This is a genomic window from Kribbella jejuensis, from assembly GCF_006715085.1.
Lineage (GTDB): Bacteria > Actinomycetota > Actinomycetes > Propionibacteriales > Kribbellaceae > Kribbella > Kribbella jejuensis.
The window spans coordinates 393,884-506,453 of sequence record NZ_VFMM01000002.1; the positions used below are offsets into that span (position 1 = coordinate 393,884).

Sequence of the window (112,570 nt, forward strand, 5' to 3'; positions counted from 1 at the left end):
CAGCGGTTCCGGGTGACCATCGTGATCGACAGCACCTGGGCGCGCTTCGAGGTCACCACGGTGGTGCCGGGTGCGCCGACAGCGGCCGGTTCGACCACGATCGGCTTGTCCGCGACCGGTCCCGGCGCGGACAGGTGGAGTACGGCGAGCACGATCGACGTCAGCGCCGCTAGTACGCCGACGACCAGCACCGGCGGCATGCTCCGGGGGAGCCCGCAGCGCTCCAGCAGCTCCACCAGGCGACGGTAGAAGCGGTCGGAGAATTCGCGCAGGCGTGGCTCCACTGTCACCCCCCAAGGGCAGAGATCTCCCCCGCCAGGCAGGGTCAGGTCGGCGGCAGAATCTTACAGGGAGTCAGGAGCAGGCTTACACGCGGCGGAAAATGAGCGCTCGTTTGACTTCCTGGATCGCCTTGGTGACCTCGATGCCGCGCGGGCAGGCCTCGGTGCAGTTGAAGGTGGTCCGGCAGCGCCAGACACCTTCCTTGTCGTTCAGGATCTCCAGCCGCTGCTCGGTGCCCTCGTCCCGGCTGTCGAAGATGAACCGGTGCGCGCCGACGATCGCCTGCGGGCCGAAGTACTGCCCGTCGGACCAGAACACCGGGCAGGACGTCGTACACGCCGCGCACAGGATGCACTTGGTGGTGTCGTCGAAGCGGTCCCGGTCGGCCTGCGACTGGATCCGCTCCCGGGTCGGCTCGTGGCCGCTGGTGACCAGGAACGGCATCACCGAGCGGTACGCCTCGAAGAACGGGTCCATGTCGACGACCAGGTCCTTGAGCACCGCGAGCCCCTTGATCGGCTCGACGGTGATCTCCTTGTCCGGGTTCAGGTCCTTGATCAGCGTCTTGCAGGCCAGCCGGTTCCGGCCGTTGATCCGCATCGCGTCCGAACCGCAGACGCCGTGCGCGCAGGACCGCCGGAACGTCAGCGTACCGTCCTGCTCCCACTTGATCTTGTGCAGCGCGTCCAGCACCCGGTCGGTCGGCTGCAGCGTGACGGAGTACGTCTTCCACTCCGCCTCGGCTGTCACCTCGGGGTTGTACCGGAGGATCTTGACCTTCACGTCCATCAGTACTTGCGCTCCATCGGCTTGTAGCGGGTCTGCACGACCGGCTTGTAGTCCAGCCGGATGTTCACGGCGCCGTCGGCATCGACCTCGCGGTAGGCCATCGTGTGCCGCATGAAGTTGACGTCGTCGCGCTTGTCGTAGTCCTCGCGGAAGTGCCCGCCGCGGGACTCCTTACGTGCCAGCGCGCCCACCACCAGGACCTCGGCCAGGTCGATCAGGAAGCCCAGCTCGACGGCCTCGAGCAGGTCGGTGTTGAACCGCTTGCCCTTGTCCTGCACGGCGACGTTCGCATAGCGCAGCTTGAGCGCCTCGATGTCGGTGAGCGCCTGCTTCAGCGAGCCCTCGGTCCGGTACACCTGCGCGTTCAGGTCCATCGTCGCCTGCAGGTCGGACCGGATCGCGGCGATCCGCTCGTCACCGGTCGAGTTCCGCAGCCCTTCGACGAGGTCGACGACGTACGCCGCCGGGTCCTCGGGCAGCTCCTCGAACGACGCGGTCTCGGCGTACTCCGCCGCCGCGATCCCGGCCCGCCGGCCGAACACGTTGATGTCCAGCAGCGAGTTCGTCCCCAGCCGGTTCGCGCCGTGGACGGACACGCAGGCGACCTCACCCGCGGCGTACAGGCCCGGGATCACGTCGTCGTTGTTGGCCAGGGCCTCGCCGCGGATGTTGGTCGGGATGCCGCCCATCGCGTAGTGCGCGGTCGGGAACACCGGGATCTGCTCGGTGTACGGCTCCACGCCCAGGTAGGTCCGCGCGAACTCGGTGATGTCCGGCAGCTTCGCGTCGATGTGCGCGGGCTCCAGGTGGGTCAGGTCGAGCATCACGTAGGCGCCGTCCGGACCGCAGCCGCGGCCCTCGCGGACCTCGTTCGCCATCGCGCGCGCGACCATGTCCCGCGGCGCCAGGTCCTTCACGGTCGGCGCGTACCGCTCCATGAAGCGTTCGTTGTCCTTGTTCCGCAGGATGCCGCCCTCGCCACGGGCCGCCTCCGACAGCAGTACGCCGAGACCCGCCAGGCCGGTCGGGTGGAACTGGAAGAACTCCATGTCCTCCAGCGGCAGGCCCTTGCGCCAGACGATGCCCATGCCGTCACCGGTCAGGGTGTGCGCGTTGGACGTGGTCCGGAACACCTTGCCGAAACCGCCGGACGCGAAGATCACCGACTTGGCGGAGAACACGTGCAGCTCGCCGGTGGCCAGCTCGTACGCGACCACGCCGCTCGCCTTGCCGTCGGTCATCAGCAGGTCGAGAACGTAGTACTCGTTGAAGAACTCGACGTTCTGCTTGATGCACTGCTGGTACAGCGTCTGCAGGATCATGTGACCGGTACGGTCGGCCGCGAAGCACGAACGCCGTACGACGGCCTCGCCGTGGTTGCGGGTGTGCCCACCGAAGAACCGCTGGTCGATCTTGCCCTCGGCGGTCCGGTTGAACGGCAGGCCCATCTTCTCGAGGTCGAGAACCGCGTCGACGGCCTCCTTGCACATCACCTCGGCCGCGTCCTGGTCGACCAGGAAGTCACCACCCTTGACCGTGTCGAAGGTGTGCCACTCCCAGTTGTCCTCCTCGACGTTGGCCAGCGCGGCGCACATGCCGCCCTGGGCCGCGCCGGTGTGCGACCGGGTCGGGTAGAGCTTGGTCAGTACCGCGGTCCGGGTGCGCTTGCTCGACTCGAGCGCGGCGCGCATCCCGGCGCCGCCCGCGCCGACGATGATGACGTCGTACTGGTGCTGCTGCATCAAGATCCTTTATTTGCAGACCGACAACGTGGAGTTGGGGTCGAGGCAGGGGTCGAAGGTGAAGATCACCAGGGTGCCGAGCACCACGATCACGATCGCGGCGGTGATCAGCAGGGCCTTGAGCCAGAACCGGGTCTGGTCCTTCTCGGCGTAGTCGTTGATGATCGTGCGCAGGCCGTTGGTGCCGTGCAGCATTGCCAGCCACAGCATCAGCAGGTCCCAGACCTGCCAGAGCGGGTTGGCCCACTTGCCGGCCACGAAGCCGAAGTCCAGCGCGGTGATCCCGCCGCCGAGCATCAGGTTCACGAACAGGTGGCCGAGCACCAGGATCACCAGGGCGAGCCCGGACAGCCGCATGAACAGCCAGCTGTACAGCTCGAAGTTGGTCCGGCCCAGCCGGCGGCCGGAGCTACTGCGGGGTGCGGCGATGTCGGTCATCTCAGCCTCCGAAGACGTGCGAGAGGTGACGGATGACGAACGGCACGAACAGCACCACCCAGAGCACCAGCACGCCGATCATCAGCTGCCGCTGGTAGCGCGGGCCCTTGGCCCAGAAGTCCACCAGGATCAGCCGGATGCCGTTGAACGCGTGGAACAGGATCGCGGCCACCAGGCCGACCTCGAGCAGGCCGACCACCGGGTTCTTGTAGGTGCCGATGACCTCGTTGTACGCGTGCGGGGAGACGCGGACCAGCGCGGTGTCCAGCACGTGCACCAGCAGGAAGAAGAAGATCCCGACACCGGTGATCCGGTGCGCGACCCATGACCACATACCCTCCCGGCCGCGGTAGAGCGTGCCGGCTGGTTTGCTGGGCAAACCCGTCCTCCGATCGGACCCGAGAACCTGGCGAAATCCAGGTCGGTTCGATGCTAGTCCCGCCGTACCGGCCGAAATGTCCCGCCTGGTGTGAGATCCGTCGCGTCGGTGGCCCAGCGCCGTGACCGGCGAGTGGCCCTCGACGGCGTGCTTGACTTCAACTTCACTTGAGTTCGTTGACTGCTGGGCATGAGAGACGAGGGGAAGAACACGGTGAGTTTCTGGATCTGTGCGACCTGTGCCGTCGAGCACTCGGAGCAGGTCGAGGTGTGCGCGATCTGCAACGACGAGCGGCAGTGGGTGCCGGCCGACGGGCAGCACTGGACCACGCTCGACGAGTTGGCCGGTACCGAGGTGACGATCGACGAGGTGGAGCCCGGCCTGTACGGCATCCGCTCGAAGCCGCCGGTCGGGATCGGGCAGCAGTCGATGCTGTTGACAACCAACGAGGGCAACCTGCTCTGGGACCCGATCGGCTACCTGGACGACGACGCCGTCGCCCGGGTCCGCGAACTCGGCGAGGTGGTCGCGATCATCGCCAGTCACCCGCACATGTACGGCGTCCAGGTCGAGTGGAGCCACCGGCTGGGAGACGTTCCTGTCTATGTCGCGGAGGCGGACAAGGAGTGGGTGGCCCGCCACGACCCGGTGATCCGCACCTGGTCCGGCGAACTCACGCCGCTACCCGGGGTGACCGTTCTGCAACCCGGCGGTCACTTCCCCGGCAGCGCGGTGGTCCACTGGGCGAACGGTGCCGACGGCAAGGGAGTGATCCTCTCCGGCGACACCATCTTCGCCAACCCCGACCGCACCTCGGTCAGCTTCATGCGCAGCTACCCCAACCGCATCCCACTGTCCGGCGCGGTCGTCGACCGGGTAGCCCGCTCCCTCGACCCGTTCGAGTACGACCGCCTCTACAACAACTTCGGCGCCTCCATCCCCACCGACGCCAAAGCCGTCGTCCGCCGCTCCGCCGACCGCCACGCCGCCTGGGTCCGCGGCGACTACGACCACCTGACCTGAGACGCGTACCGACCAACGGGTAGTGGTGCCACCAGCGGGTTGGGCGCACGCTCGGCGTTCAGCACCGATGGGCGCTGAACGGGATCACTACCCGTCCTTCGGTACAGCTCAGGCCGCGAGGCGGGTCTGGGCGAGGCGGTTGTGGAGGGCGAGCATGCGTTGGACGCAGGTGTCCCAGGTGTAGAGCTCGGCTCGGCGGCGGGCTGCTTGGCGGCGGCCGGGGAGGTTTGTCAGGGCGAGGACGGCGTTGGCGAGGTCGGCGGGGTTTGCCGGGGCCCAGCGGGCGCAGGTTTCGTCGACGAGTTCGCGGGCGCCGCCGGTGTTGGCGGTGACGACCGGGGTGCCGGCCGCGAGGGCTTCGAGGACGGCGAGGCCGAAGGTTTCGCCGGGGCAGACGGAGAGGGCGATGTCGGCTTCGGCGAGGTGTTTGGCGAGGGTACGGCGGCCGTCGACGTACCCGTGGAAGTGCACCGGCGCGTCTCCGGCGATCTCCAGCAGTTCGTCGAGGTGTGGGCCGGTGCCGTACACGTCCATCCGGAGGTCGACGCCGCGGCGGTGCAGTTCGGCAGCTGTGGCTACCGCGAGGTGCGGGCTCTTCTCCCGGGACAGGCGCCCGGCGTGGACGAGCTTCAGTACGCCGTCGTCCACAGGCTGACCAAGCGAAGGGTGGAACGTGTCCAGGTCGACCCCGAGCGGGATCCGTACGAGCGGTGTCGTCACCTCGTCGAACTCGGCCGCGGCGTAGCGCGACGTCACCACGACCGCGTCGTACGTCCGGCCGAGGATCTTGTACAGCGCAGACACCGTAGCGACCACGCCGAGTTGGCTGTACTTGACGCCGTCCGCACCCCACCGCTGCGTGACCCCGCCGAGCATCCGGCCGGGACGCAGTACGTCGTTCCCGCCCAGCTGACCCGGCCGCGCCGCGCCGAGCGCGAGCATCGCGTCCAAACGCTCGTGGCTGAACAGGACGGTGCCGATGTCGTTGCGCCGGGCCCAGCGGGCGACCGGGAGCAGCGTCGACTTGTCGGAGATCTCGACCGTGGTCGGCCGGAACTTCTTCAGGATGTCGATCACGGTCCACGGGTTGGTGATGAGCCGGTACCCGCCGCTCACCTTCGGCGCCTTCACCCGGACGACCGTGCCGAGTTCGGTCTCGATCACCACGTCCTTCTCCCCGGGCGTGATCACGATCCGCTCGGCACCGGCCTCGACGTACCCCTGCCCGACGTGTTCGATCGCGGTCCGCATCCCCCCGGACGTCGGCCCCACGAAGTTCGCGAGCTGGGCGATCCTCAGCCCATTCATGCGACCCGCCGTACGGCCGCGGCGTCCCGGAGTACTTCGGCGTAGTGGCGGTCGACCAAGTCGTCGACGACAGCCGCCCAGGTACGGGACTGGACCCGCTCCAGTCCGTTCGCGGCCATCCGACCGCGCGCCGTCGGGTGGTCGAGCAGCGTCCGTACGGCGTCCCGCAGCGAACCGGGCTGCCCCGGTTCGAACAACAGGCCGTTCTCGCCCGGGTGGATCAGGTCGAGCGGACCGCCCGCGGCCGGGCCGACGGTGGCGACCCCGGATGCCTGCGCCTCTTGGATCGTCTGGCAGAACGTCTCGTGCTCGCCGGTGTGCACGAACACGTCCAGCCCGGCGAAGATCGACGCCAGGTCGGTGCCCCGGCGCATCCCCAGAAAGGTTGCCGTGGGCAACGCATTCTCCAGCGCGGCGCGGTCCGGGCCGTCGCCGACGATCACGATCCGGCAGTCCAGGTCGGTCAGCTCGGCGAGCCGCCGGACCTTCTTCTCCGCGGCGAGCCGGCCGACGTACCCGACGATCGGCTTCCCGTCGGGCGAGATCTCCCGGCGCCACTCGGCGTCGCGGTGCGACGGGTCGAACAGGTCGAGGTTCACGCCACGGCCCCACCGGTACACCCGCGGTACGCCGCGCTGTACGAGCGCGTCGACGGCCGACGTCGACGGCGCCAGCGTGCGGTCCGCGCGGGAGTGGGTGCGGCTCACCCAGCGCCAGATGCCCCGGTCCGCGGCGGCGTACCAGGGGTACTGCCGGGCGAAGCCGGCGATGTCGGTCTGGAAGATCGCGACCGTCGGTACCCCGAGCCTGCGGGCCGCGCGCAGCCCGTACGCCCCGATGATGAACGGCGACGCGAGATGGACGAGGTCCGGACGGAAGTCGGCCATCGCGCGCTCGATCGACGGATCCGGCAGGCCGACCGGGTACTCCTTGTAGCCCGGCGTCCGGAAGCTGCGGGCACGCAGCACCGGTACGTCGGCGTAGCTGTCGGGGCCCGGCCCCGGGGCGATGATCAGCAGGTCGTGCCCGCGGGCGCGGAGCCGGTCGGCGACGTGCCGAGCCGTGTTCGCGACGCCGTTGATCTGCGGCAGGAAGGTCTCGGCCACCATCACGATTCGCACACTTCGAAGGTTCCGCACCGCTCATGAACCCTGGGCGACGCTCTCGTGACACGGCGTCGATACCCTGTCGACGGATCAAGGGCCGCCGGGTGGCCACTCGGTGACCACCCGGCGGATGCTCGGGTCAGCTGAGCGGCTGCGCCGCCTGGACGAACTCGTTGGTGTAGGTCTTGCTGAGGTCGATCGACTTGCCCTTCACCTTCGGGTTGAAGGCGCCGAGCACAGCCAGGCAGGTCTTCGGCCCGTCGGCCGGCATGATGCCGGTCGGGTTGAAGATGCCCTTCTCGCTGGCCAGCGCGGCTGTGTACGCGGCCTTGCCGATCCCCGCGTAGTAGTCCGGCGGCATCATGTCGGCGATCTGCGCGGCGGTGTGCGTCTGGATCCACTTCAGCGTCGCGACGTACGCGTTCACGAGCTTCTGTACGACGTCCTTGTGCGCCTGCACCCAGCTGGTCTGCATGTACAGCGAGGTCGCCGGATACGTGCCGCCGAGCGACTTCTTCGCCCCGGCCGCGGTCCGCATGTCCTCGATGACGTACGCCGTCTTGTCCTTGAGCAGCTTCGAGACGGTCGGTTCCGTGGTCATGCCGCAGTCGATCTGCTTGTGCTGCATGGCGGCGATGAACGTGTTGCCCGCCTGGACGCCGATCCGGGTGGTCTGCGACGGGTCGATGCCGTTCTGCGTACCGAGGTACTGGGTCAGGAAGTCGGTGGACGAGCCCACGTCGGTGATCCCGAGATGCCGGCCCTTCCAGTCCTTCGGGCTGTTCACGGTCCCCTTCAGGTCCGATCGGCACAGCTCGACCTCGCCCGGCACCTGCAGCATCGAGACGACCGACTCGGCGCTCTGGTCCTGCGCCCGCAGCGCGATCGTGTGGTCGTAGAACCCGCCGGTGCCCTGGACCTTGCCTGCCATCATCTCGGTGGTCGCGTCGACACCGGCGCCCTCGCCGATCAGGCTGACGTTCACGCCGGCCTTGTCGTAGTAGCCGAGCTGCTTGGCCAGCATGAACGGCAGGTAGATCTGCTTGTCCAGTCCACCGACCATGATCGTGACCTTCTCGCCACTGGCACTGCTGCTCGATCCGGCGACCACCTGCCCGGATCCGCCCTGCGCATTGTTGGCACAACCAGCGATCCCGAGGGTGACGGCGCACGCGATCGAGATGACCACCGCGGTACGTGTTCTCATGACTTTCTCCTTCTGTGATGGGTGGTTCAGACCGCGGCGAGGTCGGCGTCGCCGAGCTGCGCCGGGCGCCAGCGCAGCAGCCGCCGCTCCAGCCGGGTGATCAGGAATTCGGCCAGCAGCGCGACCACGGCCATCAGCACCATGCAGGCGAGCACGCCGCTCTGGTTGAAGTTGCCTTGGGCCGTCTTGATCAGCATTCCGAGGCCGCGTTCGGCGCCGAGGAACTCGCCGACGATCGCGCCGATGATCGCGAAGCCGAAGCTGACGTGCAGGCTGGCGAGGATCCAGGTGAAGGCCGACGGCAGCACGACCTGGCGGGTGACCTGCCAGCGGGACGCGCCGAGCAGCCGCGCGTTGGCGAGCAGGTTCCGGTCGACCTCGCGGGTGCCCTGGAAGGCGTTGAAGAACACGCCGAAGAAGACCAGCACGATCACCAGCAGCACCTTCGAGGTGAGGCCGAGCCCGAACGCCACCAGGAACAGCGATCCGAGCACGATCCGCGGGATCGAGTTCATCACCTTGATGTACGGCGCCAGTACGTCGGACAGCAGCCGGCTGCGGCCGAGCGCGATACCGGCCACGACACCCGCGAGCACCCCGATGACGAAGCCGATCACGGCTTCCTCCATGGTGACGAAGATCTGCTCGCCGAGGCTGCCCTGCGCGGTGCCCTGGGTGATCCAGGTGACGATCTGCGACCACACCGCACTGGGCTGACCGAAGAAGAACGGGTCGATCAGCTTGGTCCGGGCGGCCAGTTCCCAGCCGCCGAGCCACAGCACCAGGACGCCGATCCGCAGCCCCAGGACCAGCCGGCGGCGCGGCGTCCAACCCCTCCGGGTGCTCCGGGGGCTCATGCCGCCACCCCGATCGCGGTACTGCGGGCGTACGCCTCCGCGACCTCGGCGCGCAACGCCTCCCAGATGTGCCCGTACAGTGCGACGAACTGCGGATCGAAGCGGATTTCCTGCACGACTCGCGGCCGCGGCAGGTCGATGGTGAACTCCGCCTTCACCGTGCCCGGTCCTGCCGTCAGTACGACGACCTTGTCGGCGAGCGCGATCGCCTCTTCCAGGTCGTGCGTGACGAACACGACGGCAGGCTTCGTCTGGTCCCACAACGACAACAGTTCGGTCGACATGATCGCGCGGGTCTGCACGTCGAGGGCGCTGAACGGCTCGTCCATCAACAGGATCCGGGGCTGGTTGATCAATGACTGCGCCAGCGCTACCCGCTTACGCATCCCGCCGGACAGTTGGTGCGGGTACCGGTCCTCGAAGCCCGCCAGGCCGACCCGGCGAAGCCAGTCCCTGGCCTGCGTCCGGGCATCGGCCTTCGGCGTACCGCGGAACAGCGGTCCCGCGGCGACGTTGTCCAGCACGCTCTTCCACGGGAACACCGCGTCCTGCTGGAAGACGAACCCGGTCGTCGGGGCGATACCGGTCACCGGGCGGCCGTCCACCAGGACCTCGCCCGCCGACGGTTGCTCCAGCCCCGACACCAGCGTCAGGGTGGTGGACTTGCCGCAGCCGGTCGGACCGACGACCGCACAGAACTCGCCGTCCGCAACGGTCAGATCCAGGTCCTTGAGCGCGGTGTAGGTCCCGCCGTCGGCGGTGCGGAATCTCTTGGTCACCCCGCGTAGCTCGATGGCCGTCATGGTGTGCTCCTTCAGTCGTGAGTGGCGTCACACTAGGGAGCAGACGGCAACGGCTGGAACCCTTGTCCGCGTTGCGCAAGTTAGTCGCGATAGCCGTGGTTTTGTGCGTTCTTCTCAGCCACGCTGGGGTGATCGCCGGACGGCTGGAAGGAGGTGGCCATGAGATCTCAGTTGCGATTTCACCGGGCCACTTTGGCTTCCCGGATCCTGATCGCCGTGCTCGCGATCGTCGGAGCGACGATGGCCGCAGGCCTGGCGCTGTACGTGTCGGTGACGCGGGAGACGGCCGACCGCAACGCCGAGGAACGGGCCGCGAGCATCGCCACCTCGGTAGCAGATCTGCCGCTGGTGGCCCAGGCAATGACCGATCCCGGCTCGCGCGCCGAGCTGCGGACCGCCGCCGACCGGGTGGTGGCCGACACCGGGGCGTCGTACGTCGTCGTGATCGGCGCGGACGGCGTGCGGTACACGCACCCGATCGCTGCCCTGATCGGCCAGAAGGTCGAGGAGCCGGTGGTGGCGCTCGACGGCCGGGTGCACACCGGGGTCGACATCGGCAGCCTGGGCCGGTCGGCGAATGCGCGGGTCCCGGTCCGGAACGCTGCCGGTACGCCGATCGGCGAGGTCTCGGTCGGCATCCGGGAGAGCGATGTCTCGGCCCGGGTCAGCCAGGTGGTCTGGCCGGTCGTCTTCTACACCGCGCTGGTGCTCGCGATCGGGGTCGCGGCGTCGCTGATCCTGGCGCGGGCGATCAAGCGGGTCACGTTCGGCCTCGAACCCGCGGAGATCGTCGCAATGGTGCAGGAACGCGAGGCGATGCTGCACGGCATCCGGGAAGGCGTGATCGCGTTCGACCCGGGCGGCCGGGTGAACGTGCTGAACGACGAGGCCCGCCGGCTGCTCGAGCTGCGCGGCGCGCAGCTGGGTCAACGGCTCGAGGAGCTGGTCCCGCCCGGGAGACTGCGCGACCTGTTGTCGGGCGCGGTCGAGGGCAGTGACGTGGTCGTTGTCACCGACAACAATCTGCTGGTGCTGAACCGGATGCCGGTGATCGTTGCCGGCCGCAACGCGGGCTGGGTGGTGACGATTCGCGACCGCACCGAGCTCGAGGCCCTGGTCCGCCAGCTCGACTCCGTGGAGGCGCTGACCACGGCGTTGCGGGCGCAGGAACACGAGTACTCGAATCGCCTGCACGTGCTGTCGGTGCTGCTCGGGATCGGCGAGGTCGAGGAGGCCACGGCGTACGCCGAGCAGGTGATCGGGCAGTCCTCGCTGGCCGCCGATGTCGTACGGTCCCGGATCGCGCCGCCGGTGGTCGCGGCGCTGCTGATCGCGAAGACGACGGTGGCTGCCGAGCGGGACGTCGAGGTGCGGCTCGCGGCCGGCAGCGAGTTGCCCGCCGCGGACCTCGACTACACGCCATTGCTGACGGTCCTCGGCAACCTGATCGACAACGCGATCGATGCCGTCTCCGCTGCCCCGACGTCGGCCCATCCCCGCGGCCGGGTCACCGTCGAACTGGACGGCAGTACGACCGACGTCCACCTGGTGGTTGCCGACACCGGCCCGGGGATTCCGGCCGAGCGGCTGGACGACGTGTTCGTGGACGGCTACTCCACCAAGGAACCGCGGGCCGGTGGGATGCGGCGCGGGGTCGGCCTTGCGCTCGTACACCGGCTGGTACGGCGGGCCGGTGGGACGATCAGCGTGACGTCGCCGGGAGGGGCGCGGTTCGAAGTGCGGCTGCCGCTGCACAGCCGGGCGAAGGAGACGGTGTCGTGATCCGGACGCTGGTCGTCGACGACGACTTCCACGTCGCGCACGCGCACGCCCGGAGCGTCGCGAAGGTGCCAGGGTTCGACGTCGTCGGCGAGGCGCATTCGGCGGCCGAGGCACACGACCTGGTTGTCTCGCGCCGGCCGGACCTGTTGCTGCTCGACATGTACCTCCCGGACCGGACCGGTCTCGACCTCGTCCGCCAGTTGGCGGCCGAGTCGACAGGATCGTCAGGGACCGGCGTACCGGACTTCATCCTGATCACCGCGGCCCGCGACATCGAGTCGGTCCGCGCGGCGATCCAGCTCGGCGCGATCTACTACCTGGTGAAGCCGTTCGCGTTCCCGGCGCTGCGGGAACAGCTCGAGGCGTACCAGCACTGGCGGCTGCGGCTCAGCGAGGCGCGGGAGGCCGACCAGGACACCGTCGACACGCTGTACAGCATGCTCCGCTCACCGGCCGCCGACGCCCGCCAACGGCGCCGGCTGCCGGCCACGATGGCACGCGTGCTCGACACCGTGTCCGGCGCCGCGACGGCCATCAGCGCGGCCGACGTCGCGGAAGCTCTCGGCGTCAGCCGCCCGACGGCCCAGCGCTACCTGGCGATCCTGGTCCAGCGCGGCCTGCTCGACCTCGACCTCGCCTACGGCGCCACCGGCCGCCCCGAACACCGCTATTCGGCCCGTCGCCGCTGACCCGCACCGAGGCTGTGTTCGGTTGGCTCGCCGATACCCTCACCGATCTGGCGGGTGATCCGGACGAGCACCTGTCGCCCCAAGCCCTGGCGTGCCAACGCGACCTGCCGATCCGGTGACGGTGGGCTCAGGGGGCGATGAGGGGGACGGTGGGGAAGTAGGTGAGGTAGCGCTTGGCGTCGCGGGTGAGGAGGCGGTGGCCGGCGATCGCGGCGTGGGCTCCGATGTAGAAGTCCGCGAGTGGTGAACGGCGAGATCCCCCGCGGCGGCGGTAGGCGACGTACGCCTTCCCGGCCAGGAAGCCCGCATCGAAGGGCAACGGTTCGCGTCGCAGCTCGGCGTCGTTCAGCACTTCGTCGAGCTCCTCGATGGAGCCGAAGTCGACGGATACCTCGGCGTACACGATGGGGTTGATCACGAGTGGTCCCTCGTCGCCTGCCCGGGTGAGCGCATCCTCCGACCAGTCGGCCCACTTCGGGTCGTCGGTGGTCAGGTCGAGGATGACGCAGGCATCGACGAGTGTTGTCGGGGGCCGGACGAGCGAGAGGTCATTCCTCGCCACGCAACAGCTCCATGATCTCGTCGGTGCTCATTCCGCTGCTACCCCGACCGCGCAGTCGTGCGGCGGCTCGCCGGCCGTGCGACCGGTCGGACTTCACGCGGACCAGCTGTACCGCGTTCCCACGGACCACGAACTCCACCTCATCGCCCTCGTGCAGTCCCAGGTGCTCGCGGATCTCCACCGGCACGGTCAGCTGTCCCTTCGGGCGGAGCTTCATCGGCCACCTCCTCAGTAGGAATCCAACCTGTAGGAATCGTACCGCGGTCCGAGGTGCTGGATGTCACGGAGTCCGTGCATACCAGTGGGGTGCTGGTTCGGAATACGGTGGGGGGATGAGTCATCGCAGCGAGTCGGGGTTCGAGTTCGCGCCGGTGTACGGGCCGTTGGACGGGTTCGATCCGGCGAGCAAGCTCGGGGAGCCGGGCGAGTACCCGTACACCCGGGGCGTGTACCCGACGATGTACACGCAGCGCCCGTGGACGATGCGGCAGTACGCCGGGTTCGGGACCGCGGCCGAGTCGAACCAGCGGTACCACCAGCTGATCGACCACGGCACGATGGGACTGTCCGTCGCGTTCGACCTGCCGACCCAGATGGGGTACGACTCCGACGCGCCGATCGCGCACGGCGAGGTCGGCAAGGTCGGCGTGGCGATCGACTCGATCGACGACATGCGGGTGCTGTTCGACAAGATCCCGCTGGACCAGGTGTCCACCTCGATGACGATCAACGCACCGGGATCCGTCCTGCTGCTGCTGTACCAGTTGGTCGCCGAGGAGCAGGGCGTGGCCGGCGACAAGCTCACCGGCACGATCCAGAACGACGTACTGAAGGAGTACATCGCCCGCGGCACCTACATCTATCCGCCGAAGGAGTCGCTGCGGCTGATCAGCGACATCTTCGCGTACTGCAAGGCCGAACTGCCGCGCTGGAACACGATCTCGATCTCCGGCTACCACATGGCCGAGGCCGGCGCGACGCCCGCGCAGGAGATCGCGTTCACGCTGGCGAACGGGATCGCGTACGTGCGCGCCGCGCTCGCGTCGGGCCTGGACGTGGACGAGTTCGCGCCGCGGCTGTCGTTCTTCTTCGTCGCCCGGACCACGCTGCTCGAAGAGGTCGCGAAGTTCCGGGCCGCGCGGCGGATCTGGGCGCGGGTGATGCGTGACGTGTTCGGCGCAAAGAACCCGAAGTCGCTGATGCTGCGCTTCCACACCCAGACGGCCGGCGTCCAGTTGACCGCGCAGCAGCCCGAGGTCAACCTTGTCCGGGTCGCCATCCAGGGCCTGGCCGCGGTCCTCGGCGGCACCCAGTCGCTGCACACGAACTCGTACGACGAGGCGATCGCGCTCCCCACCGAGAAGGCCGCCCGGCTCGCGCTCCGCACGCAGCAGGTGCTGGCCTACGAGACCGACGTCACCGCGACGGTCGACCCCTTCGCCGGGTCGTACGTCGTCGAGTCCCTGACGGACGAGGTCGAGGCCGCCGCGGTCGAGCTGATGGACCAGGTCGAGGAGTACGGCGGCGCGGTGGCTGCGATCGAGCAAGGTTTCCAGAAGCAGGAGATCGAACGCTCGGCGTACCGGATCGCCCAGCAGATCGACTCCGCCGAGCGGGTCGTCGTCGGCATGAACAAGTTCAAGATCGCCGAGGAGGAGCCGTACGAGCCGCTTCGCGTGGACCCCGCCATCGAGGCGCAGCAGGTGGCCCGCCTGGCCGCCCTCCGCGCCAAGCGCAACCAGGCACTGGTCGACGAAACCCTCGCCGAACTCAAAAAGGCTGCCCAGGGCAACGAAAACTGCCTGTACCCGATGAAAGCAGCGCTCAAAGCCCAAGCCACCGTGGGCGAAGTCTGCAACACCCTGAGAGAAGTCTGGGGCGTCTACGTCCCCGCCGACACGTTCTGAAGGCCACCCTTTGGTCAGACGGTCACGAGGTCCAGGTGGATGTCGGCTTCGGCTGCCAGGGCCGTCAAGTCACCGGGATCCGAGGTGAGGATCGTGTCACCGTCGCGTGCCAGCAGAACGACGGCGGCGTCGATGACATCGCGCCCGCCTGTGTGCTTGAGCAGTACGCCCGCGTGCCGCCCGAGTTCATCGTCGAGCGGTACTACCTCCACGCCGTCGAGGAGCCGGGCGACCGGCGCTTGACGCCCCTGGCCACCTCGCCAGATCTGGCCCACCACGCCGCCGTGAGTGACCGGCGTCCGCCCGGCCAGCAACTCGGCCTTCAGGAGTGCCATCACCTGGCGATCGCCACGCTCGGCGGCAACAAAGGCGCCGGCGTCGAAGATCAACGTCATGCGGCGCCGTGCGAACGCTTGCCTCGGACAACAGTTGCTCCGGCCCGAGCAGCTCGGACCGCGTCGGCCATCTCCGCTTCGGTGATGGTGCCGTGCTCCGACTCGTACGCGGCGAGGAAACGCTCCAGCCCGTTCAGCCGGCGTTCGTGATCGACCTGACGATGCAGAGCTTCGTTCACCCAGGCGCTGACACTGCCTGCCCGCCCCGAGGACACAGCAGCACGGGCCGCGGCCGCAACATCCGGATCCACGGTCACGGAGAGCTTGTCCTTGTCAGTCACACCATCATCCTACTCAAGTCCCACCATCGGGGGCCAGTAAATCTCCATTAGTCCAGGAGGGCGGTCGAGGTGAGGATGGTGATGCCCAGGCCGATGGCTTCTTCGGAGGGGTTGAAGCCGGGGGTGTGGAGGTCCGCGGCCGACTCCTGAGTGGGTGGGCGGACGCCGAGGCGGGCCATCGCGCCGGGGACGTGTTCCAGGTACCAGGCGAAGTCCTCGCCGCCGAGGCTCTGGTCCGTCTGCGCGACGGCGCTGGAGCCGAGGGTCTGGTGGACGGCGTTCTGCAACACGCCGATCGCGGTCGCGTCGTTCATCACCGGAGGCACTCCGTGCGTGAGCTCGGTGTCCACCTCAACGCCGTACGGCGCGATAATCTGCTCGGCCAGCGTCGGGATGATCTCCTCCGCCAGGCGCCACGCGTTGGCGTCGAGGCAGCGCAGCGTGCCCTCGGCCTCGCCCCGGGACGGAATCGCGTTGGCGGCCGACCCGGACGTGATGCGGCCCCAGACGAGGGACATCCCGGCGCGCGGGTCCACCCGGCGCGAGAGCGCGGCGGGCAGCGCCGAGACCAGGGTCGCGAGCGCGTAGACGAGGTCGGCGGTGAGATGCGGACGGGACGTGTGGCCGCCCGGCCCGTTCAGCCGCACCAGGAGCTTGTCCGCGGCGGCTGTCAAAGCCCCGACCCGCAGCCCGATCTGTCCCACCTGCAACCTCGGATCGCAGTGCAGCCCGTAGATACGCCGTACGCCGTCCAGCCCACCGGCCGCGATCACGCCGAGCGCACCGCCGGGCATGATCTCCTCGGCCGGCTGGAAGATCACCCGGACCCGCCGATCCAGCTGCCCGTCCCGCGCCATCCCAGCCAGCACCAGGCTCGCCCCGAGCAGCGCGGACGTGTGTACGTCGTGACCGCACGCGTGCGCCACGCCGTCGATCGTCGACCGCCAGGCCGCGTCCACCCCGTCCGGTACCGGCAGCGCGTCGATGTCCGCCCGCAGCGCGACGCAGGTGTCGCCCGAGCCGATGTCACAGATCAGTCCGGTCCCGGTCGGCAGGACCCGCGGGGACAGCCCGGCGCGGACCAGTTGCTTCTCGATCAGTTCGGTCGTCCGGACCTCGTGCCACCCGAGCTCGGGGTGCGCGTGCAGGTCGCGGCGTACGGCGACCATGTCCTCGCGTACCGCCTCGACCCGGGCCAGAACGTCCGCGACCAGCAACTGATGACTCATCCGGCGATTGTGTCACCCGGCGCGGCGACCACGCACGGTGAACCTCGCCACGGAGCGTGCGCACCGTGACCCAGGCACCGCAGCCTGTGACCGCGCCGGAGAAGTTGTCGAAATGTGACGGAAACGCCGGTCACTTTCCGGTATCGAGGCCTGCTTGACGTTCAAAGAAAGACGGACCGCGCCCTATAGTCTGCGGATGGCACGTGGGGGCCGAGAACCAGCCAAGGCGTGCCGGGTCAAGGATTCTGGTCGACGAAGGAGACGTCCGGTGAAGAAGTACGTGCGGGGAACGGCGATCGTGGGCGTACTGACGCTCGCCGTGGCCGCTTGTGGCAGCAAGCCGACCGACAACAGCTCGAGCGGCGGCAGCGCCAACAAGAACTTCAAGGCCTGCATGGTCTCCGACTCCGGGGGCTTCGACGACAAGTCGTTCAACCAGACCTCGTACAAGGGTCTGCAGGACGCGGTCAAGGAGAAGGGCCTCACCGAGGTCAAGGCCGAGTCGAAGTCCGACAACGACTACACGACCAACATGACCGCGATGGTCAGTGCCAAGTGCAACGTCATCGTGGCCGTCGGCTTCAAGCTCGAGGACGCCACCGAGGCGGCCGCCAAGGCGAACCCGGACATCAAGTTCGCGATCGTCGACTCCGCACCCAAGGCCCCGATCGCGAACCTGAAGCCGCTGCTGTTCAACACCGCGCAGTCCAGCTTCCAGGCCGGCTACCTGGCCGCCGCGATGACGAAGTCCGGCAAGGTCGGTACGTTCGGCGGTCTGCAGATCCCGACCGTGACGATCTTCATGGACGGCTTCGCCCAGGGCGTGCGGTACTACAACCAGCAGAAGAGCAAGAACGTCCAGGTGCTCGGCTGGGACGACCAGAAGCAGAAGGGCCTGTTCACCGGCGACTTCGAGGACAAGGCGAAGGGCCAGAACAACGCGCAGAACCTGATCACCCAGGGCGCGGACATCCTGTTCCCGGTCGCGGGCCCGTCGGGTCTGGGCGGTCTGCAGGCGGCCAAGGCCAGCAACGGCAAGGTGAACGCGATCTGGGTCGACACCGACGGTTGCGTGAGCGCCGCGGAATACTGCTCGACCCTGCTGAGCAGCGTCGAGAAGGGCATGGACGTGGCCGTGAAGGACGCGGTCGAGTCGGTCGTCGACAACAAGTTCGACAACACCCAGTTCACCGGCACGCTGCAGAACGGCGGTACGGCGATCGCGCCGTTCCACGACTTCGACAGCAAGATCCCGGCGGACGTGAAGTCCGAGCTGGACACGATCAAGGGCGACATCATCAGCGGCAAGATCGTGATCGAGTCGAAGGTTCAGCCCAAGGCGTCCTGATCCGGCACACAATTGCGTAGTACGGTGCGAGCCAGGTAGGCAGACCCACAAGGTCCCGCCTTCCTGGCTCGCCGTCTGAAGGGAAGGCTGCGCATGCATCTCGAGCTCTCCGGGCTGACCAAGAGTTTCGGCTCGCTGGTTGCCAACGACCACATCGACCTGGTGATCGAGCCGGGCGAGATCCACTGCCTGCTCGGTGAGAACGGGGCCGGCAAGAGCACCCTGATGAACATGCTCTACGGGCTGCTGCAGCCCGACTCGGGCGAGATCCTGATCGACGGCGAGAAGGTCAAGATCACCTCGCCCAGCGACGCGATCCGGCACGGCATCGGCATGGTGCACCAGCACTTCATGCTGGTCCCGGTGTTCACCGTCGCCGAGAACATCATGCTCGGCCGGGAGAACACCCGCGCCGGCGGCGTACTGGACCGGAAGAAGGCGCACAACCTGGTCACCGAGCTGTCCGACCGGTATGGGTTCGAGGTCGACCCCGACGCCCTGGTCGAGGACATCCCGGTCGGCGTCCAGCAGCGGGTGGAGATCATCAAGGCGCTGGCCAACGACGCCAGCGTACTGATCCTGGACGAGCCGACCGCCGTACTGACCCCGGCCGAGATCGACGAGCTGATCGCCGTGATGCGCCAGCTCAAGGAGAACGGTACGTCGATCGTCTTCATCACCCACAAGCTCAAAGAGGTCAAGGCGATCGCGGACAAGATCACCGTGATCCGGCGCGGCAAGGTGGTCGGCCAGGCCGAGCCGTCGGAGACCGAGGAAGGCCTGGCCGAGATGATGGTCGGCCGCGCGGTCGACCTGGTCGTGGACAAGGAGCCGGCCCAGCCGAAGGACACCGTGCTGCGGGTCGCAGGGCTGACCGTCATCGACGAGCGTGGGTTCACCGCCGTCGACGACGTGGACCTCGAGGTCCGGGCCGGCGAGATCCTCGCGGTGGCCGGTGTCCAGGGCAACGGCCAGACCGAGCTCGCCGAGGCGCTGCTCGGGCTGACCCCGATCGCGGCCGGATCGATCTCGCTCGACGGCCAGGAACTGACCACCAGGTCGACCCGGCACCGGCTCGAGGCCGGTATCGGGTACGTACCCGAGGACCGCGCGCACGACGGCTTCGTCGGCTCGTTCACCGTCGCGGAGAACCTGGTCCTCGACCTGTTCCGGAAGGCGCCGTTCGGCAACGGCGTGGCGCTGCGCACCGACGAGATCGACAAGAACGCGACCGCCCGGGTCGAGGAGTTCGACATCCGCACCCAGAGCATCGACCTGACCGTGTCGTCGCTGTCCGGCGGCAACCAGCAGAAGGTCGTGCTGGCCCGCGAACTGTCCCGCCCGCTGAAGCTGCTGGTCGCCTCGCAGCCGACCCGCGGCGTCGACGTCGGCTCGATCGAGTTCCTGCACAACCGGATCGTGCAGGAGCGCGACAACGGTACGGCGGTGCTGATCGTGTCCACCGAACTCGACGAGATCGCCGCGCTGGCGGACCGGATCGCGGTGATGTACCGGGGCAAGGTGGTCGGCGTCGTACCGTCCGGCACGCCGCGGGACGAACTGGGCCTGATGATGGCCGGCGCCTCGCGGTCCCAGGCACACGACGAGGCGATCGAACACCCGACCACGTTGGGAACCATCTGATGAGCCCCGAGGAAATGAGCACAGAGACTGAAACCGCGCCGGCCCCGGTGCCGGCGAAGGCCCCGCAACAACGCTCCGGCATGCCGTCCTGGGCGATCCAAGGCCTGGTCTCGCTGAGCGCGATCGTACTGGCGCTGGTGGTCGGGGCGATCCTGATCATCGTCGGCGACAAGCAGGTGCAGACCGCGGTCGGGTACTTCGGTGCCGCGCCGGGCGACACCTTCTCGGCGGCCGCGAGCGCGGTCGGCGAGGCGTACAAGGCACTCGCGGTCGGTGCGTTCGGCGGCATCACGCCGATCTCGGAGTCGTTGACCCAGGCAACACCACTGATCTGCGGCGGCCTCGCGGTGTCGCTGGCGTTCCGGACCGGGTTGTTCAACATCGGCGCCCAGGGCCAGCTGATCGCGGGCGCGATCCTGGCCGGGTACGTCGGGTTCGCCTGGCACCTGCCGCCGGTACTGCACCTGATCGTCGCACTGGTCGCCGGCCTGGTCGGCGGCGCGATCTGGGGCGGCGTGGTCGGCCTGCTGAAGGCGCGGACCGGGGCGCACGAGGTGATCGTGACGATCATGCTGAACTACGTCGCGCTCTACCTGCTGTCCTGGCTGCTCACCACGTCGACGTTCCGGCGGCCCGGGCGGACCGACCCGATCTCGCCGATCGTGGACAAGAACGCGCAGTTCCCGAAGTTCGGCGACACCCGGCTGCACATCGGCTTCCTGCTCGCGCTGGCGGCCGCGGTGTTCGTGTGGTGGCTGCTGAACCGCTCGACGATCGGTTTCGAGCTGCGCGCCGTCGGTGCGAACGCGGACGCCTCCCGGACGGCCGGCATGTCGGTCGGTAAGGCGTACGTGATCGCGATGCTGGTCGCGGGGGCGCTCGCCGGTCTGGCCGGGACGCAGCAGGTGCTCGGTACCGATCTGCCGCTGACCGACGGCGTCGCGGCCTCGGTCGGGTTCGACGCGATCACGGTCGCGCTGCTCGGCCGCGGGACGCCGCTCGGCACCGTACTGGCCGGCCTGCTGTTCGGCGCGCTGAACGCGGGCGGCCTGCAGATGCAGCTGATCACCCAGACGCCGCTGACCCTGACCACTGTCCTGCAGGCCGTGATCGTGCTGTTCGTCGCGGCTCCGGCGCTGGTGCGCTCGGTCTTCCGGTTCCTGCCGAAGGAACGCGGCGCCGGCGCCGTCCTCGCGAAAGGCTGGAACGGATGACGGACACGACACCGGACGCCGCACCTGCGGCACCGGCGAAGCCACAAATCATCGAAGGACCGGCCGAGCGGACCCGCCGGCAGCGCGTCGGTGGCGTGATGGTGGTGTTCGCGCTGATCGGCCTCGGGCTGGCAATCTTCACCAAGAGCGGCAAGGCAACCTTCCAGCTGGTGTCGGGCGACCTGCAGCACAACCTGCTCGGGCTGCCCGCGCAGGCGGTCGGGCTGATCCTCGGGGTGCTGGGTGTCGCCGCCGCGGTCGCGTACGTGCTGCCCTCGGTGCGGCGCCTTGTTCCGCAGCGGTACGCCGGGTGGCTGGCCGCCGCGCTGGGGATCTGCTTCATCGGCGCGTTCCTGTGCTGGGCAGCGGCCGGCAAGACGTTCCCGCTGGCGAACCAGTTCCAGGGCACGCTGAACTTCGCGACGCCGCTGATCCTCGGCGCGCTGGCCGGGGTGATGTGCGAGCGCGCCGGTGTCATCAACATCGCGATCGAGGGGCAGTTCCTGGTCGGCGCGTTCACCGCGGCGATCGTGTCGAGTACGACGGGCAGCGGGGCTGCGGCGTTGATCGCCGCGGCCGCGAGCGGCGTGGTGATGGCGGCGCTGCTGGCGGTGTTCTCGATCAAGTACCTGGTCAACCAGGTCGTGCTCGGCGTCGTACTCGTGGTGTTCGCGACCGGTATCACCGGGTTCCTGTTCGATCAGTTCCTGCAGAGTGACGCGGACAAGCTGAACACCCCGAAGGTGCTGTCCGCGATCAAGATCCCGGGGCTGGGCGACATCCCGTTCATCGGGCCGATCCTGTTCAACCAGACGATCCTGGTGTACCTGATGTACATCGCGGTCGCGGTGGTCACGTTCGTCCTCTTCGAGACCCGTTGGGGCCTGCGGATCCGCGCGGTCGGCGAGCACCCGAAGGCGGCTGACACGGTCGGCATCAAGGTCAAGCGGATCCGGTACTCCGCGGTCCTCACGGCCGGCATCCTCGCCGGTCTGGGCGGTGCGTTCTTCACCGTCGGGTACGCCGGTTCGTTCAGCAAGGAGATGACCGCCGGCAACGGCTTCATCGCCCTGGCCGCCCTCATCATGGGCCGCTGGCACCCGATCGGCGCGACAGTAGCCGCCCTGTTCTTCGGCTTCGCCACCCAGCTGCAGTCCCAGCTCCAGATCATCCAAACCCCGATCCCCGGCCAACTCCTGCTGATGGCGCCGTACCTGGCCACCATCATCGCGGTCGCCGGGCTCGTCGGCCGCGTCCGAGCACCGAAGGCCGACGGTGAACCCTACGTCACCGAATGAGATCGACTGGCCGGCGCTGCGGGCGGTTGCCGTTGAGGTGATGCACCGGGCGTACGCGCCGTACTCCGGGTTTCCGGTGGGGGCGGCGGCGTATGTGGATGATGGGCGGGTTGTTGCTGGGTGCAATGTGGAGAATGCTTCGTACGGGTTGACGTTGTGTGCGGAGTGCGGGCTGGTGTCGGAGTTGCACCGGACCGGGGGTGGGCGGTTGGTGGCGTTCACCTGTGTCGATCGGCATGAGCACCTGTTGACGCCGTGTGGACGCTGCCGGCAGCTGTTGCACGAGAACGGTGGGCCGGGGTTGCTGGTCGAGACGGCGACCGGGATCCGGCCGTTGCGCGAGCTGCTGCCGGACGCGTTCGGCCCCGAGTTTCTGGAGGAGTAATGAGTTTCGACGCGGTGGATGTGATCCGGACCAAGCGGGACCGGGGCGAGCTGAGCGACGGCGCGATCGACTGGGTGATCGACAGCTACACCAAGGGTGACGTCGCCGACGAGCAGATGTCAGCGCTCGCGATGGCGATCCTGCTGAACGGGATGAACCGGCGCGAGATCGCCCGTTGGACCGCCGCGATGATCGCGTCCGGCGAACGGATGAACTTCTCCAAGCTGTCCCGCCCGACCGCGGACAAGCACTCGACCGGCGGCGTCGGCGACAAGATCACGTTGCCGCTGGCACCGTTGGTCGCCGCCTGCGGGGTCGCCGTACCGCAGCTGTCCGGCCGCGGCCTCGGCCACACCGGCGGCACCCTGGACAAGCTGGAGTCGATCCCCGGCTGGCGTGCCGCGCTGTCGAACGACGAGCTGATGCAGCAGTTGGAAGAGGTCGGCGCCGTGATCGGCGCGGCCGGAGACGGCCTGGCGCCCGCCGACAAGAAGCTGTACGCGCTGCGCGACGTGACCGGCACCGTCGAGGCGATCCCGCTGATCGCCAGCTCGATCATGAGCAAGAAGATTGCCGAGGGCACCGGCGCGCTGGTGCTCGACGTGAAGGTCGGCTCCGGCGCGTTCATGAAGGACCTCGCCGACGCCCGCGAACTGGCCGAGACGATGGTTGCCCTGGGCACGGATGCCGGGGTGAAGACCGTTGCCCTGCTCACCGACATGTCCGTACCGCTCGGTCTGACCGCCGGAAACGCCCTGGAAGTCCGCGAATCCGTCGAGGTTCTGTCCGGTGGCGGCCCCGCCGACGTGATCGAACTGACCCTCGCCCTCGCCACCGAGATGCTCACCGCGGCCGGCGTCACCGACGTCGACCCGGCCGAGAAGCTCCGCGACGGTACGGCGATGGACGTCTGGCGCGCGATGATCTCCGCCCAGGGCGGCGACCCGTCGGCCGATCTACCGATCGCTCCCGAGCAACACGTCGTACCGGCCCCCGCCTCCGGCGTCCTGTCCAAGCTGGACGCCCTCGCGGTAGGTGTGGCCGCATGGCGCCTCGGCGCCGGCCGCGCCCGCAAGGAGGACCCGGTGTCCGCAGTGGCCGGCGTCGAACTCCACGCCAAACCAGGCGACCACATCCAAGCAGGCCAACCGCTCCTCACCTTGCACACCGACGACCCGTCCCGGATCGAACGCGCCCTCGAGTCGCTCACGGACGCGGTGGCGGTCGCGGATTCCTACGAACCGGGCCCCCTGGTCATCGACCGGATCGGCTAGTTGGCGGTTGCGGTCAGGCGGGTGCGTTGTTCTTTGGCCAGCGCGGTGATCAGTTTCGTGTCCGGCGTGAGGGTTGTGCCGAGGGGGGCGGGCTCGTGGATGGAGAGTTCTATGACGATCGGGCCGATGGCGAGGGTGGCCTCGGCGACGGCGACCGATTGGTCGGAGGCGCCGTCGTACTCGACCCGGGCGTCGGAGAGGGCGCCCGGAAGATTGAACGGGTGGCTGTGGTCGTCCTGGGTCCAGAGACCGTTCTGGAGCGTCAGGGCCTTGGCGGCCGAGCCGGTCTTGAACAGTTGGACGGTGAAGCGCTTCTTCTTGTCGGGGCTGAGCCGGGTCGCCCGGTAGCCCTCGACGAAGTTCGCGTTGAGCAGGAGCGCACGGTCCAGCGCGGGGTCGGCGGACCAGTTGTTCAGGTACGTCGTCGCGGTGAACGCACCGGTGCCGTTGCGGGTGTCGGCGACGTACCCGCGGGGGAGCGCGACCAGTGCGGCGAGGCTGCTCTGCGGCGACCGATCCGCCGTACCGTTCAGTTCCGAGTGTTTCGCGGCCGGGGTCGGGGCAGCACTCGCCGACGTACCGTCCTCGGACCCGCAGGCGGTAACAGCCAGCAGCAGCCCGGTTACCAGAACGGCAACGCCCGCAGCATTCCGCTTCACGGGACCGATACCAACAGAGGTTGGTGAACGTCAGGCTAACAATCTCTCGATCCGGGCACGGGCTTCCTTGGGGTGCAGGGGTTCGCAGCCGGCCGCGACACATCGTTGGACCACCTGCGGATCGTCGCGGAGCAGCAGGAGGCCGCGACGCAGCAGGGTCAGCGGGGGTTTGCGGTGCTCGCGCAGGTCCCGCTGGAAGCGCCGCGCGAACGTGACGACCCGGTGGTGGTACACGCAGATCGCCACCGCCAGCAGGCCGCGTTCCCGCAGCGCCCCGGCGATCTGGTCCGCGAAGATGCCCTCAGCAACGATCAGCGGCGATCCGCCGGTAGTCACCGGGCGGTGCCCGACGGTACCGTCGGCGGCGATGTCGTAGATCGGCATGTCCGCGGATCCCGTCGTACACAACTGCTCCAGCGCCGCGACCGCGCGGTCGCCGTCCCAGGAACGCGGGTCGTCCCAATCGACGATCCCGAGCGGCGAGCGGGGCATCGCCTCGTCGTCGCCGTCACGGTAGAAGTCGTCGAGCCGTACGACGGGCAACCCCACCTGCTCCGCCAACCGCGACTTCCCCGCCCCCGAAGGCCCCGCCAGTAACACCACCCGTGAACGCACCGGCACATTCTCTTCCACTTCCTGCAGTAACAGCCAATTCCGTGGCGCGATAATCGGGTATGCCGAAGATGAAGCTGGGGGCTGTCGCCTACGCGTTGCTGGCAGTCGGCTGGCTCGTGTCCGCAGTCCTCACGCTGCGGGGCTACGGTTCGTACGCCGCGGCCGATCAGTGGTACCGGAACGCCGTCGCTGCGGTGTTCCTGCTGACAGGGGTATTGTTCGGCGTCGGCGCGGTTACCCGGCGGGGGCTGGTGTCCGACGTCGGGCCGCGAATCTGCCGCCAGGGCTGGATCGCGGTGATCGGTCTGGTAGCTGTTGCTTTCGTGGTGTCGCTGTTCGGCGAGTCGGAATGGGGCGCGCCGTTCCCCACCGTCACCGCGGTGTTCATACCTCCGTGGATCAAGCGGCTGCAGGAGAACTACTACGAAGGACGAGCTGAAGCCGAGCGGGAGCTCAATCCAGAAGGGCCTGCTGGAGGGCAGTCGCCGACTGTTTGAACCAGGTGTTGGTGCGGTCGGTGAGGTCGGCTTCGCCGGTGGTCCAGCGTTGGTGGAACCAGGGGTGGCCGGTTTCCGCGCCGCGGCGGACGTAGTCCATGCACCAGACGTGGTTGTCGGCGGCGGCGTCGACCAGGCGCCGGCGATCCGGTTCGGTCAGGCCGTACGTGTCCGCGAACCGCCGCAGCCGGGCGAGTGAGCGTCCCCGGCGTACGTCGTGGATGTCAGCGTCCGGGCGCAGTGGTGCCCACAGCCGCACCGCGGTCGCGACGTCCCACAGCGAGGATCCGGGCCCGGCGAGGTCGAAGTCGATGAGGGCGACCGCGATCCCGTCCCGGAACACCAGGTTGTCGAGGTTCGGGTCATTGTGGCTGATCAACCCGGTCACGTAATCCGCAGGCACCGGCTCGGCCCACTCCAGCCCGGCCGGCCGGAAGTCCGCCACCGCCTGGTGGTACTCCCGCAGCAGCACCGCCACGCTGTCCAGCGCCGCATCCGTCATCGACCAGGACGGGTACGGCGCTGTCACCGTTTCGCCGGGGAGGTACGACAGCACCTCCCGCCCCTGCGAATCGACCCCCAGGAACCGCGGCGCCCCCTCGAACCCGACCCGTTCGAGGTGTTCGAGCAACGCGTGCGTGGCCTGGCTGCTGGCGCGCAACGGACGGCGGACGGTGTCTGCGACCCGGACGACCAGCCCGCGGTTCGCAGTACCGCCGAGCAACTGGGTTTCCACCTCAGATGAGGGCATCGCGGGTCAGTGTGTCTCGTCCAGCAGCGCTTTCGCCAGGGGTGCGTGGGTAACGATCGCGTTCACCAGCCCGCTGCGGACGGCGGCGCGGACCGCGTCGACCTTGGCGAGGCCGTACGGGATCGCGATCACCTCGTCGATCTTGTTCATCTGTTCGGCATTGATCGCGATCACCCGCTCGGTGACCCGGCTCTGCACCGGCGCACCGTCGGCGTCCACGAAAACCCCCGAGATGTCGGCGACCACACCACGGCGAAGCAGTTGTTCGCAGGCGTTCTCGTCCATCGCGTCGTACAGCGTCGACTGGCCACTGGCCCACGACCCGAGCCCGACGACCGCCTTCGACACCGAGTCGAAGTGGCTGATCGCCTCGGCCACCTCCGGCTGCTGCCGCAACGCCCGCGCCGTGGCGGCATCCGGGACTACGAGCGGGGCGTAGAACAGGTACGCCGGACCGCCCGACAGCCGCGCGGTGTGCCGGACCAGCTCGACCGAGTTCGCCTCGACGTCCGGACGGGTCAATGCCCCCGTGAGCTGTACGACGGGCACCGGCGCGAGCGACGTGAGCTGCTCGGTCATCGCGGTCACGGCACGCGCCCACGCCAGGCCGAGGACGTCCTCGGGCGTGACGATCTCGGTGAGCAGATCCGCGGCCGCCTTGCCCAGCTGGGTACGCAACGCCGCCTCGTCCACCTCCGGGGTGTCCACGACGATCGCCCGGCGCAGGCCGAGTCCCTCCTGCAGCCGTGCGGACAGGTCGATGTCGATCGCGCCGGGGTGGCTGATCTCGATCCGCACCAGCCCGCTGCTGCGCGCCTGGTCGAGCAGCCGCGCGACCTTGAACCGGCTGAGCCGGAACTCGTCGGCGATCTCCACCTTCGACCGCCCGTCGACGTAGTACCGCCGCGCAATCGAGGCCGTCAGCACCAGTTGCGCAGGCCCGAAGGACTCCATCAAACCCTCCCCGCTCATATGAGCACCACCGGACCCAAGTGTTGCACAGACCCTTGACAGGTCAAGTGCCCTCCGGTCTACTTCTGTTGTGAGCGGAGGCGTGCTCAAATGAGCGGAGGCAGCTGTGCTGAGTAGGCGCAAACGCATCGGAGCGGCCGGGGTCGCGGTGCTGATGACCGCGGTGACCGGTTGTGCGGGCTGGGGAGGCGGGGCCGGCGGTGGCGGTGCCGACAGCATCAACGTGCTGATGGTGAACAACCCGCAGATGGTCGATCTGCAGAAGCTGACGGCTGACAACTTCACCAAGCAGACGGGCATCCACGTGAACTTCACCGTGCTGCCCGAGAACGACGTCCGGGACAAGATCAGCCAGGAGTTCTCCAGCCAGGCCGGTCAGTACGACGTCGCGTCGGTGAGCAACTTCGAGATCCCGATCTACGCGAAGTCCAAGTGGATCGCGCCGCTGTCGGACTACATCGCGAAGGACCCGTCGTTCGACCAGGACGACATCCTGAAGCCGATGACCCAGTCGATGACCGCGGACGACGGCAAGATCTACGGCGAACCGTTCTACGGCGAGTCGTCGTTCCTGATGTACCGCAAGGACATCCTGGCCGCCAAGGGCATCGCGATGCCGGCCAAACCGACCTGGCAGCAGGTCGCGGACATCGCGGCGAAGGTCGACCACGCGACGCCGGGGATGCGCGGTATCTGTCTGCGCGGCCAGCCCGGCTGGGGTCAGCTGTTCGCCCCGCTCACCACGGTCGTCAACACCTTCGGCGGCACCTGGTTCACCAAGGACTGGCAGGCGAAGGTCGACTCGCCGGAATTCACCGAGGCGACCAAGTTCTACGTCGACCTGGTCCGCGCACACGGCGAGGCGGGCGCGCCGCAGGCCGGCTTCACCGAGTGCCTGAACGACACGATCCAGAGCAACACCGCGATGTGGTACGACGCCACGTCCGCGGCCGGTTCGCTCGAGGCGCCGAACTCGCCGGTGAAGGGCAAGATGGGGTACGCGCCGGCGCCGGTCGTGAAGACCGACAGCTCCGGCTGGCTGTACGCCTGGGCCTGGGGCATCCAGGAGGCCTCGAAGAAGAAGGACAACGCCTGGAAGTTCATCTCCTGGGCCTCGGGCAAGGACTACGAGAAGCTCGTCGGCGAGAAGGTTGGCTGGTCCAACGTCCCGGCCGGCAAGCGCGCGTCGACGTACGAGAATCCGCAGTACCTGAAGGAAGCCGCGGCGTTCGCGGAGCCGACCAAGAACGCGATCGAGCACGCGGACCCGAACAACCCGGGCACCCAGCCGCGGCCGGCGCCGGGGATCCAGTTCGTCGACATCCCCGAGTTCCCGGACCTCGGCACCCAGGTCAGTCAGGACGTGAGCTCGGCGATCGCCGGGAAGACGAGCGTCGACAAGGCGCTGAAACGCGGGCAGGAGCTCGCCGACGACGTCGCCGAGCGGTACCGCTCGCGGCTGGCGAAGTGAGGGGCGTCATGAACGAGCGAAGCGAGTTCATCATCAAACACAGCGTGTACCGTGCCTCATCGGCGCCCGGAGCGAAGCGAGGACGTCGATGAGCACTGAAACCGAAGCCCGGCCGGGCCGCCGGCGGCATGCGACCGAGACCGCCGGATCTCAAGGCACAGTGATGCGCAAGGCCGGTGACTGGGCGCGGCGCGGACCGTTGCTGCCGGCCCTGATCTTCATGATCGTCGTGACCCAGTTGCCGTTCGTGGTGACGATCGTCGTGTCGTTCATGGACTGGAACGCGTACTACCCTGACGAACGCGGGTTCGCCGGGTTCGCGAACTTCCGCCGGGTGCTGACGGATGCGAACACCCGGCACGCGATCTGGGTGACGATCCTGCTGACCGCGGGCGTGGTGCTGCTCAGCCTGGTTCTCGGGCTGCTGATCGCGCTGCTGCTGGACCGGAAGTTCCGCGGCCGCGGCGCCGTCCGGACGATGATGATCACGCCGTTCCTGGTGGTACCGGTGGCCGCGGCGCTGCTGTGGAAGCACGCGCTCTACAACCCGACGTACGGCCTGTTCAACGGCGTGCTGAAGTGGATCTTCGGAGCGAACGCGCCGCAGCCGGACTGGATCAGCAACCAGCCGCTGTGGTCGATCATCTTCGCGCTGGTCTGGCAGTGGACGCCGTTCATGATGCTGATCCTGCTGGCCGGGCTGCAGAGCCGTCCGCTGGACGTGATCGAGGCGGCCGGGATCGACGGCGCGAACCAGTGGGAGATCTTCCGCTACATGACGCTGCCGCATCTGCGCCAGTACCTGGAGCTGTCCGCGCTGCTCGGGTCGATCTACGTCGTGCAGAACTTCGACGCGGTGTTCACGATCACGTCCGGCGGCCTCGGTACGGCGAACCTGCCGTACACGATCTACCAGACCTTCTACACCGCGCACGACTACGGACGGGCGTCGGCGGCCGGCGTGATCGTGGTGATCGGCACGATCCTGATCGCGACGTTCGCGCTGCGCTCGGTGTCCACACTGTTCCGAGAGGAGACTGGACGATGAGTGGCCAGGTGACCATCGTGAAGGGTCATAACCGCCGGGGTGGCGGGTGGGCTCTGAGCGGGCTGGCGTGGATCGTCGGGATCCTGTTCGTGCTGCCGGTGTTGTGGATGCTGCTCACCTCGTTCCACTCCGAGGAGAACGCGGCGAAGAACCCGCCGGACCTGGCCGCACCGCTGACGCTCGACGGGTACCGGTCGTTCTTCAGTACCGGCCCGTGGCCGTCGATCGCGAACTCGCTGACCGCGAGCATCCTGTCCACCGCGCTGGTCATCCTGCTCGCGTTCCCGGCGGCGTACGCGCTGTCGATCCGGCCGGTTCGCAAGTGGACCGACGTGCTGTTCTTCTTCCTGTCGACGAAGATGCTGCCGGTGGTGGCCGGGCTGCTGCCGATCTACCTGTTCGCGCAGTCGGTCGGGTTCCTGGACAACATCTGGCTGCTGATCATCCTGTACACCTCGATGAACCTGCCGATCGCGGTCTGGATGTTGCGCAGCTTCCTGTCCGAGGTCCCGGTGGAGATCCTCGAGGCGGCCTCCGTGGACGGCGCCTCGCTGACGCGGACGTTGCGGTCCGTGGTCGCGCCGGTGGTCACGCCCGGGATCGCGTCGGCGGCGCTGATCTGCTTCATCTTCAGCTGGAACGAGCTGCTGTTCGCCCGGGTGCTGACCGGCACGGTGGCGCAGACGGCTCCGGTGTTCTTGACTGGGTTCGTGACCAGCCAAGGATTGTTCCTCGCCAAAGTCTGTGCCGCGTCGATCGTGGTGTCGCTGCCGGTGCTGATCGCCGGGTTCGCCGCACAGGACAAACTCGTCCAGGGTCTGTCGCTGGGGGCGGTCAAGTGAAGCTGTCCGCGACCAATCTCCATGCCCTCGGCAACGTTGGCGTCCCTGACTACGACCGTACGGCGGTGACGCCGGGGATCGTGCACTTCGGGGTGGGCGGGTTCCACCGGGCGCATCAGGCGATGTACCTGGATCGGCTGATGTCCGAGGGCAAGGCGCTCGACTGGGGCATCGTCGGCGTCGGGGTGTTGCCGAACGACCAACGGATGGCCGAGGTGATGGCGGCCCAGGACTGTCTTTACACGTTGGTCGTCAAACATCCGGACGGGACGCTCGAGCCGCGGGTCGTCGGGTCGATCGTGGACTACCTGTTCGCGCCGGATGACCCGTCGGCCGTACTCGACCGCCTTGCCGATCCGGCGACCCGGATCGTGTCGCTGACGATCACCGAGGGTGGGTATCACGTCAACCAGGTGACGGGCGAGCTGGATGCCTCGGATCCGGCGCTGGCGGCCGACCTCGAGCCGGGAGCTACACCCGGGAGTGTGTTCGGGTTCATCGTCGAGGCGCTGCGCCGGCGGCGTGAGGCCGGCGTACCGCCGTTCACCGTGATGTCGTGTGACAACATCCCGGGCAACGGGCACGTCGCGCGCAAGATGATCGCCGGGTTCGCGCGGTTGAAGGACCCGGAGATCGCGGAGTTCCTCGAGAACGACGTACGGTTCCCGAACTGCATGGTGGACCGGATCACGCCGGTCACCACCGACGCCGACCGGGCCGCGCTGGCCGAGCGGTTCGGGGTCGAGGACGGCTGGCCGGTGGTGTGCGAGCCGTTCACGCAGTGGGTCCTCGAGGACGACTTCGGCGGGATGCGGCCGCCGTACGAGGATGTCGGCGTCCAGATCGTCGAGGACGTCGAGCCGTACGAGCTGATGAAGCTGCGGCTGCTGAACGCCTCGCATCAGGCGCTCGCGTACCTCGGGTTCCTCGCTGGTTACCGCTACGCGCACGAGGTGTGCCAGGACAAGCTGTTCGTCGACTTCCTGCTCGGCTACATGGACAACGAAGGGACGCCGACGCTGCCGCCGGTGCCCGGGGTCGACCTGGACCGGTACAAGCACCAGCTGATCGAACGGTTCGCGAACCCCGAGGTCCGGGACACGCTGGCGCGGTTGTGTGCGGAGAGCTCGGACCGGATCCCGAAGTGGTTGCTGCCGGTGGTCCGCGAGCAGCTCGCCGCCGGGCGGGAGATCGCGCGGTCGGTGCTCGTGGTCGCGTCCTGGGCCCGGTACGCCGAGGGCGTCGACGAGCAGGGCCGGCCGATCGAGGTCGTGGACCGACTGCGCGACAAGCTGGTCGAGCGCGCGCAGCACAACCGGGAGGATCCGCTGGTGTTCATCTCGGACCCGGATCTGTTCGGCGATCTCGGGTCGGACGAGCGGTTCGTGGCGCCGTACAAGGCGGCGTTGCGGTCGCTGCACGAGATCGGCGCCCGCGCAACGCTCGAAGCCCTCTAGTCTGGGAGCCATGACTGAGCTGAGGCTGGTCGCCGGGGTGGACTGCTCCACCCAGGCGACCAAAGTTCTGGTGTGTGACGCTGCGACCGGAGAGGTTGTCCGGGAAGGGCGTGCCCCGCACCCCGACGCCACCCAGGTCGACCCGGCCGAGTGGTGGAAGGCGTGGGAGACCGCGTCCGACGGCCTGCTGGACGGCGTCCAGGCGATCGCGGTCGGGGGCCAGCAACACGGCATGGTCCTCCTCGACGAGTCCGGCGAGGTGGTCCATCCCGCAGTCCTGTGGAACGACACCAGCTCGGCCGACGCGACCACCGAACTCATCGCGGAACTCGGCGGCCCCGAAGCCTGGGCCGAGGCCATCGGTTCCGTCCCCGTCCCGTCCTTCACCGTCACCAAACTCCGCTGGATTCGCGACGAAGCCGCCCGCGCTGCGCACGGCGCTGCAGGTGAGGCGGCGCGGCGGGCTGCTGCTGTGGTGCTGCCGCATGACTGGATGACGCATCGGCTCGCTGCGGACCGGTCCGGGATCGAGGGGATCACCACCGACCGCGGGGATGCGTCTGGGACCGGCTGGTGGGATCCGACGACGAACAGCTACCGGACCGAGTTGGTCGAGCTTGCCTTCGGGCGGCAATTGCAGCTGCCTCGGGTGGCGGGCCCGGCTGAGGTTGTTGGTGAGACCTCCTTCGGGGCGGTGATTGCGGCCGGGACCGGGGACAACGCGGCCGCAGCGCTCGGGCTCGACCTGCAGCCTGGGGATGTGGCCGTCTCGCTCGGCACCAGTGGTACGGCGTTCGCGCGGTCCGCGCACCCGACCAAGGACGCCACCGGCCTGGTCGCCGCCTTCGCCGACGCCACCGGGGAGTACCTCCCGCTCGTCTGCACGCTGAACGCGGCCCGCGTCATGTCCGCGACCGCGCAGATGCTCGGCCTGGAACTCTCCGCCTTCGACGAGGCCGCGCTCACCTCGCCCGGCAGCGAAGGTCTCGTACTGCTCCCGTTCCTGGACGGCGAACGTACGCCGGACCTCCCGCATTCGACCGGCCTGATCTACGGCCTGACCCGCGCCACCATGCAGCCGGCGACGATGGCCCGCGCCGCCGTGGAAGGCCTGCTCTGCGGCCTGGCCGACGCCGTGGACGCCCTGCGCAATCAGAATGTCCCCGTCCAACGAGTCCTGCTCCTGGGCGGCGGCGCCCGCTCCCGGTCCGTCCAAGCTCTGGCCCCCGCACTCCTGGGAGCCGAGGTGGTCCTCCCGGAGCCGGCCGAATACGTGGCCCTCGGCGCTGCCCGTCAGGCAGCCTGGGCCCTGTCCGGCGCAGCCACCCCACCCACCTGGCAGATCCCCCTCGGCAAGCCCGAACCAGCCATCACCGTCGACGCAGCCACCATCCGCGCCAACTACGAACAGGTCCTCACCAACACCCGTCCGCTGCTGTCCCAGCCGTACAACCGCTAACCTTCCGCGATCGCCTGCAGCATGTCTCGCAGCGAAGCAGGGTTGTCGCCGAAGAGTTCCTTGTCCAGCTCGGCGGCGATGGCGATGGCTTTGCGGGCGGTACGTCGGCCCGCCGGGGTGAGCTGTAGGCGGTAGGCGCGGGCGTCCGACGGATCCGGCGTGCGGCGGAGCAGGCCCGCGTCCTCCAGGTTCTTGACGACCTTCGACGTCATCATCCGGTCGGCGCCGGCGGTCTGGGCGACCTGCTGCTGGGTCGGTGCACCCTGGGTGTGCTCGACCCAGCCGGTCGAGGCCAGCAGGAGGAACTGGGTGGGGGTGAGGCCGACCTCGCGGAGCCGGCGGTCCAGCTCGGCCCGCCACCTCAGCGCGGCGTGGTGCAGCCAGAAGCCGGGCGACGCCAGCGGGCCCTCGGTCATCGGACCGCCGCGGCGCGGGCTTCGAGCGCCGTCCAGGTACGGAAGAAGTCCCGCCGCATCCGGCGCCCGAAGTGGAAGCGGAACAGCGGTACGAGCGGACCGGTGACGCGGACCGTCCGCGTGCAGCGGAGCTTCCCGCCCGGCAGTTGCTCGTAGTCGTTCGAGCCCCAGAGCCTGCCTCCCGGCAGCGAGCACTCGCTCGCCCACCGGCGCTCCGGCACCACCTCGGTCAGCGTGAACGCCGCACCCGGGTTGCCCTTCTGCTTCACCCATCCGGCGGTCCCGACCGCGAACTCACCGTCCAGCCGCGCGAGGTCCTCGTGCGGATCCCACTCCGGCCAGCGCGCCACGTCCGTCACCACCCGCCACACCGCCGCGGCCTCCGCGCTGATCACGGTCTCTTCCTTGATCTCGTACATCGCCACCTCCTGTTGCCGTGACAACAGTAATTGTCGTCACGACAACAGTCAATCCCGGGAACCGGGCAGGCTCTACAGTGGAGAAATGGTGTACATCGGTGGGGTGCTCGGCCTGATCGGGCTGCTGACGTTGCTGTTCCGCGACGGCGACGTCGCCGGGCTGCCCGCCGTCGGTGCCGGTATCGGGCTGCTGGTGGTCGGCGTCGGCCTCGGCGCGCTCGGCGTCCTCCGGCGGCGCGCGATCCGGCGACGCAAGATCGCCCGCGGCGAGCCGGTGCCGGTCGGGAACGTGTTCGAGCGGGCGCGGGCACTGCCCCGGCTGCTCCGCGACGTCCGCCGCGGCGCGTACACCGACCTGCCGCGGAACCGGACGTTCCTCTGGCTGCTCGCGCTGGTCTACCTGATCTCGCCGATCGACATCCTGCCCGACCTGCTCCCGATCATTGGCGTCACCGACGACGCGGGCGTGTTCATGTGGCTGCTCACCAGCGTCTCCACTGCCACCGGGCTGTATCTGCGCAAGGAACGCGAGCAACTCCCGCCGACCGGCCGCCGCTTTACCGACGGCGGCTGACCCACTCGGCGACGTCCTCGGCCGCCTCTTCCGGATGCTCGTAGGCGAACCGCTGCAACGGATCGCCGGGCGGGTCGTCCGACTCAAGGCCGTTGGCCGCGGCAACCAACTGCTGTGCTGCCGCCAGTACGCGCGCCGCCTGCTGCTTAATCTCCGTTGGGTCCTCCAACGAAACCGCGACCGTCGCCAGGTCCGCGACCTCGCACGCCTGGTACGCCATCGCCAGCCGCCGCGCCGCCGGGTTCATCCGAACGCCCGCACGAAGAACAACCCGGTCATCACGACCGCAGTACCCAACACGAGCCCGCGCAGTACGCCGGCAGGCATCCGCTGCACACCATGCGCACCGACGTACCCACCGATGATCGCGCCGGCCAGCATCGCGACCAGTTGCACCGGCTGCGCGAGTACGTCGGCCGCGAACACGAAGACCACCGCCGCCGTCAGGTAGACCGCACCCACCTGGATCACCCGCAACGGGTTGCCGCGTGCCGGGTCGAGCGTGGTCGTCGCGGTCCAGAACGCGAGCATCATCAGTCCGACCGCACCGCCGAAGTACCCGCCGTAGATCGCCAGCAGGAACTGCCCCGCCAGGATCGCGGCGGGTCCGGGCCGCCCGAGCCGCAATGCCGCGGTCAGACGTTTTCCGAACGCCAGGACAACGGTTGCGAACGCCAGCAGCCATGGCACGGCCGCGTCGAACGACGTCGACGGCAGCCACAGCAACAACCCCGCTCCGATGGCGCCGCCACACACGCTCGCCAGCGTCAGGCGGAGCGGCGACGGCTGGTGGAAGCCTTCGATCTCCCGCCGGTACACCCATGCGCTGGTCGCATTTCCCGGCAGCAGCGCGACCGTCGTGGTCGCGTTCGCCGTCACCGGCGGCACGCCGGCGCCGACGAGGGCGGCGAGGGCCACGAAGCTGCCACCACCGCCGACGGCGTTCAGGGCGCCGGCTGCGACGCCGGCCAGGAGGATCAGCAGCACGCTTCGAGGATCCGGGTTCCACGGACACTCCACAATGCGCGATCCCCGTAGCCAGCCTCAGTCTGAGACGTAGGCTGAGGAGATGCGGTACGACCTGGACGATCTCCGGCTCTTCACCCATGTCGCGGCGGAGGGCTCTATCACCGCGGGCGCGCGGGTGATGCACCTCAGTCTGCCTTCGGCCAGCGCGCGGGTCAGAGCGCTGGAGGCCCAGGCCGGCGTACCGCTCCTGGTCCGCGAGCGCCGCGGCGTCCGGCTCACCCCGGCCGGCGCGACCCTGGCCCGGCACGCCCGCGAGGTGCTGGCCGAGACGACCCGCCTGGACAGCGCGGTCGCGTCGTACGCCGTCCCGAGTTCGGCGCCGATCCGCCTGGTCGCGGGCGGCGCCGCGATGCACCAGCTCGTCCCGCAGGCGCTGGCCACGTTCCTCCGCGACCACCCGGAGTACGACGTGAACGTGAGCGAACGCCGTACTGTCCGGATGGTCCGGCTGCTTGCCGCCGGCGAGGCGGACCTCGGCGTGATCCTCGACGACGAGCCGACCCAGCTCCGGACCGAACCGCTGGCCGACGACTCGCTCGTGGTGATCGGCCAGGCCGGGGGCACGCTGTCCGGCCGGGAGTCGATCGCGTACGCCGAGGTGGCCGAGCATCCGCTGGTGGGCCTCGACCGGAACTCCCCGCTCAGCCAGTGGATGGACGACCGCCTCGGCCCGCACGCCCCGGCCCCGCGGTACCGCACGCTCGTACCGACCCTGCACGCGCTGATCACGCTCGCCATCGCGGGCGCCGGGCTGGCCGTCGTACCGCGGCGCGCCGTCGACTCGAACACAGACGTCGACATCTGCCCGCTCCAGGACGCGTGGTCGTCCCGACGGCACGTCCTGTGTTACGCCGCGGACGCGCCCGAAAGCGCTCACCTGCTTGCGGCCCACCTGCACGCGGCGGCCGGTCGCTAGCGGGGCAGGCGATTCCGGATGCCGTCGATCAGGTAGTCCAGGCCGAGGTCGAAGACCTCGGACGCGGTCCGGTGCCGGGCGTCGTGGACCCATTCCGACAGCACGGGATAGTTGCCGGTGGCGAACATCCGGGCCAGGTACGGGCCGGTCGCGCGCTGGAACTCGCGCCGGTCGAGTCCGCTGGCGCGTTCGGCCCGGCGTTCGGTGATCTCCTTGCGGACGGCACCGACCAGGTAGACGTTCAGCGTCTCGAGCGCCCCGGTCAGCGCGTCGAGGTCGTCGAGGCCGGTGGATCGCAGCGCGCTGAGCGACGCCTCGGTGTGCGCGAGCGTGGCCGGGCCGAAGCGCGGGCGGCTGCCGAGCAGGTCGGCGAACCACTCGTGCCGCAGCGCCAGGTCGCGGATCCCGGTCGCGATCGATCGCAGTACGGCGTCCCAGGTCTCACCGCTCGGTGGTGGGAGTTCGCCGTACACGGCGTCGACCATGAGTTCGAGCAGTTCGTCCTTGGTGTCGACGTACCGGTAGAGGCGCATCGGGCCGGCGTCGAGAGCGGCGGCGACCTTCCGGAGCGAGACCGCCTCCAGGTCCGAAGCGTCGGCGAGCTCGATGGCGGCCCGGACGATCCGCTCCCGGCTGAGCGGACTCGGCCGCCGGCGCTCGGACGGCTCGGGCCGTTCCCAGATCACGCTCACGATGCCGAACGATACACCGATCCCTGCTGATACAGTGTATCGTCCAATACAGTGTATCGAATGGAGTTCGACGTGCCGATCGCGATCATCGGTGGCGGCCCGGGTGGCCGCGCGCCGCGAGGGGCAGGACCTGCGGATCCTCGACCACACCGGCACGATGCTGCTGCAGGAGGACACCCCGGACGACGCGCCGATGCTGCGGCCCGAGATCGACCGCGCGGACCTGCGGGACCTGCTGCTGCGCTCGCTGCCCGAGGGGACCGTTCGCTGGGGGAGCGTCTTCACGCACGCGAACGGCCGGACCCTGCATTTCGCCGACGGGAGTACGGCGACCTACGACCTGCTCGTCGGTGCCGACGGGGCGAACTCGCGGGTCCGGCGGCTGCTCACCGGCACCGAGCCGTCGTACGAAGGCAAGGTCATCGTCCACAGCCTGATCCGCGCCGCCGATCGCAGGCACCCGGAGCTGGCCGCGATGGTTGGCCGGGGCAACTACTGGGTGTTCGGTCCGGACCGGATGCTCGGCGCGCAACGGAACGGGAACGGCATGATCCAGGTGAGCATCTCGATCCGGACCGCGGCCGACGTGGATCCGGCGGCCGTGACGGACTTGCCGGGTGAATGGGCGCCGCAGTTCCGGCGGTTGCTCGCGGCGTGCGACGAGCCGTTCGTCGCGCGGCCGACGTACCTGTTGCCGATCGGTCTGCGCTGGCCGCGGCGGTCCGGCGTCACGTTGCTCGGGGACGCGGCGCACTTGATGCCGTCGCACGGTGAAGGGGCGAACCAGGCGATGCGCGACGCGGCCGAGCTGGCGGCGGCGATCGCGGCGCATCCGGACGATCTCGACGCGGCGTTGGAGCAGTACGAGCCGGCGATGTACGAGCGGACCGCCGCGGTCGCCAGGCGGTCGGCCCAGGTCGCGGAGATGATGTCACCGCCCGATGCGGCGCAGAAGGTACTGCGGTTCTTCGGGGCGGTCGAATAGGTTGGGGATGTGGACATCCCGCTGCAGGCGTTCGAAGCCCTTCTGCACAGCCCGAACGTGCCGACCGTCTGCCGGGCGCTGAACATGTACCAGGTGGCCGCGGCCTACACGCGGTTGAGTGGTGGAAACCCCCTCGAGCCGCTCGCCGACGACGTACGCCAGGTCGCCCGCGAGATCCTGGCCCGGCCCCCGGTCGAACCGACCGAGGACATCACCGCCGCCTTCGACCACATCAGCGCCCTGAACGTCCTCACCACACTGGCCGAGCCCGCCGACCTCCCGCTGATCACCACCGTCCTCGAAGCCACGACGAACGACCAGGTACGCGCGGTCGCTTCGCTGGCAGCAGACACCGCGGGACGGAAGGCGACCGGCACCTGACGGTAGCGTGCAGTCCATGCGCGCGCTGACAGTCGAAGAGGCCCGGCAACGGGCGGCGGACCTGGACCTGCAGTCGTACGAGGTCGCGTTCGACCTGATCGGGGAAGGGCCGACGTTCGTCACGACCAGCCGGATCCGGTTCCGGGCCACGAACAGCACGAGCTGGGTGGACGTGAAGCCGGAGCGGCTGCTCGCCGTCGAGCTCAACGGGCAGCCGCTCGATCCCGGTGCTCTGGACGGCGGGCGGTACCCGCTTACCGGACTTCAGGCGGAGAACGAGCTCGTCGTCACCGCGGACTTCAAGTACTCGACGGACGGCGAGGGGCTGGTGCGCTCGGTCGACGCCGCCGACGGTCGCGTCTACACGTACGGCATGTCGTCGCTCGAATCCGCGCCGCGGTACTTCCCCTGCTTCGACCAGCCTGACCTCAAGGCGCCGTACGCCGTGACGGTGAAGTGTCCCGAGGACTGGGTGGTCCTCGGCAACGGCGGGGCCACCCGGATCGGGCCGGGCGAGTGGACGTTGGCGGAGACCAAGCCGCTGTCGACGTACTTCGTCACGCTGGTCGCTGGGCCGTTCCACCAGGTCCGCGCCGAACACGACGGAATCCCGCTCGGACTCGCCTGCCGGCAGTCGCTCGCGGAGCACCTCGAGCGGGACGCTGACGACCTGTTCCGCACCACCCGGGACGCACTCGACGCGTACCACCGGATGTTCCGCCGGCGGTACCCGTTCGGCGAGTACTGGCAGGCCTTCGTCCCGGACTTCAACCTGGGCGCGATGGAGAACCCGGGCTGCGTCACGGTCTCCGACGACTTCGTGTTCCGCGGGCCGGTGACCGACGCCGAGCGCAGTACCCGCTCCCGGGTCCTGGTGCACGAGATGGCCCACATGTGGTTCGGCGACCTGGTCACGATGAAGTGGTGGAACGACATGTGGCTGAACGAGTCGTTCGCCGAGTACATGGCACACCGGGTGGCCGAGGACGCGACCGGCTATCGCGGCAACTGGGTCGACTTCGCGTTCGTCCGCAAGTGGTGGGGGCTGCAGACCGACCAGAGCAGCTCGACGCACCCGGTCGCGCCGGACGGTCTGAAGGACGCGCGGCAGTCGCTCGACGACTTCGACGGGATCTCGTACGCGAAGGGGGCGGCGGTCCTCAAGCAGCTCGCCAAGTACCTCGGGGACGACGTGTTCCGCGCGGGAGTGAACGCGCACCTGGAGGCGCACGAGTTCGGGAACGCGGATCTGCACGAGTTCATCGAGAAGCTCACCGAGGCGGGTGCGCGCGAGCTGGACAACTGGTCCGACCAGTGGTTGCGGACGCCGGGGCTGGACACGATCTCGGTCGAGCCGGCCGGCGGCGGCGTCGTGCTGCACCGGAAGAGTCCGGACGAGTCGCGTCGCTTGCACAAGTTGAGTGTCGGAATGTACGGCGCGGACGGATCGGCTGCACTGGTCGACGCCACGATCACCGAGGACTCGATCGAAGTTGCCCTAGGCAACGGCGTCGCGGGTGGTGTGGTCGTGGCTGATGCCGGCGACGACACCTGGGCGAAGATCCGGCTGGACGCCACCAGCCTCGCCAACCTTCCCGCGGTGCTCCCGACGATCACCGACAGCACCACGCGGGCGGTGATCTGGAACTCCGTCCGGGACGCCGTCGCCGACGCCGAGCTGGATCCGCGGCAGGCGCTCGAGCTGTTCACGGCAGCGCTGCCGGACGAGGACAGCGACGTCGCGGTCGGCTCGTTGATCCGCTGGCTCGAGGACAAAATGCTGGGTGGCTACCTCGAGTACAACGCGGCGCGCGGACCGGTTGCCGATGCCCTCAGCAACAAGCTCGCCACGACCGCGCCCGGCAGCAGCCTGCAGCTGGTGACCGCCCGCGGCCTGATCTCGACGACCACCGACGTGGCGCTGCTGACGTCGTGGCTGGACGGCTCAGCCGCGCCCGACGGTCTGCAGATCGACGCCGACCTGCGGTGGACGCTGGTGCTACGGCTCGTCCGGCTCGGTGCGTTCGGTGCCGCCGAGATCGATGCCGAGCTGGACCGGGACAAGTCGACCGAGGGCGTCATCCACGCCGCCCGGTGCCGGTCGGCGCTGCCGGACGGCAAGGAGGCGGCCTGGGCACGGATCATGACGGACCCGTCGGTCGGCGTACAGGAGCTGCTCGCCGCGGCCGACGGCTTCTGGCACCCGGAGCAGGCGGCGATCACCGCGCCGTACGTGCCGCGGTTCTTCACCGACCTGCCGCGGACCGCCGAGATCCGGTCCGGCATGGTGGTCGGCATCACCGCACGCCGGATCGCCCCGCGCTACGCGATCGACCCGGACCTGGTCGCCCCGGCCGAGGCGCTGATCGCGGACGAGAGCGTGGCGCCGGCCATCCGCCGGCAGACGGCCGACTTCCTGGACGGCCTCCGCCGGGCGCTGGAGGTGCGGCGGACGTTCAGCGCACAGTGAGGCGTTCCGCGACCGCGCGGCGGGCCTGGTGGATGCGGGCTTTCACGGTGCCGAGCGGGACGTCGAGTTCGTCGGCGATCTCGGCGTACGACAGGGCGCCCAGGTCGCGGAGGACCAGCGGCTGGACGAGCTGGGGGTGGCTGGACTCGAGGGCCTCGAGGGCTTCCAGCAGGTCGAGGCGGGACCCGGCGATGACCGAGGTGGTGCGCGGGTCGACGGCCTCCGGGAGGACCTCGGCGGACTGCTCGACCGAGCGGCGCTTCAGCGACCGGTAGGTCTGCCGCGCCTGGTTGGTGGCCACGATCGTCACCCAGCCGGCGAAGCTGCCGGTGCCCTTGAACGTGTGCACCTTGTTCGCGACCTGGAGCAGGGTGTCCTGGACCGCCTCCTCCGCGTCCTCCCGGTACGGAAGGAACTTGGCCACCCGCCGCTGCACCTGCGGCCGGATCGCCTGCAGAAGTTGTGGAAGCACCGTCTGATCCCCGGCGGCTGCCCGGGCGGCGAGTTCTTCCAACTCTTCGGTCATGCTCCCCCTTCTGGACTGGTCTGTGACCGACAATAGCCGGGATGGATGTCATCGGGCGGTACCGGTTACGGGACAAGATCGGCGCGGGTGCGTTCGCCACCGTCTGGCGGGGGTACGACGACGACCTGGACGTCGACGTCGCCGTCAAGGTGCTGGCGGACAACTGGGCGTCGCGGGCCGACGTCCGGGAACGCTTCCTGTCCGAGGCACGGCTGATGCGCCGGATCTCCAGCGATCGGGTGGTCCGCGTCTTCGACCTGGGCAAGCTCGACGACGGCCGCCCGTACTTCGTGATGGACTACGTCGGCGGTGGCACCCTCGGCGACGTACTGCGGCAAGGCCCGCTCGACCCGGTGGACGCGCTCTGGTGGGGCGCGGACCTGGCCCGGGCGGTGGCCGCCCTGCACAACGAGGGCGTCGTACACCGCGACGTCACGCCGGCGAACCTGCTGCTGCGGGCAGGGGAGGAGGCCGGCGGCGGTACGCACCGGATCGTGCTCGCCGACCTCGGCCTGGCGAAACGAGCCGCCGAAGCGTCCGGGCTGACCCAGGCGGTCGGTACGCCGTCGTACATGGCGCCCGAACAGGGTCGCGGCGACGGTGGTTTCGACGAACGCGCCGACATCTACGCCGTCGGCGCGGTCACGTACGCGCTGCTCACCGGGCATCCGCCGTACTCCGCGGGATCGATCGGTGACGTGCTGAACCGGGACCCGGACCTGCCACCGCCGAGTCTGCGTCCGGTACTGCACGACTCGGTCGGGCAGCTCGACGACGTGTTCGCGCGGGCGCTCGCGTACCGGGCGGCGGATCGCTGGGACCGCGCCGACACGCTCGCGGAGCGGTTCGAGGCCGAGGCGTTCCGGCTGGAGCGCGAGGCGCCGTTGCGCGCGGCCGAACGGACCACGATCACCGAGGACGACCTGGACACCACCGTTGCCACCGATCCGCCGGTACGGCGCCGGCGCCGGAGACGGGCGTGGTTCCTGCTCGCGCTCCCCGTAATCTTCGTGGCAGCCGGCGTGGGCGGATGGTTCCTCTTCGGACGATGACTGCATAGAGTAGTCGCATGGCTACTTACCGCAGTCTTGTGGTGATTCTCGCCTTACTCGCTCCGACTGACCAACCCACGGCCAGCTACTCCTGCCGAGCCGATACCAAGTTCGGAAAGCACACACTGTCCCTGCGCCAGGGGATCGATGCGCAGGCACCGCCCGTCGTCTCGGCCAACACCCGCTTCACCATCGCCATCAACTCGCAGCCCGGGTCGCTGCCCACCGAGGTCAAGGGCTTCAAACTCCAGGAGGTCCGCGACCTGACCCTTCGTGTCCCGGTCCCGGCCAACGCCTCCTACGTCAGCGCCAGACTGCTGGGTGGCTCAGGCCTCAACTCCACTCCCTCTGTGCAGTTGGAGGGAAACACCGCAGTCCTCACGGTTCCAGGTCCGATCCCCGGCGGCGCAAGCTACCAACTCCCGACCCTCAGCGTCCGCCTCAAATCCGGCCGCCGCGGCACCACCATCGAAACCAAACTCAAAGGCACGAGCTACGACGATCCCGGCCTCACGCTGCAGGCCAAGATCAAATGGAAGTTCCTCAGCACGACCGCTCCGGTCGCCTGCTACCCCGACCCGAACCCGGCCCTCACCCGAACCTCGGTGCGCTAGCCCCGGGGGTCGTCGACTATGAGGCATTCGCCTCATGCCCGGCTTCGGTCGTGCTGGTTACGGTCCTCTCAGGACCGAACGAAAGGAAAGACCATGGCGAAAGCATCGAGTGCGAGCGCCGACAAGGTGGCCGACTACGGGGTAGCGATCGACCGGACGGCCGAGCTCGGCGGCTACACCGTCAACTTCACCACCATCACCAAGAGCCACGACCTGGGTCCGATGCTCGCGTCGCTCCCGGGCGGGAACTGCTCCTGCCCGCACTGGGGCTACGTGCTCAAAGGCCGGCTGATCGTTCGCTACCCGGGCGGCGAAGAGATCGTCGAGGCAGGCGACGCTTTCTACCTGCCTCCCGGACACGCGCCGGAGGCCGAAGAGGGCACCGAACTCGTCCAGTTCAGCCCGACCGAGCAGCTCGCCGAAACAGAGGCGGCGATCGCGAAGGCCCTCCAAGTCAGCTGATCCAGCACGGATCAGACGCCGATCGGGTGCCAGACGGTCTTCAATTCGAGGTACTGGGTGAGGCGGGACAGACCCTGATCGGCGGACCAGTCCTCCGGGCCGGGGCGGCGTACCCGCTTGAGGTTGCCGGCGGCGGCGATCTCAAGGTCGCGGGCCTCGTCCGAGGACTCGATCCCGCACAGGTCGATCGCGTTCACGTCCTGGTGGGACGCCAGCCACGGCCCGATCTCGGACGCGGAGCCGGTGAGGATGTTCACCACTCCACCCGGTACGTCGGAGGTCGCCATCACCTCGCCGAGCGTCACAGCCGGCAGCGGGCGCTCGTACGACGAGACCGCGACGACCGTGTTGCCGGACACGATCGCGGGCGCGATCACGCTGGTCAGCCCGAGCAGCGACGAGTCCTGCGGTGCGAGTACGGCGACCACACCGGTTGCCTCGGGCAACGAGAAGTCGAAGTACGGACCCGCGACCGGGTTGCTCGATCCGACCACCTGGGCGAGCTTGTCGGCCCATCCGGCGTACCAGACCCAGCGGTCGATCGCCTCGTCGACGACCGCGCGGGCCTTGGAGATCGACAACCCCTCACCGGCGGCGACCTCGGCGCTGAACTGCTGGTGCCGGCCCTCCATCACCTCGGCGATCCGGTACAGCACCTGGCCGCGGTTGTACGCCGTCCGTCCGTGCCAGCCGCTGAACGCCTTCCGGGCCGCGACCACGGCGTCCCGGGCGTCCTTGCGGGAGGCCTGAGACGCGTTCGCCAGGAACTTGCCCTTGGCATTGTTCACGATGTACGAACGGCCGGATTCGCTGCGTGGGAAGGCGCCGCCGATGTAGAGCTTGTAGGTCTTGCGCACTTCAAGCCTCGGAGTCTCAGTGGGCAAGGTAGGCCTCCAGACCGTGGCGACCGCCCTCGCGGCCGTAGCCCGACTCCTTGTAGCCGCCGAACGGCGACGTGGGGTCGAAGCGGTTGAACGTGTTCGCCCAGACCACGCCGGCGCGCAGCTGGTTCGCCATCCAGAGGATCCGGGAACCCTTCTCGGTCCAGATGCCGGCCGACAGCCCGAACGGCGTGTTGTTCGCCTTCTCGACCGCCTCGGCCGGCGTCCGGAACGTCAGCACGGACAGCACCGGGCCGAAGATCTCCTCGCGGGCGATCCGGTGCGCCTGCGAGACGCCGGTGAAAACGGTCGGTGGGAACCAGTACCCCTGCGAGGGCAGCTCGCACTCCGGCGACCAGCGCTCGGCGCCCTCGTCCTCGCCGATCTGCGAGAGCTCGCGGATCTTCGCCAGCTGGGCCGGCGAGTTGATCGCGCCGATGTCGGTGTTCTTGTCCAGCGGGTCGCCGACCCGCAGCGTCTCCATCCGGCGCTTCAGCCGGCCGAGGACCTCGTCGTACACGCTCTCCTGGACGAGCAGCCGCGAACCGGCGCAGCAGACGTGGCCCTGGTTGAAGAAGATGCCGTTGACGATGCCCTCGATGGTCTGGTCGATCGGCGCGTCCTCGAAGACGATGTTCGCCGCCTTGCCCCCTAGCTCCAAGGTCACCGCTTTCTCGGTTCCCGCAATCGCCTTCGCGATTGCCCGGCCGACGGCAGTCGAGCCGGTGAACGCGATCTTGTCGACATCGGGGTGCTCGACCAGCGCCTGTCCGGTGCGCCCGGCGCCGGTGACGATGTTCACGACGCCCGGCGGCAGATCCGCCTGCTGGCAGATCTCCGCGAACGCCAGCGCGGTCAGCGGCGTGGTCTCGGCCGGCTTCAGCACCACGGTGTTGCCGGCGGCAAGCGCCGGGGCGATCTTCCAGGCCAGCATCAGCATCGGGAAGTTCCACGGGATCACCTGGCCCGCCACGCCCCACGGCCGCGGGTCGTCGCCGGCACCGGCGTACTCGAGCTTGTCGGCCCAGCCCGCGTAGTAGAAGAAGTGCGCGGCGACCAGCGGGATGTCGACGTCGCGGGACTCGCGGATCGGCTTGCCGTTGTCCAGCGACTCCAGCACCGCGAGCTCCCGGGAGCGCTCCTGGATCAGCCGCGCGATCCGGAACAGGTACTTCGCCCGGTCCTTGCCGCTCATCGGACCCCAGACCTTCTCGTACGCCTTGCGGGCCGCGCGAACGGCCCTGTCGACGTCGGCCGGTCCGGCCTCGCTGACCTCGGCCAGCACCTCCTCCGAGGACGGGCTGACGGTCTTGAACGGCTTGCCGTCGGTCGCATCGGTGAACTGGCCGTTGACGAACAGGCCGTACGACGACTTGATGTCGACGATCGCGCGCGACTCCGGCGCGGGTGCGTACTCGAATCTGCTCATGCCTGTCAGTCCAAGGTGAAGTAGTCGGGGCCCGGGTAGTGCCCGGTGGCCAGCTTGGTGCGCTGCATCAGCAGGTCGTTCAGCAGGCTGGAGGCGCCGAACCGGAACAACTCCGGGTCCAGCCAGTCCGGGCCGGCCGTCTCGTTCACGGTGACCAGGTACTTGATCGCGTCCTTGGCGGTCCGGATCCCGCCGGCCGGCTTGACGCCGATGTGCAGCCCGGTGGCCTCGTGGTAGTCGCGGACCGCTTCCAGCATCACCAGGGTGACCGGCAGCGTGGCCGCGGGCGACACCTTGCCGGTGGAGGTCTTGATGAAGTCCGCGCCGGCCAGCATTGCCAGCCAGGACGCCCGCCGGACGTTGTCGTAGGTGACCAGCTCGCCGGTCTCCAGGATCACCTTGAGATGTGCGTCACCGGCCGCCTCGCGGATCGCGGCGATCTCGTCGAAGACCATCGCGTACCGCCCGGACAGGAAGGCGCCGCGGTCGATCACCATGTCGACCTCGTCGGCACCGGCCGCGACCGCGTCCTTGGTGTCCTGGACTTTGATCGCCAGGCTGGAACGCCCGCTGGGGAAGGCGGTTGCCACACTCGCCACGTTGATCCCGGAGCCCTGCAGCTCGCGCTTCGCGGTGGCGACGAGGTCCGGGTACACACAGACGGCGGCGACCTGCGGCGCGGTCGGGTCGGCCGGATCGGGCCGTTTCGCCTTCGCACACAGGGCCCGCACCTTGCCCGGGGTGTCCTGGCCCTCCAGCGTGGTCAGGTCGATCATCGAGATCGCCAGGTCCAGCGCGTACTGCTTCGCGGTGGTCTTGATCGACCGCGAGCTCAGCGTGGCGGCCCGGGCCTCGGCGCCGACCTGGTCGACGCCCGGCAGCCCGAGCAGGAATCGGCGCAGCCGGTCCTCCGAGGACGTCACGTCGGCCAGGGTGTCGACGCCGCTGTCGAGTGTGGTCACCACGGCAGTCTAGTGCGGATTCTGAGCGCCGGTTACGTTGTGCGGGTGAAGTCGAATTCGCCCGAGAGCGAGCACTACCTGTCCGCGTCGAACCGGATCACCGGGACCGTCGTCCTGGTGATCGGGGCGCTCGGCCTGCTCGACGTGATCCTGGAGTGGCGGACCGCCACCGGGTTGCTGGTCGGCAGCATCATCGCGATCTTCATGCTGCTCGCCTACGTCGGCCTGATCCGGCCGTCGGTCACGCTCAGTCCGGAGAACCTGCTGATCCGCAACCACCTGCGCGACCACCGGATCCCGTGGTCGAAGGTCACCGGCGCCGATGTCACCGACCTGCTCCGGGTGCACACCGACGCGAACCGGTTCCGGGCGTCCGGCGTCCAACTGGTCATGCGCGATCTCCGCAAGCAACGCGTCGGCGGCCGCAAGCTCGCCGCGGACAGCTCGATCTCGAAGGCCGACATCGTGGTGGGCCGGATCGAGAACCACATGGCACAGTTCGCCGGCAAGTCCGACGGTGACATCGTCAGCGAGTGGGCGCGGCCCGAGCTGATCGTCCTCGGCGTACTGGCCATGATCGCGGTGGTCGCCGCCTTCGTCCGCTGACCTCGTGCCGACCCGCCGTACCTTCGTCCGCACCGGCGCCGCCGCGGCGATCACCGGTGCCGTCTCGGTGGCCGCGCTCGAGAGCGGCGCGATCCCCGGCCGCGGCCGGGTGCACGAACTGCTCGGGCTCACCGGCCCCGACGGCGTCGTCCCCGCCGTACCGGCCGGTCCGGTCGTCTCCGGTTCGTTCGCGTCGCGCGCACGCGGGACCGACGTCGGCTACAGCGTGATCTACCCGGACGGGTACACCGCCGGCGCCCGGCTGCCGGTCGTGCTCGCGCTGCACGGTCGTGGGGGCGACCATCGCTCTGCGGTGAACGACCTCGGCGTCGATCGTTTCCTGAGTTCAGCGATCCGGAACGGTACGCCGCCGTTCGCGATCGCCACCGTCGACGGCGGCCAGGACAGCTACTGGCATCGGCGCGCGGACGGCGACGACCCCGGGTACATGCTCGCCGAGGAGTTCCTCCCGCTGCTGGCCCGCCGAGGTTTGAACACCAGCCGGTACGGCGTCTTCGGCTGGTCGATGGGCGGGTACGGCACCCTGCTCCACGTACTGCGCGAGACGGTCAAACCGATCGTCGCCGGTGCGATGAGCCCGGCGCTGTGGCACTCGTACGACGACGTCCAGCCGGGCGCGTTCGACGATGCGGCCGACTTCGCGCGGAACCAGGTGTTCGGGCACCCGGGCGCGTTCCGGGACGTTGCCGTTCGCATCGATTGTGGCCGCGACGACCCGTTCGCCGCAGCCGCCCATGACCTGCGGACCGAACTGGGCGCGGCCGGTGGACAGCAGCCCGGACTGCACACCGGCGGCTACTGGCGGCGCATGCTGCCTGACCAGTTGCGATTTCTCGGCACCAAACTCGCGAACTGACGGCAAACTCGGCGCTCCCGAGCGGAACTGTGGCCTGAATCGCCGCGTCAGACTCCGTGTCCGAGCCCAGGTGAACCCCTGTGCACCCCAGGATTGGTCCGACAGGTCCCAAAGACACATCGAGAGTGGAGCTCATGGTCAACCTCTCCCGTACCACCCTGCGTGGCTTCGCCGCGGTCGGTGCCCTGGCCGGTTTCGCGGCCATGGCGCTGCCGAACGCGCAGGCCGCACAGACCTCCAGCACCAACACGACGGCGGCGGTCGCCAGCACGCCGCCGGTCGACAGCACCGCCAAGGTGATGAGCCCGCCGCCGGCCGGCGACTTGCTGACCACGAAGTCGTCGCTGACCAACGTCGTGCGCTACAACCGGCTGTACAAGACCGGCGCGATCACCCCGTCGAAGTGCAAGGAGGTGAACGTCTCCCTGCGCACCTCCGCGGGCGTCCAGGCGTACGTCTCCCAGCTGGACCGCTGCATCTACGCCGCGTGGGCGCTGCCGCTGAAGCAGGCCGGTGCGGCGTACAAGGTGGCACCGAAGCTGATCTTCACCACGTCGTACAAGGTGAACTCGCCGTGTGGTCTGGACACCACGGGTCGCGCGTTCATGTGCGCCGCGGGCGGCAAGTCGTACATCTACTTCCCGGTCACCCCGGTGATCAACTACTGGAAGCAGAACCCGACCTTCGCCCGTGCGTACGCGTCCTTCACGATCGCGCACGAGTACGGTCACCACGTCCAGTGGCTGACCGGCATCCTGAACGCTTCCTGGCAGCGTCAGTACGGGTTCAGCACCAGCGCGGCGCAGCTCGAGGAGAGCCGTCGTCGCGAGCTGCAGGCGTCCTGCCTCGGCACCGCGGTCCTCGGTTCGAACAAGCGGTACTACCCGTGGAGCGGCGGCCTGATGACGCAGCTCAACAACGTGGTCAGCAACAGCGGCGACCAGCCGGGCTACCCGCGTGACCACGGCTCGCTGAAGAACCACGCGTTCTGGTCGACCATGGGCTTCAACGCGAAGCACAGCTACACCGTCGCGGGCAACTGCAACACCTTCAACGCGTCCTCGGCGTACGTCGCCTGACGCAGTTCGTAACTCGGCCGCCCGGTACGCGTTGGCGTACCGGGCGGCTGTTGCGTTTTGGCGACACCTGCACGATCAGCGATCGTGCGGTTACTTGTTCCGGGTGCGGACGCCCTAGAGTTCTGAGGTCGATCGTCGAACGGCAGGAGTCAACGACAGTGAACTACGACGAGTTCAACACCGAGTACGCGAAGGTGCTGGACAAGATCAAGAGTGGCCGGTCCACCTGGTCGGAGCTGTCCGGGCACGTCACCCGGCTGCGCCAGGCGACCGCGGGCATCACCGTGCCGGTGGAGCGCACCCAGGTCGACCACGACCTCGCGGCGCTCAGCCAGATGGTGGACATGTCCCGGCGCACCAACGACAAGGAAGACGTCTGGACGGTCACGTCCGACGCGATCCGCAAGGCCAGCAGCCAGGAAGGTACGGTCGCCGACCGGATCGCCCGGATCGAGACCGCCATCAACGACATCTCCGCGCTGGCGAACCGGAACCCGGACGAGCGGGACGCGCTGATGCAGTCCACCAGCACGCTCCGCATCCTGCACTCGTCGCTGCAGAGCTCGCTGCACGCCGAGCAGGCCGAAGCGGCCGCCGCGGCCCGCTGAGTTCCCGAACCACCCGCCAGGTGTTCCGGGACTAGTGTCGTGAGTCATTAGTTCAGTGGTAGTTGGGTAGTGTGGGTTCGTGCCGGATCCAGTAGCTCCTGCGGTGGTGTTGTCCGATGAGCAGCGTGCGCAGTTGGTGGCGTGGTCGCGGCGTGCGACGTCGGCGAACGGGCTGGCGGTGCGGTCGAGGATTGTGCTGGCCGCGGCCGATGGGCTGAGTACGAGCGCGGTGGCCCGCAAGCTGGATGTCCATGTCGCGACGGCGCGGCGGTGGCGGGCGCGGTTTGTCGAGCAGGGCTTGGAGGGTTTGCTGGACGAGCCGCGGCCGGGCCGGCCGCGGACGGTGCGCGATGAGCAGGTCGAGGCGGTGATCACCACGACGCTGGAGACAGCTCCGAAGGATGCCACGCACTGGTCGACGCGGTCGCTGGCGGCCGAGTTGGGGTTGTCGCAGTCGGCGGTGTCGCGGATCTGGCGGGCGTTCGGGCTGCAGCCGCACCGGCAGGATTCGTGGAAGCTGAGCAAGGATCCGTTGTTCATCGACAAGGTCCACGACGTGGTCGGGCTCTACCTGAACCCGCCCGAGGCCGCGGTGGTGCTATGTGTGGACGAGAAGTCCCAGATCCAGGCCTTGGACCGCACCGCGCCGATCTTCCCAATGATGCCCGGCACGCCGGCCCGGGCCAGTCACGACTACAAACGCGCCGGCACCTCCAGCCTGTACGCGGCGCTCGACATCGCCACCGGCACCGTCATCGGTTCCCTGCACGCCCGGCACCGCGCGATCGAGTTCAAGAAATTCCTCGCCACCATCGACCGCGAAGTACCAGCCGAGTACGACGTGCACGTCGTACTCGACAACGCCTCCACCCACAAAACACCTGCGGTGAAACGCTGGCTCACCGCGCACCCACGCTTCGTGCTGCACTTCACCCCCACCAGCTCATCCTGGCTCAACCTCGTCGAGCGCTGGTTCGGCGAACTGACCACCAAGAAACTCCGCCGCGGCACCCACCGCTCCGTCCGCGAACTCAACGCAGACATCCGCGCCTGGATCAACACCTGGAACGACAATCCACGACCCTACGTGTGGACCAAAACCGCCGATCAAATCCTCGAATCCATCGCCCGCTACTGCACCAGGATTAACGACTCACGACACTAGATACCTGCTGCGGCAGCCAGATCGGTCTTGATGGCTGCCAAGGCATCCGCTGCCTGGGTGCGCGCCGCGGCGACCTCCGTCGTCACCGGCACGACCACTTCGAGGTAGCACTTCAGCTTCGGTTCGGTCCCCGACGGGCGCACGACCACGCGTGCGCCATCGGACAGGGTGTAGCGCAGCCCGTCCGTCGGGGGCAGCGACTCCGAGCCCTGACTCAGGTCGTCGATCCGCTCGACGGCGTACGCACCCAGCGTCGTCGGCGGCGTCGCGCGCAGCCGCTTCATCGCCTTCGCGATCAGCGACAGGTCCTCGACCCGTGCCGACAGTTGGTCGGTCGCGTGCAGACCGTGCTTGATCGCGAGATCGTCCAGCAGGTCCACCAGCGTCCGGCCCGCGGCCTTCGCCTGCGCCGCCAGTTGCAGCACCCGGATGAGCGTCGACACGCCGTCCTTGTCCTTCACGGCCGCCGGGTCCACGCAGTACCCGAGCGCCTCCTCGTACCCGAAGACCAGGTCCGGGACCCGTCCGATCCACTTGAAGCCGGTCAGCGTCTCGACGTACCGGACGCCGAACGAGGCCGCGATCTTGCCGAGCAGCGACGACGACACGATCGAACAGGCGGCGACACCGTCGGACCCTGGCAGCAGGAACTCACCGAGCAGACTGCCCAGTTCGTCGCCTCTGAGCATCCGCCAGCCGTCCACATCCGGGATCGCGACCGCGCAGCGGTCGGCGTCGGGATCGTTCGCGACGGCTATGTCGGCACCGATCGAGCGGGCCAGGTCGAGCGCGGCGTCGATCGCGCCCGGCTCCTCCGGGTTCGGGAAGGAGACGGTCGGGAAGTCCGGGTCGGGGTCGGCCTGGGACGCGACCACCTGCGGTACGGCGAACCCGGCGCGGGCCACCGCCTTTTCCACCAGGGCCCGGCCGACACCGTGCAACGGGGTGTAGGCGACGTTCAGGTCCCGCGGCGCGTCGGCAGGTACCAGCTCGGCGATCCGGTCCAGGTACGCGTCCAGCAGGTCGTCCCCGGCGGTCTGCCAGTCGTCGCCGCGCGGTACGTCGGCCAGCGGCCCGACCGCGGCGATCGCGGCCGCTATCTCCGCGTCCGCGGGCGGCACGATCTGCGAGCCGTCGCCCAGGTAGACCTTGTAGCCGTTGTCCTGCGGCGGGTTGTGCGACGCGGTGACGACCACGCCGGCGACCGCGTGCAGGTGCCGGATCCCGAACGCGACCACCGGCGTCGGGGTGGGGCGATCCAGCAGTACGGCGTCCAGGCCGGCGCCGCGGATCACCGCCGCGGTGTCCTGCGCGAACACGTCCGACTTGTGCCGGGCGTCGTACCCGATCAGGACCGGGCCGTCGGTCAGGCCCTTCGCCTTCAGGTACGCCGCGAGACCGGCGGCGGCGCGGATCACCACCACGCGGTTCATCCGGTTCGGCCCGGCGCCGACGGCACCGCGCAGCCCCGCCGTACCGAACTCCAGCGTGCCGTCGAACCGGTCGGCCAGCTCCGCGGTGTCGCCCGAGTCCAGAAGCTGGGTCAGCTCGGCGCGGGTATCAGGGTCGGGGTCCTCAAGCAGCCAGGCTTCGGCAGCGGCCCTCAGATCATCGCTCACATGGGCACTCTAGTGACCCGACGACTGACACGGCCTGGACCGGATGTCCGCCACGTAGTCGTCGGGGGCGCCGGCTGCCTCCGCGGCCTCGGCGAGGATGCCGAGGTAGCGGGCCGAGGGCAGGCCGCCCTCGTAGGCGTTCAGGACGTACATCCAGGCGAGCTGCTCGCCGTCCAGGGTCTGCACCCGGACCTGGATCTTGCTGTACACGTCCTGGTCGATCCACTCCCACTCGTCCAGCCGCTCGACGTCCTTCGGGTGGACGTCGTACAGCGCGACGAAGACCTGGTTCGACTGGTCGGACGGGTCCTCGACCACGGTCGCCATCGCGCCCTCCCAGCCGAGCTCCTCGCCGCCGAAGGTGAGGCGCCAGCCGACGATCCAGCCGGTCCCGCGCAGGGGCGAGTACGGGCACCGCTCGGCCATCAGGTTCGGGTCCAGATTCGACGCAAACGCGGCGTACAGGGTCACGGAATCAGAGGATACGGAACAATGGCCTCTCGTGGCGCGAGTTGTGATCATCGGAGGCGGTCCAGGCGGGTACGAAGCGGCCAGTGCGGCCGCCCAGCTCGGCGGGGAGGTGACGGTTGTCGATTCCGGCGGAATCGGCGGGTCGGGCGTGCGTACCGACGCGGTACCGAGCAAGACCTTGATCGCCACCGCCGAGGTGATGACCGAGGTGGAGGAGGCGGGGGAGCTCGGCGTCCGGCTGGACGACGGCGACGACGATCCGGCGAACTCCGTGCGTGTCGATCTCTCCGTCGTCAACAAACGGGTGAAGGCGCTGGCGACCGCCCAGTCGGCCGGAATCGAGCGGCGGCTGGACCGGGACAAGGTCCGGGTGATCAAGGGCCGCGGCCGGCTGGACGGCCCGGAGACCGTGGTGGTCGGGGACGAACGACTGGACGCCGATGTGGTCCTGATCGCAACTGGTGCAAGGCCTCGCATCCTGAAGGGCTCGGAGCCGGACGGCGAACGGATCCTCACCTGGGAGCAGGTCTACGAGCTCTCCGAGCTGCCCGAGCGGCTGATCGTGGTCGGGTCGGGTGTGACCGGTGCGGAGTTCGCCAGCGCGTACGACGCGCTCGGCAGTGACGTCGTACTGGTGTCGTCCCGGGACCGGGTGCTGCCGGGCGAGGACGCCGACGCCGCGGCGGTACTGGAGGACGTGTTCAAGCGGCGCGGGCTGACCGTGCTGAGCAAGTCCCGGGCCGAGTCGGTGAAGCGGTCCGGCGACGGGGTCGTGGTGACGCTGACCGACGGGCGCAAGGTCGAGGGTTCGCACGCGCTGCTCGCGGTCGGATCGCTGCCGAACACCGATGACATGAACCTCGCCGAGTCGGGCGTGTCGCTGACCGACGGCGGCTTCGTACAGGTGGACCGGGTGTCGCGTACGACGGCCCGCGGGGTGTACGCGGCCGGCGACTGCACCGGCGTACTCATGCTCGCCTCGGTCGCCGCAATGCAGGGTCGGATCGCGATGGCCCACGCGCTCGGCGACGCGGTCACACCGTTGGACCAGTCAACGGTCTCCGCGAACGTCTTCACCGCGCCGGAAATCGCCACCGTAGGCCTGTCCCAGGCTGTGGTGGATGCGGGTGGAAGCACCGCACTGGTCGTCAAGGTTGCGCTCGCCGACAACGCCCGAGCCAAAATGCAAGGCGTCCGCGACGGCTTCGTCAAACTCTTCTGCCTCCCCAACACCGGCATCGTGGTCGGCGGCGTGGTCGTGGCCCCCCGAGCCAGCGAACTCATCCACCCCATCTCCCTGGCCGTAGCCGCCCGCCTGACCGTCGACCAGGTAGCCCAGTCCTTCACCGTCTACCCCTCCATCTCCGGCTCCGTAGCCGAAGCCGCCCGCCGCCTCCACCTCCGCCACTGAACCGCCACTGAAGATCGGTTGGACGTGGTGGAGTTGAGCTTTCCTTGACGTATGCCTATATGGGCATATGATGGGCGCATGGCTCGGGCTGCTACTACGTCGGATGTTTTCAATGCGATTGCGGAGCCGCAGCGGCGGGGGATTTTGGGGGTGTTGCGGGGCGGGGAGCGGGCGGTGGGGGAGCTTGCGCGGGAGTTGGGGATGAGTCAGCCGGGGGCTTCCAAGCATCTGCGGGTGTTGCGGGAGGTGGGGCTGGTACGGGATCGGCAGGTGGGGAAGCAGCGGTTGTACGGGCTGGATGCCCGTGGGTTGCGGCCGGTGCACGAGTGGGTCGGCGGATTCGAGGAGTTCTGGAACGAGAGCTTCGGGCGGCTGGATGCGTACGTGCAAGAGCTCAAGCAGGAAAGGCAGGAGGACTGAATGAGTACTGCGGGGCGCGAGGCGCGGCCGGCCGTGGACGATCGGGAGATCGTGGTGGGGCGGGTGATCGATGCCTCGCCGGAGCTGGTGTTCGAGGCGTTCACCGAGGTGCGGCATCTGTCCCGGTGGTGGGGCCCTGCCGGGTTCACGACCACCACGAAGGCGTTCGAGTTCGCCGTCGGTGGCGTCTGGGAGTTCGTCATGCACGGTCCGGACGGGACCGACTATCCGGAGTGGATCCGCTGGACGGAGATCGTGCCGGGCGAGCGGATCGCCTGCGTGCACGGGGAGTTCGACGCAGACCCGAACGCGTTCGAGTCGGTGCTGACGTTCGCGCCTGACGGTCCGGGGACGCGGGTCGAGATGCGCGCGGTGTTCCCGACCAAGGAGCTGCGCGACGAGGCGGTCGGGAAGTACCACGCGGTCGAGGGCGGTCTGCAGACCCTCGCCAACCTGAACGCGTACGTCACCGGGAAGGAAAGCTGATGGCAGGGAAAGTGTTCTTCAGTGTGTCGATGTCGGTGGACGGCTACATCGCACCCGGATCGCTCGGTGAGCTGATGGGCAAGCAGTGGATGGAGCTGCAGCGTTGGGTCTTCCCGCTCAAGTTCTTCCGGGAGAACCTCAAGCTGGGCAAGGGCGGTGAGGAGGGCCGCAACAACGACATCGCGCGCGAGACCTTCGAGCGCACCGGGGTGAGCGTGATGGGCAAGCGGATGTTCGACGCCGGCGAGCGGATGTGGCCCGAGGAAGCGCCGTTCCACACTCCCGTGTACGTCGTGACGCACCAGAAGCGCGACCCGTGGGAGCGGCCGGGCGGGACCGTCTTCCACTTCGTCAACGACGGCATCGAAGCCGCCCTCGACCAGGCCCGGGACGCGGCCGGCGATCGCGACGTCCGGATCGCCGGCGGTGGCGCGACGATCCTGGAGTACCTGAACGCCGGCCTGATCGACGAGTTCTCCATCGCCCTCTCACCCGTGCTGTTCGGCTCGGGCGTACGCCTCTTCGACGGCATCGACGCCTCCCGCATCGCCCTGCAGCAGACCCACGTCGAACACGCGCCGAACGTCACCCACCTGACCTACACGGTCCACCAGCGCTAGGGGGCGGCCCGGAAAAGTTGTCGGCGGGAGTTGCCGCAACTTCGGTGGTCTGTACCGCATCGTGAAGGGTGTGAAGATCCTTCGGATGAAACTCAAGCACACGTCCGCGGTAGCGGCTTCGGCGTTGTTGTTGGGCGGCGTGGCGACCACGCCGGCGACGGCGGCGACGGGAGCGACAGGGGCGACAGCGGCGGCCTGCAGTGTGACTGCTGCTTCCATCACGAGCGGCGGTGACATCGCGGGGACGGCGATCACGGCGACCTCCCCGGTCAGCGCGAAGTACACCAAGGGCCCGCACCTGCTCACGCCGGGGATCGCGAAGGCGGCCTCGACCTGGACGACCGCGCTCGAGGTGCCGGCCGGTTCGACCACGACCGGTCTCGTCGTGCTGAACGACACGCTGTACTCGGCGTACTACTCGGACCTGTCCGGCGTGCCGCCGACGGGGCTGAAGAAGATCGGCTCCGGCTGGCGGTACTTCTCCGTGGTCGAGGAGTCGTTCTGGCAGAAGGAAACCGGTTCGACAGTGGCGGCCAGCGCGCGGTACGGCTTCGATGGGCAGTTGCATCGCTGGGTGAAGGATGCGAAGGGTGTCTGGCACGGTGAGATCGCGGCCGGAAACTTCTACTCGGTGAAGACGATGGCGCTGATCAGCGAGACGCAGACGTACGACACCTTCCTGGCCAACACCCGGGGCGGCGCGCTGTACACGATCCGGATCCCGCGGACCTCGCCGCTGAAGCCGATCGTGAAGAAGGTCCGCACGTCGACGTGGCAGTCGTTCGAATCGCTGGTCGCGGAGAAGTGCGGCGCCCAGGGCACGCTGCTCGCCGCGATCGACAAGGACACCGGCTCGGCGTACCTGTACGCCGTTGGTCACGCCAACGGTACGGCGACCGTGATCAAGGGCCTCGGCAAGGTACCGGGGACGTTCAAGGACCCGGTCTACTCGTTGGGTACTGCCGAGGGGCAGCCGCCACTGTTCGGCGAGTGAGGACCTGACAAGGCCCCGGTGACCCGAGTCGCGGTCACCGGGGCCTTGTCGATGCTAGAAGTCGCCGCCGAAATCTCCGCCGAAGTCGCCACCGCCGAAGTCGCCGAAGTCGCCGCCGCCGTCACCGCCGTCGCCGAAGTCCCCGTTGTCGCCACCGTTGTCGCCGTTGTCGCCGTCGTTCATGCCGTCCTGGTAGCCGGCGGCGTAGTCGCCGTACCCACCACCGGCGAACATGCCGCCGAGGGCCGTGCCGATGAACATGCCGGTCAGCACACCGCCGACACCGCCGAACAGACCCTGCGCGTACGGCGAGTACGCCGGGCCGGCCTCCCAGTACGGGACCCGCTGCGGGCCGACCATCACCTTGCGAACGTCCGGCTCGGCGCCGGCCCGGACCCGCTCGGCGTCGGCCGCGCAGGCCGGCACCTCACGCGGGGCGCCGTTCGGCGGGGACCACATCACGTCGACCACGGACTGGCCGTGCTGCGGGTTGAAGAAGCAGGCCGGCCGGCGCTGCGGCAGCGGCTGGCCGTTGACCCGGGCCTTCACGCAAGCCGCGGCGTACCGGCCGTCCTCGAGGATCTCGACCACGTGCTTGATCTGGTCGGCCTGGGTGACCTGACCGATCGCCTGCTTGGCGGACTCGTAGGAGTCCAGCGCCCGCTGGTAGTCCTGCCGCGCACCGTCGCCGAGGTCCTTGCCGACCATCTCCAGGTCGAGGTCCTGCAGCTCCTCACCGAACCGGGTGATGTCCTCGTCGGCGGTCCGCTTGACCGCCTCGAGCTCGGCCGCGCTGATCTCGTGCTGCTTCTTGTTCTGCAGCTGGGTGCGCCGGTAGGAGTTGTACGCGAGCACCGCGATCACCACGACCGCGATGATCAGGATGAATTCCATGACGGGCCTCTCTCGGGGGTCCAATGGGATAGAGCGTATCCAATCCCGCAAATGCGCCGCCGCCACGCAGGGTGACGCAATCCCGGGAAAGCGGTGACCGGCGTCGCACAATGGAGACGCGCGCCGCCCAGCGCCTGTCCGACCCCCGCCGGAAGGCCTCTGCATGGGCAAGACCGCGCGACTGCTCCCGCTCGTGCTCACCGCGACCGCATTGCTGCCGCAACAACCCTCGAACGACCCGTCCTACCAGGAGATCCCGCTCGACGGCGTCTCCGTCCAGGCGCATACCAAACCGTATGGAATGGTCGGCATCACCTGGCCCGAAGGTGTGCGGAACGTCGCCGCCAAGGTGCGGGTCGAACAGAACGGGAAGTGGACCGATTGGCAATCGTTATCGGTCGAGGACGATCACGGGCCGGATCCATTGGCGCCCGAAGGAATTCAGCGTGCCGGCACCGAACCGTTGTGGGTCGGTAATGCGACCGGCATTCAGGCCAGCGCTGTCACGAACACCGGTACGACGGTTTCCGGCGCGAAGGTGGTGTTGATCCAGCCCGGCGTACTGAGTTCCGACGCTGACGACCCCGGTGAGATCGGCGCCGCGTCGAGCGCGTCGCCGTACCCGATGCCGTTGATGGTGAGCCGGCGGCGCTGGGGCGCCGACGAGCGGCTGCGCGCGTACAACGGGGCCGACTGCGTGCGGCCGCGGTACACGACGACGGTGCTCGGGGCGTTCGTGCACCACACCGCCGATCGGAACGACTACACGCGGACGCAGGTGCCGGCGATGGTGCGGGCGATCTACGCGTACCACGTGAAAAGCCGCGGCTGGTGCGACCTCGGGTACAACTTCCTGGTCGACCGGTTCGGCCGGATCTTCGAGGGCCGCGCCGGTGGCGCGCAGTTGCCGGTACTCGGTGCGCACACCGCGTCGTACAACGCGAACTCGTTCGGTGTCGCGGTGATCGGGAACTTCGACCAGGTGGCGCCGCCGCCGGCGATGCTGGAGTCGACGGCCCGGGTGCTGGCCTGGAAGCTGGACGCCAACTACCGGTCGCCCTCGGCAACGATCCGGCTCGACGGAAAGAGCCTGCACACGGTGTCCGGACACCGCGACACCAAGGCGACGGACTGCCCAGGCACCCAGCTGTACAACAAACTCGGTTGGCTGCGGCAACGAGTGAACACCTTGATGGGCGGGAGTTTCGCGACGCCGATCTACCGCTACGCACGGCAACTCGGGTTCCGCAACATCGGGCAACCGTTCTGGGGCGAGCATCCGACCCGGACCGGGTGGGCGACGTACTTCGCCACCGTCGACGTCTTCTACTCCGTTGCCACCGGCCCGCATTCCACCGCCGGCGCGTTCCGGACCCGGTACCGGCGGCTCGGGGCGGGGAGTGCGCGGCTCGGGTTGCCGATCACCGACGCGTACCAGGTGCACGGCGGGGCGCGGCAGAAGTTCCAGCGGGGCTGGCTGGTCTGGGACCGCCGCGCTCGCCAGGTCCAGGTCGTCTACGGGAGGGCACTATGAGAAAACGTGTGATCGCGGCGGTCGTGCTGTCGTCGACCCTGGTCAGTACGACCGCGCACGCCCGCGAGATCACGCCGGCCGCTGCTGGGGTGACAGCGCCGGACACGGCGATCACCGGACGCGGGTTCGGGCACGGCCGCGGACTGTCGCAGTACGGCGCCCAGGGGGCCGCACTGGCCGGGAAGTCGGTCAAGCAGATCCTGGACTTCTACTACCCGGGGACGACCACCGGGAAGGCGACCGGCAGCATCCGGGTGCGGATCAGCGCCGACACCACCGACGGCGTCCGGGTCGCGGTGGTGAACGGGCTGGCGGTCCGCTCGCTGGCCACCGGCAAGCTGTACACGTTGCCGAAGGCATCGACCATCGACCAGTGGTCGATCGACCCGAACGGCGAGCACGGCACCGAGCTCAACTCCTACGACGCGACCACCAAGAAGTGGACGCTGTACAAGACGTTCACCGGGATGGCGCAGTTCGAGGGCGCGGCGGTGATCGGGCTGATCCTGCCGAGCGGCGCCGTACGCCGGTACCGCGGCGTGCTGCGGGCGATCGACGTCGACGGCGCGCACCTCGACACGGTGAACGTACTCCCACTCGAGTACTACCTGCGCGGCGTCGTACCGCGAGAGGCCGTCACGAGTTGGCGGCCGGCCGCGCTGCAGGCGCAGGCCGTTGCCGCGCGCACCTATTCCGTCTTCCACCGGAACCGCGCGACGGCGCGAGCGTACGATCTGTGCGACACCACGTCCTGCCAGGTGTACGGCGGGTACGACGACGAGGAGACGTCGACGAACAACGCGATCGCGGACACCGCCGGGCAGATCCGGCTCTACAACGGGAAGCCGATCATCGCGGAGTTCTCGTCGTCGAACGGTGGCGCGACCGCGGCCGGTGACGTGCCGTACCAGCTGACCAAGGTCGACAGTTGGGATGCGTACCCGAAGAACGGGAACCCGAACGTGACCTGGAAGGTGACCCGGACCGCTGCCGAGATGCAGGCGGTCTTCCAGGTCGGCACGATCCGGTACGTCCGGGTGCTGAAGCGGACCGGCGTCGGCCCGGGTGGCGGGCGGGCGCTCACCGTTCAAGCGGTCGGCTCCCGTGGCTCCCGGGTACTGACCGCCGACCAGGTCCGGATCCGGCTGCATCTGCGCTCGTCCTGGATCAGCTTCCCGGCGGTTCGTTCACTTGATATATCAACCGATTCCTCGGTAGTGCCTGGTCGCTGAACCATTGACGCGCCCTCCCTGCGCCGGTTAGAACATGACATCGCTGTCAATCACCGCCCTGGAGGAGCCGGAGATGCGCAGAAAGCTTGGTATATCAACCCGTCTGGCCGCTGGAGTGCTCGCGGTCACGGTGCTCGGAGGCCTGAACATGTCCACGGCGAGCGCTGCGGATCCGGCCGGGACCGACCCGGTCGCGGCCGCGCGGGCGCGCGCGTCGTACGAGGCCATCAACACCTACTTCGACGCCGGCCGCGGCCTGCTGCTGGAGGAGTACCCGAACACCCAGTCCAACGCGTACTCCTACGTCTGGCCGTACTCGCAAGCCGCGGTCGCGGCCGAGGACCTGGCCGGTGTGCCCGGCGCGGGCGCCGCCGGTTCGGCGGAGGCGGACCGGCGGATCGCGGCGTACGGGTTCTACTGGAACTCCGGTACGACGCCGCCCGGGTACGACTCGTACGTCCGTCCGCCGAACGGTCAAGGTGGCGACAAGTTCTACGACGACAACGAGTGGATCGGCCTGAACCTGATCCAGCGGTACCAGCGGACCGGTGACCGCGCCGCGCTGGCCCGGGCCAAGGACATCTTCGCGCTTGTCGTGCACGGCTGGGACACCGATCCGTCGCACCCGTGCGCCGGCGGCGTGTACTGGACCCAGGCGCCGTGGAGCCAGGACCGCAACACGATCTCGAACGGCCCGGGCGCCGAGCTCGGCGCGCACCTGTACCTGCTGACCCGGGACAAGTCGTACCTGACCTGGGCGCAGAAGATGTACCAGTGGGCGCAGACCTGCATGCTCGCGCCGAACGGCCTGTACTGGGACCACATCGACCTGGCCGGCAACATCGAGAAGACCCAGTGGAGCTACAACCAGGGCGTGATGCTCGGTGCCGGCGTGTTGTTGTTCAAGGCAACCGGTGACGCCCGCTACCTGCGCGACGCGAAGTCGGTCGCCAACGCGTCGCTGGCGTTCTACAACACCCCGGAGGTGCTCGCGAAACAGGGCGCCGCGTTCAACTCGATCTGGTTCAAGAACCTGCTGATCCTGGACTCGGTCTCGCCGGATCCCCGCTACCGCAGGGCGATGCAGTCGTACGCCGACTACACATGGAACACCTACCGCGACCCGGCGACGAACCTGTACAAGTTCGGCGCCGGATCGGTGGAGCTGCTGCAGCAGGCAGGTATCACGCAGATCCACGCCCTGCTGGCCTGGCCGCGCTCTCGTTACGGTCTGCTCGCCTAGGCTGCGGCTGTTGCGCTCTTGATGTCGACCGGAGTGATCGGCGTCCCGTCCTGTGGGCTCTGCTGGGGCGTGACGCCGGCCTCCGCGACCTTGTCGATCAGCTTCAGGCTCGGCTCGTCGATCGTCCCGAACACGGTGTACTGCGCGGTCAGCCCGGACGCGTCGCCGTACACGATGAAGAACTGGCTGCCGTTGGTGTTCGGGCCGGCGTTCGCCATCGCGAGCATGCCGCGGCCGTACTTGAGCGTCGGGTAGACCTCGTCCGCGAACGTGTACCCGGGCCCGCCGGAGCCGGTGCCGGTCGGGTCGCCGCACTGCAGCACCTGAAGGCCCTCGCCGACGGTGAGCCGGTGACACTTGGTGTTGTCGTAGTACTTCTGGCCGACCAGGCTGAGGAAGTTCTTCACCGCGCACGGTGCGAGTGAGCTGTCGAGGGTCAGCTGCAGGTCGCCGATCGACGTGTCGAGGCTGACCTTCGACGTACCGGACGCCTTGGTCTTGCCGTCGGCCGGCAGGTTCACCTTCCGCGCGGCCGGCTCGGTGCTCTTCTTGTACGCGCAGTTCACCTCGGCCGGGAGCGGCGTCGGGCGCTTCGGGACCGGGAACATCGCGGTCGGGACACTGGACGGCTTGTTCTCGGGCGCGACCGACGGCGTGGCCGCGGGCTTGTTGTCACTGCCTCCGAAGACCACGAACGCGCCGACCACGACGACGACCACGGTCACCACCGACGCCACGGTAATGGCCAGGTTCCGCCGCTGCCGGCGCCGCTCGGCTTCCCGCTCAGCCTGCCGCTTCGCCTTCCGCGCCGCCAGCTGCTGCTCGTGGGTCTTCTTGGACATGCAGTAACCCTCCTCGACCGGATGCCTGCACGGAACCTACAGCGTCAACCTGAGAACTGTCTGTCAATCAGTCCTTGATCTCGCAGATGGGGGCGCCGGCTGAGACGGTGGCGCCGACTTCTGCGTTCAGGCCGGTGACCGTACCGGACTTGTGGGCGTTCAGCGGCTGCTCCATCTTCATCGCCTCGAGGACCACGATCAGGTCGCCCTCGGCAACGGTCGCGCCCTCCTCGACGGCGATCTTGACGATCGTGCCCTGCATCGGCGACGTCAGCGAGTCCCCTGATGCCGCCGAACCTTTGCTACCGCCCGCGCGCCGGGCCGGCTTCTTCTTGGCCATGCCGCCGGCGGGAGCCGCGACAACCGAACCGAGACCACCCGGCAGCACGACCTCGAGCCGCTTCCCGCCGACCTCGACGGTCACCCGGGAGCGCTCGTCCTCGACCGGAGCCTCGGCCGTCGGACCCTCGTACGGCGTGAGCTGGTTGTCGTACTCGGTCTCGATCCAGCGGGTGTGCACCTTGAAGCCGTCGGTCCCGACGAACGCCGGATCCGACACCACCGACGCGTGGAACGGGATCACCGTCGGCATGCCCTCGACGACGAACTCGCGCAGCGCCCGCCGCGACCGCTCGAGCGCCTGGGTCCGGTCCCGCCCGGAGACGATCAGCTTCGCGACCAGCGAATCGTACGCACCCGGTACGGTCTCGCCCTGGTCGTACCCGCTGTCCAGCCGTACGCCGGGACCCGAGGGCGCGTGCCAGCGCAGCAAGGTCCCCGGCGCCGGGAGGAACCCGCGGCCGCCGTCCTCGGCGTTGATCCGGAACTCGATCGAGTGCCCCGAGACCGGCGGGTCGTCGTACCCGAGAGCCTCGCCGTTGGCGATCCGGAACATCTCCCGGACCAGGTCCAGGCCGGTGACCTCCTCCGACACCGGGTGCTCGACCTGCAGCCGGGTGTTCACCTCGAGGAACGAGATCAGCCCGTCCTGCCCGACCAGGAACTCACACGTCCCGGCGCCGACGTACCCGGCCTCGCGCAGGATCTTCTTCGACGAGGTGTAGAGGATCTCCAGCTGCTCGTCGGACAGGAACGGCGCCGGGGCCTCCTCGACCAGCTTCTGGTACCGGCGCTGCAGCGAGCAGTCCCGGGTCGACACCACCACGACGTTGCCGTGGGCATCGGCCAGGCACTGGGTCTCCACGTGCCGCGGCTTGTCCAGGTACCGCTCGACGAAGCACTCGCCGCGCCCGAACGCGCTGACCGCCTCGCGGGTCGCGGACTCGAACAGTTCCGGGATCTCCTCTATGGTCCGCGCGACCTTCATCCCGCGACCACCACCGCCGTACGCCGCCTTGATCGCGATCGGCAGACCGTACTCCTCCGCGAACGCGACGACCTCCGAAGCGTCCGCGACCGGGTCCGGCGTACCGGGGACCTGCGGCGCGCCGACCTTCTCCGCGATGTGCCGGGCCTTGACCTTGTCGCCGAGCGAGTCGATCGCCGACGGCGGCGGGCCGATCCAGATCAGCCCCGCGTCGAGCACCGCCTGGGCGAACTCGGCGTTCTCGGCCAGGAACCCGTAGCCCGGGTGGACGGCGTCCGCGCCGGAGCGGGCCGCGGCGTCCAGGATCTTCGCGATGTTCAGGTAGGAGTCGGCCGGGGTGGCCCCGTCCAGCGCGTACGCCTCGTCGGCGAGCCGGACGAACAGTGCGTCCCGGTCCTGGTCGGCGTACACGGCGACACTGCCGAGCCCCGCGTCGGCGGCGGCCCGGACGACCCGGACGGCGATCTCGCCCCGGTTCGCGACCAGCACCTTGGTGATCTGCTTGCTGTCGGACACAGCTGACTCCCTTCGGCTGGCCCGAGTCTAGGGTGAAGTGCCCTCCACCGGGACCAGGGTGTTGCTCACACCACGCTCTCAGTCAATCAGTAACCAGTTCATTTATTGGCTGGTAAATTATTGACCGTCAGAAGTGCATATCCTTCGGTCGGAGAGGTCCAATCGGAGGAGATGGTGATGACCGGAATTCTCGAGCCGTTGGCAGGGTTCGCCCCGGCGGTGTGGGAGACGCTCGACGACCGGTTCGCCGGGCTTCGCGGGGACAGCCGGCTCGAACGGTTGTGGACCGGTGGACGCTGGGTCGAGGGGCCGGTCTATTCGCCGGCCGGGCGGTACCTGCTCTGGAGCGACATCCCGAACGACCGGATCCTGCGCTGGGACGAGACGTCGTACCAGGTTTCGGTCTTCCGGCAGCCGGCCGGCAACACCAACGGGCACACGCGCGACACCGAGGGCCGGCTGATCAGCTGCGAGCACGGCAACCGGCGCGTGACCCGGACCGAGCACCACGGCGCGATCACGGTGCTCGCGCACGAGTACGACGGCAAGCGGCTGAACAGCCCGAACGACGTCGTCGTGAAGCGCGACGGATCGGTCTGGTTCACCGACCCGGCGTACGGCATCGACTCCGACTACGAGGGCTACAAGGGCGAGATCGAGACCGGCGGCTGCCACGTGTACCGGGTCGCGCCGGACGGCGCGCTGACCCGCGTCGCCGACGACTTCAACCGCCCGAACGGGCTCGCGTTCTCCCCCGACGAGTCGTTGCTCTACATCACGGACTCCGAAGAGGGCACGATCCGCGTCTTCACCGTCGACGGCGACAAGCTCACCGGTGGCGACCTGTTCGCCGAATGCGGCAACGGCATCTTCGACGGCATCCGCCTCGACACCCAGGGCCGGATCTGGGCGTCGGCCGCCGACGGCGTCCACATCTACCACCCCGACGGCACCCTGCTCGGCAAACTCCTCGTCCCCGAAACCGTCAGCAACCTGACCTGGGGCGGCCCGAAACGCAACCGCCTGTTCCTCACCGCCACCACCTCCGTCTACTCCCTCTTCACCACCGCCAACGGCGCCCCGGAGGCCTACGGCCCGGCGCGGTAATCCGTTCGCCTCAGGTCGGGGTGGCGTGTGATGATGGCCTGCTGACCTGATGCGAGGAGGAGCTGTGACTGTGGTCGGCGAACGAGTGCCTGAACATCTTCGGGAGCTCGCGGAGCGGGTGGTGAAGGCAGCCGAGGCGGACGAGCGGATGCTGGCGGTGGTCGCCGGTGGATCGGTCGCCACCGGAACGAGTGACGAGTACTCGGACCTCGATCTCGTGCTGGTGTGTACGCCGGAGGCGCACGAGAGCGTGCTTGCCTCGGCGCGGGAGTTCGCGGAGCGGATCGGGCCGGTGCTGACCAGCTTCACCGGCGAGCATGTCGGTGAGCGGCGGCTGCTGATCGTTCTCTACGGCCCGCCCCTGGCGCACGTCGACCTGAAGTTCGTCACGCCGGAACAGCTCGCGGTGCGCGTCGAGGACGGTCTGGTGCTGTGGCAGCGGTCCGATGTCGTGGAGCGTGCGTATGCCGGATCGGCGCCGCGCTGGCCGGAGGCGGACCCGCAGTGGATCGAGGACCGGTTCTGGGGCTGGGTGCACTACATCGAGGTGAAGATCGCCCGTGGTGAGCTGTTCGAGGCCATCGAGGGGCTGGGCGCGTTGCGGTCGGCCGCGATCGCACCGTTGGCGGTACGTGGGCGGACCGCGAAGCCGTCCGGCGTACGGCGGCTGGAAACGCTCGCGCCGGAGCTGGTCCCGGAGCTGCGGGCCACTGTCGCGACTGCTGATCCCGAGGACTGCCGGCGCGCGTTGCGGGCCGCGGTCGCTCTGTACCGCAAGGTGCGCGAGGGTGTGCCGATGGTACGGCGTACCGCCGCCGAGGAAGCCGTCGTCGACTTCCTCGGCTGACGGTCCGCTCAGAGCTTCTTGAGCTGGTCGATCAAGGTGAAGACGGCCAGGAAACCGAAGGCCAGGAACGAGAAGCCGAGGACCGCGGTTCGCCAGGTGGTGATGCGGATGGCTTCGGGCAGCGCCCTGGAGTTCATCCACCACAGCAGGCCGGAGTAGACGAACATCATCGTGCCGGCGGTGCAGGCGGAGATGATCAGCAGCACCAACGGTTGGGTGAGTCCGGCCAGCAGCACGATGATGCCGAAGGCAACCAGTCCCCAGACCAGCCAGAAGTAGAGCTTGGACTCGGTGATCTTCGACGTCCGCAGATAGCGCGCCTTGATCATGTCGGAGGTCAGCCGGGACGTGTAGTCGACGATCCCGGCGGCCGCCGCGAACAGCGAGAACGCGCCGATCGCCCAGAACAGGTAGCCGAACCAGCCGCCGACGACGGTCTGCAGCGTCGTACCCTCGATCTTCAGGAAGCCGATGTTGTTCTTCACGTTGTCGTTGCCGAACAGCGTCGCGTGGGCGAGCATCGACGTGAAGGCGATCGTCAGCACGGTGATCGCGACGAACGTCGCCGCCTGCTCGATGTTCGCGAACTTCCACCAGCGCCGCCAGCGGGCCAGATTCTTGTCGTCCGGCGGGAAGGTGTACCCGTTCGCGGTCGGGTCGGCCTCGGATTCGCCGGTGACCGGTGACGTCAGCCGCGGGACGTGCACACCCATCCCGAAGCCCTTGTCGCGGATCCAGTTGCTCTGCACCAGGTTCTGCCCGCCGCCGGCCCCGGCGTACGCGATCGCGCCCATCACCAGCGCGAACCCGAGCTGCTCGGCGGGGAACTGCGGCTGCGTGACCGCGTCGCCGAGCGCGCTGTACGTCTTCCCACGGATCGCGAACGCGAGTGCGAGGATGACGAGCAGTGCGACGGCCGCGATCTTCACCGCGATCAGCCGCTCGAGCATCACGTAGACGACCGGCGCGAAGGTCAGGATCGCGCCGATCACCAGCAGCATCACGATCGCGATCCAGCGCGGATCGCCGGCGCCGAACAGGTACGTGAGCATGCTCGCGGAACTGGTCGCCCAGCCGGGCCAGAGGTTCGCGAAGTACGTCATGATCGCGAAGAACAGTCCCCAGTGCTTCCCGTACCGGTTGAAGCCGGTCAACGCGGTCTCACCAGTGGCCAGCGTGTACCGCTCGATCTCCATGTTCAGGAACCACTGCACGACCACGCCGACGACGGCGCCCCAGAGGAACACCAGGCCGACCTGGCTGGAGATGTACGGCCAGAGGATGAACTCGCCGGACGCCAGCCCGACCCCGGCGCCGACCATGCCGGGACCGATGATCTTCCAGGTGTTCGCGGGCGGCTCGGGCAGGTCCCGAACCTGCGGCGCGGGCAGATTCTTGGTAGGCAGTGCGAATCGCCCGTGGTCGGTAGGTGCGGTGTCTGTCATTCAGGCTCCTCACTTGTCGACCCCCTGCTCCGGAGGGTAACGAATACTGTCGGCACCGGCGACCCGACACAGGCAAGTGGCAGACTGACGCGCATGGGTGGGGTGACAGTACTGACTGCGTCGTACGCCGGCGCGGCGAGCGCACCTGCCTACGCCCGACTGGCCGGTCTGGTCGCCGCACTGCCCGGTGAGCAGCTGGTACGACGTGACGCCGGGCCGTCGGCGCTCGCGTACACCTCCGCCGCCGATGCGATCGCCGCCGCCTCATCCCTTCGTGAGTCAGCGTCGGAGGCGCCGGCGGGCGAACTCCTTCGCATCGCTCTCCACACCGCACCAACCGCAGTCCTCGCGGCCCGTCACGCGGATCAGCTGCTGGACATCACCAACCCCGGCCAAACGTTGCTCACGGCAAGGATTGCTGCAGCGGTGGAAGGATTCGCCGGGCCCGGGGGTGTGGGACCTGGCGACGAGCGCGTCGGCGGCATCCGGTTGGCCGATCTCGGTGTGCATCGGTTGCGGGATCTGGGGTCGCCGGAGCGGATCTTCGAGCTGACGTCTACCGGCCTGCCGGTGCGATCATTGGATCTGGTGCCCAACAACCTGCCGGTGATGTTCACGAGTTTTGTCGGGCGCGCGACGCAGGTTGCTGCACTGCGGACCCAGCTGGCGGGCAGTCGCCTCGTCACGCTGACCGGACCAGGCGGCAGCGGCAAGACCCGGCTGGCGGCGCAAACGGCTGCTCAGCTGGCCGAACGGTGGCCGGACGGCGTGTGGTGGGTCGACCTGTCCGCCGTCACCGACAGCTCGCAGCTCCCCGAAGTCGTTGCCGCCGCGATCGGTTTGCTCGTCGAGCCAGGTGATCGCCTACTGATCGGGCAGCTCCGCACCAAACAAGCCCTGATCTGCCTCGACAACTGCGAACAGATCATCGAAGGCGTCGCCGAGTTCGTCGTCGCCCTGCACACCGGTTGCCCTGAGATCACCGTCCTGGCAACCAGCCGCGAGCCCCTCAACCTCCCCGGCGAATCGACCTGGCAGGTCCCCGCTCTCTCACCGGACGAAGCCCGAACCCTCTTCCTCGAACGGTTCGGAATCGCAACGGACGCGGAGGATGCGGTGCGATCGATCTGCGCGAAGCTGGACGGGATTCCGTTGGCGGTGGAGCTGGCGGCCGCTTGGGGCCGGGTGCTGACGCCGGAGCAGCTCGAGGCGGGATTGGCGGATCGGTTCGGGCTGTTGACGAAGAACGTTCGCGGAGTGGCGGCTCGGCAGCGGACGTTGGCCGCGTCGATCGACTGGAGCTACGACCTGCTGGATGAGGACGAGCGGCGGGTGTTCCGGCGGTTGGCGGTGTTCTCCGGTGGGTTCGGGCTCGACGCGGTGCAAGCCGTCACGGAGCAGCCCGGCGTACTGGAGATCCACGCGCGGCTTGTCGACAAATCGCTTGTTGTCTCCGACGGTGGGCGGTACCGGCTGCTCGAGACGATCCGCGAGTACGCGGCAACCCGCGCGACCGCGGACGACGCCGTACAAGACCGGCACCTCGACCACTACCTCCAGGTCGCCGAGGCCGCGGAACCCCTGCTGGACAAGGATCGGGACGCCTGGCGCGCGCTCATCGAACCGGACCGCGAGAACTTCCGCGCCGCTCTCGAACACGGCCTGTCCGCACCCGATCCGGACCGCGGCCGGCGCCTCGCCGCCGCGCTCGGTTGGCTGTGGAACCTGCAGGCGACCGGCCACGAAGGCATCGGCTACCTCCGTCGCGCGATCGATCGCGCCCCGGACGACCGAACGTTGCTTCAGGCCCGTTTGCTGTACGGCTACGCGACCGTCGCCGACACCGTCGACCCGTTCGGGTACGACGCCGCCGGCCGCGGGCTCGACCTCGCCACCGAACTCGGCGACGATCGCCTCACCTCACTGTTCCTTGCGCTGAAGGCCGTCGGCGAGTTCTTCACCGACTTCCAGAAGGCCTGGGACCTGACCGCCGAGGGCGTCCGACTCGCCGACGGCATCGGCAACGAGCACGCCCGGAACGCCAACGTCGCCCTGCAATGCGTACTGCTTTCGCTCTGGGACCGACATGACGAGCTCCGTCCGCTGCTCGACCGTGCCGCCGACGGGCTGATGTCCAGCGGTGAACGAGGGATCGCGTCGACCGTACTGACGACTTGGTCCGAGAGCGCGATGTCCACCGGCGAACCACGGAAGGCCGTCGAGCTCGCCGAACGTGCCCTGGCGGCGGCCGAACCGCTCGCCGACTTCCACCGCGTCGGCACCGCCCGCGCCCAGCTCGCCTCCGTACTGGTTCGCGTTGGGCGCGCCGACGAGGCCCGGACGTTGATGCGCCCGCTGCTGGAGCTCGCCGAGTCCGGTTCCGTCGTACCGAATCTCGGCCAGGTGATGAGCGTGATCTCCTACTGGACGGGCGAGTACGCCGCCGCGGTCGAGTGGCTTGCCCCGGCCGTCGCGCCGGACGGCCCGCTCGCCGGCACGTTCGTACCCGCGATGCTGCTGCCGACGGTCGCCGCCGCGAAACGCGCACTGGGCGAGGACGCGACCGAGCTCCTGGAACACGTCGTCGACCTCGCGCGCCGCTACAACCTCCCGCGGATCCTCGCCGACGCACTCGACCAGCTCGGACGTGCCGCGATCGCCGTACGGCCGGACACGGCCGTCGAGCTTCTGCACGAGGCGCTGACGATCCGCGTCGACCACGGCCTGCGCACGTACCTCATCGACAGCCTGGAATCCCTTGCCCTGCTGGCGATCCACACCAATCGTCCTGCGGACGCCGCCCGGTTGGCATCCGCCGCATCCGCCGCACGCAACGAGCTGGGCTTGGCGACACCGGCCGATCGCCCTGACCTGCCGACCTCGGACGAGCCGCCGCTGGCGTTGGACGAGGCCGTCGCGTATGCCCGCCGTACCAGAGGAACCCGCGGCCGCCCGTCCTCCGGCTGGGCCAGCCTGACCCCGACCGAGCAACAGGTCGTCGCGCTCGCGGTCGAGGGCCTCAGCAACCCCGAGATCGGCGAACGCCTGTTCATGAGTCGAGGCACAGTGAAAACACACCTAGCCCACGTCTACACAAAGCTAGGCGTCGCCAACCGCACCGAACTGGCCTCCCTCAAGAAACCCTGACCATCTCCACAGCCTTCACGATCCGCCGCTGCCGCGTCTCCGCCCTCTTCGCGTCGTTGATCGCCTTCACGTGCTCACGTCGATGGCTGTAACTCAGCTGGTCGAACGCTTCCCGCAGCCCAGCCTCCGCCAGCGCCGCCGCCAGATCGTCCGGCACATCGACCGTCCGCTCACCAGTGTCCCGCTCAACAGTCACCGTCACCGGATCCCCGTCGCCCTTACCGAGCTCCGCCCGGATGCTCTTCAAGATGCCGAGCGCCATGCATCCGCCCATCGACGCGATCGACCCTCGATAAGCAATTTCGTCGAACGTCGCCAGCACTGGAATCCGCCCGCCCCCACCGAGCGCCGTGATCACGTCCGGCGGCACCTCAACCCAGGCGCCGCCGCCGTCGTTCACCCTGATCCTGCTCTCGAACGTCTCCATGTGTTCAAGCGCCCAGTTTTCCGCATTCCGCGGTGATTTCGGCTGTTTGCTGAGCTGCGGCGAAGAAATCGTCGACCATTCGCGAGGTGCGTGATTCCGGTACCGCGAGGCATACCTGTTCGGGTGCCAGTTCCGGAATCGGTACATAGCTGATGTCGGGGCGTGAGTAGAACACGGTTTCCGACCGCGCGACGAACGAGATACCCCGGCCTGCCGCGACGTGCTCGAGCTTCTCCTCCACCCCACGCGCCCGAAGTCCGGAGTCGGGGTGCGGGCGCCGGGTTGGCTGCGTGCCCGGGTCGGCATGCCAGATCACCGGCTCACCGTCCAGGTCGGCCTCGGAGACCTCCTCCTTGCCCGCCAACCGGTGGTCGGCGGGCAGCGCCACCATCAGCGGCTCAGTGAAGAGCGGAGTCACGCGCAGCCCGGTCTCGTGGACAGGAAGACGCACATAGCCGACGTCGACGCGGCCGTCGAGCAGCATCAGGGCCTGGTCGTCCCATTCCATCCGCTGCACGTCCACGACCACGTCCGGGTGCCGGGCCTGGAACGCCCGCGCCGCCGGGATGACCGGGATGCCGGTCCGGAAGCCCACCACCAGACGCTGGCTCCCGCGACCGGCCACGGCCACTCGGCGCCGGACCGCGCGCACGGAGGCAAGCAGCGGACCGGCGTCGTCCAGCAACTGTCGACCCGCATCGGTCAGCTCCACGCCGTGGCTGTCCCTGACGAACAGCGAGGCACCGAGATCCTGTTCCAGCGCACGGATCTGCCGGCTGAGCGCCGGCTGCGCGATGTGCAGATCCTCCGCGGCGCGGCCGAAGTGCAGCCTGTCGGCAACAGCGACGAAGTACCGCAGCTTCCGCAGATCCAGATCCATGGAACCTCCCGGTCCGGCAATGCCGCCAAGGTATCACCACGGCTGAAACAGGTCTTGGACACGCGATCTCGGCCGGTGGCATCGTCATTTCTCGGACGCCGGCAAACCTCAATGCAAAGGACTGATCGTGGGAAAACTCGATGGCAAGGTAGCGGTGATCACCGGCGGATCAACCGGCATGGCACTGGCCGGCGCGGAATTGTTCGTAGCCGAAGGCGCCTATGTCTTCATCATGGGCCGGCGGCAGGACGCACTGGACGACGCCGTCAAGCGGATCGGCCGGAATGTGACCGCTGTGCAGGGCGATGCGGCCGACCTGGATGATCTGGACCGTTTGTACGACACGGTCAAGGAGGAAAAGGGCTCGATCGACATCCTGTGGGCAAACGCCGGGATGGGCGAGCCGGCCAAACTCGGCGAGATCACCGAGGAGCAGTTCCATGCCGCCTTCTGGCTGAACGCCCGCGGGACGCTGTTCACGGTGCAGAAGGCGCTGCCGCTGATCAACGACGAGGGCTCGATTCTGATGACAGGGTCGAACGCCTCGCTCGGGGCCTTCCCCGGCTGGAGTCTGTATGCGGGGAGCAAGGCCGTGCAGCAGGCCTGGGCGCGCGTGTGGCTCAACGAGCTGAAGGACAGGCGGATCCGGGTGAACGTACTGACCCCTGGCCAGGTGGCCACGGCGAAGCAGGAGGAACTGTTCGACGAGGAGACGAAAGCGGCGTTCGAGTCGCTGATACCGCGGGGAAAGATGGGCCGCCCTGAGGAGATCGCGGCGGTCGCGCTGTTCCTCGCCTCGGACGACTCGAGCTATGTGAACGGGCTGGAACTGGTCGCCGACGGCGGCACCACGGCGATCTGATCGGGAGACACCGGCCGACGTGTCGACCCGACCCGGAACGAACGAGACAAACATCAAGAACGACGGAGAGGACAGTTCATGAGCAGCATCAGCATCATCGGTACGGGGAACATGGCCGACGCCATCGGCACCCTGGCAGTCGCCGGCGGCAACACGGTCGAGGTGATCGGCCGCGACGCGGCCAGATCAGCGGCCCTGGCCAAAAAGCTCGGCGGAGGCGCCACGGCCGGGACGTTCGGTGCCGCCCCGGCCGGCGATATCGTCATCCTCGCAGTGCTGGCCGGCAGCGCCGTGCCGGTCATCCGCGAGTTCGGGGACGCGCTGGCCGGCAAGATCATCGTCGACATCACGAACCCTTTCAACGCCACTGGTACCGGGCTGGACGTCCCTCACGACACCTCCATCGCCCAAATGGTGGCCGAGGCTGCGCCGCGGAGCGCCCATGTCGTGAAGGCGTTCAACACGCTGTTCCGCCACGTCCTGGCGGACGGCAGCCCGGTGGACGTGTTCATGGCCGGCGACGATGCACAGGCCAAGGCGAGCGTGTCAACGTTCATCGAGAGCCTCGGCCTCCGCCCCCGGGACACCGGCGACCTGAGCATGGCCCACTGGCTGGAGGGAGCGGGCCTGCTGACGATGGGCCTGGCCCGCTACGGTGTGGGGCACTTCGACTTCTCCCTCGGCATCAACGACCTCGGCTGAGACGCCGTACCAGCTGGTCGGGCGACCGCGTGCGGTGCTTGGGTGGGCTTGCCGTTCGGGTCGGTGATTCGGCATCAAGTGATCCTCCGTGGAGAGGCGGCGCGGCGCACAGGGTCTACTCGGCGGGTGCCGGTCGGACCGACGTGGAAGGTGAAGCCGTGGGGCGTGGTCCATTCGATGGTCCTGTCGTCAACCCGGCGCACGCTCCAGCCACGGGCATGCGTCTTCACCCGATGCCCGAACCGCCCCAGCGGCGCAAGATTGGCCGTACTCGTCTGCCCAGGTGGACCGAGCGGATCGTACGGCTCGATGTGGTCGAGGTCGATGGTGTTGGTCGTTTCGCGGGTCCCGTACGGGAAGAGTTCAACTGGGTGAATCAGCTTGACGCGTTCACGGATGCGGGTGGGGATCTCGTAAGCGTTCACGCTGACGGCGTCGTTGAGGTCGATGACGGGTTTCACGACGTACGGTCCGTAGCCGACGAGTTCGCTGAGTTGGGCAGCCAGAAGCGGTCCAATACCTTCGGCGCGCAGTACGCCGGTGCCGGTCGCGAGGGTGTGATCGGTCAGATGCACCACGACCTCGGTCTTCCCCGGACGTATCTGTCCCTTGTCCGCGCCGTCCCGTCGGCCGCGCCGGCTCGGTTCGCGATAAGCGTCCTGCTTGACCTGCGCGAGCCGGGCGCGGAGGGCTTGGAGCGCCGCAGGAGTCATCGGCGCACCTTCAGCCGGATCGCGCCGCGGATCCAGGCCGCCCACTCGCGCATCGAAAGGATCCGAAACCGGCTCGCGATCCTCGGGCCCAGCAGCCTCCAACCACTCATCATCCGGCGGCCCGAACTGCTCCAGCAGGCCACCTGCTGCGCCCCTGCCCGCAGCCGCGCCACTGAACCCCAGCCCGCCGGAAGCATCTCCGCCGGAAGCGGGCCCGCCAGCAGCAAGCCGGGCAGGAGCAGGACGGCCACGAGCAAGCCCGGCGAAAGTAGCTCCTGTGGGGACGGGCCCAGGCGAAGCAGCCCCAGCCGCAGCAGCCCCAGTCGAAGCAGCCTCGGTCGGAGCGGGCCCCGCCGGAGCGAGCGCGGCGGCAGTAGGCCCGGCGGGAGCGGGCCGAGTGGGACCGGGTCCGGCAGGAAGAGGTCGGGTCGAAGCAGCGCCAGCCGGAGCGGGCGCGGTGGCAGTCGGCCGAGCAGGAACAGACCCGGCGGGAACAGGGCCAGTCGAAGGGGGCTCGGTCGAAGCAGGCCAGGAGGGAGCAGGCCAGTCAGGACCAGGCCCGCCAGGAGCGGGCTCGGACGATGCCTGCGCGGCGGGAGCGGGCTCGGCTGGAGCGGGGCGCGCCGCAGCAGACTCAGTTGGAGCGGGCTCGGTGAGAGGGGGCTGGATGGGGGTTTGGTGTGCTTGGGTGAGGAGTTCTTGGGTGAAGCGGGGGTCGGGGAGGATGCCTACGGCTTCGGCTCGGCGGTGTTGGAGCGAGCGGGTGTCGCCGAGGGCTTTGAGGGCTTCGGCGATGTTGGTGATGGCGGTGTCGTGGCGGTTGACGGCGGCGGCGGGGGCTTTGATGTAGATGGTTTTGTTGCCGTGTTTGTCGCCGCGGCCGACGTACACGCCGCGGTCGTCGGCCGCCTCGGCGCTCTCGTCGGCGGCGCGTTGCGGGTCGGCGTACTGCTTGGCGGCTTGGGTGACCTTCTCGAGACGGTACGGGGAGATCGTGTCGATGATCGCGGCCACACGGCGGTCGACGTACTCCGCGGCGGCGTGGTCGAGTTTGGTGCAGGCGCGGACGATCTGCCTAGCTTTCCACGGGGTTGCCTCGCCTGCCTGGATCCGGGCCCACGTCAACGGGAACCGGTGGCGCAGGGCGAGCGCGTCGGCGATCAGGTCGCGGCCGACGCCGGGAGACACACCGATGACGACGGCGAACTCGGCGACAGCGAACTCCGCGATCTCCGGGCAGCCCTCGCCGCCCAGAACGACGGCCCGTTCGCGGCCGTCACCGGCGCCGCGGGTGGGCCGCGACGGGCAGGTTGAGGGGTGGAAGCGGTCGGCGTAGATCTGGGCGCACTCGAGCAACCGGGCGTCAGCCTTGTTCGCGATCGCGCGGCAACCGGCGGCCTGCTCCAACAGGTCGCGAGTTGAGAACGCGCTCAGATCTTCGTCGAACATGTGTTCGATTCTACGCTGATCCGCATGTCGGATCAAATCGGTGGTGGCCTGGATCTCCTTATCCACAAGGGGAAATCTGGGCTGACTACGTGGCAGCGAAGGGTAAGCGCGCCGACGCGGATGGCGACACCTCGACGCGGATGAGGTCGCGGAACCGTTTGAGCGACCCGCGGTTGAATGTCGGCTCGCGATCACACCATGCGCACTCAGCGATCCGTTCCGGCGCGCGATCGGTGGTCAGGGGCACCTCGGCCCACGCAGTTGCAAGGCCGGAGCCTTACTAGCGACGTCCGCGGAGTGATCCACTGTGGCTGGCATGCGTGCGGTCGAGACGAGTGAGGTTGGCTGATGCAGGCTGTTCCTGGGGTCCTGCTAGCGGAGGTTCGTGATCGGTACGGCGTCGTAGCCGAGCACGCCGAGCCGGTCGGCGGCGGGACTGCGAGCAAACTGTGGCGACTTGACTCGAATCCGCCTGTGGTGATTCGGCTGTCACAGTCCGGGCCGGCCGAGAGGATCGCGAACCGGTCCGACTACCGGCTGCCGGAGCAGCAATGGTCCTACAGCGTTGCTGCCGAGTTCGCCGGCAAGGTCCCCGAGGTGATTGCGCCGCTAGTGGCGTCTGATGGTGAAGCGGCGTTTGTCTGGCACGGGCGGCCGATTACCGTCTGGCCGTTCGTGATGGGCGCGTCGCTGGACCGGCGGAATTCTGTTGAGCTTCGGCGAGCGGCTCATCTGCTGGCACGGTGTTGTGCCGAGACGGGCGGATCGTGGCTCTTGTTGATTGGGACGAGGTTGAATGGGGCCCGCTGATCAATGAACTGGCCTGGTCGGTCTGGGAGTTCGGAAAGTCTTCCGCAGGCGATGCATTGGACTTGGATCGGGCGGCGGAGTTTCTGAGCGAGTATCGGCGTGCCGACGGGCCGGCCCGGCCGTCGCGGGCCTTGATTCCGCTGATTCGAGCGCGTCTTCGCAGTGACGTCGCGTTTGGCGGCGGGTTCGTCCCGCTGATCCTGTCGAGGATCAGGCGATGGTCTCAGCTTTCAGAGCGCTTCGGCAGGTCCGGCTGCTCCTGGCGGGCGAGTTTGCTGGGCCACCAGACTTTGCGGCCGATGTCGTGGGCCAGGGATGGGACGAGCAGGGAGCGGACGACGGTGGTGTCCAGTAGGACGCCGAAGGCGACCATGAAAGCTATCTGGACCAGGAAGAGGATCGGGAGAACTGCGAGGGCCGAGAAGGTGGCGGCCAGGACGACGCCGGCGGAGGTGATGACGCCGCCGGTTACTGCCAGGCCGATGAGGATGCCTGGTCTGGTGCCTTGGGCGTGGGATTCCTCTCGGACCCGGGTCATCAGGAAGATCGAGTAGTCGATGCCTAGGGCAACCAGGAAGACGAAGGCGTACAAAGGGATTCCTGGGTCCGCGCCCGGAAATTTGAAGACGTGGTTGAACATCAGTGCGCTGACGCCGACGGTCGCGCCGAACGACAGCACGTTGGCGATCACCAGCAGGACCGCGGCGACGAGTGAACGGAGCAGCAGCATCAGGACGACGAAGATCACCGCGAGGATCGTCGGGATGATCACGCGCAGGTCACGCTGCGCGGCGTCGAGGACGTCGAGGTTGATCGCGGTGTTGCCGCCGACCAGGATGTCCGGGCTCACCTTGTCCAGCTCGGTCCGCAGGTGCTTGACCACCTTGGTCGCGGCCGGTGAGTCGGCCCGGATCTTCAGCGTCGCCTGGACCAGGACCTTGCCGTCGACAACCTTCGGCGGTACGCCGGGCGCCACCGAGGCGGACGCGGCGCCGACGCCGTCGACCTTGACCGCGGTCTGCACGACCTGGTCCGCCTGTGCCGCGGGGGTGAGGATCTCCACCGGCGTACCGGAGCCGGCGTCGAAGTGCTTCGCGAGCCGCTCCTGACCGGTGACCGACTCGACCTTGTTCAGGAACAGGTCCTCCTGCGACGTACCGGAGGCCTTGAACGTCGGGAGGAACGCCGCGCAGGCGAGCAGGGCGAGCGCGGTGATCGCCCAGACCCGCCGCGACCGCCGGCCGACCAGGCCGGACACGCGGCCCCACAGCCGGCGCCCGCCGACCTGGTCGCGGGAGTGTACGTGGTCGACGCGCGGGATCGACGGCCAGAAGATCCGCCGCCCGAACGCGAGCAGGATCGCGGGCAGGAACGTCATCGCCGCGATGAACGCACCAGCGATGCCCAGCGCGCCGACCGGTCCGAGGCCCTTCGTGCTGCCGAGCTTCGACAGCAGCAGGCACAGCAGGCCGAGGATGACGGTCGCGGCGCTGGCCGCGATCGGTTCGATCGACGCCCGCCAGGCGACCCGCATCGCCTGGAACTTGCTCTCGTAGTCGTGCAACTCCTCTTTGTAACGGGAGACGAGCAGCAACGCGTAGTCCGTCGAGGCGCCGACGACCAGGATGAAGAGGATGCCCTGACTCTGGCCGTTGAGCTGCAGCACGCCGTGCTTCGCCAGCGGGTACACGACCAGCGCCGCGAGCGCGAGGCCGAACACCGCGGTCAGTAGCACCGCGATGGGCAGGATCGGGCTGCGGTACACGATCAGCAGGATCACGAACACGACCGCGAGCGCGACGCCGAGCAGGATTCCGTCGATCCCGCTGAACGCGACGACGAAGTCCGCGAACACCCCGCCCGGACCGGTGACGTACACCTGCAGGCCGGTCGGCGTGAGGCTGTTCTTGATCTCGGCGCGGAGTGCCTTCGCCACGGCGTACAGGACGGTCTCGCCCTGGCCGACGACCTCGTCGGCGCGGTCGCCGTCGATCTGCACGGTGAGCAGTAGCGCCTTGTGGTCCGAGGCCGGTACGGCGGGTCTGACCGGGGCGGTGAGGTAGTCGCCCAGCTTCTTGCCGTCGCCGAGCTCGAGCCCGGGGATCTTGGCGACGAACCCCTGCAGAACGGTCTGGTCCGCAGCGGTGATCGGGGTGTCACGCTCGATCAGGACGAAGTACGGGAGTGCCTTGGAGTCGACGAACTTCGCGGCCTCGTTGGCGACCACCGTCGATTCGGCCTTCTTCGGAAGGAAGTTGGCGTTGTCGTTCTGCTGGACCTCGCTGAGCTTGCCGACCGCGGGGCCGCCGAGGGCGCCCAGGACGAGCCAGACGATCAGTACGGCGGCGATCCCCGCCCTCCACCTCCACCGGTTCACCTCAGGCAGGGTACCCGGGATCTCTCACTTCCTCCCGGTGGGTGTGCGGGAGCCGTTTCGGCGGCGTAACAACAAGATGACTACGCGGAAACACCCCGGTCATAACGTCCAGGCCTAATCAGTGAGGTCGAATGATCGGAGACTGCGATGACGCTCGAAGCAGGACAGGCGGCTGTCGCCAACCGCGAAGGCAGTGGGGCGGTCGGCACGGTCGAGGCCCCGCGGCGCGGGCGCTGGATCGATGTCTGGGATCCCGAGGACGCTACGTTCTGGGCCGCGAAGGGCCGCGCGATGGCGCGCCGGAACCTGTGGCCCTCGATCTTCGCCGAGTTCCTCGGCTTCTCGGTGTGGCAGCTGTGGAGCATCGTCGTGGTGTCGATGCCGAAGGCCGGCTTCACCTACAGCACGAACCAGCTGTTCTGGCTGGTCGCGCTGCCGAGCCTGGTCGGCGCGACGCTGCGGCTGCCGTACACGTTCGCCGTACCGCGGTTCGGCGGGCGGAACTGGACCACGTTCTCCGCGCTGCTGCTGCTGATCCCGACGGCCGGGCTGTCGTACTTCATGACGCAGCCGGACACGCCGTTCTGGCTGATGGCGCTGGTCGCGGCGACCGCGGGTGTCGGCGGCGGGAACTTCGCCAGCAGCATGACCAACATCTCCTTCTTCTACCCGGAGAAGGAAAAGGGTTTCGCACTCGGCGTGAACGCGGCCGGCGGCAACCTCGGCGTCGCGGTCGTGCAGTTGTTCGTGCCGATCGTGATCGTCGCCGGTGCCGGCCTGACGCTGAACCGTTCCGGTCTGATGTGGCTTCCGCTGATCGTGCTGGCCGCGTTCTGGGCCTGGAAGGCGATGGCGAACCTCTCGGTCGCGAACTCGTCGTTCCGGACCTCGATCGCGGCGGCGAAGCGGCCGCACACCTGGGTGATCTCGTTCCTCTACATCGGCACGTTCGGGTCGTTCATCGGGTTCGGGGCGGCGTTCCCGCTGCTGATCAAGACCACGTTCGCGGGCGTCACCCCGGCGCACTACGCGTTCCTCGGGGCGCTCGTGGGATCGGTCTCGCGGCCGTTCGGCGGCAAGCTGGCCGACCGGATCGGCGGCGCCCGGGTCACCGTGTGCTCGTTCGTGGTGATGGGGCTCGGCATCGTTTCCGCGATCTTCTCGCTCAAGGCGGAGAGCTTCGGGGCGTTCCTGGGCAGCTTCCTGGTCCTGTTCGTGGCCAGCGGGATCGCGAACGGATCGACGTACCGGATGATTCCGGCGGTCTTCCGGCTCACCACGCCGAACGACCCGGGCCGCGCCCGGCGTGAGGCGGCGGCCTGCATCGGCATCGCGTCCGCGGTCGGCGCGTACGGCGGCTTCCTGGTACCGCGTGGCTTCGCGACATCGACGAGCCACTTCGGCTCGCTGATCCCGGCGCTGTACGTGTTCTGCGGGTTCTACGTGGTGTGCCTCGCGGTGACGTACTTCTGCTACCTGCGCAAGGGCGGCCCGCTCAGCCAGGAGCGCGTGTGACCGCTATCGCGACGCACTGTCCGTACTGCGCCCTGCAGTGCGCCACCACGCTGCACCCGGTCTCGCGACCGGGTGCCGTGGAGGTGCAGCCGAGGGACTTCCCGACCAACCGGGGCGGGTTGTGCCGTAAGGGCTGGACGGCTCCCGACGTACTCACGGTGCCGGACCGGCTCACCGTGCCGCTCGTCCGCAACGCGGCGGGCGAGCTGGAGGAGACGACCTGGGACGCCGCGCTGGACTTCGTCGCGGCACGGATCACGTCGTTGCAGGCAGCGCACGGCCACGACGCGGTGGCGGTGTTCGGCGGCGGTGGTCTGACGAACGAGAAGGCCTACGCATTGGGGAAGTTCGCGCGGGTCGCGTTGCGGACCGCGAACGTGGACTACAACGGCCGGTTCTGCATGTCGTCGGCGGCCGCCGCGACGAACCGTGCGTTCGGGATCGACCGCGGACTGCCGTTCCCGCTGGCCGATCTGGGCGGTGCGGGTGCCGTCCTGCTGGTCGGAAGCAACATCGCCGAGACGATGCCGCCGGCAGTGGCGCATCTGCAGGGCGCACGCGACGCGGGTGGACTTCTGGTCGTCGACCCGCGCCACTCGGCCACCGCAAGCCTCACCGACGACGGCGCGGGCCTCCACCTGCAGCCGACTCCGGGCACTGACCTGGCTCTCCTGCTGGCCCTGACGCACGTAGTACTGCAGGAAGGCCTTGCGGACACCGCATTCCTGGCTGAACGGGTCGACGACGCCGACTTACTGATTCGTTCGACTGCTTCGTGGTGGCCGGAGCGCGCGGAGCGGGTCACTGGTGTACCCGCCGCGACCATCCGTCAGGCTGTGCGGGTGCTGGCGGCGGCGGCTCCGGTGCATGGCGGCGCGGGCGCGTACATCCTCACCGGGCGTGGGGCCGAGCAGCACAGCAAGGGCACCGACACGGTGACCGCTTGTATCAACCTCGCGTTGGCGCTTGGTTTGCCCGGGCGGTTGGGGAGCGGGTACGGCTGCATCACGGGGCAGGGCAATGGGCAGGGCGGGCGCGAGCACGGGCAGAAGGCGGATCAGCTGCCTGGTTATCGGAGCATCGAGGACCCGGCCGCTCGGTCCCACGTTGCGGAGGTCTGGGGTGTGCGGCCGGAGGAGTTGCCGCGGTCCGGGAAGAGTGCGGTCGAGCTGATCAATTCGCTCGGTACGGCGGATGGTCCCAAGGCGCTGTTCGTGCATGGGAGCAACCTGCTCGTGTCGGCGCCGAACCTTGCGTCCGTGCGAGAGCGGCTGAACGCGCTCGAACTGTTGGTGGTTGCGGATGTCGTTCCGTCCGAGACCGCGCTGTTGGCCGACGTGGTGTTCCCGGTCACGCAGTGGGCCGAGGAGGACGGGACGATGACGTCGCTCGAGGGGCGGGTACTGCGGCGACGGACAGCGGTGGCGGCGCCGGGTGAGGTGCGGAGCGATCTTGCGGTGTTCGCGGGGATCGCCGAGCGGCTCGGCGTACCTGGGTTTTCGACGGATCCGGCCGAGGTGTTCGAGGAGCTGCGCCGGGCGAGCGCGGGCGGGAAGGCCGACTACTCCGGGATCACCTGGGAGCGGCTGGACGCCGGCGAGGAGTTGTTCTGGCCGGTTCCGGACGAGGGGCATCCGGGGACGCCGCGGTTGTTCGCGGACGGGTTTCCGACCGCGGACGGGCGGGCGCACGTCGTACCGGTCGACCATCGGCCGGTGGCGGACGACCTCAACGGGTCGGCGCCGATGTACCTGGTGACAGGGCGGTTGCTGCAGCACTACCAGAGCGGGGCGCAGACGCGGCGGGTGCCGGAGTTGGCCGAGGCCGAGCCCGAGGTGTACGCCGAGGTGCATCCGCGAGTGGCGGCGCAGCTGGGGATCGGCGACGGGCGTCCGGTGCGGTTGCGGACGGCGCGCGGGTCGATGGTGCTGCCGGCCCGGATCACGCCGGACGTCCGGCCGGACACCGTTTTCGTACCGTTCCACTTCGGCGGTGCCGAAGCGGTCAACGAGCTGACGAACGACGCGCTCGACCCGGTGTCGCGGATGCCCGAGTTCAAGGCGTGCGCGGTGCAGGTGACGGCGGCGGAGTTGGGCGCGACGGGGGTGCCGGCATGAGGATCGTGATCATCGGCGGCGGGATGGCCGGGCGGCGGCTGGCCGAGTTGCTGCCGTCGTACGACGTGACTGTGCTGGGCGACGAGCCGTCGTACAACCGATCGCGGCTGACGGAGTACGTTGCCGGCCGCGCGGAAGTTGCTGTTGGCAACGAGCCTGCTGTGGCGGCGGTTGCGGTGGATCGGGTACGGCGGGTGGTCGTCGGAGCAGACGGCGTCGAGTACCCGTACGACCGGCTGGTGTTCGCGACCGGCGCGGTACCGGTGGTGCCGGCCGGTGTCGAGGGCGGGTTGCTGCTGCGGTCCGTCGAGGACGCGCGCGCGGTGGTTGCCGCGGCACAGGAGGCGCGGCGGGCCGTCGTACTCGGCGGTGGTGTGCTCGGTGTCGAGACCGCCTGCGCGCTGCGCGAACGCGGCGTCGCGGTCACCCTCGTCCACGACGGGGAAACCTTGCTCGACAAGACAGTCCGCCCGTCGGCCGGGCGTCGGGTCACCCGCGCGGTCCGCCGCCTGGGCGTCGAGGTCCTGCTCAACACAGAACTCTCCCGAACAGAGACGAAGGACGGTCGCTTCCGAGCGCTGACCTTGCAGAACGGTCACCAGGTGTTCGGCGACCTGCTGGTGGTCGCCTGTGGCGTCCGCCCTCGCACGGAGCTTGCCGGCGGTCTCACCGCTCGTACTGGGATCGTCGTGGACGAGACGTTCACGAGCCCCGACGACCCCACCGTGCACGCAATCGGCGACTGCGCCGAGCTGAACGGCCGAGTCACAGGAACAGTCGGATCAGCCTGGGCCCACGCGGAACAGCTGGCCGCCCACCTGCATTCCACCGTGGACGTTGGCGCAGCCTCGGCGACTCCAGAGGTGGTTCGGCTGACCGCTGGTGGGCTGGATGTGCTCGTTCTCGGGGACAAGGACGCGACCGGTGCGGTGGTTCGGCTCGAGGACGAGACGCGGTATGTGCGCGCCGTGCTGCAGGACGGTGTGGTGCGGGCGGCGGTCGCTGTGGGGGCGCCGGAAGTCGCGGCGGAGTTGGTCTTGCTGGCGGACCGGGGGACACCCGTGGTCGCGGACGGGTTGCTGGAGGCAACCGACGTACCGCAGCAGCAGAAGAAGCCACCGACGGTCTGTCGGTGCAACGGAGTGACCCGGGTCGCCATCGAGGCGGCCTGGCGTGGGGGTGCCGACAGTGTCGCCGGCATCGCCGCCACGACGCGGGCGACGACCGGGTGCGGAAGCTGCACCGGCGCCGTCGGCGAACTGCTCGACCGCTTCCGGCGCGGCGAGACCGAACCAGTCCCGAGCAGGAGGGCGACGATGGCAGAGCTGAACAAGGCCAAGCACGTGGTGGTGGTCGGCGGGGGTATGGTCGCCCACCGGCTGGTCGAGGCGCTCCGGCAGCGCGACACGAACATCGACTACCGGATCACCGTGTACGCCGAGGAGCCGCGGCTCCCGTACGACCGGGTCGCCCTCACCAGCTACTTCTCCGGCCGCGACCCGCACGACCTGTCGCTGGGTGACCCGGAGCTGTGGGACGACCCGGCGGTGAACCTCCGCAAGGGCGTCCAGATCACCGCGATCGACCCGGCAGCCAAGACCGTCACGACGGCACGCGGCGAAGTGGTCGGGTACGACGAACTGGTGCTCGCGACCGGCTCCGCCGCGTTCGTGCCGCCGGTGAAGAACAACGACGCGCAGGGCTGTTTCGTCTACCGCACGATCGACGACGTCGCCGCGCTGCGTGTGTACGTCGAGCGGCTCAAGTCCGAAGGCAAGCAGGTCAACGGTGTCGTCGTCGGCGGCGGTCTGCTCGGCCTCGAAGCCGCGGGTGCACTCCGCGCGTTGGGCGCGGCGACCAAGGTCGTCGAGTTCGCGCCGCGGCTGATGCCGTTGCAGGTCGACGAAGGCGGCGGCGCGGCCCTGTCCCGGTTGATCGCCGGCCTGGACGTCGACGTACTCACCGAAACCGCGTGCCAGCGGGTGAAACTGACCTCGCAGGGCGCCGCCCGCGCGATGGCTGTTGCCGACGGCCCCGATCTGCCGGCGGACGTGGTGGTGTTCGCGACCGGTGTCCGCCCGCGCGACGAGCTCGGCCGCGCGGCCGGCCTGGCGATCGGCGAACGCGGCGGTGTGGTCGTCGACGAGGCCTGCCGTACGTCGGTACCGGGCGTCTGGGCGATCGGCGAGGTGGCCTGTATCGAAGGACGGGTGTGGGGCCTGATCGCACCCGGCTACACGATGGCCGAGATCGTCGCGGACCGGCTGCTCGGCGGCGAGGCGACCTTCCCTGGCGCGGACACCTCGACGAAGTTGAAGCTGCTCGGCGTCGACGTCGCGAGCTTCGGTGACGCCTTCGGTACCACCGAAGGCGCGCTGGACATCGTGTACGCCGACCCGGTGGCCGGTGTCTACAAGAAGCTCGTGCTGTCCGACGACGCCCGTACCCTGCTCGGCGGCATCCTGGTCGGCGACGCGTCGGCGTACTCCGGGCTGCGTCCGATGGTCGGCCGCGAACTCGGCGCCGATCCGGCCGCGTTCCTGCTGCCCGAAGGCGCCGCGCCGGTCCAGCTCGAGCTGCCCGACGACGCGCCGGTGTGTTCCTGCAACAACGTCTCCGCCGGCACGATCCGGTGCGCCGTCCGGGACGAGGGCTGCACCGACATCAAGTCCGTGTGCGGTCGTACCAAGGCCGGCACGAGCTGCGGTTCCTGCCTGCCGATCGTCAAGAACCTGCTGAACACCGAGCTCACCAAGGCCGGTGTCGAGGTCAGCAAGGCGCTCTGCGAACACTTCGCGCTGTCCCGCGCCGAGCTGTTCGACGCTGTCCGGATCACCGAGCTGCGGACCTTCAGCGAGATCGTCGAGCGGCACGGCACCGGCCGCGGCTGCGACATCTGCAAGCCCGTGGTGGCGTCGATCCTGGCCAGCATCGACCCGGCCGGGCACGTGCTGGACGGCGAGCGCGCGACGCTGCAGGACACCAACGACCACGTGATGGCGAACATGCAGAAGGACGGGACGTACTCCGTCGTACCGCGGATCCCCGGTGGTGAGATCACTCCGGAGGGCCTGATCACGATCGGCGAGGTGGCGCGCGACTTCGGGCTGTACACGAAGATCACCGGTGGCCAGCGGGTCGACCTGTTCGGCGCGCGGATCGAGCAGTTGCCGGCGATCTGGAAGCGGCTGGTCGACGCGGGGTTCGAGTCGGGACACGCATACGGCAAGGCGCTGCGGACGGTGAAGTCCTGCGTCGGGTCCACCTGGTGCCGGTACGGCGTCCAGGACTCGGTCGGGATGGCGATCGCGCTCGAGCTGCGGTACCGCGGGCTGCGGTCGCCGCACAAGATCAAGCTCGGCGTCTCCGGCTGTGCCCGGGAGTGCGCGGAAGCGCGCGGCAAGGACGTCGGCGTGATCGCGACCGAGAAGGGCTGGAACCTGTACGTCGGCGGCAACGGCGGGATGACCCCGCGGCACGCCGAACTGCTCGCGTCGGACCTCACCGACGAGCAGTTGTTCCAGGCGATCGACCGGTTCCTGATGTACTACGTCCGGACCGGCGACCGGCTGCAGCGTACGTCGGTGTGGTTGCGCGAGATCGGCCTGGAGCAGGTCCGGGACGTCGTACTCAACGACAGCCTCGGGATCGCCGCCGACCTGGACGCCGCGATGGCGCAGCACGTGGACGCCTACGTCGACGAGTGGAAGGCGACGCTCGACGATCCCGACAAGCTGGCCCGATTCGTGTCGTTCGTGAACGCACCGGATCAGCCCGACGCCGACCTGCGGTACGTGGTCGAGCGGAACCAGCCGCGCCCGGCGACCCCGGCCGAGCGCGGGCAGCTCGAGCCGGTCCTGCTGGCCGGTCCCCGATTGGAGGTACGCCGATGAGCATCGTTGCTTGTGGTCCGACTGTGGTGTGTGCTTTCGACGTGTTGTTGCCGGAGCGTGGGGTCGCCGCGCTGCTCGGGGACACGCAGATCGCGCTGTTCCGCACCCACGACGGCGAAGTGTTTGCCGTCGGCAACCAGGACCCGTACAGCGGGGCGAACGTGATGTCGCGGGGCATCGTCGGCAGCCGCGGCGACGTACCGACGGTGGCGTCGCCGATGTTCAAGCAGGTCTTCGACCTGCGCACCGGGGTGTGCCTGGACGATCCGGAGGTCCGGCTGCCGGTCTACCCGGTCGAGATCGTCGACGGCCGGGTGGTCGTCGGTGGCCCCGACGACAGCGACGGTAGCGACGGCATACCAAACGGTATGGTACGGTCCCGGTGACGCGGACGGGCCCGCTGAGCGGCTGCACGATCGCGATCTCCGCGCACCGGCGCGCGGAGGACCTGATCGCGTCGTTCGAACGGCGCGGCGCGAAGGTGCTGCACGCGCCGACGCTGCAGATCGTGCCGGTCGCCGACGACCACGCGCTGATCGAGGCGACCCGGCGGGTGATCGCGAACCCGCCGGACGACGTGGTTGTCACGACCGCGGTCGGATTCCGCGGCTGGATCGAGGCGGCCGACACCGCCGGGCTCGCGGCCGAGCTGCTCGGGACGTTGGAGCAGTCGCGGATCCTGGCCCGCGGTCCGAAGGCGCGCGGCGCGATCCGCGCGGCCGGCCTGGTCGAGCACTGGTCGGCGCGCTCCGAGACGACGGCCGAGGTCGTGGAGTGGTTGCGGGAACAGGGCGTCGACGGCCGGAAGATCGTCGTACAGCTGCACGGGCTGTCGGATCCGGCGCTGCAGGAGGCGTTGCGGTCGGCGGGTGCCTCGGTGCGTGGGCTGGAGGTGTACCGGTGGGGACCGGCGCCGGACCCGGCGCTCGTCGAGCGGATGATCTCGCAGGTGTGCGGTGGGACCGTCGACGCCGTCGTGCACACGTCGGCGCCCGGTGCGCAGGCGATGCTCGACGCCGCGGCGCTGACCGGTCAGTACGACGAGTTGGTGGCGTCGTTGCGGACCGGGCGGGTGCTCAACGCGTGCGTCGGGCCGGTGACGGCCGGACCGTTTGTGGCGCTGGGGTTGGAGCCACTGGTGCCTGATCGGTTCCGGTTGGGGGCGCTGATCCGGATCGTCACGGACCGGCTGACCGACGACAACGCACGGTCCATCGAGACGGCGTTCGGGCAGTTGGTGATCCGCGGCGGCGCGGCGGTGCTCGACGGCGTCGTACTGCCGTTGGGGCCCGGTCCGCGGGCCGTTCTGGCTGCGCTCGTCGCGGCCGGCGGGGACGTGGTGTCGCGACCGGAGTTGCTCGCGGTACTGCCCGGCGCGGAGGACGTGCATGCGGTGGAGGTGACGGTGAACCGCCTGCGTACGGCGGTGGGACGGCCCGAGTTGGTGCGGACCGTCGTACGACGTGGTTATCGGTTGGCTGTCGAACCGGCGGGAGTTCCTACATGACTGACCTTGTCGCGGTGGCTCACGGAACGGCCGATCCTGCTGGGATCGCGGTCGTCCACGACCTGGTTCGCGAGATGGCCCGGCAACGGCCGGACCTCCCGATCTCGTTGGGTTTCGTCGATCTCCTCACGCCTGCGCTGCCATCGCTCGTCCATCGCATCACCTCCGACGCGGACGAGGCGGTCGTCGTACCGCTGCTGCTCAGCTCGGGTTACCACGTGTACGTCGACGTGGCCGCCGAAGCGCGCCGCTACCCCGGCCGCGTCCACGCGGCCGCCGCCCTCGGCCCGGACCCCGTGCTCGTCGAAATCCTCGCCGACCGTCTCGGCGACCTCTCCCGTGTCGACCAGGTGGTCCTCGCCGCGGCCGGTTCGTCCGATCCGCGCGCCCTGACCGACTGCGAAACTACCGCCACGCTCCTCGCCCGACGTATCGACCGCCCGGTCCACGTCGGCTACATCTCCGGCTCCGGCGACCGCCTCCCCGCCGTACTCGCCCGAACCCGCGGCCGGCTCGCGATCGCGACGTACCTGCTCGCCCCCGGTTTCTTCAACACCCTCGTCCACCGCCACGCCGGCCCCCACCCCGTCACCCCACCCCTGGCCCCCGACCCCCGCCTGGCCACCCTCGCCCTCCACCGCTACGACGCCGCGCGGGCGGAGGCCGGTGCTTGCTTGTGGGACGACGCCGGGAGCATCGTGGGGGTGTGAGCCCGAAGAAGTGGGACGAGCTGAGTCCGCGGAGCCGGCGGTTGGTCGTGGTCGGGGCGGTGGCTGAGAGCGTGCTGAAGTCCATCGCGCTGGCGGACCTCGCGCGACGTCCCGCGGAGCAGGTACGGGGCCCGAAACCCGCGTGGGCGGTGTTCCTGACGTTGTTCAACTCGGTCGGCGTGGCGCCGGTCGCCTACTGGCTGTTCGGGCGCCGCAAGACCACCTAGCGGCTTGTGAGGGCACGATGCCTGAAGCTGTGCGTACCGTCCGGATCAACCGTCCGGCGGCCGACGTGTTCGCGTTCTTCGCCGACGGCGAGAACGATCCGCAGTGGCGCACCGGGGTGAAGGAGATCAGCCGAAACGGCCCGATCGGCCCCGACGCGACGTACCACCAACGAATCGCAGGCCCCGCCGGCCGGGCGATCCCGTCCGACTACCGCGTAACGGCGTACGAACCCAACACCCACCTGGCCTTCGAAGTCACCGCCGGCCCCGTACGCCCAACCGGCGACTACCGCTTCACCCCGGTCGACGACGCCACCGACGTCACCTTCAAACTCTCCGCCAACCTGTCAGGCCTGAAAAAACTCCTGATGTCCAAACCCGTCCAGCAATCCATGAACTCCGAAGTAGCCGCCCTCGACCGAGCCAAACAAATCCTCGAGAGCTAGAGCACCGGGCTGAGCACCCGGAAAGGCGAACGAAGAGTCGCTCTGACGGCTAGTCTGCGCGGGTGGGGATCTATGAGGACTTGCTGAAGGCGACCGGGGACCCGGATGGGTTGGGCGGGATTCGGGAGCGGATTCTGGCCTGGATGCTGCCTGGGTTCATGGACCGGGCCGAGGTGATCGAGGCGGCGACGGAGTACGTCGAAGGCAGGGAGCTGCTGACCGGCCCGCAAGTCGAGCAACTTGTCGACGAGCTGTGGCGTCAGCGGCTGGACGAGCAGAAAGACTGGCCGGAGCGGACCGACGCCGACAAAGTCGCGGCGGCCTTCGCCGAACTCGACGCCGCCGGGATCGTCGCGCGGATGAACTTCACCTGCTGCCAGACCTGCGGATCCACCGAGATCGACGACGAGCGTCCGGCCGACCGCCCCTCCACCGGCTACGTCTTCTTCCACTCCCAGGACGGCGAACGCCTCGCCGACAATCCCGCGCACTTGTTCCTCGCCTACGGCGCTTTCGACATCCCCGAACCTGAATGGCTCGACGGCGTGACCGCGATCGGCAATCAGGTGGCCGCCGTACTGCGTGCCCACGACCTCCCGGTGACATGGAACGGTTCCTCCGACCAGCGGATCCAGGTAGGACCCCTGAACTGGCAACGCCGCCTGCCTACGGCTCGGCAGAACAGCTGACTTTCGGGGACCTTGTCGCCGGCCTTCGGCCAGCTCGGGAGTGTCAGCGCGAGATCGAGGAGCCGTGCCAGGCGAGAGCCCGGAGCAGATCGTCGCGGAGCCGGTGGATTGTTCCGCTCACGGTTGGAGGTACCCCGTCCAGATCCAGCGGTGCCGATTCCACAGCCTTGCCGAGCTCGTCCCAGGTAGTCCAGGCGATCGTTGCTGGGATCCGTGCGATCAGGTCGTCGTCCGACGCGCCGATGCCGGTCGTTCGCGCGAGTACGTCCTCGAGGTGATACGTGACGGCTGCCTCCAGCGAGAGGCGCCCGTGGCCTCTGACCGGCACCGGTGGTGGCGACGCCGTGATCAGCAGAAGCATCGGCCGTGCATCGGCGGCATCCCGCAGCACGCACACGTACTCCCGTGCGAGCTGCTCCGGCTGGAAGGCCGACCGTCCGAGGCCTTTGGCCTCGATCAACACGTGGCAGCTCGGGGTGGTCAGGACGCCATCCGGTTGTACGACGACTCCGTTGGGAGACAGCCGTGACTCGTCGGGCAGCAGCGTGAACGTCGCTTGCTCCGCTTCTGCCGCGACGAGCTCCCGCGTCTCGTCGGCGCCGTGGGCATTGCGCAGAACTGCGGCCAGGAAGACCGATCGCGGAAGGTACGACAACGTGCCGAGAACTTCCGCGGTCAGAACGTTCTCGCGGCCTCGGCCTCCGTCCCGGTAGCCGCGGACCCGTGGGCCCTCCCACGAGATCTCCTCCAAGAGGCGGCCGAGCACGGAGCTGTTGCCGAGGCCTTCGGGGACGGTGGGCGGCATGTCCTACTCCTTGCTGTTGCGGAGGGCTTGTAGGTCTGCGTGGCAGCGGGCTTCTACTTCGGCGAGGTCTTGGAGGGTTTGTTCGATGTCTTGGCGGCGTTGTTCGAGTTCCTGGCGGCGGTGGGTGATCTGGTTCAGGAGGTAGACGAGTTGGCCTTCCTCGCCGGGTTCGGCGTCGTACATGTCGACGATCCTGGCGATCTCGTCGAGGGAGAAGCCGAGGCGTTTGCCGCGCAGGATGAGGGCCAGGCGGATGCGGTCGCGGGGGTGGTAGACGCGGGTCGTGCCGCGGCGTTCGGGGGTGAGCAGGCCGCGGTCCTCGTAGAAGCGGATCGTGCGGAGCGTGACGTCGTACTCGGCGGCGAGTTCGGCGATCGACCAGGTCTCGGGCACCCGGCTATTGTGCATGCTGACCAGCGTGCTTTACGTTTACGTAAGCGTCAAGCACGAGGGAGTGCGGTATGTACGAGTTGTCCGCCGAACACCAGGAGTTCCGGCGTAGCGTTCGCGACTTCGCGGAGGCGGAGATCGCGCCGTATGCGGCCGAGTGGGACCGCAAGCACTACTTCCCGGTCGAGGTCGTGCAGAAGATGGGGCGGCTGGGGCTGTTCGGCCTGACCGCGCCGGAGGAGTACGGCGGGGCCGGCGGCGACTTCACCAGCCTGTGCGTGGCGATCGAGGAGATCTCCCGGGTCGACCAGTCGATGGGGATCACGCTCGAGGCGGCGGTCGGGCTCGGGATCAACCCGATCCTGACGTTCGGTACCGACGAGCAGAAGGCCACCTGGTTGCCCGACCTGGTCGCGGGCACGAAGCTGGCCGGGTTCGGGCTGACCGAGCCGGAGTCGGGGTCGGACGCCGGTGCCACCAAGACCCGCGCGGTGCTCGACGACGGCGAGTGGGTGATCAACGGCTCGAAGCAGTTCATCACCAACTCCGGCTCGAGCATCACGAGCGTCGTCACGGTCACCGCCCGCACCGGTGAGCGCGCGGACGGCAAGCCGGAGATCTCCACGATCATCGTCCCGAGCGGTACGCCGGGATTCACTGCGGAGGCGGCGTACGACAAGCTCGGCTGGCATGCGTCCGACACGCATCCGCTGTCGTTCGTGAACTGCCACGTCCCCGAGGCGAACCTGCTGGGGCAGCGCGGCAAGGGGTTCGGCCAGTTCCTCGCGACGCTCGACGACGGGCGGGTGGCGATCAGCGCGGTCGCACTCGGATGTATCCGGGCCTGCCTTGAGCTGTCCACCCAGTACGCCGGTGAGCGGCAGACGTTCGGCGTACCGATCGGCCGCAAGCAGGGTGTCGCGTTCCAGATCGCCGACCTGAAGGTGATGGCGGACGCGGCCGAGCTGCTCGTCTACCGGGCCGCTGCGCTGAAGGACGCCGGGGCGCCGATGCAGGAGTTCAAGCAGGCCGCTGCGGTCGCCAAGCTGTACGCGACGGAGTCGGCGGTGACCGCGACCCGGATCGCGACCCAGGTCTTCGGCGGCTACGGCTTCATGGAGGAGTACCCGGTCACCCGGTTCTACCGCGACGCGAAGATCCTGGAGATCGGCGAGGGTACGTCGGAAGTACAGCGGATGCTGATCGCCCGGAGCCTCGGGCTCCCGGTGGAATGATGGCTGCATGACCCACGATCACTGGACCGAGGTCAAGGTCGCTCGCGAGGCAACCCTGGCGCCACCCGAGAAGGCAGCGGCCAAGCTCAAGAGCCAGAACAAGTTGTACGTCCGCGACCGGATCGCGCTGCTCGTCGACGAGGGCAGCTTCGTCGAGGACGCGCAGCTCGCGAACGCGCTGAACCCGGGCCTGCCCGCGGACGGCGTGGTCACCGGCCGCGCGCTCGTCGACGGCCGGCCCGCGCTGCTGGTCGCCAACGACCCGACCGTGAAGGCCGGCTCCTGGGGCGCCCGGACGGTCGAGAAGATCGTCCGCGTCACCGAGGTGGCACTCCGCGACGAACTGCCGATCTTCTGGCTGATCGACTCGGCCGGCGCCCGCATCACCGACCAGGTCGAACTGTTCCCGGGCCGTCGCGGTGCCGGGCGGATCTTCCACAACCAGGTCGCGCTGTCCGGAAAGGTCCCGCAGATCTGCTGCCTGTTCGGCCCGTCGGCGGCCGGTGGTGCGTACATCCCGGCGTTCTGCGACATCGTGATCATGGTCGACGGCAACGCCTCGATGTACCTGGGCTCGCCGCGGATGGCCGAGATGGTGGTGGGCGAGAAGGTGACGCTGGAGGAGATGGGCGGCGCCCGGATGCACACCAGTGTCTCCGGCTGCGGCGACCTGCTCGCGTCCGACGACACCGAGGCGATCGAGCTCGCCAAGCAGTACTTCTCCTACCTGCCGGGTTCGTGGCGTTCGCGGCCGCCGTCGTACGACGCCTCGGACGCCGGCCGCGACTTCACTCGGGACCTGGTTCCGGCCGAGGAGAGCGTCGGGTTCGACATCCACGACGTGATCGACGCGGTGCTGGACGCGGACACGTTCTTCGAGATCAAGCCGTCGTACGCGCCCGAGTTGGTCGTCGGGTTCGGGCTGCTCGCGGGTCAGGTGGTCGGGATCGTCGCGAACCAGCCGGCGGTGAAGGGCGGCGTACTGTTCGTCGACTCCGCCGACAAGGCCGCGCGGTTCATCTGGCTGTGCGACGCGTTCAACGTGCCGCTCGTGTACCTGTGCGACGTACCGGGGTTCATGATCGGCAGCGAGGTCGAGCGGGCGGGGATCATCCGGCACGGCGCGAAGATGATCACCGCTGTGTCCGAGGCGACCGTCCCGACAGTCTCGGTGATCGTACGGAAGGCGTACGGCGCCGGGCTCTACGCGATGTGCGGCCCGGGTTTTTCGCCCGACGCGTGTATCGCGCTGCCGACGGCGAAGATCGCGGTGATGGGTCCGGAGGCGGCGATCAACGCCGTGTACTACAACAAGATCCAGGAGATCGCCGACGAGACCGAACGCGTCGAGTACGTCTCCAAGCTGCGCGAGGAGTATGAGACCGACATCGACATCCTCCGCCTCGCCGCCGACCTGGTCATCGACGCCATCGTCGAACCCGAGAACCTCCGCAACGACCTGATCGCCCGGCTGGCCGCCGCGCAGTCCAAGGACCGAACCTTCTCGCACCGCCGCCACGGAGTCCCGCCCGTGTAGGTAGGGTCCCAGCCATGGGTGCAAACGATTTCGCCGCGCGGGTCCGGGGGCGGGAGAAGCTGGTCGGGTATTGGGTGACGCTTGATTCGCCTGCCGCGGCTGAACGGATCGGGCGGTTGGGGTACGACTACGTGGTGCTCGACGGACAGCACGGGTTGATCGGGTACCAGGGGTTGATGACCGGGCTGCTCGCGATCGACGCCGGTTCCTCGATCGGGCCGCGGGCGTCGGTCGGGCTGGTGCGGGTGGAGGCGAACGACCCCACGCCGATCGGGCGGGCCCTGGACGCCGGTGCGGCCGGCGTGATCGTTCCGCTGGTCGACACCTCGGGGGACGTGGCGCGGGCGGTGCGCGCGGCGAAGTACCCGCCGGCCGGGGTGCGTTCGTTCGGTCCGATGCGGGCCGCGTTGCGGATCGGCCCGGTCCCCGCGGACAGCGACCGGGCGACCGTCGTGCTCGCGATGATCGAGACGGCGCTCGGGCTGCAGAACGTGGCCGAGATCTGTGCGACGCCCGGTCTCGACGGCGTCTACGTCGGACCGTCGGATCTCAGCCTGGCGCTCGGCGCGCGGTTCCCGGGAGATCCCGAGGTGGACGAACCTTTCGAGCAGGCGATCGAACTGATCGCACGGACCGCCCAGGAGACAGGCATCGCGGCAGGCATCCACACCTTCGACGGCGAGTCGGCGAAGAAGAGACTGGACCAGGGCTACACCTTCGCCACCGTCGCCTCCGACCTCAGCCACCTCGAGGCGATCGCGGCCGCACACCTGCAGACTGCACGCTCCTAGGAACACGTTGGTGTGCTGTGGGGTTAAGTTCGGGGAGAGCACACCGAGGAGGTCCGGATGAAGGCACCCGAGCGCGGCGCGTTGCCGCTGGGGCTGGCGGCGACGTTGGGGCGGGCCTACGGGCGGCTGACCGAGACGGTGCAGGGGCTGAGCGACGCGGACTTCCGCCGCGAGACGCGCTGCCCGGGCATGCCGGTCGGTCCGCTGCTCGTGCATCTGTTGTACGACGCCGAGCGGGCGCTGATCGCGTTCGCCAGCCCGGCCGTGGCCGAGCCGGACCGGGACTTCGTCACGTACTGGAAGGACGTCCCGCCGCAGGGTGGTACGAGCTTCGTGTCGGCCGTCGCCGCGGCCTACCGGAAACCGGCGCAGCTCGTCCAGCACTGGCGTGAGGTCTCCGAGGCCGCGGCCCGCGCCGCCGCGGCCGGGCTGGCGACCAAGGACCGTTGCGTCGAGACCCAGGGCCATGTGCTGCGAGCGAAGGATTTCGTCGCCACGTTGGTGCTCGAGGCAACGGTTCATCACCTGGACATGACCGTTGGTCTGCCCAATGCACCGGAGCCGGACCCCGAGGCGCTGCAGGTCACCGCCCGGACGCTGGACGGCCTGTTCGGACCCGAGGCGTGGGACGTGATCGCCTGGGACACCACGACGTACATCCTGAAAGCGACCGGCCGCCTGCCACTCGACGAGGCCGATCTTGACATGCTCGGCCCGCACGCGAGCCGGCTGCCGCTGCTGGCCTAGAAGACTGGCCCCCTAGAAAGACTGGCCCCGAAGACTGGCTCAGAAGACGCCGGCGAAGGGGTCCTCCAGTTCGCTCCAGTTGAGGCTGGCGAGTTCGGACTCGGTCAGCAGGCAGGCATCGAGGATGGCCTGCAGGCGGGCCGGGTCGAGGCCCATACCGGTCGCGACCACCGTGCACTCGGCGAGGTGCTCGGTCTCGGACCATTCGCCGAGCATGCCGAGCGACGCGCTGTACCCGGCCGACTCCCAGCGGACCCGTTGGGTCGGACGGTTCGCCAGCCAGACCACGCCGCGACTGCGGACCACGCCGTTGACGATGTCCTCGAGCGCGTCGTTCAACCGGGCCGGATGCAACGGTCGCGTCGACCGCCACAGTACCGTGGTCACGCCGTCGCCACTCGGCTGCACGCGGTCCGACTGGTTCGACACAGCAAGTTCGCCCGCCCACGCCTCGGCCGCGTCGAAGTCGAACCGCCCGGTCCGTGCCACCGGCCCCTCCGGTACGCCGGACGCGCCCGCCCGCACCACCGACGTCCGTGGGTTCAGATGCTCCAGCAGGTGCTCGAGCCGCACCAAGGCCGTACTCCGATGCGCATTGGCGAGTACGCACACGTCGGCGTACTCGATCTGGCGGGCCGTCAGCTCCGCGACATTGCGCCGATCCGGCAACCCGAGCGCGAGCCCGCGTTCGGCGAGCAGCTCGTCGCCGGACAGTTGCTCGACGAGCAGTACGGCGTCGACGACGCAGGTGACCGTGTCGACGACGATCTCCGGCAGCGCCGCGACCAGCGTGCTGACCAGCGGCCGCGCCTCCATCGCGGGTGGCGCCGCGAGCACGACGTGATCCCAGTGCGCACGCGCGACGAGGGCCTCGAGCAACGGCACCAGCGACTCGATCAGCTGGCATGCACCACAGTCGTCGCCGACCGTGAACTCACCCGCGTCGATCGGCCCGGACCGGTCCTGCACCCGCCAGGTCAGCACGCCGCGACCGGGCAGCTCGTCCTGATCGACCGCCACGACCACGGTGGTGGCGTCGGTCATCGCTTCCAGCACGGGCTCCCGCAGCGTCGCGGACAGCCCGACCAACAAGGACAACGGAGTCTTCGACTGGGCGGTCATGCACACATTATATGAAAACGGTTTTCATCAGTCTACCGGTACGGCGTGTCCGGAAAAGAACAGGCCGTCGCCCCGATCGTCTGGTAGGCAAGGGACATGGCGATCGAGATCGGGAAGTACACCGGCGGGTGGGAAGAGCTGCTCGAGTTGCTGGACGTGGCGTTCTCCGCGCCGTGGTCCGACGAGCAGTACGAGTCCGAGCGGGCGGTCTGGGAACAGCCGCGGAGCATCGTGGCGAGCGAGGACGGTCAGCTCGTCGGGCACACCGGCACGTTCTCGCACCGGATGTCGGTACCGGGCGGGCAGGTCTCGACCGCGGGCGTGACGATGGTCGGCGTCCGGCCGACGCACCGGCGGCGCGGGATCCTGCGTGACCTGATGCGCGCGCAGTTGACCGACGTCCACGAGGCGGGGGAGCCGCTGGCAGCGCTGACCGCGAGCGAGCCGGTGATCTACCCGCGGTTCGGGTACGGACTGGCCTCCGATCACCAGCAGATCGTCGTACCGAAGGCGTCGCGGGAGCTGCGCCCGGTGGACGGTGTCGACGACGTACGCGTCCGGTACGTCGACGTCCGCGAGAGCCTGCCGCGCTGCGCGGAGTTGCGGAACCGGCTCGCGCTCGAGCGGCCCGGGATGTTCCAGCACGACGAGCGCTGGCAGCAGTACACGACCAGCCCGACCGTCGTGAGCAACCTCGCGAGCGCGTCCAAGCTGCGCTGCGTCGTCGCCGAGCGGGACGGCGAGCTCGTCGGCTTCGCGTACTACCGCACCAAGCGCGCCGAGAAGGGGTATGTCGACGTACAGCGGGTGCATGCCGTCGACATCGCGGCGCATGCGGCGCTCTGGCGATACCTGCTCGAGCCCGATCTGCTCAGCGAGACGCGCTGCGGGATGCTCGCGTCCGACGACCCGTTGCTGGACCTGCTGCTCGACCCGCGGGCGCCGGGCGCGATCACGCGGGACGGCCTCTGGGTGCGGCTGGTCGACGTTGCCCGCGCGCTCGCCGGGCGGACGTATGCCCGCGACGTCGACGTCGTCGTCCAGATCGTCGACGACTTCCTGCCGTGGAATGCGGGCCGCTGGCACCTGTCCGGCGGTACGGACGGCGCCTCCTGCGAAAGCACCTCCCGCGACGCCGACCTCACGCTCGACGTCCGCGATCTGGGCGCCGTCTACCTCGGCCGCCCGTCCCTGGCCCGCCTCGGCCGCGCGGGCCTGGTCACCGAACACACCCCAGGCGCCCTGACCGCAACCTCGGAAGCGTTTTCCACATCTCGGCTTCCGTTCCTCGATACAGGCTTCTGACGGGGTAACCTGCCCAGATGCAGACGCAGCGTAGGGGTGCGCTCGCGGCGGCGGTCGTCCTGTTCGTCGGGCTCGTGGTGGCCGGCTTCGTCGTCCTCGCATCGGCGAGCGGACCGGTACGGCCGGTCAGCGAGAGCACCCTGAGCCCGCAGCCGCGGACGCTGCCGCCGAACGTGGTCACCGAGACGCCGCAGACGCAGGGGACACCGACGCCGCGGATGCTGCCGCAGCCGCGCGACACCCCGAGTTGGCTGCTGTCGATGTGGCAGACGCTGATCTACCTGATCGCGGCGACGATCGTCGTCCTGATCGTGCTGCTGATCATCCGGACCGTCCGCCGCGTCCGGCTGCCCAAGCTGGAACCCGTCGACAACGACTGGGAGCGAGTGAAGGCCGAGCGGCTGGCCGAGGCCGTCGACACCGGTCTCGCGCAGATCGACACCGGTACGGCGACCGACGCGGTCGTCGCGTGCTGGGTCGCGCTGGAGCAGGCGGCGGCGTCGGCCGGCGTACCGCGGGATCCGTCCGAGACGCCGGCCGAGTTCACCGTCCGGGTGCTCGGCGTCGGCGGGATCTCGGAACCAGAACTGATCCGGCTCGGCGAGCTGTATCGCGAGGCGCGGTACTCCACCCACGGTTCGACCGAACAGGCCCGCACCGAGGCCCGCGCGGCCCTGCTCAGGTTGCGCGAGGAGCTCGCGGTAGCCGTGGAGGCCGGCGAATGACGTCTTACCGCTGGTCTGCGCTGGAAGAGAAGGGACCGCCGCCGGAGAAGCAGAAGCGGCGGATGCCCAACAAGATGTTGCTGCAGCATCTCGGGCTGCCCGTGCTGGCGAGCCTTGTGCTCGTGGCGATCTTCGGGGTGGCCGGGATGGAGCCGCGACCGCTGTGGTTCGTCGCCACCGCGCTCGCCGTCGGCGCGGTCTCGCTCGCGATCCGGCTGATGGTGCCGCAGGTCCTGGAGACCAGCTGGCCCGGCCGGCACGACGACCGGACGGTCCGGAACCGCACCCAGACCAGCGACACCCAGACCCAGTTCCTCGCCACCTGGCTGCAGGAATCGGGACGCGAGCGGCGCGCCGGTGAAGGGTCCTTGACCTTCGTACGGCGGATCCGGCCGCTGCTGCTGGAGCTGGCGAGCGATCGGCTGGTGCACCAGCACGGCATCGACCCGGTGCGCGAGCCGGACCGGGCCCGCGCGATCGTCGGCGACCGGCAGTGGGCGCTGATCAGTGGTGACGACCTACGCACCGCGTCACTCGGCGAGATCGAGGACGCGATCCACACCATCGAGAACCTGTGAGGGATACCTGTGACCGATGCCGCGACTGAAGGCGAGCTGACTCTCGGCGAGGTGTCCGAGCTGAGCCGGCAGGTGCTGGACCGGGTCGGCCAGGCCGTGGTCGGGAAGAGCGAGGCGCTCGAGCTGGTGCTGGCCGGCATCCTGGCCGGCGGGCACGTACTGCTCGAGGACTACCCGGGGCTGGCGAAGACGCTGGCCGCGCGGTCGTTCGCGCAGGCGCTCGGGCTGGAGTTCCGGCGGGTCCAGTTCACGCCGGACCTGCTGCCGTCGGACGTGACCGGCGCGTTCGTCTACGACCAGAAGGAGTCGGAGTTCGTCTTCCGGCCCGGACCGATCTTCACCGGGCTGCTGCTCGCGGACGAGATCAACCGGACGCCACCGAAGACGCAGGCCGCGTTGCTGGAGTCGATGCAGGAACACCAGGTCACGGTCGAGGGGCAGACGTTCCCGTTGCCGGTGCCGTTCCATGTGCTCGCGACGGCCAACCCGGTGGAGTACGAGGGCACCTATCCGTTGCCGGAGGCACAGCTCGACCGGTTCATGCTGCGGATCGGGTTCGGGTACCCGAGCCCGGCGGAGGAGTGGGAGGTGCTGCGCCGGCGGATGAGCCGCCGTACCGAGGACCAGTCGGTCGAGGCGGTCACGGATGCGGCCGGTCTGCTCGCGGCGCAGCGTGCGGTCGAGACGGTGACGGTCGACGACAGCGTCGGCCAGTACTGCGTGGATCTCGCGACCGCGACGCGTCGGGACTCGCAGGTTCTCGTCGGTGCGTCGCCACGTGGATCGCTGGCGCTGCTGCTGACGTCGCGTGCGTACGCCGTCATCAAGGGGCGCGACTACGTCGTACCGGAGGACGTGAAGGCGGTCGCCGTCGCGGCGCTCGCGCACAGGATCACGGTCCGGCCCGAGCTGTGGCTGCACGAGGTGACCGGAGGGACTGTGGTGCGGACCGTGCTCGGCTCGGTCCCGGCCCCGCCGACCGTCGCGGTCGCCAGATGACTGTGCTCCCTCCGGTCCTCGGTCCAGGCCGGGAGGCCCCATGACCTGGCGACCCACGCACGCGCAGCTCCGGGCGGTTGTCGTCGCCGCGGTGCTGCTCGGTGCTGCCGTGTTGCTGCAGCGGCCGGATGCCGCGGTGTTCGGGTTGCCGTTGGTGTTCCTGGCGGGCTGGGGGCGGTACTTCCGGCCGCATCAACGCCCGGAGGTACGCACCGAGCTGGACGCGGACGTGCTGTTCGAGGGGCAGGGCACGACGTACCGCCTCACTGTTGCTGAATCGGTCGACCCCGACATCGACCTGATCGTGGCGGCGTTGCCGCGGACGGCGTGGTTCCAGTACGACCCGCCGCAGGCCGCGATCGCGGAACCGGTCGCGCACGGCGAGGTGACGCTCGAGGTCGGCGTCCGGTCCAAGCGCTGGGGCCTGCGTTCGTTGGAGCGGCCAACGGTGACGGCGACGTCGGCGGTCGGGGCGTACCGGGTGCAGGTGACGTCGGTCGGCACGCAGGCGGTGACGACGCTGCCGCTGCGGGAAGGGTTCGAGGCGGTGGACGCCGTACCGCGTCCTGCTGGGCTGGTGGGGTTGCACCGGTCGCGACGGCCCGGCGAGGGGACCGAGCTGGCCGGCGTCCGGCCGTTCCGTACCGGTGACCGGTTGCGGCGGATCAACTGGGCGGTCTCGGCGCGGACGCAGGAGCTGCACGTCACGTCGACCTGGTCCGACCGCGACACCGAGGTGGTGATCCTGGTCGACACCGGCGGCGAGATCGGCCTCAGCGAAGGCATCGACGGGCGGTCGTCGAGCCTCGACACCGCCGTCCGCGCGGCCGCGGCGATCGCCGAACACTACCTGCGCAACGGCGACCGGGTCCGGCTGATCGATACCGGCAGCCTGTTCCGCGGGGTGCGTTCGGGCAGCGGTCGAGGGCATCTGCGGCGGATCCTCGACACGCTGGTCCATGCCGATCGTGGGGGCCGCCAACAAGACGAGCAACAGTTGGCGCGGCGGAACCGGATCCGCTCGGACAGCCTGGTCCTCGTGCTCAGCCCGCTGCTGCGGCAGACGATGCTCGGCTACATCGTCACGCTGGTGCACTCCGGCTGCACGGTGATCGCGATCGACACGCTGCCGCCGGACGTCATCTCGACGATGGACCTGAATGCCCACGACACCCGCTCCTGGCCGCTCGCGTGGCGCCTGCGACTGCTGGAACGCCGTCGCGACCTGGACCGCTTGAGCGACCTCGGCGTACCAACCGTTCGCTGGCAAGGCTCCGGCACACTCGACGAAGTACTACGAGACGCCGCCCGCCTCTCCGCCGCACCCCGGATCCGCTCATGACGGTACTGATGCCGCGACTCCGTCGCGGCGGGCTCCCTGTGCTCCTCAGTCCAGACCGGGAGGCCGCATGACCGCGGACGAGAAGATCACGCAATGGCTGGCGGAACTGCGCGCGACCAGCCGGGCCGTACTGCTGGCCCGGTTCGTCATCGCGGTAGCCGGCACGGTCGCGATCGTCGTACCGACCATCCAGCCCTGGGATCAGCTGGACCTGGTCGTCTATCTGGCCGTGCCGCTCCTGCTCGCGACCGTCGTCATCCCCGACTCGGTCTCCGGAACGCTGTTCCTGCTGGTCGTCACCCTGGGCTGGCTGATGCGCGCCCCTGGCACCATCACCTGGTCCCTGACCATCACCGCCATGGCCTTGGCCACCCTCCACCTGGCCGCCGCCTTCGCCGCCCAACTCCCGTCCTACGCGCAGGTCCATCCCGCCTCCCTGCGCCGCTGGTGGTTGCCCGGAACAACCGCCCTGCTCCTGGCGCCGGCGGTGGCCGGCGCCGCCGCGTTGGTACAGAACGCCAACGTCCCCGGATCCCTGCTGATCACCGTCGCCGCGATAGCGCTGACTGCCGTCACCCTCTGGCTGATCACGGACCAAAAACTGAAGCGCGACTAGCTTGTCGGTGGTCGGTCCTAGGATCGCCGGCATGACCCGATATGTGGACGAGGATCTGCACGGTGCAGAGTTCCGCGAGTGCGATCTCACCGGCGCGCGCCTGATCGGCGTCGTCATGCAGGACGCGGTGATCGACGGGCTCGTCACCAACTTGGTGGTGAACGGTGTCGAGGTCACCGGGTACGTCGAGGCCGAGCTCGACCGGCGATATCCGGTCCGGGTGCTGATCCGCTCCGAGGAGCCTGCCGACCTGCGCGAAGCAGCACGTCAGCTGCACGCCGCATGGGCCGCCACGATCGCGCGCATCCGCCGTACGCCCGGCATCGAGCGCCGCAGCGTGAACGACGAGTGGTCGGCCGCGCAGACGTTGCGCCACCTGGTCTTCGTCCACGACTCGTGGTTCCGCCGCTGCTGCCTCGGCTCGACGGAGCTGTTCACACCGATGGGCATCGGCCCGGACGTCGAACCGTACCGCGGGGCACACGGCATCGACCGCTCCCTCGACCCCGACCTCGACGAAATCGTCGGCGTGCGGGAGGCACAGGCCGCCGAGCTCGAGCGTTGGCTCGACCAGGTCACCGCCGAGCAGCTCACAGCCCCGGCGCCGGTGCCTGACGACGACGTCTGGCCGCCGTACGCCCGAGGCCGCTCGGTGCAGCAGTGCCTCCGCACAGTCCTCAACGAAACCTTCGAACACCACAACTTCTGCACCCGCGACCTCGACCTGATCGACAATCAGGCCGCCGACTAGCTCTCCTCGGATCCCACGATTCGCAGACCCTCGTACTCGGCGAAGTCTGCGAAGTCCTTCACGTTGAGCGTCGCCAGCGGCAGGTCGTAGACCAGGCAGCACGCCGCGATCCAGCTGTCGTTCTGAGGGCGCGGTCGTCCCCGCTTGGTCGCGTACGCCGAAATCTCACCCCACCGTCGCGCCACTGCCTCGTCGTACGGCAGGGTCGGTCGAGTACTGAGCCAAGCCTCGAGCCCGGCAGTCTTCGTGGAGCCCCAGTTGCGCAGGTGTGCCCAGCGGCTCAGCTCGCCCAATGTGACAAAGGTGATGCCGACCTGAGCGCCGAGCAGTTCGCGCAGCAGCGCCGGAGGAAGCGAGTTCTTGATGCTCAGGGAAGCTACGTCGGTGTCGAGAATGATCTTGCGCGAGTTCACGCGACGTCGGCCCGCCGCAGCTCACTGAGATCGGTGAGGAACTCCTGCACCTCGTCATCGTCGAACACGCCGTCCATGGCGAGATCTCCGGCGGAGCGCACCGGCGCGGAGTCCCGGAAGAGCTCGTCGACCGACGCGGTCGCGTGCCGGCGCGCCGAGGGTTCAGCGTTGTCAGCAGTCACGACACCACCTCCAAGATCGACCACTACGTCGTAGTATCCCACGGCAGTCGGACATACCGGCGCAGCTGCCGGAGGAGCCGGTCCGTGGTCAGGCTGGGGTCTCGTCGCCGAAGGTTTTGGATAGTTCTTCGGACCAGGGGGTGGGGATGGCGTTGGGGCCCAGGACCTGCATGGCGGACATGACGGTCATCAGCATGCCGGCGGAGAGGAATTCGCGGGCCTGGTGCGGTGTCGCCCCGGTGAGGTCTCGGATCAGGTTGTAGATGCTGCCGAAGTGTTGGCGGACGCAGTTGCCGATGGTGGGATCGCCGCTGGCCGCGAAGCCCTGCATGAGGACCAGCAGGAGATCGCGCTCGGCGAGTAGCCGACCGTAGTTGCGGCCGAGCGAGGCCAGCTCCGGTGACTCGGCGGCCGCCTCGCGGAAGATCTGCTCGATCTGGGCGCAGACGCTCTCGACCGCGGCCAGGAACAGCTGCTGCTTCGTGCCGAACAGCCGGATCACGTACGGCTGGGACACCCCGGCCAGCCGCGCGATCTCGTCGGTCTTCGTGCCCTCGTAGCCGGACGCGGCGAACGCCTGGACAGCGGCGCGCAGCACCTCGTCGCCGCGCTCCTTGGCGGTCATCCGAACCTTGGGAGTCACGCTTTCTCCTTTCGTCCGTTGACATGTTATCAGTCAATGCATACTCTCGTCAGCGAGCTTGTTATCAGTCAATTACAACAAGGAGTGCGAGATGACCGCGACCGCCCTCGAACCCAGGCAGGCAACCCCGGCGACCCGCGGGCTCGGTGTGGTCCTCGCCGCCGTCGGGATCCCGACCTTCATGGTCACGCTGGACAACCTGGTCGTGACGAACGCGCTGCCCGTGATCAAGCACGAGCTGAACGCGTCGCTGTCCGACCTGCAGTGGTTCGTGAACGCCTACACGCTCGCTTTCGCCGCGCTGCTGCTGACCGCGGCCGCGATCGGCGACCGGCTCGGCCGGCGCCGGATGTTCCTGGCCGGGATCTCGCTGTTCACGCTGGCGTCGGCGACCTGCGCGCTGGCGACCGAGCCGTGGATGCTGACCGCCGCCCGCGCGATCCAGGGCATCGGCGCCGCGGCCGTGATGCCGCTGTCGCTGACGCTGCTCGCAGACGCCGTACCGGAGCGGATGCGCAGCGCCGCGATCGGCATCTGGGGCGGCATCTCCGGGCTCGGCATCGCGGTCGGCCCGGTCGTCGGCGGCGCGGTCGTCGACGGGCTCAACTGGCAGTGGATCTTCTGGCTGAACGTCCCGACCGGCGTCGTCGCCGTACTGCTCGCCGCCCGCGTCCTGACCGAGTCGAAGGGTACGGCGCAACGCCTCGACCTGGTCGGCCTGGTGCTTGCGACGAGCGGGGTGCTGTCGATCGTCTGGGGTGTCATCCACGGCGCGGGTGACGGGTGGACGTCCGGCAGCGTCCTCGGCACGCTGATCGCGGGCGGCGTACTGCTCGTCGCGTTCCTGGGCTGGGAGCGCCGGACGAGCGCCCCGATGCTGCCGTTGCGGTTGTTCTCGGTCCGCTCGTTCAGCGTGGTGAACGTGGTCGCGTTCACGTTCGCGGTCGGGGTGTTCGGATCGGTGTTCCTGCTCGCGCAGTTCTTCCAGGTCGTGCAGGGCTACACGCCGTTCCAGTCCGGCGTACGGACGCTGCCGTGGACCGCGGCGCCGCTCGTGGTCGCACCGCTCGCGGGCCTGGTCGTCGACCGGGTCGGGGCGCGCACACTGATCGTGGTCGGCCAGGCGTTCCTCGCCACCGCGCTCGGCTGGATCGCACTGATCACTACGGCGAGCACGCAGTACGGCGACCTTGTCGCGCCGTTCGTGCTGGCGGGGATCGGCATGGGGCTGACGTTCGCGCCGTCCGCGAGCGTGGTGATGGCCAGCGCGTCGGAGGCGGACCGGGGCGTGGCATCCGGGACCAACAACACGATCCGCGAGGTCGGTGTCGCGATGGGCGTCGCGATCCTCGCCTCGGTGTTCGCGTCAGCTGGATCCTACGGGTCACCGACCGAGTTCGCGGCCGGCATCGTCCCCGCGGTCTGGACAGGCGCCGCGATCGTCGCCGCGGGTACCGTCGTCGCCCTCCTGCTGCCGGGTCGCTCTAAAGTGTGAGCGTGCTGGACGCTGACGACGTACAACGGATCGCGCTGTCCTTCCCCGAAACCGTGGAGAAGCAGCGCTGGGGGCATCCGACCTTCGACGTCGCCGGACGGATGTTCGTCACGGTGCCGGACGACCAGACGTCGTTCGCCGTCCGGTGCCCGCGGCTGGAGCGCGAGGAGCTGATCGCGGCCGAGCCGGAGAAGTTCTGGGTACCGAAACACGAAGCGGGCTCGAACTGGGTTCGAGCCCGCCTCGCCGCGCTCGAGGACGCCGACGAACTGCACGACATCCTGATCGACTCGTGGCGGCAGGTGGCGCCACCGGAGTTGTCAGCTGACGTTGGCCGGTGACGCCGAGAAGGTGTTGCAACTGGCCGGGTCGCCGGTGTTGAACGACTTGCCCATGAACCGGCCCTGGCTCGCGACGCTGCCGTGGTCGCCCTCTTCCGGCTTGTCGCCCGCGGTCACGACGTACTTGTTCCAGACGTAGAGCATGTTGCCGCTGATCGGGTAGCTCGACTTGTTCACGGCCAGGAACACCCCGGCGAAGCAGTTCGCCTGGAGCTCCATCCGGCGGGTCATCCGCATCTGGCCGGCGTAGTCCTCCTGCGCGTACCGCAGCTTGCTCGCGGCCTGCAGGATGCCGGTCATGTTCTGGACACCGTGACCGAACTCGTGCGCGACCGATCGGGTGTACCACATCCGCGCGTACGCCTCGCCGATCGGATCGCCCGGGTACTCGGTGTAGGCCTTCACGAACACGTCGACCTTCATGTACAGCATGTTGTTCGCCGAGCAGTAGAACGGCACGTTCACCGCACCGCTGGCGCACGGGTTGGCCACTGTCGTCCCCGACCAGAACGTCATCGTCGGCGGGGTGAACGTGAAGCCGGCCTTCTCCACCAGCGGCTTCCAGGACTGGTCCAGGCAGGGCTTGATCGCGCTCCAGTAAGCGGCCGCGTTCTTCGCGGTGTTCGGCTTGATGTTCGGTTCGCGGCAGCCGACCGAGGCCATCTGGCCGACGGTGTAGATCGGGTTCTTCGCCACGATCGTCGCGTTCGACGCTTCGTTCGACGCCCCGGTCGACGGTTCCCCGGTCGGCGACGTCGAGGTGGTGGAGGTCGGCGAGGGGGCCGGCTTCGGTGTGTACCGGGTCGGCGTCACCGGCGGCGTGGTGACGTCCTCGGCGGCCTTCTTCACCAGGCCGATCAGGACCGCGCCGACGATGCCGATCCCGACGATCGACAGGATCGCGATCAGCGGCGCCTTGGACTTCTTCCGCTGCCGCGGCGGCTGCCAGCGCGGGCCACCGGGACCACCCGGGCCGGGGCCGAAGTTCGGTCCCCAACCGAAGCCGGGCCCCTGCGGCGGCGGGCCGTACTGGGGCCCGTACTGAGGGTTGTACTGCGGCGGGTACTGGCCAGGAGGCGGTCCCTGGGGTGGCTGGTACGGCTGGTACGGCGGGTTCTGGCCGGGCGGACCGTAGGGTGGCTGGCTCAACGCCGTTCCTCTCGTGCCTCGTACTGGAGCAACGCCACAGTATCGGCAACAAACAGGTCAGCTCCGGGCACCCTGGACGGGTATGGTCAGCCGGGTGACGACACCGAACAGCCCGATCGACCAGCTTGCCGAACGGCACCTCGAGCAGGACATCGTCCTGGACCCGATCGGTGCCACCGAGCTGGGGATCGCCGGTCACGACCACGAGCTGCCCGACTTCACCCCGGCCGGCTTCGCGGCGCGGATCGACCTGACCCGGCAGTCGCTTGCCGAGGCGCGCGCGATCGAGCCGGGCAGCCCGCGCGAGGAGGTCGCGAAGGACGCGTTCGTCGAGCGGCTCGGGCTGGAACTCGAGCGGTACGAGGCCGGCGTACCGCAGCACCAGCTGAACGCGATCTCCTCGGTACCGGCGGCGTTGCGGCAGGTGTTCGACCTGATGCCGACCGCAACCGAGCAAGACTGGGAGGTCGTGGCGATCCGGCTCAACCAGATCGGTACGACGCTCGACGGGTACCGCGACACGCTGCTGGAGCAGGCCGACGCCGGACGGATCTCCGCGGTCCGCCAGGTGAACGGGCTGGCCGAGCGGATCGCGAGCTGGACCGGTGGCGACGGCGACGACTTCTTCGCGGGTCTTGCCGCGCAGGCGCCCGACGGTCACGTCAAGCCCGCGGTCGAGGCGGCGGCCGCTTCCGCACGGACGGCGTTCGACCAGTTCGGGGCCTGGCTGACGTCGGACCTCGCGCCGCGGGCACCGGAGCGCGACGCCTGCGGCCGGGAGGTCTACGAGCTGGCCTCGCGCAGCTTCCTCGGCGCCACCATCGACCTCGAGGAGACGTACGCCTGGGGCTGGCAGGAGCTGGCCCGGATCGAGAACGCCATGCAGGACATCGCCGCCGGGCTGACCGGCGGCGACCGCAGTATCGAGGCCACGGCCGCGCTGCTCGACGACGACCCGGCGCGGACCATCCACGGCAAGGAAGCGTTCCGGGACTGGATGCAGCAGCTGTCCGACGCGGCCGTCGCGGAGCTCGGCGCCACCCACTTCGACATCGCCGACGAGATCCGCACGCTGCAGTGCATGATCGCGCCGACCTCGGACGGGTCGATCTACTACACCCAGCCCAGCGAGGACCTGACCACCCGGCCGGGCCGGATGTGGTGGGCGGTACCGAACGGCGTGGAGAAGTTCGCCACCTGGCGCGAGGTCACCACGGTCTACCACGAGGGTGTGCCAGGGCATCACCTCCAGGTCGCGCAGACGATGCTGCGGACTGACCTACTGAACCGCTGGCAGCGGATCGCCTGCTGGGTCTCCGGCCACGGCGAGGGCTGGGCGCTGTACGCCGAACGCCTGATGGAGGAGCTGGGCTACCTGGAGGATCCGGGCGCGCGGTTCGGGATGCTGGACGCGCAGGGCTTCCGCGCCGCGCGGGTGGTCGTCGACATCGGTATGCACCTGGAGCTCGAGATTCCGCGCCACAACCCGTTCGGCTGGCGGCCGGGAGAGCGGTGGAACGCCGCGCTCGGATTCGAGTTCCTGCGCGCGCACTGCCGGATGGAGACGGAGTTCCTGCAGGCCGAGCTGAACAGGTACCTCGGGTGGCCGGGCCAGGCGCCGTCGTACAAGGTCGGCGAGCGGATCTGGCTGCAGGCGCGGGAGGAAGCCAAGCAGCGCAAGGGGTCCGCGTTCGACCTGCGTGAGTTCCACAGGGACGCGCTGAACCTCGGCTCGATCGGGCTGGACCCGCTGCGCCGGGCGCTGGCGAAGCTGTGAGCGTCCGGTTCGTCCTGGCCTCGAAGTCGCCGGCCAGGCTGAAGACGCTGCGCAACGCGGGCATCGAACCGGAGGTGATCGTCTCCGGCGTCGACGAGGACAACGTCACCGCGGAGAATCCGGGGGAGCTGGCGCGGTTGCTCGCGACGCTGAAGGCGCGGGCCGTGGTGGCTGGGTTGACCGATCACGCGACGGTGCTCGGGTGCGACTCGGTGCTGGAGCTCGACGGGGAGCCGTACGGGAAACCCGAGACGCCGGACGTCGCCCGTGAGCGCTGGAAGATGATGCGCGGGCGGAGCGGCGTACTGCACACCGGCCACTGCCTGATCGACACCTCCGGCAAGCAGGAGCTGCGCGAGCTGTCGTCGACGAAGGTGCGATTCGCGGAGGTGACCGACGAGGAGATCGACGCGTACGTCGCCACCGGCGAACCGCTCGCCGTCGCCGGAGCCTTCACCGTCGACGGCCTGGGCGGCCCGTTCGTGACCGCGATCGAGGGCGACTACCACAACGTCGTCGGCCTGTCACTACCCCTGCTCCGCCGCATGCTCGCCGAGGTAGGCATCTCCTGGCCGGCCCTGTGGAACGCCCAGAAACCCTTCACCTACGACGAATCCGTAGCCTCCACCTACGACGAAACCCGCGGCGGCGAAGCCCGCGCCCAGGCGGCGGCCCAAGCCGTCGACAGTCTTCTTGAGAGCCCCGGAAGAGTACTGGAGCTGGCTGTCGGTACGGGGATCGTCGGTGCGGAGCTTGTTGCTCTTGGCAACCTTGTGCACGGGTTCGACCTGTCTACGGCAATGTTGCAGCGGGCAAAGGTTCGGTTGCCGGGGCATGTGGCTGCAGCTGATGCCACGCGATTGCCGGTGGCCGATCGGCGGTGTGACGCAGTGGTTGCCGTCTGGTTGTTGCATCTGCTGGACGACAGCGAACCGGTGATCGCCGAGGTCGCCCGCGTTCTGCGTAGCGGCGGTGTCTTCATCACCACCAGCGAGAAGACCGACGCCAGCAGGTACGCCGACGACCGCGGCCCGAATGACACCCGCTCCCAGGACTCCCTGGCCCACCTGGTAGCCGTCGCCGCCCGCCACGGTCTCACCCTGGACGGCGCGACCACCTTCCCCGGCCCGATCCGCAACACCGGCGCCGCTCCGACCTACCCCCTGGTCCGCTTCCGCAGAAGCTGATCAGGTCAGGCGGTGAGCCCGGTCTTGGTGTCCAGGTACTGCAGGAGGTCGTGGGCGGCCAGCTCGACGGCCTTGTGGCGCCACTCGGAGGCCCGGTAGACCGAGGCGATCAGCGCGGTGCGGTGGATCCGGCGGAAGTCGCCGAGCACGAACGCGTAGCGCGCCTTCGTCTCCTCACCGGCACCCTGGGTCAGCCCGAGGTGCCAGGCGCCGTACTCCTGCCAGCTGTGTTTGTCGAGGTACTTGTTCTGGTCGTCGGCCCGCGGCTGCACCTCACCCCAGTCGCTGTCCAGCACGTACTGCCGCGCGTCGATCAGCTTCCGGGCGAAGTCGACCGCTTCAGGATTGACCGCGTACTGAGCCATGGGACCAGGGTCTTACGGATGAGCGCTGGCGCGCCACTGGCCCGGGCCCGGGTGGAAGGGGGTACGGGCGTTGCGCCAATACGTGGCCCAGTTGCTGGCACGGTCGGTGTCGGGCGCGGGCGGTGGTGCCGCGGCGCGCGTTGCCAGCACCGTGACGAGGGCGGCCAGTTCTTCGGGCGTGGGATCGCCTTTGACTACCTTTAGAGTGCTCACAGTGGGATGTTCCCATGCTTCTTCGGGGGCAGGGTGTCGCGTTTGGTGCGGAGCAGGCGCAGGGCGCGGACGATCTCGGCGCGGGTCTCGCTCGGTTTGATCACCGCGTCGACATAGCCGCGTTCGGCCGCGACGTACGGGTTCGCCAGGTGGTCCTCGTACTCGGTGATCAGCTCCTGGCGGCGCGCCTCGACGTCGTCCGCGGCGGCGAGTTCGCGGCGGTGCAGGATGTTCACCGCGCCCTGTGCGCCCATCACCGCGATCTGCGCGGTCGGCCACGCGATGTTCATGTCGGCGCCGAGGTGCTTCGACCCCATCACGTCGTACGCACCGCCGTACGCCTTCCGGGTGATCACGGTGATCATCGGCACGGTCGCCTCGGCGTAGGCGTAGATCAGCTTGGCGCCGCGGCGGATGATGCCGTTCCACTCCTGGTCGGTGCCGGGCAGGAAGCCGGGGACGTCGACGAAGGTCAGGATCGGCAGGTTGAACGCGTCGCAGGTGCGGACGAACCGGGCCGCCTTCTC

Annotated in this window: 115 protein-coding genes and 1 pseudogene (2 of these 116 cut by a window edge); 68 read left to right on the forward strand and 48 right to left on the reverse strand. The window is 68.9% G+C overall.

Annotation, left to right across the window (positions count from 1 at the left end; genetic code table 11):
• The 5 genes from FB475_RS21820 to sdhC all read right to left on the reverse strand — a co-directional run.
• Window positions 1-236: the 5' end (the start) of a WD40/YVTN/BNR-like repeat-containing protein gene (locus FB475_RS21820; RefSeq protein ID WP_141858430.1), read on the reverse strand. Its footprint begins 877 nt before the window's first position; 236 of the gene's 1,113 nt are visible here — the first part of the coding sequence; it begins with the start codon at window positions 234-236; its stop codon lies off the left edge, out of view.
• A 130-nt stretch (window positions 237-366) separates the two neighbouring features.
• Window positions 367-1,071: a succinate dehydrogenase iron-sulfur subunit gene (locus FB475_RS21825; protein WP_141858431.1), complete on the reverse strand. Its 705-nt coding sequence runs from the start codon at window positions 1,069-1,071 to the stop codon at window positions 367-369.
• Window positions 1,071-2,813 carry a succinate dehydrogenase flavoprotein subunit gene (gene sdhA, locus FB475_RS21830; RefSeq protein WP_141858432.1) on the reverse strand — a complete coding sequence of 581 codons (1,743 nt, stop codon included), beginning with the start codon at window positions 2,811-2,813 and terminating at the stop codon, window positions 1,071-1,073. The genes FB475_RS21825 and sdhA overlap by 1 nt, the downstream gene beginning before the upstream one ends.
• 9 nt (window positions 2,814-2,822) lie before the next feature.
• On the reverse strand, window positions 2,823-3,251 hold the full coding sequence (locus FB475_RS21835) for a succinate dehydrogenase hydrophobic membrane anchor subunit (RefSeq protein ID WP_141858433.1): 429 nt from the start codon (window positions 3,249-3,251) through the stop codon (window positions 2,823-2,825).
• 1 nt (window position 3,252) lies between these two features.
• Window positions 3,253-3,630 carry a succinate dehydrogenase, cytochrome b556 subunit gene (gene sdhC, locus FB475_RS21840; RefSeq protein ID WP_141858434.1) on the reverse strand — a complete coding sequence of 126 codons (378 nt, stop codon included), beginning with the start codon at window positions 3,628-3,630 and terminating at the stop codon, window positions 3,253-3,255.
• A gap of 189 nt (window positions 3,631-3,819) precedes the next feature.
• On the opposite strand from sdhC, the gene FB475_RS21845 reads away from it, so the two are divergent.
• Window positions 3,820-4,653, forward strand: a complete 834-nt coding sequence (locus tag FB475_RS21845) for an MBL fold metallo-hydrolase (protein WP_238332329.1) — start codon at window positions 3,820-3,822, stop codon at window positions 4,651-4,653.
• A 108-nt stretch (window positions 4,654-4,761) separates the two neighbouring features.
• Here FB475_RS21845 and FB475_RS21850 read toward each other — a convergent pair whose 3' ends face one another.
• The 5 genes from FB475_RS21850 to FB475_RS21870 form a co-directional block, all read right to left on the reverse strand.
• Window positions 4,762-5,961: a glycosyltransferase gene (locus tag FB475_RS21850; RefSeq protein ID WP_141858435.1), complete on the reverse strand. Its 1,200-nt coding sequence runs from the start codon at window positions 5,959-5,961 to the stop codon at window positions 4,762-4,764.
• Window positions 5,958-7,082, reverse strand: coding sequence for a glycosyltransferase family 4 protein (locus FB475_RS21855; RefSeq protein WP_202878469.1), 1,125 nt, complete (start codon window positions 7,080-7,082; stop codon window positions 5,958-5,960). The genes FB475_RS21850 and FB475_RS21855 overlap by 4 nt, the downstream gene beginning before the upstream one ends.
• A gap of 124 nt (window positions 7,083-7,206) precedes the next feature.
• The gene (locus FB475_RS21860) at window positions 7,207-8,274 is read right to left on the reverse strand and encodes an ABC transporter substrate-binding protein (protein WP_141858436.1); all 1,068 of its coding nucleotides are present in this window, start codon (window positions 8,272-8,274) and stop codon (window positions 7,207-7,209) included.
• Window positions 8,275-8,300: 26 nt separating this feature from the next.
• On the reverse strand, window positions 8,301-9,131 hold the full coding sequence (locus FB475_RS21865; RefSeq protein ID WP_141858437.1) for an ABC transporter permease: 831 nt from the start codon (window positions 9,129-9,131) through the stop codon (window positions 8,301-8,303).
• A complete protein-coding gene (locus tag FB475_RS21870; RefSeq protein WP_141858438.1) occupies window positions 9,128-9,934 on the reverse strand; it encodes an ABC transporter ATP-binding protein in 807 nt (268 codons plus the stop codon). Before FB475_RS21870 ends, FB475_RS21865 begins: the two co-directional genes overlap by 4 nt.
• 159 nt (window positions 9,935-10,093) lie before the next feature.
• Between FB475_RS21870 and FB475_RS21875 the strand changes: the two genes are divergently transcribed.
• Both FB475_RS21875 and FB475_RS21880 read left to right on the forward strand, forming a co-directional pair.
• Complete coding sequence (locus FB475_RS21875; RefSeq protein WP_141858439.1) at window positions 10,094-11,716, forward strand: ATP-binding protein; 1,623 nt, start codon at window positions 10,094-10,096, stop codon at window positions 11,714-11,716.
• A complete protein-coding gene (locus FB475_RS21880; RefSeq protein ID WP_141858440.1) occupies window positions 11,713-12,405 on the forward strand; it encodes a response regulator transcription factor in 693 nt (230 codons plus the stop codon). Before FB475_RS21875 ends, FB475_RS21880 begins: the two co-directional genes overlap by 4 nt.
• A 127-nt stretch (window positions 12,406-12,532) precedes the next feature.
• Here FB475_RS21880 and FB475_RS21885 read toward each other — a convergent pair whose 3' ends face one another.
• Both FB475_RS21885 and FB475_RS21890 read right to left on the reverse strand, forming a co-directional pair.
• Window positions 12,533-12,967 carry a type II toxin-antitoxin system VapC family toxin gene (locus FB475_RS21885; protein ID WP_141858441.1) on the reverse strand — a complete coding sequence of 145 codons (435 nt, stop codon included), beginning with the start codon at window positions 12,965-12,967 and terminating at the stop codon, window positions 12,533-12,535.
• A complete protein-coding gene (locus FB475_RS21890) occupies window positions 12,954-13,184 on the reverse strand; it encodes an AbrB/MazE/SpoVT family DNA-binding domain-containing protein (RefSeq protein ID WP_141858442.1) in 231 nt (76 codons plus the stop codon). Before FB475_RS21890 ends, FB475_RS21885 begins: the two co-directional genes overlap by 14 nt.
• A gap of 115 nt (window positions 13,185-13,299) precedes the next feature.
• Between FB475_RS21890 and FB475_RS21895 the strand changes: the two genes are divergently transcribed.
• Window positions 13,300-14,874: an acyl-CoA mutase large subunit family protein gene (locus FB475_RS21895; protein WP_141858443.1), complete on the forward strand. Its 1,575-nt coding sequence runs from the start codon at window positions 13,300-13,302 to the stop codon at window positions 14,872-14,874.
• Window positions 14,875-14,888: 14 nt separating this feature from the next.
• Here FB475_RS21895 and FB475_RS21900 read toward each other — a convergent pair whose 3' ends face one another.
• The 3 genes from FB475_RS21900 to FB475_RS21910 are packed head-to-tail and all read right to left on the reverse strand — an operon-like array spanning window position 14,889 to window position 16,779.
• Complete coding sequence (locus tag FB475_RS21900) at window positions 14,889-15,269, reverse strand: PIN domain-containing protein (RefSeq protein ID WP_141858444.1); 381 nt, start codon at window positions 15,267-15,269, stop codon at window positions 14,889-14,891.
• The gene (locus FB475_RS21905) at window positions 15,266-15,550 is read right to left on the reverse strand and encodes a hypothetical protein (protein ID WP_141858445.1); all 285 of its coding nucleotides are present in this window, start codon (window positions 15,548-15,550) and stop codon (window positions 15,266-15,268) included. Before FB475_RS21905 ends, FB475_RS21900 begins: the two co-directional genes overlap by 4 nt.
• Before the next feature lie 47 nt (window positions 15,551-15,597).
• Window positions 15,598-16,779 (reverse strand): amidohydrolase, encoded by a 1,182-nt coding sequence (locus tag FB475_RS21910; RefSeq protein ID WP_141858446.1) that lies wholly within the window; start codon window positions 16,777-16,779, stop codon window positions 15,598-15,600.
• A gap of 268 nt (window positions 16,780-17,047) precedes the next feature.
• On the opposite strand from FB475_RS21910, the gene FB475_RS21915 reads away from it, so the two are divergent.
• The 6 genes from FB475_RS21915 to FB475_RS21940 all read left to right on the forward strand — a co-directional run bounded on the left by FB475_RS21915 (window position 17,048) and on the right by FB475_RS21940 (window position 23,942).
• Window positions 17,048-18,127 carry a BMP family lipoprotein gene (locus FB475_RS21915; protein ID WP_141858447.1) on the forward strand — a complete coding sequence of 360 codons (1,080 nt, stop codon included), beginning with the start codon at window positions 17,048-17,050 and terminating at the stop codon, window positions 18,125-18,127.
• Window positions 18,128-18,220: 93 nt separating this feature from the next.
• Complete coding sequence (locus FB475_RS21920) at window positions 18,221-19,771, forward strand: ABC transporter ATP-binding protein (RefSeq protein ID WP_141858448.1); 1,551 nt, start codon at window positions 18,221-18,223, stop codon at window positions 19,769-19,771.
• Between the two features lie 14 nt (window positions 19,772-19,785).
• The gene (locus FB475_RS21925) at window positions 19,786-20,985 is read left to right on the forward strand and encodes an ABC transporter permease (protein WP_141858449.1); all 1,200 of its coding nucleotides are present in this window, start codon (window positions 19,786-19,788) and stop codon (window positions 20,983-20,985) included.
• A complete protein-coding gene (locus FB475_RS21930) occupies window positions 20,982-22,283 on the forward strand; it encodes an ABC transporter permease (protein WP_141858450.1) in 1,302 nt (433 codons plus the stop codon). Before FB475_RS21925 ends, FB475_RS21930 begins: the two co-directional genes overlap by 4 nt.
• Window positions 22,261-22,668, forward strand: coding sequence for a cytidine deaminase (locus FB475_RS21935; RefSeq protein ID WP_141858451.1), 408 nt, complete (start codon window positions 22,261-22,263; stop codon window positions 22,666-22,668). The genes FB475_RS21930 and FB475_RS21935 overlap by 23 nt, the downstream gene beginning before the upstream one ends.
• Window positions 22,668-23,942 (forward strand): thymidine phosphorylase, encoded by a 1,275-nt coding sequence (locus tag FB475_RS21940; protein ID WP_141858452.1) that lies wholly within the window; start codon window positions 22,668-22,670, stop codon window positions 23,940-23,942. The genes FB475_RS21935 and FB475_RS21940 overlap by 1 nt, the downstream gene beginning before the upstream one ends.
• Here FB475_RS21940 and FB475_RS21945 read toward each other — a convergent pair.
• Window positions 23,939-24,601 (reverse strand): hypothetical protein, encoded by a 663-nt coding sequence (locus FB475_RS21945; protein ID WP_141858453.1) that lies wholly within the window; start codon window positions 24,599-24,601, stop codon window positions 23,939-23,941. The genes FB475_RS21940 and FB475_RS21945 overlap by 4 nt on opposite strands.
• Window positions 24,602-24,631: 30 nt before the next feature.
• The gene (locus FB475_RS21950) at window positions 24,632-25,216 is read right to left on the reverse strand and encodes a uridine kinase family protein (RefSeq protein WP_141858454.1); all 585 of its coding nucleotides are present in this window, start codon (window positions 25,214-25,216) and stop codon (window positions 24,632-24,634) included.
• A 59-nt stretch (window positions 25,217-25,275) separates the two neighbouring features.
• On the opposite strand from FB475_RS21950, the gene FB475_RS21955 reads away from it, so the two are divergent.
• On the forward strand, window positions 25,276-25,713 hold the full coding sequence (locus FB475_RS21955; RefSeq protein WP_141858455.1) for a hypothetical protein: 438 nt from the start codon (window positions 25,276-25,278) through the stop codon (window positions 25,711-25,713).
• Here FB475_RS21955 and FB475_RS21960 read toward each other — a convergent pair.
• Entirely contained in the window at window positions 25,670-26,464 is a 795-nt protein-coding gene (locus tag FB475_RS21960) for a phosphotransferase (RefSeq protein WP_141858456.1), read from the reverse strand. The two genes, FB475_RS21955 and FB475_RS21960, sit on opposite strands and share 44 nt — an antisense overlap.
• A gap of 6 nt (window positions 26,465-26,470) precedes the next feature.
• The gene (locus FB475_RS21965; RefSeq protein ID WP_202878470.1) at window positions 26,471-27,436 is read right to left on the reverse strand and encodes a sugar-binding transcriptional regulator; all 966 of its coding nucleotides are present in this window, start codon (window positions 27,434-27,436) and stop codon (window positions 26,471-26,473) included.
• A 106-nt stretch (window positions 27,437-27,542) separates the two neighbouring features.
• Here FB475_RS21965 and FB475_RS21970 point away from each other — a divergent pair, with 106 nt between their 5' ends.
• The 5 genes from FB475_RS21970 to xylB all read left to right on the forward strand — a co-directional run bounded on the left by FB475_RS21970 (window position 27,543) and on the right by xylB (window position 33,713).
• A complete protein-coding gene (locus tag FB475_RS21970) occupies window positions 27,543-28,907 on the forward strand; it encodes an ABC transporter substrate-binding protein (protein ID WP_238332330.1) in 1,365 nt (454 codons plus the stop codon).
• 88 nt (window positions 28,908-28,995) lie between these two features.
• Window positions 28,996-29,955, forward strand: coding sequence for a carbohydrate ABC transporter permease (locus FB475_RS21975; RefSeq protein ID WP_141858457.1), 960 nt, complete (start codon window positions 28,996-28,998; stop codon window positions 29,953-29,955).
• A complete protein-coding gene (locus tag FB475_RS21980) occupies window positions 29,952-30,797 on the forward strand; it encodes a carbohydrate ABC transporter permease (protein WP_141858458.1) in 846 nt (281 codons plus the stop codon). The genes FB475_RS21975 and FB475_RS21980 overlap by 4 nt, the downstream gene beginning before the upstream one ends.
• Window positions 30,794-32,254, forward strand: a complete 1,461-nt coding sequence (locus FB475_RS21985) for a mannitol dehydrogenase family protein (RefSeq protein WP_141858459.1) — start codon at window positions 30,794-30,796, stop codon at window positions 32,252-32,254. Before FB475_RS21980 ends, FB475_RS21985 begins: the two co-directional genes overlap by 4 nt.
• A gap of 10 nt (window positions 32,255-32,264) precedes the next feature.
• On the forward strand, window positions 32,265-33,713 hold the full coding sequence (gene xylB / locus FB475_RS21990) for a xylulokinase (protein ID WP_185759390.1): 1,449 nt from the start codon (window positions 32,265-32,267) through the stop codon (window positions 33,711-33,713).
• On the opposite strand, the gene FB475_RS21995 is transcribed toward xylB, so the two are convergent.
• Together FB475_RS21995 and FB475_RS22000 are read right to left on the reverse strand one after the other, a co-directional pair.
• Window positions 33,710-34,129, reverse strand: coding sequence for a MarR family winged helix-turn-helix transcriptional regulator (locus FB475_RS21995; RefSeq protein WP_141858460.1), 420 nt, complete (start codon window positions 34,127-34,129; stop codon window positions 33,710-33,712). The two genes, xylB and FB475_RS21995, sit on opposite strands and share 4 nt — an antisense overlap.
• Entirely contained in the window at window positions 34,126-34,548 is a 423-nt protein-coding gene (locus FB475_RS22000) for an SRPBCC family protein (protein ID WP_141858461.1), read from the reverse strand. Before FB475_RS22000 ends, FB475_RS21995 begins: the two co-directional genes overlap by 4 nt.
• An 85-nt stretch (window positions 34,549-34,633) precedes the next feature.
• Between FB475_RS22000 and FB475_RS22005 the strand changes: the two genes are divergently transcribed.
• Window positions 34,634-35,122, forward strand: coding sequence for a YkvA family protein (locus tag FB475_RS22005; RefSeq protein WP_141858462.1), 489 nt, complete (start codon window positions 34,634-34,636; stop codon window positions 35,120-35,122).
• On the opposite strand, the gene FB475_RS22010 is transcribed toward FB475_RS22005, so the two are convergent.
• Together FB475_RS22010 and FB475_RS22015 are read right to left on the reverse strand one after the other, a co-directional pair.
• Window positions 35,106-35,369 carry a hypothetical protein gene (locus FB475_RS22010; protein ID WP_141858463.1) on the reverse strand — a complete coding sequence of 88 codons (264 nt, stop codon included), beginning with the start codon at window positions 35,367-35,369 and terminating at the stop codon, window positions 35,106-35,108. The two genes, FB475_RS22005 and FB475_RS22010, sit on opposite strands and share 17 nt — an antisense overlap.
• The gene (locus tag FB475_RS22015; protein WP_141858464.1) at window positions 35,366-36,109 is read right to left on the reverse strand and encodes a sulfite exporter TauE/SafE family protein; all 744 of its coding nucleotides are present in this window, start codon (window positions 36,107-36,109) and stop codon (window positions 35,366-35,368) included. The genes FB475_RS22010 and FB475_RS22015 overlap by 4 nt, the downstream gene beginning before the upstream one ends.
• 82 nt (window positions 36,110-36,191) lie before the next feature.
• Between FB475_RS22015 and FB475_RS22020 the strand changes: the two genes are divergently transcribed.
• A complete protein-coding gene (locus FB475_RS22020; RefSeq protein ID WP_141858465.1) occupies window positions 36,192-37,067 on the forward strand; it encodes a LysR family transcriptional regulator in 876 nt (291 codons plus the stop codon).
• Here the strand turns inward: FB475_RS22020 and FB475_RS22025 are convergent.
• Entirely contained in the window at window positions 37,064-37,759 is a 696-nt protein-coding gene (locus FB475_RS22025) for a TetR/AcrR family transcriptional regulator (RefSeq protein WP_141858466.1), read from the reverse strand. The two genes, FB475_RS22020 and FB475_RS22025, sit on opposite strands and share 4 nt — an antisense overlap.
• Before the next feature lie 91 nt (window positions 37,760-37,850).
• On the opposite strand from FB475_RS22025, the gene FB475_RS22030 reads away from it, so the two are divergent.
• The 3 genes from FB475_RS22030 to pepN are packed head-to-tail and all read left to right on the forward strand — an operon-like array spanning window position 37,851 to window position 41,595.
• On the forward strand, window positions 37,851-38,744 hold the full coding sequence (locus FB475_RS22030) for an FAD-dependent oxidoreductase (RefSeq protein ID WP_202878472.1): 894 nt from the start codon (window positions 37,851-37,853) through the stop codon (window positions 38,742-38,744).
• 9 nt (window positions 38,745-38,753) lie between these two features.
• Complete coding sequence (locus FB475_RS22035; protein ID WP_141858468.1) at window positions 38,754-39,125, forward strand: hypothetical protein; 372 nt, start codon at window positions 38,754-38,756, stop codon at window positions 39,123-39,125.
• A gap of 16 nt (window positions 39,126-39,141) precedes the next feature.
• Window positions 39,142-41,595 carry an aminopeptidase N gene (gene pepN / locus FB475_RS22040; protein WP_141858469.1) on the forward strand — a complete coding sequence of 818 codons (2,454 nt, stop codon included), beginning with the start codon at window positions 39,142-39,144 and terminating at the stop codon, window positions 41,593-41,595.
• Here the strand turns inward: pepN and FB475_RS22045 are convergent.
• Window positions 41,582-42,121: an RNA polymerase sigma factor gene (locus tag FB475_RS22045; protein WP_141858470.1), complete on the reverse strand. Its 540-nt coding sequence runs from the start codon at window positions 42,119-42,121 to the stop codon at window positions 41,582-41,584. The genes pepN and FB475_RS22045 overlap by 14 nt on opposite strands.
• A 41-nt stretch (window positions 42,122-42,162) precedes the next feature.
• Between FB475_RS22045 and FB475_RS22050 the strand changes: the two genes are divergently transcribed.
• From FB475_RS22050 to FB475_RS22060, 3 genes are all read left to right on the forward strand, one after another.
• The gene (locus FB475_RS22050; RefSeq protein ID WP_141858471.1) at window positions 42,163-43,173 is read left to right on the forward strand and encodes a serine/threonine-protein kinase; all 1,011 of its coding nucleotides are present in this window, start codon (window positions 42,163-42,165) and stop codon (window positions 43,171-43,173) included.
• Window positions 43,174-43,190: 17 nt separating this feature from the next.
• Window positions 43,191-43,787 (forward strand): hypothetical protein, encoded by a 597-nt coding sequence (locus FB475_RS22055; protein ID WP_141858472.1) that lies wholly within the window; start codon window positions 43,191-43,193, stop codon window positions 43,785-43,787.
• A 93-nt stretch (window positions 43,788-43,880) separates the two neighbouring features.
• Window positions 43,881-44,249, forward strand: coding sequence for a cupin domain-containing protein (locus tag FB475_RS22060; RefSeq protein ID WP_141858473.1), 369 nt, complete (start codon window positions 43,881-43,883; stop codon window positions 44,247-44,249).
• Between the two features lie 11 nt (window positions 44,250-44,260).
• Here the strand turns inward: FB475_RS22060 and FB475_RS22065 are convergent, their stop codons facing one another.
• Genes FB475_RS22065 through deoC form a run of 3 tightly spaced genes read right to left on the reverse strand, consistent with a single transcriptional unit; the run spans window position 44,261 to window position 47,521 of the window.
• On the reverse strand, window positions 44,261-45,106 hold the full coding sequence (locus tag FB475_RS22065) for an aldehyde dehydrogenase family protein (protein ID WP_238332331.1): 846 nt from the start codon (window positions 45,104-45,106) through the stop codon (window positions 44,261-44,263).
• 16 nt (window positions 45,107-45,122) lie between these two features.
• Window positions 45,123-46,559: an aldehyde dehydrogenase family protein gene (locus FB475_RS22070; protein ID WP_141858475.1), complete on the reverse strand. Its 1,437-nt coding sequence runs from the start codon at window positions 46,557-46,559 to the stop codon at window positions 45,123-45,125.
• Window positions 46,560-46,564: 5 nt separating this feature from the next.
• The gene (gene deoC, locus FB475_RS22075; protein ID WP_141858476.1) at window positions 46,565-47,521 is read right to left on the reverse strand and encodes a deoxyribose-phosphate aldolase; all 957 of its coding nucleotides are present in this window, start codon (window positions 47,519-47,521) and stop codon (window positions 46,565-46,567) included.
• A gap of 45 nt (window positions 47,522-47,566) precedes the next feature.
• Here deoC and FB475_RS22080 point away from each other — a divergent pair, with 45 nt between their 5' ends.
• The 5 genes from FB475_RS22080 (at window position 47,567) to FB475_RS22100 (ending at window position 51,856) form a co-directional block, all read left to right on the forward strand.
• Window positions 47,567-48,127, forward strand: a complete 561-nt coding sequence (locus FB475_RS22080; protein ID WP_238332332.1) for a PH domain-containing protein — start codon at window positions 47,567-47,569, stop codon at window positions 48,125-48,127.
• Window positions 48,128-48,131: 4 nt separating this feature from the next.
• Window positions 48,132-49,004 (forward strand): alpha/beta hydrolase, encoded by an 873-nt coding sequence (locus FB475_RS22085; RefSeq protein ID WP_185759391.1) that lies wholly within the window; start codon window positions 48,132-48,134, stop codon window positions 49,002-49,004.
• Between the two features lie 134 nt (window positions 49,005-49,138).
• Entirely contained in the window at window positions 49,139-50,083 is a 945-nt protein-coding gene (locus tag FB475_RS22090; RefSeq protein WP_141858478.1) for a neutral zinc metallopeptidase, read from the forward strand.
• Window positions 50,084-50,241: 158 nt separating this feature from the next.
• Entirely contained in the window at window positions 50,242-50,691 is a 450-nt protein-coding gene (locus FB475_RS22095) for a hypothetical protein (protein ID WP_141858479.1), read from the forward strand.
• Window positions 50,692-50,770: 79 nt separating this feature from the next.
• Window positions 50,771-51,856, forward strand: a complete 1,086-nt coding sequence (locus FB475_RS22100; RefSeq protein ID WP_141858480.1) for an IS630 family transposase — start codon at window positions 50,771-50,773, stop codon at window positions 51,854-51,856.
• On the opposite strand, the gene FB475_RS22105 is transcribed toward FB475_RS22100, so the two are convergent.
• Together FB475_RS22105 and FB475_RS22110 are read right to left on the reverse strand one after the other, a co-directional pair.
• A complete protein-coding gene (locus FB475_RS22105) occupies window positions 51,853-53,475 on the reverse strand; it encodes a phospho-sugar mutase (protein ID WP_141858481.1) in 1,623 nt (540 codons plus the stop codon). The two genes, FB475_RS22100 and FB475_RS22105, sit on opposite strands and share 4 nt — an antisense overlap.
• Before the next feature lie 9 nt (window positions 53,476-53,484).
• Window positions 53,485-53,946, reverse strand: coding sequence for a gamma-glutamylcyclotransferase (locus FB475_RS22110; RefSeq protein WP_141858482.1), 462 nt, complete (start codon window positions 53,944-53,946; stop codon window positions 53,485-53,487).
• Between the two features lie 31 nt (window positions 53,947-53,977).
• Here FB475_RS22110 and FB475_RS22115 point away from each other — a divergent pair, with 31 nt between their 5' ends.
• From FB475_RS22115 to FB475_RS22135, 5 genes are all read left to right on the forward strand, one after another.
• Complete coding sequence (locus FB475_RS22115) at window positions 53,978-55,357, forward strand: NAD(P)H-quinone dehydrogenase (protein WP_141858483.1); 1,380 nt, start codon at window positions 53,978-53,980, stop codon at window positions 55,355-55,357.
• A 78-nt stretch (window positions 55,358-55,435) separates the two neighbouring features.
• Window positions 55,436-55,777, forward strand: coding sequence for an ArsR/SmtB family transcription factor (locus FB475_RS22120; protein WP_141858484.1), 342 nt, complete (start codon window positions 55,436-55,438; stop codon window positions 55,775-55,777).
• Window positions 55,778-56,263 carry an SRPBCC family protein gene (locus tag FB475_RS22125; RefSeq protein WP_141858485.1) on the forward strand — a complete coding sequence of 162 codons (486 nt, stop codon included), beginning with the start codon at window positions 55,778-55,780 and terminating at the stop codon, window positions 56,261-56,263.
• Window positions 56,263-56,883 (forward strand): dihydrofolate reductase family protein, encoded by a 621-nt coding sequence (locus tag FB475_RS22130; protein ID WP_141858486.1) that lies wholly within the window; start codon window positions 56,263-56,265, stop codon window positions 56,881-56,883. Before FB475_RS22125 ends, FB475_RS22130 begins: the two co-directional genes overlap by 1 nt.
• An 85-nt stretch (window positions 56,884-56,968) precedes the next feature.
• Window positions 56,969-57,877: a hypothetical protein gene (locus FB475_RS22135; RefSeq protein WP_238332333.1), complete on the forward strand. Its 909-nt coding sequence runs from the start codon at window positions 56,969-56,971 to the stop codon at window positions 57,875-57,877.
• Window positions 57,878-57,931: 54 nt separating this feature from the next.
• On the opposite strand, the gene FB475_RS22140 is transcribed toward FB475_RS22135, so the two are convergent.
• Window positions 57,932-58,771: a hypothetical protein gene (locus FB475_RS22140; protein ID WP_141858487.1), complete on the reverse strand. Its 840-nt coding sequence runs from the start codon at window positions 58,769-58,771 to the stop codon at window positions 57,932-57,934.
• A gap of 163 nt (window positions 58,772-58,934) precedes the next feature.
• Here FB475_RS22140 and FB475_RS22145 point away from each other — a divergent pair, with 163 nt between their 5' ends.
• The 3 genes from FB475_RS22145 (at window position 58,935) to FB475_RS22155 (ending at window position 62,780) form a co-directional block, all read left to right on the forward strand.
• Window positions 58,935-60,305, forward strand: coding sequence for a peptidoglycan recognition protein family protein (locus FB475_RS22145; protein WP_141858488.1), 1,371 nt, complete (start codon window positions 58,935-58,937; stop codon window positions 60,303-60,305).
• Window positions 60,302-61,537, forward strand: a complete 1,236-nt coding sequence (locus FB475_RS22150; RefSeq protein ID WP_185759392.1) for a SpoIID/LytB domain-containing protein — start codon at window positions 60,302-60,304, stop codon at window positions 61,535-61,537. Before FB475_RS22145 ends, FB475_RS22150 begins: the two co-directional genes overlap by 4 nt.
• A gap of 73 nt (window positions 61,538-61,610) precedes the next feature.
• Window positions 61,611-62,780, forward strand: a complete 1,170-nt coding sequence (locus FB475_RS22155) for a glycoside hydrolase family 76 protein (protein ID WP_141858489.1) — start codon at window positions 61,611-61,613, stop codon at window positions 62,778-62,780.
• On the opposite strand, the gene FB475_RS22160 is transcribed toward FB475_RS22155, so the two are convergent.
• Entirely contained in the window at window positions 62,777-63,622 is an 846-nt protein-coding gene (locus FB475_RS22160; protein WP_141858490.1) for a peptidylprolyl isomerase, read from the reverse strand. The two genes, FB475_RS22155 and FB475_RS22160, sit on opposite strands and share 4 nt — an antisense overlap.
• 67 nt (window positions 63,623-63,689) lie before the next feature.
• A complete protein-coding gene (locus tag FB475_RS22165) occupies window positions 63,690-65,465 on the reverse strand; it encodes an acetyl/propionyl/methylcrotonyl-CoA carboxylase subunit alpha (RefSeq protein ID WP_141858491.1) in 1,776 nt (591 codons plus the stop codon).
• Between the two features lie 177 nt (window positions 65,466-65,642).
• On the opposite strand from FB475_RS22165, the gene FB475_RS22170 reads away from it, so the two are divergent.
• The gene (locus FB475_RS22170; RefSeq protein WP_141858492.1) at window positions 65,643-66,572 is read left to right on the forward strand and encodes an SMP-30/gluconolactonase/LRE family protein; all 930 of its coding nucleotides are present in this window, start codon (window positions 65,643-65,645) and stop codon (window positions 66,570-66,572) included.
• A gap of 64 nt (window positions 66,573-66,636) precedes the next feature.
• Window positions 66,637-67,419, forward strand: a complete 783-nt coding sequence (locus tag FB475_RS22175; protein ID WP_185759393.1) for a nucleotidyltransferase domain-containing protein — start codon at window positions 66,637-66,639, stop codon at window positions 67,417-67,419.
• Window positions 67,420-67,427: 8 nt separating this feature from the next.
• Here FB475_RS22175 and FB475_RS22180 read toward each other — a convergent pair whose 3' ends face one another.
• Entirely contained in the window at window positions 67,428-68,864 is a 1,437-nt protein-coding gene (locus FB475_RS22180; protein ID WP_141858494.1) for an Nramp family divalent metal transporter, read from the reverse strand.
• Window positions 68,865-68,957: 93 nt separating this feature from the next.
• Between FB475_RS22180 and FB475_RS22185 the strand changes: the two genes are divergently transcribed.
• A complete protein-coding gene (locus FB475_RS22185; protein WP_141858495.1) occupies window positions 68,958-72,011 on the forward strand; it encodes a helix-turn-helix transcriptional regulator in 3,054 nt (1,017 codons plus the stop codon).
• Here the strand turns inward: FB475_RS22185 and FB475_RS22190 are convergent.
• The gene (locus FB475_RS22190; protein WP_141858496.1) at window positions 71,998-72,438 is read right to left on the reverse strand and encodes a YdeI/OmpD-associated family protein; all 441 of its coding nucleotides are present in this window, start codon (window positions 72,436-72,438) and stop codon (window positions 71,998-72,000) included. The genes FB475_RS22185 and FB475_RS22190 overlap by 14 nt on opposite strands.
• 4 nt (window positions 72,439-72,442) lie before the next feature.
• On the reverse strand, window positions 72,443-73,318 hold the full coding sequence (locus FB475_RS22195) for a LysR family transcriptional regulator (protein ID WP_141858497.1): 876 nt from the start codon (window positions 73,316-73,318) through the stop codon (window positions 72,443-72,445).
• A gap of 127 nt (window positions 73,319-73,445) precedes the next feature.
• Between FB475_RS22195 and FB475_RS22200 the strand changes: the two genes are divergently transcribed.
• Together FB475_RS22200 and FB475_RS22205 are read left to right on the forward strand one after the other, a co-directional pair.
• On the forward strand, window positions 73,446-74,180 hold the full coding sequence (locus FB475_RS22200) for an SDR family NAD(P)-dependent oxidoreductase (RefSeq protein ID WP_141858498.1): 735 nt from the start codon (window positions 73,446-73,448) through the stop codon (window positions 74,178-74,180).
• A gap of 78 nt (window positions 74,181-74,258) precedes the next feature.
• A complete protein-coding gene (locus FB475_RS22205) occupies window positions 74,259-74,882 on the forward strand; it encodes an NADPH-dependent F420 reductase (protein ID WP_141858499.1) in 624 nt (207 codons plus the stop codon).
• A gap of 74 nt (window positions 74,883-74,956) precedes the next feature.
• On the opposite strand, the gene FB475_RS22210 is transcribed toward FB475_RS22205, so the two are convergent.
• The gene (locus FB475_RS22210; RefSeq protein ID WP_141858500.1) at window positions 74,957-77,110 is read right to left on the reverse strand and encodes a hypothetical protein; all 2,154 of its coding nucleotides are present in this window, start codon (window positions 77,108-77,110) and stop codon (window positions 74,957-74,959) included.
• Between the two features lie 408 nt (window positions 77,111-77,518).
• Between FB475_RS22210 and FB475_RS22215 the strand changes: the two genes are divergently transcribed.
• A complete protein-coding gene (locus tag FB475_RS22215) occupies window positions 77,519-77,854 on the forward strand; it encodes a hypothetical protein (RefSeq protein WP_141858501.1) in 336 nt (111 codons plus the stop codon).
• Window positions 77,812-77,901: pseudogene (locus tag FB475_RS38405) on the forward strand (hypothetical protein); the annotation flags it as partial. The gene FB475_RS22215 and the pseudogene FB475_RS38405, both read left to right, overlap by 43 nt.
• A gap of 176 nt (window positions 77,902-78,077) precedes the next feature.
• On the opposite strand, the gene FB475_RS22220 reads toward FB475_RS38405, so the two are convergent.
• A complete protein-coding gene (locus FB475_RS22220; RefSeq protein WP_238332334.1) occupies window positions 78,078-80,231 on the reverse strand; it encodes an MMPL family transporter in 2,154 nt (717 codons plus the stop codon).
• Window positions 80,232-80,378: 147 nt separating this feature from the next.
• Here FB475_RS22220 and FB475_RS22225 point away from each other — a divergent pair, with 147 nt between their 5' ends.
• From FB475_RS22225 to FB475_RS22265, 9 genes are all read left to right on the forward strand, one after another.
• A complete protein-coding gene (locus tag FB475_RS22225) occupies window positions 80,379-81,746 on the forward strand; it encodes an MFS transporter (RefSeq protein ID WP_141858503.1) in 1,368 nt (455 codons plus the stop codon).
• The gene (locus tag FB475_RS22230; protein WP_141858504.1) at window positions 81,743-83,863 is read left to right on the forward strand and encodes a molybdopterin oxidoreductase family protein; all 2,121 of its coding nucleotides are present in this window, start codon (window positions 81,743-81,745) and stop codon (window positions 83,861-83,863) included. Before FB475_RS22225 ends, FB475_RS22230 begins: the two co-directional genes overlap by 4 nt.
• Entirely contained in the window at window positions 83,860-87,756 is a 3,897-nt protein-coding gene (gene nirB, locus FB475_RS22235) for a nitrite reductase large subunit NirB (RefSeq protein WP_141858505.1), read from the forward strand. The genes FB475_RS22230 and nirB overlap by 4 nt, the downstream gene beginning before the upstream one ends.
• Window positions 87,753-88,142, forward strand: coding sequence for a nitrite reductase small subunit NirD (gene nirD / locus FB475_RS22240; protein ID WP_141858506.1), 390 nt, complete (start codon window positions 87,753-87,755; stop codon window positions 88,140-88,142). Before nirB ends, nirD begins: the two co-directional genes overlap by 4 nt.
• Window positions 88,139-89,263, forward strand: coding sequence for a uroporphyrinogen-III synthase (locus tag FB475_RS22245; RefSeq protein ID WP_238332335.1), 1,125 nt, complete (start codon window positions 88,139-88,141; stop codon window positions 89,261-89,263). The genes nirD and FB475_RS22245 overlap by 4 nt, the downstream gene beginning before the upstream one ends.
• Window positions 89,260-89,973, forward strand: a complete 714-nt coding sequence (locus FB475_RS22250; RefSeq protein WP_141858507.1) for a sirohydrochlorin chelatase — start codon at window positions 89,260-89,262, stop codon at window positions 89,971-89,973. Before FB475_RS22245 ends, FB475_RS22250 begins: the two co-directional genes overlap by 4 nt.
• A complete protein-coding gene (locus tag FB475_RS22255; protein ID WP_141858508.1) occupies window positions 89,970-90,200 on the forward strand; it encodes a DUF5652 family protein in 231 nt (76 codons plus the stop codon). The genes FB475_RS22250 and FB475_RS22255 overlap by 4 nt, the downstream gene beginning before the upstream one ends.
• Before the next feature lie 17 nt (window positions 90,201-90,217).
• Window positions 90,218-90,646 (forward strand): SRPBCC family protein, encoded by a 429-nt coding sequence (locus FB475_RS22260; protein WP_141858509.1) that lies wholly within the window; start codon window positions 90,218-90,220, stop codon window positions 90,644-90,646.
• Window positions 90,647-90,708: 62 nt separating this feature from the next.
• Window positions 90,709-91,335, forward strand: coding sequence for a DUF6891 domain-containing protein (locus FB475_RS22265; protein ID WP_141858510.1), 627 nt, complete (start codon window positions 90,709-90,711; stop codon window positions 91,333-91,335).
• Between the two features lie 43 nt (window positions 91,336-91,378).
• Here the strand turns inward: FB475_RS22265 and FB475_RS22270 are convergent, their stop codons facing one another.
• Window positions 91,379-92,140, reverse strand: coding sequence for a hypothetical protein (locus tag FB475_RS22270; protein ID WP_141858511.1), 762 nt, complete (start codon window positions 92,138-92,140; stop codon window positions 91,379-91,381).
• Window positions 92,141-92,143: 3 nt separating this feature from the next.
• A complete protein-coding gene (locus FB475_RS22275) occupies window positions 92,144-92,533 on the reverse strand; it encodes a MerR family transcriptional regulator (RefSeq protein WP_238332336.1) in 390 nt (129 codons plus the stop codon).
• A gap of 68 nt (window positions 92,534-92,601) precedes the next feature.
• Here FB475_RS22275 and FB475_RS22280 point away from each other — a divergent pair, with 68 nt between their 5' ends.
• Genes FB475_RS22280 through FB475_RS22295 form a run of 4 tightly spaced genes read left to right on the forward strand, consistent with a single transcriptional unit; the run spans window position 92,602 to window position 96,840 of the window.
• Window positions 92,602-93,765 (forward strand): acyl-CoA dehydrogenase family protein, encoded by a 1,164-nt coding sequence (locus FB475_RS22280; RefSeq protein WP_141858513.1) that lies wholly within the window; start codon window positions 92,602-92,604, stop codon window positions 93,763-93,765.
• 7 nt (window positions 93,766-93,772) lie between these two features.
• Complete coding sequence (locus tag FB475_RS22285) at window positions 93,773-95,302, forward strand: acyl-CoA carboxylase subunit beta (protein ID WP_141858514.1); 1,530 nt, start codon at window positions 93,773-93,775, stop codon at window positions 95,300-95,302.
• Window positions 95,303-95,316: 14 nt separating this feature from the next.
• Complete coding sequence (locus tag FB475_RS22290; protein WP_141858515.1) at window positions 95,317-96,093, forward strand: HpcH/HpaI aldolase family protein; 777 nt, start codon at window positions 95,317-95,319, stop codon at window positions 96,091-96,093.
• A 57-nt stretch (window positions 96,094-96,150) separates the two neighbouring features.
• A complete protein-coding gene (locus FB475_RS22295; protein WP_141858516.1) occupies window positions 96,151-96,840 on the forward strand; it encodes a maleylpyruvate isomerase N-terminal domain-containing protein in 690 nt (229 codons plus the stop codon).
• A gap of 39 nt (window positions 96,841-96,879) precedes the next feature.
• Here the strand turns inward: FB475_RS22295 and FB475_RS22300 are convergent, their stop codons facing one another.
• Entirely contained in the window at window positions 96,880-97,962 is a 1,083-nt protein-coding gene (locus FB475_RS22300; RefSeq protein ID WP_141858517.1) for a CobW family GTP-binding protein, read from the reverse strand.
• A 96-nt stretch (window positions 97,963-98,058) separates the two neighbouring features.
• On the opposite strand from FB475_RS22300, the gene FB475_RS22305 reads away from it, so the two are divergent.
• The 7 genes from FB475_RS22305 to FB475_RS22335 all read left to right on the forward strand — a co-directional run bounded on the left by FB475_RS22305 (window position 98,059) and on the right by FB475_RS22335 (window position 104,278).
• Window positions 98,059-99,267 carry a GNAT family N-acetyltransferase gene (locus FB475_RS22305; RefSeq protein WP_141858518.1) on the forward strand — a complete coding sequence of 403 codons (1,209 nt, stop codon included), beginning with the start codon at window positions 98,059-98,061 and terminating at the stop codon, window positions 99,265-99,267.
• 17 nt (window positions 99,268-99,284) lie between these two features.
• A complete protein-coding gene (locus FB475_RS22310) occupies window positions 99,285-99,992 on the forward strand; it encodes a DUF4129 domain-containing protein (RefSeq protein WP_141858519.1) in 708 nt (235 codons plus the stop codon).
• Window positions 99,989-100,570 (forward strand): hypothetical protein, encoded by a 582-nt coding sequence (locus tag FB475_RS22315; protein ID WP_238332337.1) that lies wholly within the window; start codon window positions 99,989-99,991, stop codon window positions 100,568-100,570. The genes FB475_RS22310 and FB475_RS22315 overlap by 4 nt, the downstream gene beginning before the upstream one ends.
• Before the next feature lie 9 nt (window positions 100,571-100,579).
• Window positions 100,580-101,569, forward strand: a complete 990-nt coding sequence (locus FB475_RS22320) for an AAA family ATPase (RefSeq protein WP_141858520.1) — start codon at window positions 100,580-100,582, stop codon at window positions 101,567-101,569.
• A gap of 40 nt (window positions 101,570-101,609) precedes the next feature.
• A complete protein-coding gene (locus FB475_RS22325; RefSeq protein ID WP_141858521.1) occupies window positions 101,610-102,911 on the forward strand; it encodes a DUF58 domain-containing protein in 1,302 nt (433 codons plus the stop codon).
• Between the two features lie 67 nt (window positions 102,912-102,978).
• Complete coding sequence (locus FB475_RS22330) at window positions 102,979-103,527, forward strand: hypothetical protein (protein ID WP_141858522.1); 549 nt, start codon at window positions 102,979-102,981, stop codon at window positions 103,525-103,527.
• 31 nt (window positions 103,528-103,558) lie between these two features.
• Window positions 103,559-104,278, forward strand: a complete 720-nt coding sequence (locus tag FB475_RS22335; RefSeq protein WP_141858523.1) for a DinB family protein — start codon at window positions 103,559-103,561, stop codon at window positions 104,276-104,278.
• Here the strand turns inward: FB475_RS22335 and FB475_RS22340 are convergent.
• From FB475_RS22340 to FB475_RS22350, 3 genes are all read right to left on the reverse strand, one after another.
• On the reverse strand, window positions 104,275-104,691 hold the full coding sequence (locus tag FB475_RS22340) for a type II toxin-antitoxin system VapC family toxin (RefSeq protein ID WP_185759394.1): 417 nt from the start codon (window positions 104,689-104,691) through the stop codon (window positions 104,275-104,277). The two genes, FB475_RS22335 and FB475_RS22340, sit on opposite strands and share 4 nt — an antisense overlap.
• Entirely contained in the window at window positions 104,688-104,873 is a 186-nt protein-coding gene (locus FB475_RS22345; protein ID WP_141858524.1) for a hypothetical protein, read from the reverse strand. Before FB475_RS22345 ends, FB475_RS22340 begins: the two co-directional genes overlap by 4 nt.
• A gap of 88 nt (window positions 104,874-104,961) precedes the next feature.
• Window positions 104,962-105,516: a TetR/AcrR family transcriptional regulator gene (locus tag FB475_RS22350; RefSeq protein ID WP_238332338.1), complete on the reverse strand. Its 555-nt coding sequence runs from the start codon at window positions 105,514-105,516 to the stop codon at window positions 104,962-104,964.
• A 91-nt stretch (window positions 105,517-105,607) separates the two neighbouring features.
• Here FB475_RS22350 and FB475_RS22355 point away from each other — a divergent pair, with 91 nt between their 5' ends.
• Window positions 105,608-107,011 (forward strand): MFS transporter, encoded by a 1,404-nt coding sequence (locus FB475_RS22355; protein ID WP_141858525.1) that lies wholly within the window; start codon window positions 105,608-105,610, stop codon window positions 107,009-107,011.
• A gap of 2 nt (window positions 107,012-107,013) precedes the next feature.
• Entirely contained in the window at window positions 107,014-107,352 is a 339-nt protein-coding gene (locus tag FB475_RS22360; protein WP_141858526.1) for an MmcQ/YjbR family DNA-binding protein, read from the forward strand.
• On the opposite strand, the gene FB475_RS22365 is transcribed toward FB475_RS22360, so the two are convergent.
• Entirely contained in the window at window positions 107,332-108,501 is a 1,170-nt protein-coding gene (locus tag FB475_RS22365) for a neutral zinc metallopeptidase (protein WP_141858527.1), read from the reverse strand. The genes FB475_RS22360 and FB475_RS22365 overlap by 21 nt on opposite strands.
• A gap of 94 nt (window positions 108,502-108,595) precedes the next feature.
• On the opposite strand from FB475_RS22365, the gene FB475_RS22370 reads away from it, so the two are divergent.
• The gene (locus tag FB475_RS22370) at window positions 108,596-110,278 is read left to right on the forward strand and encodes a DUF885 domain-containing protein (protein WP_238332339.1); all 1,683 of its coding nucleotides are present in this window, start codon (window positions 108,596-108,598) and stop codon (window positions 110,276-110,278) included.
• Entirely contained in the window at window positions 110,275-111,465 is a 1,191-nt protein-coding gene (locus FB475_RS38300; protein WP_141858529.1) for a Maf family nucleotide pyrophosphatase, read from the forward strand. Before FB475_RS22370 ends, FB475_RS38300 begins: the two co-directional genes overlap by 4 nt.
• A gap of 5 nt (window positions 111,466-111,470) precedes the next feature.
• Here FB475_RS38300 and FB475_RS22380 read toward each other — a convergent pair whose 3' ends face one another.
• The 3 genes in view from FB475_RS22380 to FB475_RS22390 are tightly spaced (at most 12 nt apart) and all read right to left on the reverse strand, a layout consistent with a single transcriptional unit that may run on beyond the window.
• Window positions 111,471-111,830 carry a hypothetical protein gene (locus tag FB475_RS22380; protein WP_141858530.1) on the reverse strand — a complete coding sequence of 120 codons (360 nt, stop codon included), beginning with the start codon at window positions 111,828-111,830 and terminating at the stop codon, window positions 111,471-111,473.
• Window positions 111,831-111,842: 12 nt separating this feature from the next.
• Window positions 111,843-112,043, reverse strand: coding sequence for an acyl-CoA carboxylase subunit epsilon (locus FB475_RS22385; RefSeq protein WP_141858531.1), 201 nt, complete (start codon window positions 112,041-112,043; stop codon window positions 111,843-111,845).
• Window positions 112,040-112,570 carry the 3' portion of an acyl-CoA carboxylase subunit beta gene (locus tag FB475_RS22390; protein WP_141858532.1) on the reverse strand. The gene runs 1,047 nt beyond the window's last position, so the window shows 531 of its 1,578 coding nt (coding positions 1,048-1,578); its start codon lies beyond the right edge, outside the window; it ends in the stop codon at window positions 112,040-112,042. The genes FB475_RS22385 and FB475_RS22390 overlap by 4 nt, the downstream gene beginning before the upstream one ends.

Excerpts from the sequence above, each read along its gene's own strand:
- FB475_RS21825 (WP_141858431.1), bottom strand. The coding sequence starts at position 1,071 with ATGGACGTGAAGGTCAAGATCCTCCGGTACAACCCCGAGGTGACAGCC.
- sdhA (WP_141858432.1), bottom strand. The coding sequence starts at position 2,813 with ATGCAGCAGCACCAGTACGACGTCATCATCGTCGGCGCGGGCGGCGCC.
- FB475_RS21835 (WP_141858433.1), bottom strand. The coding sequence starts at position 3,251 with ATGACCGACATCGCCGCACCCCGCAGTAGCTCCGGCCGCCGGCTGGGC.
- FB475_RS21845 (WP_238332329.1), top strand. The coding sequence starts at position 3,820 with ATGAGAGACGAGGGGAAGAACACGGTGAGTTTCTGGATCTGTGCGACC.
- FB475_RS21850 (WP_141858435.1), bottom strand. The coding sequence starts at position 5,961 with ATGAATGGGCTGAGGATCGCCCAGCTCGCGAACTTCGTGGGGCCGACG.
- FB475_RS21860 (WP_141858436.1), bottom strand. The coding sequence starts at position 8,274 with ATGAGAACACGTACCGCGGTGGTCATCTCGATCGCGTGCGCCGTCACC.
- FB475_RS21865 (WP_141858437.1), bottom strand. The coding sequence starts at position 9,131 with ATGAGCCCCCGGAGCACCCGGAGGGGTTGGACGCCGCGCCGCCGGCTG.
- FB475_RS21870 (WP_141858438.1), bottom strand. The coding sequence starts at position 9,934 with ATGACGGCCATCGAGCTACGCGGGGTGACCAAGAGATTCCGCACCGCC.
- FB475_RS21875 (WP_141858439.1), top strand. The coding sequence starts at position 10,094 with ATGAGATCTCAGTTGCGATTTCACCGGGCCACTTTGGCTTCCCGGATC.
- FB475_RS21890 (WP_141858442.1), bottom strand. The coding sequence starts at position 13,184 with ATGAAGCTCCGCCCGAAGGGACAGCTGACCGTGCCGGTGGAGATCCGC.
- FB475_RS21895 (WP_141858443.1), top strand. The coding sequence starts at position 13,300 with ATGAGTCATCGCAGCGAGTCGGGGTTCGAGTTCGCGCCGGTGTACGGG.
- FB475_RS21900 (WP_141858444.1), bottom strand. The coding sequence starts at position 15,269 with ATGACGTTGATCTTCGACGCCGGCGCCTTTGTTGCCGCCGAGCGTGGC.
- FB475_RS21910 (WP_141858446.1), bottom strand. The coding sequence starts at position 16,779 with ATGAGTCATCAGTTGCTGGTCGCGGACGTTCTGGCCCGGGTCGAGGCG.
- FB475_RS21920 (WP_141858448.1), top strand. The coding sequence starts at position 18,221 with ATGCATCTCGAGCTCTCCGGGCTGACCAAGAGTTTCGGCTCGCTGGTT.
- FB475_RS21925 (WP_141858449.1), top strand. The coding sequence starts at position 19,786 with ATGAGCACAGAGACTGAAACCGCGCCGGCCCCGGTGCCGGCGAAGGCC.
- FB475_RS21930 (WP_141858450.1), top strand. The coding sequence starts at position 20,982 with ATGACGGACACGACACCGGACGCCGCACCTGCGGCACCGGCGAAGCCA.
- FB475_RS21940 (WP_141858452.1), top strand. The coding sequence starts at position 22,668 with ATGAGTTTCGACGCGGTGGATGTGATCCGGACCAAGCGGGACCGGGGC.
- FB475_RS21955 (WP_141858455.1), top strand. The coding sequence starts at position 25,276 with ATGCCGAAGATGAAGCTGGGGGCTGTCGCCTACGCGTTGCTGGCAGTC.
- FB475_RS21960 (WP_141858456.1), bottom strand. The coding sequence starts at position 26,464 with ATGCCCTCATCTGAGGTGGAAACCCAGTTGCTCGGCGGTACTGCGAAC.
- FB475_RS21965 (WP_202878470.1), bottom strand. The coding sequence starts at position 27,436 with ATGAGCGGGGAGGGTTTGATGGAGTCCTTCGGGCCTGCGCAACTGGTG.
- FB475_RS21975 (WP_141858457.1), top strand. The coding sequence starts at position 28,996 with ATGAGCACTGAAACCGAAGCCCGGCCGGGCCGCCGGCGGCATGCGACC.
- FB475_RS21980 (WP_141858458.1), top strand. The coding sequence starts at position 29,952 with ATGAGTGGCCAGGTGACCATCGTGAAGGGTCATAACCGCCGGGGTGGC.
- xylB (WP_185759390.1), top strand. The coding sequence starts at position 32,265 with ATGACTGAGCTGAGGCTGGTCGCCGGGGTGGACTGCTCCACCCAGGCG.
- FB475_RS21995 (WP_141858460.1), bottom strand. The coding sequence starts at position 34,129 with ATGACCGAGGGCCCGCTGGCGTCGCCCGGCTTCTGGCTGCACCACGCC.
- FB475_RS22000 (WP_141858461.1), bottom strand. The coding sequence starts at position 34,548 with ATGTACGAGATCAAGGAAGAGACCGTGATCAGCGCGGAGGCCGCGGCG.
- FB475_RS22005 (WP_141858462.1), top strand. The coding sequence starts at position 34,634 with ATGGTGTACATCGGTGGGGTGCTCGGCCTGATCGGGCTGCTGACGTTG.
- FB475_RS22010 (WP_141858463.1), bottom strand. The coding sequence starts at position 35,369 with ATGAACCCGGCGGCGCGGCGGCTGGCGATGGCGTACCAGGCGTGCGAG.
- FB475_RS22020 (WP_141858465.1), top strand. The coding sequence starts at position 36,192 with ATGCGGTACGACCTGGACGATCTCCGGCTCTTCACCCATGTCGCGGCG.
- pepN (WP_141858469.1), top strand. The coding sequence starts at position 39,142 with ATGCGCGCGCTGACAGTCGAAGAGGCCCGGCAACGGGCGGCGGACCTG.
- FB475_RS22045 (WP_141858470.1), bottom strand. The coding sequence starts at position 42,121 with ATGACCGAAGAGTTGGAAGAACTCGCCGCCCGGGCAGCCGCCGGGGAT.
- FB475_RS22050 (WP_141858471.1), top strand. The coding sequence starts at position 42,163 with ATGGATGTCATCGGGCGGTACCGGTTACGGGACAAGATCGGCGCGGGT.
- FB475_RS22055 (WP_141858472.1), top strand. The coding sequence starts at position 43,191 with ATGGCTACTTACCGCAGTCTTGTGGTGATTCTCGCCTTACTCGCTCCG.
- FB475_RS22060 (WP_141858473.1), top strand. The coding sequence starts at position 43,881 with ATGGCGAAAGCATCGAGTGCGAGCGCCGACAAGGTGGCCGACTACGGG.
- FB475_RS22070 (WP_141858475.1), bottom strand. The coding sequence starts at position 46,559 with ATGAGCAGATTCGAGTACGCACCCGCGCCGGAGTCGCGCGCGATCGTC.
- FB475_RS22090 (WP_141858478.1), top strand. The coding sequence starts at position 49,139 with ATGGTCAACCTCTCCCGTACCACCCTGCGTGGCTTCGCCGCGGTCGGT.
- FB475_RS22120 (WP_141858484.1), top strand. The coding sequence starts at position 55,436 with ATGGCTCGGGCTGCTACTACGTCGGATGTTTTCAATGCGATTGCGGAG.
- FB475_RS22125 (WP_141858485.1), top strand. The coding sequence starts at position 55,778 with ATGAGTACTGCGGGGCGCGAGGCGCGGCCGGCCGTGGACGATCGGGAG.
- FB475_RS22130 (WP_141858486.1), top strand. The coding sequence starts at position 56,263 with ATGGCAGGGAAAGTGTTCTTCAGTGTGTCGATGTCGGTGGACGGCTAC.
- FB475_RS22135 (WP_238332333.1), top strand. The coding sequence starts at position 56,969 with ATGAAACTCAAGCACACGTCCGCGGTAGCGGCTTCGGCGTTGTTGTTG.
- FB475_RS22140 (WP_141858487.1), bottom strand. The coding sequence starts at position 58,771 with ATGGAATTCATCCTGATCATCGCGGTCGTGGTGATCGCGGTGCTCGCG.
- FB475_RS22145 (WP_141858488.1), top strand. The coding sequence starts at position 58,935 with ATGGGCAAGACCGCGCGACTGCTCCCGCTCGTGCTCACCGCGACCGCA.
- FB475_RS22150 (WP_185759392.1), top strand. The coding sequence starts at position 60,302 with ATGAGAAAACGTGTGATCGCGGCGGTCGTGCTGTCGTCGACCCTGGTC.
- FB475_RS22155 (WP_141858489.1), top strand. The coding sequence starts at position 61,611 with ATGCGCAGAAAGCTTGGTATATCAACCCGTCTGGCCGCTGGAGTGCTC.
- FB475_RS22160 (WP_141858490.1), bottom strand. The coding sequence starts at position 63,622 with ATGTCCAAGAAGACCCACGAGCAGCAGCTGGCGGCGCGGAAGGCGAAG.
- FB475_RS22170 (WP_141858492.1), top strand. The coding sequence starts at position 65,643 with ATGACCGGAATTCTCGAGCCGTTGGCAGGGTTCGCCCCGGCGGTGTGG.
- FB475_RS22180 (WP_141858494.1), bottom strand. The coding sequence starts at position 68,864 with ATGACAGACACCGCACCTACCGACCACGGGCGATTCGCACTGCCTACC.
- FB475_RS22185 (WP_141858495.1), top strand. The coding sequence starts at position 68,958 with ATGGGTGGGGTGACAGTACTGACTGCGTCGTACGCCGGCGCGGCGAGC.
- FB475_RS22190 (WP_141858496.1), bottom strand. The coding sequence starts at position 72,438 with ATGGAGACGTTCGAGAGCAGGATCAGGGTGAACGACGGCGGCGGCGCC.
- FB475_RS22195 (WP_141858497.1), bottom strand. The coding sequence starts at position 73,318 with ATGGATCTGGATCTGCGGAAGCTGCGGTACTTCGTCGCTGTTGCCGAC.
- FB475_RS22205 (WP_141858499.1), top strand. The coding sequence starts at position 74,259 with ATGAGCAGCATCAGCATCATCGGTACGGGGAACATGGCCGACGCCATC.
- FB475_RS22225 (WP_141858503.1), top strand. The coding sequence starts at position 80,379 with ATGACGCTCGAAGCAGGACAGGCGGCTGTCGCCAACCGCGAAGGCAGT.
- nirB (WP_141858505.1), top strand. The coding sequence starts at position 83,860 with ATGAGGATCGTGATCATCGGCGGCGGGATGGCCGGGCGGCGGCTGGCC.
- nirD (WP_141858506.1), top strand. The coding sequence starts at position 87,753 with ATGAGCATCGTTGCTTGTGGTCCGACTGTGGTGTGTGCTTTCGACGTG.
- FB475_RS22250 (WP_141858507.1), top strand. The coding sequence starts at position 89,260 with ATGACTGACCTTGTCGCGGTGGCTCACGGAACGGCCGATCCTGCTGGG.
- FB475_RS22260 (WP_141858509.1), top strand. The coding sequence starts at position 90,218 with ATGCCTGAAGCTGTGCGTACCGTCCGGATCAACCGTCCGGCGGCCGAC.
- FB475_RS22270 (WP_141858511.1), bottom strand. The coding sequence starts at position 92,140 with ATGCCGCCCACCGTCCCCGAAGGCCTCGGCAACAGCTCCGTGCTCGGC.
- FB475_RS22280 (WP_141858513.1), top strand. The coding sequence starts at position 92,602 with ATGTACGAGTTGTCCGCCGAACACCAGGAGTTCCGGCGTAGCGTTCGC.
- FB475_RS22285 (WP_141858514.1), top strand. The coding sequence starts at position 93,773 with ATGACCCACGATCACTGGACCGAGGTCAAGGTCGCTCGCGAGGCAACC.
- FB475_RS22290 (WP_141858515.1), top strand. The coding sequence starts at position 95,317 with ATGGGTGCAAACGATTTCGCCGCGCGGGTCCGGGGGCGGGAGAAGCTG.
- FB475_RS22295 (WP_141858516.1), top strand. The coding sequence starts at position 96,151 with ATGAAGGCACCCGAGCGCGGCGCGTTGCCGCTGGGGCTGGCGGCGACG.
- FB475_RS22300 (WP_141858517.1), bottom strand. The coding sequence starts at position 97,962 with ATGACCGCCCAGTCGAAGACTCCGTTGTCCTTGTTGGTCGGGCTGTCC.
- FB475_RS22305 (WP_141858518.1), top strand. The coding sequence starts at position 98,059 with ATGGCGATCGAGATCGGGAAGTACACCGGCGGGTGGGAAGAGCTGCTC.
- FB475_RS22310 (WP_141858519.1), top strand. The coding sequence starts at position 99,285 with ATGCAGACGCAGCGTAGGGGTGCGCTCGCGGCGGCGGTCGTCCTGTTC.
- FB475_RS22315 (WP_238332337.1), top strand. The coding sequence starts at position 99,989 with ATGACGTCTTACCGCTGGTCTGCGCTGGAAGAGAAGGGACCGCCGCCG.
- FB475_RS22325 (WP_141858521.1), top strand. The coding sequence starts at position 101,610 with ATGACCTGGCGACCCACGCACGCGCAGCTCCGGGCGGTTGTCGTCGCC.
- FB475_RS22330 (WP_141858522.1), top strand. The coding sequence starts at position 102,979 with ATGACCGCGGACGAGAAGATCACGCAATGGCTGGCGGAACTGCGCGCG.
- FB475_RS22335 (WP_141858523.1), top strand. The coding sequence starts at position 103,559 with ATGACCCGATATGTGGACGAGGATCTGCACGGTGCAGAGTTCCGCGAG.
- FB475_RS22355 (WP_141858525.1), top strand. The coding sequence starts at position 105,608 with ATGACCGCGACCGCCCTCGAACCCAGGCAGGCAACCCCGGCGACCCGC.
- FB475_RS22380 (WP_141858530.1), bottom strand. The coding sequence starts at position 111,830 with ATGGCTCAGTACGCGGTCAATCCTGAAGCGGTCGACTTCGCCCGGAAG.